We start from the raw sequence: 103,803 nt of genomic DNA on the forward strand, positions 1-103,803 counted from the left end.
CGTTCGGCGGTGACGATGACTTCGCCGACGGCGACGCTGCTAGCGTCCTGCGCTGCAGCCGAGGCGGCGATCGCCGTCGCAGACGCGACGACGCTGGCTCCCAGCAGCAAGAGTGCGCGTAGATTCATGGCGGTTCCCCCACATCTTTTCTGTGACCGCGGATGCCCAAATGAGAATCCTGCACGGCACTTTTCATTGTGTTCGACACGTACAGTCATCTCAGGCGCCAACTCTAACGGCCAGCTGCAGAGATTTAGTCTGTTGTGTAAAAACCTACCTCCGCCCCCACATTTTCCCACTCCAGGCTATTAGTCAACGCAGTCATTTTTAGACCTCAAATGTTACAAACGACCGCGGGCCGCGACCGCTCGCCGATGTTTTCCTCCTCACGGTCAAATTTATCGGCGGAGCTCGAGCGAAAACCTGCCTTGACATAGAGCAGGCCGGATCACAGTGCAGTTGCAGGGACTAACGGTCGCTGACGCGCGGCAAGACTAAGAAGCTTCGAAAAGAAGCGCGCTGATGCGCAGAGAGATCAAGGGAGGGGAAGAATGTCTTCAATGGACCGCGCGGCGGATTCTGCGCCCACGCCAGGCAACCAGACAGCTGCCGAAGCGCCGCCTTCCCGACCCTACGCCATCTACGTTCTGGTGCTGTTAGCCCTCGCCAACATTTTCAATACGATGGACCGGATCGCCTTCACGCTTCTGATGGAGCCGATAAAGCGCGACCTGAACGCCAGCGACACACAGATGAGCCTGCTTTCAGGCTTTGCGTTTGTACTGTTCTACACAGTCTTTGGCATTCCCATCGCCCGCTGGGCGGATCGCTGGGTGCGCCGGACGATCCTCGCCATGGGTCTCGTCGGCTGGTCGGTCATGACAATGCTATGCGGCGTAGCGGGCAATTTCTGGCAGATGGCGCTGGTGCGCGCCGGTGTGGGCATCGGCGAATCGGCTGGCATTCCCCCGTCGCTATCGTTGATCACCGACTACTTCCAAAAGCGCCAACGGGCGCAAGCCATCGCGATTTTCCAATCGACGGCCGTTCTGGCGATGGTGGTCGGCGCGCCTTTGCTGGGCCTGGCGGCGGCGGCCTACGGCTGGCGCGGCGCATTCATCGCCGTCGGGGCGCCTGGGGTGTTGTTGGGTCTCGTCATCTTCCTGACGGTGAAGGAGCCCGTCCGGGGCCGCATGGATAGGCTGGAGACCCCCGCCGCCGACGCGACGACCCGTGCATCCGGGACGCCTGCGGCCGAAAGCTTCATGGGATCCGTGCGGATCATGTTCGCGACCCGGGGTTTTCAGGTGCTTTTCGCCGCGCAAGTGGTGCTGGGGCTCGCCGCGGGCATCACACAAACCTGGACGCCAGCGTTCATGATGCGCGTGCATGGCGTGAACCTTTCGTGGGCCACCAACATCCTGGCGCCGACCTGGGGTGTCTCCGGCGTCCTTGGCGGTCTGGCCGGCGGCTTCCTGGCCGCCCACATGGTGCGTCGCACAGGCAAGACCGAGTGGATGGTGATCGTGCCAGGCGTGACAATGCTCCTGGCGATCCCAGCTCAGCTGGCCTTTATCTTCGGGGGGCCGGTGTGGCTGTCATTGCTGGGCGGCTGCACGGCCACTTTCTTCATGGCCTTCAAGAACGCGCCGATGGTCGCCGAGGCCCTCGACCGTGTCCCGGCCTCCAGCCGCAGCCTAGCTGGGGCCATGATGCTGATCGGCGCCAATGTGCTGGGCCAAGGCTTCGGGCCCTTGTTCACCGGGATGCTGAGCGATCTGCTCTTGCCAACCCTGGGCAAGGTCGAAGCCATCCGGTGGGCCTTCATGCTGTCGCCGATCCTGGGCGTGGCGGGCGGTCTTATGCTCCTTTTGAACCTCCGTGCGTTCCGTCGGAACGTCGAGGGTCAAGGCTAAGGCCCAGGACGGACTAGCTCGGCTATTCGCGCCAGGAACAGCCCGGGCCACGACGGATTTGCGTGAAAGCGCCAACAGGGCGACTGTCGCCGATCCCGGTGGATTTCGAAGAATGAAGATCATCGTGCTCGGCGCCGGCGTCATCGGTGTCACCACGGCCTATTTCCTGGCGCGCGACGGGCATGAGGTGACGGTCGTCGACCGCCAGCCCACAGTCGCCAACGAGACCAGTTTCGCCAACGCCGGTGAAATCTCGCCAGGCTACGCTTCGCCCTGGGCCGCGCCCGACGTGCCACGCAAGGCGCCCTCTTGGCTGCTGATGGAGCACGCCCCCCTGATCCTGCGGCCGAAGTTCGATCTGGCCATGGCGACGTGGCTGCTGGCCGTGGCGCGCAATTGCACGCCGGATCGCTACGCACTGAACAAGCGCCGGATGGTGCGGCTGGCCGAATACAGTCGAGACCGGCTCGACGCGCTCCGTGCTGAAACTGGCATCGCCTATGACGAGCGCATGCGCGGCACGCTGCAACTCTTTCGCAAGCGTTACCAACTGGATGGCGCGGCCAAGGACATCGCGGTCCTGCAAAGCGGCGGCGTGCCCTTCGAAGTCCTCGACGTGCAAGGTTGCATCGCGGCCGAGCCGGGCCTGGCCCACGCTCGCGAGCCCTTTGTGGGCGGCCTGCGACTGCCCCACGACGAAACCGGAGACTGCCACATGTTCACCCAGGCGCTCGCCGGGATGGCGCAAGCCCTGGGCGTCGACTTCCGGCTGGGCGTCAAGATCGAGGCGCTCGCCGGTCAGGGCGGCCGGATCACGGGTGTCAGGACCGAGCACGGCGTGATCGTCGGCGACGCCTATGTCGTGGCCCTGGGCAGCTATTCTCCCGCGATGATCCGACCGTTGGGCCTGCGGCTTCCAGTCTATCCGGTGAAGGGCTTTTCAATCACGGCCCCGATTGTCGACGAACCCCGAGCACCGGTCTCGACCCTGCTGGATGAAAGCTACAAGGTCGCGATCACGCGCCTGGGCAATCGCATCCGCGTCGGCGGAATGGCGCAGATTTCCGGCTTTGACCTGTCGCTGGACCCGCGGCGGCGGCGAACGCTGACGCATTCCCTGCAGGGCCTGTTCCCCGACGCCGGCGATGTCGCCGGGGCATCCTTCTGGACGGGCCTGCGGCCAATGACCCCTGACGGCACGCCCGTGGTGGGTCCCACGGCCTTCGACAACCTCTACCTGAACACCGGGCACGGGACGCTGGGCTGGACCATGGCCTGCGGATCCGCAGGCGTCATGGCTGACCTGATCGGCGGCCGGGCGCCTGATATCGAGGTCGCTGATCTGGCCCTGGCCCGCTACCACTGACTCAAGACGAGGCGCGACGAACAACGAACCCGCGGTCGGCGGACCAGACGCCCGCGCGCGCGACCGGCGAGGCCATGTTGGCCACGCCGGACTACGAGGCGAAGATCACTGTCATAGCGGCCTTTTTAGGCCCTGATCCGCCCGCCAGCGCGCAGCCGCGCTTCAGGCTTCGAGGATGAAATCCCGAACCTGCCGGTTGAAGTCGGCGTTCCGTTCAATCATCGACCAGTGACCGCATTTGCCGAAGACCGTAAGGTCGGCGTTCGGCAAGATGCGCTCCAGCGCGTAGGAATTCGCAAGCGGGATGACCTGATCCTCGCGGCCGTGCACGATCAGGGTGCGATGCTGAAGCTGCCGGAGTTCAGCCTCCGGAATCGTCATGGCGTCGACCCACCGCTGGCGCGGCGCCGGGAACATGGCGGAGAACGCTTCCTGGAAGCCGGGCTGGATGCTCCCCTGGTAGCGCGATCGCGCCAGCTCATCGTCAACCGCCCCGGACTCATAGGTGAAATAACCGAGGATCTTCTTCATATTCTCAACGGAGGGCTCATAGCCCCAGACAGCGTCGAGACCTTCGGTGATCTCGAACGGCACGCCGACGCTACCCATCAGGACCAGCTTGCCGACGCGGTCAGGGTGCTTGGTCGCAACGCGCAGGGCGATGGCGCCGCCAAAGCTGTTACCCACCAGATGGGCCTTTTCGACGCCCAGGGCGTCCAAGACTCCCACAGCCTGATCCGCCCAGGTGTCGAGCTGGTAGTCGACGTCTTGCGGACGATCGGAATAGCCGAAACCGACCATGTCGGGGGCGATCACCCGGAAATTCTCGGCGAGCGCCGGCAGGACCAGTCGCCAGTTGCCATAGGCGCTGACGCCGGGTCCCGACCCGTGGATCAGCATGACGGTCTCGGCCCCCGAGCCGGCTTCAAGGTAGTTGGTGCGGATGCCGTTGGCCTGGACGCTGCGTCCGATTTCGGGCCTGTCGCTGCTGGTCATGTCTGTCTCCAATGCGGTCGCCCTGCGGGCAAATTCGTGATCAGGCGGGTTCGCCGTACAGCTTGCCTTCGCCGGCCCAGTCGCTGGCCTTCACGTCGTCAAAGATGACGTAGATGTACTTAGGGTCCGTGGCGGTGTTGCGCACGATGCTTTCCGTGACCTCGGCGGCCACCTGAGCCTTCTGCTTGTGGTCCTTACCTTCAAACCAGCTGATGCGAACGACGGGCATGGGTCTGTCCTTTACGGCGATAAGCGCGGAACGCTTGCAAGCCCGAGGGACTTGTCGCCGCGCCATCCCTATCTAATGTAGCCTCATTGCGGGACAATCCTGAACATCGGAAACACTCTGTAGATCTACAGGATACATTATGAATCCGAGACAGGACGTCGCCAGCCTGCCCAACATCGCGACCTTCGTGGCCGCGGCCAAAGCGGGCAACTTCACCCGGGCGGCAGCAATGCTGGGCGTGACCAAGTCCGCCGTGGGCAAGTCGATCGCCCGGCTCGAGCAACACCTGGGCGTGACACTGTTCCAACGAACGACGCGGATCACCCGCCTGACGGCTGACGGCGAGGCCTATTTCGCGGCGTGCGAGGCGGCGCTCGCTGAGATCCACGCCGCCGGTGACGCATTAAGATCGGCCCATGAGGTCATCAGCGGGCGGTTGCGGGTGAACATGCCGGTCGCCTTCGGCCGGCGGGTCCTCTTGCCGCTCCTGCTCGACATGGCCCGGCCGCACCCGGCGCTGAGCCTGTCGCTGACATTCACCGATGCAATCACTGATCCGCTTGAAGAGGACGTCGATATCCTGATCCGCTTCGGCGGTCTGGCCGATACGAGCCACCTGATCGCGCGGCGACTGGTCCGCCAACCGCGCGTCATCTGCGCGGCGCCGAGCTATCTGCAGGCGCGCGGCGCGCCGACTTCACTGGACGACCTGCAGCAGCACATGGCTGTCGTCGGCTCTCACCGCGGCCCGCCGTTGCACTGGGTCGTCATGGATCGCGGCGTGGAACGCCGGATTCTGCCACCCGCCACGCACCAGATGAGCGACGGGGAAGCGATGGTGGAGGCTGGGCTTGCGGGACTTGGCATATTCCAGGCGCCCGCCTCGCTCGTTCGGGGTCCGATCGCGCGGGGCGCGCTCATCCCCCTTCTGGAGGCCTATGCCGCCGGACCAGTGGATGTCCATGCACTTTGGCCTCGAGCCGCCCAGCTCAGCCCGAAGGTTCGCTACGTGATTGACCAACTCGTCGCCTGCGCGGCGCGCGGGCTCCTGGACTGACGCGCCATAGGCGCCTCAGCAGCCCCTCGGCGTTGCTAGAGATTCAGCAGGAAGCTCCGCAGCACTTCGACGTATTCGTCGGGCGCCTCCCACATCGGCCAATGCCCAACGGCTTTGAACTCGTAGAATTTCGCGCCGATGATATCGGCGCAGTACTCGCCGTAATCGGGGCCTCTTTCGGGATTGAATTCCCCATAAAGAACCAGACTGTTCTTCACCCGCCACTGCTCGCGGACCTCACGCTCTGACCACGGGGCTGGCGCGACCGTTCTGGGATCGACTCCAGACAGTCCGAAAGTTCGCATCAGAGCGGGTTTGACCTCGGGATCGGACCAGACACGCTGCCGCAAGCGGATCGCCTCGTCGTCGATTGAGTCATTGTCGTGGACGAGCCACCAAAGGCGATTGCGAATGTTCTCGTAGGTCGGATCCAGAACAGCCTTTTGGGAAAGCTCAAGAAGGTTACCCTTGAACGGCTGCGTCTTAAATTCTTTACGATCCGTGGCCACCCGCCCGAACCCGTTCAGGATCAGACTGTCGACGGTCTCGGGAAAGCGCATGCCGATCTCGACGCCCATGGCGGCGCCCATGGACTCGCCTTCGAAATGCGCCTTCTCGTATCCCAAGGCGTGCAGCAGATCGACGTAACCCTCAGCCATGAGCGCGACACGCTGGCTGGGATCCCACGGCTCCTTCGAGCTCTTTCCATGGTATATGGCGTCCGCGGCGATGACCCGGAAGTCACGCGCAAGCGAGGGGAGCACCCTGGCGTAGGGTTCGGCGTAGCCGCCAACCCCATGATACATGAACAGCGGCGGGCCATCGCCCTTCTCGATAATACGGTGTGTCCAGCGCTCGCCTTGCACGAAACGCGTTTGGCAGCCGAAAAGCTCGGTGGCGACCGAGTTCCACGCGCCGCGCGGGCGTTCATGAACCGGATTCGTTAGCTTCAGGCGCTCGGCCACGGCTTGGCTCCCATCGGGAAAATCGGATTTCTTGAGCTAGGCCACTGAGATGGGGCGACCCTGCCTGGCGGAGGATCCCGGAGGGGCCTGCGCTAAAACAACGGTGAGACCAGCGGTTCCCCGGCGAAGAAGCAGCGCAGGTTCTCCAAGAACCGGTCGGACATCAGCTTGCCGCCTTCGGGCGTCGACCCTGCCGAGTGCGGCATAAGCTCCGCGTTCGGCACATCCGCCCATCTGGCCGGATCGGTAGGTTCAACCTCAAAGACATCCAAGCCAGCGCCCCAAAGCCGCCCTTCCTTGAGCGCCGCGATCAGCGCGTCCTCATCCACCAGGCTGCCGCGCGAGATGTTGACCACCACCCCTTGCGGACCCAGCGCATCCAGCACCTCGCGGTTGATCATTTTCTCCGTCTCCGGCGTCGCCGGGGCGACAACCACCAGGGCGTCGCAGATGCGCGCCAGTTCGACGACGCTTTCCGCCCGCGGATAGGCGATGTCAGGCTTCGGGTTCGGCCCGTACCAGTGGATCTCGGTCTCGAAGGCGGCGATACGTTGCGCGGTCATGCGGCCGATCCGGCCCATCCCGACGATGCCGACCTTCTTCCCCCGGAGCGAGCGACCCGCAAGCCCGGGCACCGCTTGCCAGCTTCCATCGCGCACGACACGTCCGCCTTGCGTGGCGCGGCGATAGCAGTTGAGCAGCAGCATCGCGGCCTGATCGGCGACATCGCCGCCGTTCGCGGCGGCGCCGTTGGTCACGGCGACCCCATTCTCGCGACACCAATCGACATCGACGCCTTCGAAACCCGTGCTGAAGCAGGCCACGAGGCCCAGGTTCGGCAGACGAGACAGCACCGGCGCGCGCGCCGGAAAATGTCCGATAGTGACGACCGCGCCCACGCGCTGGCCCTCCGTCGCGAAGAACGCGTCTTCGCTTGGCGCTTCCCAGAGCTTGACCAACTCATAGCTGTCGTTGAAGAGCGGCGAGAACCGTTCGAGGAACGGGTCCACCATCATGACGACGGGCTTGTTGGACGACATCGGTAAGCCTTCTTGTAAGCGCGAGGGCAAGGATTAAGGCGGCCGCCATACACTGTAAACCCGCATTGCAAGCATCTTTCGGTTGAGCCTGGTTTCATCGCCGCCGCCGCGAAGGCGGCCGACGCCGGGCTCCGCCCCACCGCCCTACTGGACAGCGGCACGCCTCATGCCGCAAACGCGGGTGAGCTCAACCGTGGCTCGCCGCGCTCAGGACTTTAGACAATGCCGACGCTTCTCGATCCGCTGGAACTGGGCGGCCTGACGCTCAAGAATCGCCTCGTCATGGCCCCGCTGACCCGTATCCGCTGCGGCTCCGAGCGAAGCCCTGGCCCGATGGTCGTGGAATACTATCGACAACGCGCATCGGCGGGCCTGATCCTCACGGAGGCGACCTCCATCGTTCCGCAAGGCGTCGGCTATCCGAACACGCCAGGGATCTGGTCGGCGCAGCAGGTCGAGGGATGGAAGCGCGTCACAGAGGCCGTGCACGCCGCGGGCGGCGTGATCTTCCTGCAGCTCTGGCACGTCGGTCGCATCTCTGACCCAAGCTTCCTGGACGGCGACACGCCCGTTTCGGCGAGCGCGATCGCCCCGCGCGGCGAGGTCAGCCTGCTGCGCCCCAAGAGGCCCTACGTCACCCCCCATCCGCTCGCGGTCGCTGAGATCGCCGACCTGGTCGAAGCTTACCGCAAAGGGGCGGAAAACGCCCAGCGCGCAGGCTTCGACGGCGTCGAATTGCATGGCGCTAATGGCTATCTTCTGGACCAATTCCTGCAGGACGGCACGAACCGGCGCACCGACGATTACGGCGGCTCGGTCGAGAACCGCGCGCGTTTCATGCTCGAGGCCGTCGACGCGGCGATCTCCGTGTTCGGCGCGGGTCGCGTAGGCCTGCACATCTCGCCCCGCGGCGAAGCTCATGACATGAGCGACAGCAATCCTGCGCAGACCTTCGGGTACGTCGCCGAGGCCGCCCAGGCACGCAACCTCGGCTTTCTATTCGTTCGTGAGCGCGCGGGACCAGGCGCGATCGGTGATCAACTTCGCGCGCTCTACAAGGGAGTCTACATCGCCAACGACGGTTTCGATCTGGCGGCCGGCGAGGCGGCTGTCGCGTCCGGCGCGGCCGACGCCGTTTCCTTCGGCAAGCTCTTCATCGCCAACCCAGACCTGCCGGCGCGGTACGCGACGGGCGCCCACCTCAATCCGCCGCGGCCGGAGACCTTCTACGGCGATGGGCCGGAGGGATATATCGACTATCCAGCGCTCAGCGCGGCGGACTGATCGCCCGATCCGTTCCAAGCGCATCTGTTGGACACCCACCCTCGCGCAACCTAGAGACGAAGCATGTCTGCATCCCTCAGCGAAACCGGATCGCGCCTGTCGATCCGCATGCCCTTCGACATGCACCACCATGTGCGCGGCGGAGAGACCTTGAAGATCGTCGGTGAGATGCTCGCCCAAAGGTTCGCCGGCGCGATCATCATGCCAAACACCCAACCGCCGATCACCACGGCCGCGATGGTCGAGGCTTATCGCGCGGAGGTGATCGCCGCGACGGGGCCGAGCTTCCAGCCGCTGATGACCCTCTATCTAACCGACACGCTGGACCCGGCGCAGGTGCGGCTGGCCCGCACCCATCACGGACTGGCCGGGATCAAATATTATCCGCGCGGCCTGACGACCAACAGCGACAGCGGCGTCGCCAATCCTGCCTCGCTCTGGACCGCGGGCTCTACGCCATTTGAGGTGCTACGCACACTTGCGGACCTCGACGCCGTGCTTTTGCTACACGCGGCCGACGGCTTCGCCGCGGACGGTTCGGAGTTGGACCCGTACGATCAGGAGACCCATTTCGTTCGCGAGACCCTGCCGCGGATTGTCGAGGCCCACCCGGCGCTGAAGATCTCGGTTGAGCACCTTTCGACTAAGGAGGGCGCGGCCTTCATGAGCGCGAACCAGTCGGCGCACCTAGGTTGCTCGCTAACCGCCCAGCACTTGCTGCTCGACCGACGCGACGTTCATCGAGGCGGTTTCCGCCCGCACATGTCGTGGTGGCCGATCATCCAGCGCGAAGAGGACAAGCTGGCCCTTCGCGACCTGGCCGCCTCCGGCTCGCCCTTCGTCTGGCTGGGCAGCGATTCCGCGCCGCACCCGATTGGCAAGAAGGAAACCGACTGCTGCGCCGGCGGCGTGATGATGGTCCACGCCGGTATTGAGCTCTATGCCGAAGCCTTCGACCTGATGGGCGCCTTGGACCGCTTCGAGGCCTTCGCCGCGCTGAACGGTCCGCGATTCTACGGTGTGGCGCCATCCGATCGGACCATCGATCTGGTGCGGGAAGACTGGGTGGTGCGCCAGACCTTCCACATCACGTCGGACGAACCGCGTATGGACGAAATCCGGCCCTTCCGCCTGGGCGAGAAGGTGGCCTGGAAACTCGCGGCCTAAGGTCTTCGACGCGCGGCGATCATACCGCGCCTTCCGGCGCCGCCGAAGCCTCAGCCGGCTTGGCTCGGCTGCAGGCGAATCTCACCCGCTACGGGTTGACAGCGGATGTCTCTCGCATCGACGTCGTAGTCGGCGCCGTCGATAGCCCCTTGCTGGGCCTGGACGAAGCCCAATGGCTGGATCTCGCCCGCGACATCGACGTGAGCGTCGACGCCGCGGCCAGCGTAAGCTTCCTGGCGCCGCTCAGCGGGCTCCTGGCCATCAACGTTGGCGGGCCGCTCAATCTGCTGCGGCTGGCGGCCGCCGTCAGACCCAAGCCGGTGCACCTGTCCTCGTCCTCCTCGGTGTTCAACGCGGCGGCCTATACAGGCGCGGCGACGGCCTTCGAGGATCCCTTGGTCGGCGACGGCGAGGGCTTCCGCGGCGGCTACCCGGCGTCAAAATGGATCGCCGAACGGCTGAGCGACCTGGCGCGCGCGCGGCTGGAACGTAACGACCCACCGGCTGGGATATCTCTGGGGCGACACACGGACAGGGCGTAGCAAGCCGGACGACGCACTCACGCTGAACGTCCGGGCGTGCCTGATGCTGGGCAAGGCTCAGGACTTCGACGTCTTGATGCATATCACACCTGTCGACTTCGCCGCGGCGGCGATGGCTGAGATCGCAATGACGACCGCGCACGCCAATCGTCACTATCACGCTCACCGACGCCCCGATCACCTGGCGCGCGTTCATGCAGGGCTTGCAGGCGCACGGCCATCCGATCCAACTCGTCACTTACGGCGCCTGGCACGGCGGCCTCCGCGAACTGCTGCCGACCCATCGCGAGTTCACAGCCCTGACGCTAAGCGCCTCCCTGGATCCCGGGCGGGGCGCGACGACCAATATTTCGCGCCTGCATTTCGACACCTCGCACCTGCGTCGCGCCTTGGAGCCCGCAGGCCTGGCCTGCCCGCCGATGGATCAGCAACTGATCGGCGTCTACGCCGACGCCATGGCGCACCCGACGTAGACGAACATGCAGCGAGGGCCCCAAAGGCCGCATTTTGCGCTAAGGCCCCATGTCGCGCGGTGGGCGCGGCCTTGATTAGCGGAGCGGCGCCATGGCGGGGCTGAAGGACAAGCGCGGCTTTATCGACACTGAGCGGCTCGATTTGTCTGAGCGCAAGGCGGTCGAATACTGGATGAAGCGCTGGGGCGTGACGCGCGACCAGATCACCGCGGCCCACCGCAAGGTCGGCCGGCTGACCAAGGACATCGCGGCCGAACTCGGCAAGAAGCGCTGAGGCGCAGGCTAACGGCTTCGTCGCGCCGGCGGAGGCGCAAGATCAGGCTCCCGTCGCCTCGATCTTGTCAGCCTTCTGCGTACGCCGACGACGAGTGCGGATCCGGTAGCGAAATCGGTCCGGGTGGTAATAGCCGATGAGAATCTGGACGAGCTCGCCTCTGGGCCCGCCGATCAGGCGCTGCAGCTTCAGAAGCGGCGCGCCGATCGCCGTCTCCAACGCCGAGGCGATGTGCGGCGCCGCCGCCGTGGACGACAACCATTCCTCCGAGCCCCGCATCGGAACGCCGATGCGTGCGAACAGCGGCTCCATCGGCGTCGTCGCCAAATCCTCATCGGTATAGAGGTTGGCGATATGCAGGGGGACGAACGTCACCAGATAGGCCAAGGGGCTGCCCGCGACGCGGCATCGACGCACCGCACGCTGCACGCCGGCGCCGTTGGCAAGCTTCAGGGCGGTGGCGATTTCGTCCGGCGCCGGGACGACCGCCACCTCGAGCAACTCCAGCGTTGTTTCGAAGCCTTCAATCTGCGGGCTGTCGGCCAGATCGTCGAACGAAGCGATGACGACCGGTAGCGGCTGTGCGCCTGAGACATAGGTTCCCCTGCCCTGATAGCGGGCCACCAACCCCTCGTTCACGAGTTCCTTGAGCGCGCGTTTGATCGTGATCGCCGAGACGCCGAACACACGGCAGAGCGCGGGCTCGCTAGGCAACAGGGAATAGGGACCGATGCGGCCGCTCTTGATGCGCTCTCGAAGCACCAAGTAGATCTGATCGTAGAGGGGCGTCGGGAGGTTCGCGTCCAGCCGGTAAGGCCGCAGCGTCGCAACCCATGCATTCTCGTCCATGCGTGGGGATCATAGGGCAGATTCCGCGCTGGGTCATGGGAGAGCCGGTGCGCAGACGAGGGCGCGGAAGCGGCGTTTAGGACGCGGAAGCGCGCAGAGCCCAAATTGCAGACGGCCGAGCTTCCAGGGCGCCCTGAGACAGGGCGAAACAGTATAAAGTTAGAACATTCGACATCTCGGCTCGACCGCCGCAGGGCGGCGGGACAGCATCGCGACACCTTGAGGCCGCCGCCCGCCGCTGTGGCGGCGTTTGACAGCCCAGTCTGAGAGAAGGCGCCATGTCCGAGGCTGCAAAAACGGAAGAAGACTTCAAGGGCGTACGCGGCGCTTGGTATGTCGTCATCCTGCTCGCAATGGCGAACGGCGTTTCCTTCATGGACCGCGGGTTCGTCGCCCTGGTCATCGATCCGATCAAGCAGACTTTACATGTGACGGACACGCAGATCGGCCTGATGATCGGTCCGGCCTTCATCATCTTTTACAGCACAGTTTCGTTGCCGATCGCGCAGCTAGCCGACGCCCACAACCGGAAACGCATCATCCTGGCGGGCATGTTCTTCTGGTCGGCCTGTACGGCGCTGTTCGGCCTGGCCCGCAATTTCGCAACTCTCGGCGTGGCGCGGATGGGGATCGGCCTTGGCGAAGCCGCACTGGTGCCCGCAGGCGTCTCGATCATCGGCGATATGGTGCCGCGCGCTAAAATCGGCCGCGCGGTCAGCATGTTCACCGCAGGCGGCATCCTGGGCGGCAGCCTCTCATCCATTCTCGGCGGCTTCCTGATGCTGTGGCTGACGAAGATCGGCGTGATCCACATCCCAGTGTTCGGCGATCTACACCCCTGGCAAAGCGCGTTCGTGATCATTTCCCTTCCGGGCATCGTCCTGGGCTTTGTGATCATGTTGACCATGCGCGAACCGATGCGCCGCGCGCGCGCGACCGCGGCGAACAAGCCGAAAACCAGCAGGCAGACGGCCAGGTATCTCTGGACGAACAAGCGCGCCGTGCTCTCGCTGATCCTCGGCTTCGCCTTTATCTCGGGGGTGTCCAGCGGCGGCGGTTGGACTCCCACCTTCTTTATGCGGACCTACAACCTGTCGCCAGCTACGGTCGGAACGGCGATCGGCTCGATGGCGCTCACCCTTGGGGTGTTCGGCGCGGTGCTGGGCGGGTGGACCGCTGACCTTCTGCGCAAGCGCGGCCGCGAGGACGCCAATATCCTGGTCGCTGTGGCGGCGATGCTGCTCATGTTGCCGATGAGCGTCACGATCTTCATGACCAACTACGTCTGGATCGCCTTCTCGCTTATGGCGGGCAAGGTGCTCCTCACATCCATGGCGTTCGGAGTCGCGCACTCGTGCGTCAGCCTGGCCGTGCCCACGACGATGCGGTCGCAGGCCGTGGCGGTCTATCTGTTGTGCGCCAACTTCTTTGGCATCGGCTTCGTGCCGCTGCTGATCCCGGTGATGACCGACTATGTCTTCCGTGACCCACTATCGCTTCGATATTCGCTTGCGATGGTCTCGGTTGTCGGCACGCCTATCTCCGTCGGCCTGCTGCTGATCGCTCGCAGGCCGTTCCTCAGCCATCTTCGCGACCTGGCGGCCCCGGCCCCCTCGCCGGCGGCGGCCTAGGCGCTCGGGGCCAGGCCGCTCTAGGCGGCGACCATCTGCGGCGCGTCCGTCACCTCGTCGGTGATGACCTTGAACTCGGTCAACCAGGCTTGCCCGAAGGTATGCGTCATGGCCACGTCGGCGGCGTCGCGACCGCGGGCGATGACGATGCGTCCGATCCGCGGCGCATTGTGGCGGGCGTCGAAGGTGTGCCAGCCGCCCTCAAGATAAACCTCGAACCAGGCGCTGAAGTCCATGGGCGCGTCGCTGTAGGGCACGCCGATGTCGCCGAGGTAGCCGTTGCAATACCGCGCCGGAATGTTCATCGCCCGGCACAGGGTGACCGCAAGATGGGCGTAGTCGCGGCAGACTCCGACCTGCTCCTGATGGCCTTCCAGCGCGGTGCGCGTCGGGCGGGCGTGGCGGTAGCCGAACTGGATGCGCTGGTGGGCGTAGTCGACAATCGCTTGAACGCGCTGCCAGCCGGGCTTGGTCGCGCCGAAGAGCGACCAGGCCAGATTGCTCATCAGGTCAGTCTCGCAATAGCGGCTCGCGAGCAGGAAGGGGATCGCCTCCGCCGGCAGATCCTCCACGGGGATCTGGCGCGCGTCCCAGTTTTGCCGATCCGGCTCGCCGCTGTCTTCGATGATAAAGCGCGACGAGAGGACAATCTGCCCGGCGGGCGCGCTCACGCGCGTGACTAGGTTTCCGAACTCGTCGGTCAGCTGGCTGATCGGGGCGGGAACGCTCGCCCGCACTTCATCTGGCGACAGCAAATCGCCGCGCCGATCCGGATGCACGCTGAGTTTCAGCAGGATCGGCATGGGCTGCAGACAGTCGAAGGCGATCTGGTAGCCGGCGTGAATTTTCATGAAGAGCTCGAAGTCTGGACGTGGCGCGTTGACCCCCAAACCGGCTGAAAGCGCGCCGGTTCCAAACTTCAGTCGTTTATCTGCGAAGCGATCGCCACCAATCGGGGCTGAGTGCGTTGCAGAGCGACCCCATGCCGGGGATGCCAGCCGGGCCTGCTCAGGATGCCGAAATGACGAAACCCCCCAAGACGCCGTCCGCGCCGATGCAAACGATCGTGGGCGACGGCGGCGAGACGCACCAGACCGCCGCGACTCCGGAGACACGAATCACCAGCAACCACGGCGTGCCGGTGAGCGACAACCAGAACTCTCTGAAGGCCGGCGGGCGCGGCCCGACCCTGCTGGAGGACTTCGTCCTTCGCGAAAAGATTCAGCACTTCGACCACGAGCGCATTCCAGAACGGATCGTCCATGCCCGCGGCTCAGCCGCCCACGGCTATTTCGAGCTGACGGACTCGCTCGCCGAATTCACCCGCGCCAAGGTCCTGACGGAAGTCGGCGCCAGGACCGAGGTGTTCGTCCGCTTCTCCACCGTCGCCGGCGGCGCGGGTTCGGTGGACACGCCGCGCGATGTTCGTGGCTTTGCGGTCAAGCTCTACACCAAGGAGGGCAACTGGGACCTGGTCGGCAACAATATCCCGGTCTTCTTCATCCAGGACGCCATCAAGTTCCCCGACCTGATCCACGCCGTGAAGATGGAGGCTGACCGCGGCTATCCGCAGGCGGCCAGCGCCCACGACACCTTCTGGGACTTCATCGGCCTGATGCCAGAATCCACCCACATGATCATGTGGGCGATGTCTGACCGGACGATCCCGCGTTCGCTGCGGATGATCGAAGGCTTCGGCGTTCATACCTTCCGGCTGCTGAACGACCAGGACGAGGCGACCTTCGTCAAGTTCCACTGGCGGCCGAAGCTCGGGACGCAATCGACTTGCTGGGACGAGGCCGTGAAGATCGCCGGCGCCGATCCGGACTACCACCGCCGGGACCTCTATGAGGCGATCGACAGCGGCGCCTTCCCGGAGTGGGAGCTCAGTGTTCAGTTGCTGAGCCAGGCGGAGGCCGACGCCCTGCCCTTCGACATCTTGGATGCGACCAAGCTCATCCCGGAAGAACTCTATCCCCTGCGCGTCGTCGGCCGCATGGTTCTGGACCGCAACCCGGACAACTTCTTCGCCGAGACGGAGCAGGTCGCGTTCCTGCCCAGCAACCTGCCGCCAGGCATCGATGTTTCCGAGGACCCGCTGCTGCAAGGCCGGCTGTTCTCCTACCAGGACACCCAGCTGTCGCGGCTGGGGACGGTGAATTTTCACCAGCTGCCGATCAACCAGGCCAAGGGCTGCCCCTTCCAGAACATGCAGCGTGACGGTCAGATGCAGACCCAGGTCTTCAAGGGCCGCGCGAATTATGAGCCCAACAGCCTGGCCGAAGCCGGCGAGGACGGCGGCCCGCGGGAAGACCCGAAAGGCGGCTATCGCAGCTTCGCCCAGCCCATGGAGGAAACGAAGGTCCGCCTGCGTAGCGAGACCTTCGCCGACCACTACAGCCAGGCCCGGCTGTTCTATCGTTCGCAGACTGAGATCGAGCAGGCCCACATGGCTACGGCCCTGGTCTTCGAGCTGTCCAAATGCGTCTTCGAGCACGTCCGGCTGCGCGTGCTGGGCAATCTTCGCAATGTCGACGAGAGCCTGGCCCAGCGCGTGGCCGACGGCCTCGCCATGAAACTCCCCGCGAAGTCAGCCGCGGCGGCCGAACCGCAGGACATGGACCTCTCCCCGGCGCTGCGGATCGTCGGCAAATATCCGCAGACTCTGGAGGGCCGCGCTGTCGGCGTTCTCGTAACTGACGGCGCTGACGGCGCGGTCGTCGCCGCGGTGAAGAAGGCCGTCGAAGCCGCCGGCGGCGCCGTGAAGATCATCGCGCCCAAGATCGGCGGAGTGAAGCTCAAGGGCGGCGACTTGCTGGCGGTCGACGGCCAGCTGGCGGGCACGCCGTCGGTGCTGTTCGACGCCGTGGCGCTGGTGCTGTCAGAGGCCGGCTGCGCCGAACTCCTTGGTGAAGGCGCCGCAACCGACTTCGTGAAGAACGCCTTCGGTCACCTGAAGGCCATCGCCTTCACCGCGGAGGCCAAGCCGCTCCTCGACAAGTCCGGCGTGGAAACCGACCCAGGCGTCGTCGATCTGGCCGAGGGCGCCAAGGCCTTCATCGCCCCGGCCGCAACCCGGCAATGGGCGCGCGAGCCGAAGGTCCGACTGCTCGCTTGACCGGCGCGGCCCTGATCTAGGCGTCCGCCGGCCCGAACTCTCCAGGGCCGGCGCGACGTTGCCGTTGTCGCGGTTGTCCCGCGACACCTTCATGGCGAAACGCTGGAGTGGGTTGAGGCGGCGCGTCCGCGAACGGGCCGTTCATCCGGCGTCGGTCAGCCGCAACAGGAGGGCGCCGTTCAAGGCGACCTCGCCGGGGGATCCGCCTGTTGGAGAACTGCAAGATCCTCAGGCGTATTGGCGCCTCGCAGGCGCGGAATCACGTCGAGGGGCGGCTCGAGCGTCCCGAGGCCCGCAGCCTCGATCAGCCTCAGCAGGCGATCGTTCACCTCCATAGCAACCGGCACGGCGCGGCGATCGATCACCATGGGCAAGGGAAACCCCGCGTAGACCGCCCCAGGCGAGGGCGCCGCCAGGAGCGGGCCAAGGTCGGCCAGCGTGATCGTCGGGGCGTCCACCGCCAGGATGAGAAAGCGCTCCGCCTGGGTCGGCGCGGCGGCGGCCGCCAGGACGCCGCCAACGGGGCCTCCGTAGGCCACCGCATCCATGACGAACGGCAGACCGTAGTCGCCGCCGGCGACGATCACGTCGCCAGCTCCCGCCGCGTCCGCAAGGCGAGCGATCCGGGCGATCGCGGTTTCCCCGTCCCAGGCGATCAGCGCCTTGTCCCGACCCATCCGTTCCGCCCGGCCGCCGGCCAGGATGATCGCCCTAAGCCTGCTCACGCACCCATGCGCTCCGGCTGCGGCTGTTCGAGCAGCAGCGCGCCTTCGGCGGCGAGGCCCCCGCGCAGCAGATTCTCGACGCCCGACTTGGCCGAGCCATAGCCGCCGGCCGGGCCCTTATAGGGCTTCATCAGAGGGGCCTTGGCGCTCTTGGTCATGGCGTGGTCCGGTGACGCTGGCTTGCGATGACGCAGCCTATCCGCCCACGATGCCTGCGCCCGCACGCCATGGGAAGATGGAGCGATGGCGGCGCGCCGCTGGCGCGGGTGCATCGCCCTGGCCGAAGAAACGCCGGTCGCCCTGGTCCAGACGTCGCCAAACACCGGTGACGATGGTCTCGCCTTACGCTCGCCGTGAAGCCTTTGGCTCGCGCTCGCGTTCCCGGTCCGCCGAGATCGGAGCGCCATGCCAGTCACCGAACATATCGACCTGAGAGGCGGCCGCGTTTGTTGGCTCGAGAATGACCGCGACCTTTTCGCCGCGGAGCCTCCGCCGCAGAAGGTGGACGTGGCGATCATCGGGGCGGGCGTGACCGGCGCCATGTTGGCCGACCGCCTGACGGCCGCCGGCCGTTCGGTGGCGATGTTTGATCGCCGACCGCCGGCGCTTGGCAGCACTGCAGCTTCCACGGCCCTGGTCATGTGGGCCGCCGACACGCCGCTGACGGCGCTCGCCAAGACGCGTGGCGCGCCGGAGGCCGCGCGATGCTGGCGCAGAGTCCATGCCGCCGTTCAGGATCTGGCGGAACGCATTGCGGGTCTCGACCAGCCTTGCGCCTGGGCGGCGCGGCCCGAGGTCTATCTGGCGGGCAGCGTCCTCGAGGGCGACGATCTGCTGCACGAAGCCGACGCCCGGCGGGCGGCCGGTCTGCCCTCGGCTGCGCTGTCCGCAGACGCCGTCGCCGAACGCTTCGCCATTCCCGCACGGGCCGGACTGGTCTCAGGCGACGCCTTCGCCGTCGATCCCGTAGCGCTGACGTACGCCTTGCTGGCGCGTGCGCAGCGGCAAGGCGCGACGGTGACCTACCCCGCCGATGTCGTCGATCTTGCCGAGACCGCGGATGGCGTCTTCCTGACCCTGGCCGACGGCCGCCGGTGCAGCGCTCGCCAGGCGATCCTCGCCACCGGCTATGAAGCGCCCAGGGCCTATCTGCCGAAGGCCTTCACCCTCGGCTCCAGCTTCGCCATCGCCACAGCGCCGGGCGTCGCACCGCTGTGGCGCGAAGAGGCCCTGATCTGGGAGGCGTCGGAGCCCTACCTCTACGGCCGGGCCACCGCGGATGGCCGCATCGTGATCGGCGGCGGCGACGAGGACCTGGTCGACCCGCGACGGCGCGACGCGCTCGTCGCCAGCAAGGCCGCCTTCCTGTGCGCCAGCAGCCTGAACCTGCTGGGACGTGGCGACATCGAAGCCGACTGCGCCTGGGCCGCAACCTTTGGCCGCTCGCCCGACGGCCTTCCGGCCATCGGGCCGATCCGCGGATCGTCAGCGCTCTGGCTTGCCAGCGGCTTCGGCGGCAATGGCGTCACCTTCGCCAGCCTGGCCGCCAGCATGATCACGGCGGCCATAACTGGCGCGCCGGACGCCGACATGGACTGCTTTTCGCCTTACCGGTTTGGCTGAACGCGCCTCAGTCAGCGCGGTCCTTCAGCGAAGGCGGCGCTGGCGCCTCCAGGGGTCCGCGTGGAGCGACCTTCCGAGGCTCGTCCTTCGGCGCCGGAAACAACAGGCGGCTCAGGATGGGCAGGAGCGCAAGCAGCAACATGAATCGCGCCAGATGGTGGACCGCCACATAGGCGGGTTCGGCATGAAAGGTGAGCGCAAGGGCGATCATCACGTCGATGCTGCCAGGGGCAAAGGCCAGGACGCCGGCGACCGGTCCAACCCCGGATATCGAGCCTGCGAAAGCCCCGACCAGGGCCGCGATTGCGCCCATGACCACCAGGACCACGAGGCTCAACGCCACCAGCCGGCCAAGCTGGCCCAGTTGCATGCCGGCGAATTTCGCCCCGATCGTCACCCCCATGCAGGCGCCAGCGAGCGCCAGAACCAGAGGCGGCACGCTCGCGTCGACCAGCCCCATGGCGTGCAACGTCGCGCTGGCGATCATGGGACCCAGGAAATCGGCCGAGGGAAAACGCAGGCGTCGGGCGATCGCGATGCTGCCGATCGACGCCGCGATCATCATCGCCCAGCTCGCGGGATCGCCATAGTGGTGGACCGGCGCGCTCTGTGGATGAGCCATGGCGCCCGCGCCCAGGATCGTCGGCGCCAACATCACGAGCACCACCAACCGGAGAGTCTGGACGACGCCGACAGTCGCAAGATCGGCCTTCTGCTCCTCGGCCAGGATGACGACGGTCTGTAGCGCGCCAGGCGCGACGGAATAGAAGGCGGTGCGCTGGTCGACCTTGCCGACGGTGCGCAGGATCGCATAGCCGCAACCGCACATGAGGGCCGAGCCCGCCACCAGCAGCGCGATGGAAAGCGGCCAGGCCGCCGCTTGGCGCAAGGTGTCCGGCGAGACCGACGCGCCACTGGCCATGCCGAGCGTGCCGGCCAGCGCCGCGTAGATGTTGGTCGGCCACAAGGTGACTCGGCCGCGGAAGGCCAGGATGGCGGCCGCCGCCATACCGCCGATGATTGCGCCGCCCGGCACATGGAGCAGGTAGAGCGGGATCCCGCCGGACAAGGCCACCAGCAGGGCGAAGCCGGCCTGCCGGGCGTCGCGCCTGATCCGATAGCCAAGGCCCAACGCCTGCGTCATTGACACCTCACCCCCGCGTCGCCCCGATGCGCGGAGGCGACGACGGCAGCCGATATCAGCAATCAACGACGAACGCCTAGCGCCGGGCCTTCCGTTCGGCGACCGCCGTATGCGGCAGAGGGTCCGGACCGTGCAGATCCTGCATCGTCATTCGGCCCGTCTCATCAAGGATCTTCAGAAACGCCCGCTCGCTGGCGGCCAGGCCGACCGCCGGCGCGCGCTTCCGGCCGCGATAGATCGAGACGCCGAAGTCCTGAAGCGTCGCCTTCACCAGGGTCTGGAAGGCGCTGCTGCCGCTGGCGTACCAGCGCCGGGCGCTGATGGCGTTGGAGGTCATCAGGTCGGCGTTGACCATGTCGCGTGGCAGGCCGACGCCATAGGTCTTCTCGACCTGGGCGCCCGGCCACATCTGGGCCCCGGCCCCCGACGCCTGCGACAGAGCCCCGACCAGAACCACCACCAAAGCCAGTCGCCGCATGGCACCCCCAGCCCGCCCGCCGCATCCAGCGACGGGCTTTGCGCAATCCTACAGCGGGGCGGACAGGGCGCGCGCAGACAACTGCGCTCCATTGAGATCGTCGGCGACGGTGCGGGCGACCGCCTCGGCGTGGTTACGCAGGTCAGGCACCGCGATCGCCTCCCAAACGGCGCCGCGCGCCAGCGGCCCCACCACATAGAGCCGACCCACAGAGCCGGCCGCCGTAAGCCGGAAATCGGCGTCGAGCGCCAGGCCGAGGCCGAGCGGGTCACGCTCAGCTAAGCCGGCCTCCATCAGGCCGCGGACCAAGTCAGAACGCGCCGGGTCGCCGCCGAAGCCGGTGCAGTCAACGCAGGCAGCGAAGCTGCGGCGGCGCGCTAGGTCCTCGCCCCGCGTACGAATGGTCGCAGCCAGACCCTGGCCCTGGGGCTCCAGGCCTTCGAGGCGCCCCGCCTCCACCGTCCAACGGCCTTCGGCCAGGGCCTCGGCGAACGCGGCGGCGACGGTGGGCGCCATGCGGTGGCGGTGGACGTCCCACCAGGGCTGCAGATGGCGCAGGAAGCGGCGGCGTTCGGCCGGAGTCCAGGACATCCAGGCCGGCGACACCTGCGGGCGCGCGGCGTCGACGGCGCTGCGCCAGCCCACGCGAGCGGCCTCGGCGCGCAGGGTCCGCAGCGCGCGGCGCGGCGTATCGAGGAGGCCGGCCGGCGGATCGGCCAGGGGCGCGGGGCCATGCGCCCTCGGCGACAAGCCTCGGCGCGACAGCATCACGATCCGGCGGCCGGGGCGATCCAGAGTGAGGGCCGCGTCCACGGCGGTCAGGCCCGAGCCCAGCAGCAGGACCTCGTCGCCCTCGACGCCGGAGAGGTCGCTCGCCCAGGGATCGCCAACCATGCGGCCGCCGCCGTCCATCGCCGCGCCGGCGCCCAAGGCCAGGACCACGGCGTCGACGTTGAGCGTCCGTCCGACGCCCAGCAGCACGTCGTAGCGCCCGGCGGCCGTGCGGCGAATGGCGACCGCCTCGTCGTGTTCCACGAGGAGCGCGCCCGCGCCGGCGCCGGCCAGCCGCTCGCGCAGCAGACCCTGCAGATAGTCGCCGTACCGGTCGCGGCTGACGAAGGCGTCGCCCTCGGCAGCCTGACCGCCCTTGGCCAGCCACTCGACGAAATGGTCCGGGCGGTCGGCGAAGGCGCTCATGTTTCGCGCCCGGACGTTCAGCAGATGTTGCGGGTTGGTGGTGGCATAGGCGCGGCCACGGCCGACCCGGTCGGCGCGCTCAATGAGCCGCACCTGGACGCCTGGCAGGATCGACAGAAGATGAAGGGCGGTCAGGACGCCGCTGAAGCCAGCGCCGATGACGGCGATGGAGGGGCCGCTCACGCGCGCTCGCGCACCTTGGCCGCGGCGACGATCTGGGCGTCGGCGACGAGACCGGTCAGGCGCCGCGCGTGATAGACCAGCGGCTCGCCCGGCGTGCTGGCGACAGCCAGGATGTCAGCGATGATGATCGCGTTGGCGCCGGCGTCGAGGCGCTGGTGGATCCGCAGTTCAAACCGCGCGAGACCGCCCTTGAACATGGGCGCGTGCGCGCACGGCAGATCCCAGGACGGCGAAGCGAAGCGTTCGCCGGCGGACCGGCTCGAGGAGAACAGCGCGGCGTCTTCGCGATCGCCTGCGGCCAGGATGACCGCCGCGCAGCGGTCTTCCGCCATCAGGGCCGCATAGGCAGACGCATCGCGCCGGACAGTGAACAGCACCCGGGGCGGATCAACGGACAGCCCGATCAGCGAGCTGACCAGCAGCCCCTGCGGGGCGCCCTCGCGCCAGAGCGAGACAATGGCGACCCCGCTGGCGAGTTGCGCCAAGGCGTCTGTCACGTCGCGGGCGCTGTTCGCGCCGTTCCCATCCGTGATCGTCACAGGGCGGCTTCCCGGCGCAGGACCGCTGCATGAATGTGAATTTGCGCAGCCTCCTCCAGGGCGATGACGCGCTCCGCCGCGGCGAGCACGCCGACGGCGCTCAATGCGACGAGCCGACCATCCGATAAGAGCACGGCCTGGACCAAGCGGTCACCCGATGATCGTTCCGCCAGGGCATCGGCGATATGGTCGGCGTCAATCAGAGGCAATTCGACCGCCTCGCCGGCCGACGTCGCCACCGACAGGACCAAGCCAGCCTTCGCCACCGCGGCGAGACCCGGGGTGCGCGCGACGGCGATCGCCTGGATGTCGCCGCGTCTATTGAGAAGTTCGGCGAAGGGCGCCGCCTCAAGGGGGCGCACTAGGCGGCCGAGACGCTCCAGTTGGTGTTCATCGGAATAGAGCGTGGCGCGCGGTTCAAGGCTGACCGACCAGGGACCGGGGTGGCTGTACTCGACCCAGACGGCCGGAGCGATCCGGGCGGTGAACTGGGTGGTGGCCGTCGGGCCGATCACCCGGGCCTCGCGCATGACGCGGAACGCCAGCGCCGCGTCGCGTGCGCCTTCGCGGGCCACGCGGTCGAGATCGATCTCCTCAAGACGGTCGGCCACCGCCAGCGCCAAGGTCGCCATCGCAAAATTCTCTTCATTCCTATCGACTTTATAGGATAAAAGCCAGGCGGGGCCGTCAGGGCGTCCCGCGCGGCATGCTAGGCGCGCAGGACGCCGGAAGAGCGGCTCCGGTATAAGCTTGATCATCCATATAATCGCCGTATTGATACAAATAAACTTGCCAATCATTTAAGTCATATTGAAATGATTCATGTCGTATATGAGCATTGGACTTAAGATTATCTCAGGGTGAACTGCAAACTTCTTTGATTGAAGCCGCATCATAGTCCCGCCTAAGAGTGCCTAAATTCGAACATCGCCGATATTTCTGGCGAATTGGCTCACTCTATTAGGTACAAAAAATTGCTCTCCACGACGCGAAGCCGCCTGCTGGCTGGGGCCGCCCAGGCTCTACTGCTCTCCGCCGCCGCGCTCAGCGCGCCAAGCGCGCACGCCGCTGACCTCGCCGCCGACATGGCCGACACCGCCGCGGCCGATGGATTGGATGACGCCGGCGCCGTCTCCGACGTGGTCGTGACCGGCGTGCGCACGAAGGCGCAGATTGAAACCGGGCCCTTGGGCAGCCGCACGATCCTGGAGACGCCGTTCTCCATCGCCCGCGTCGACGCCGCACAGATCACCCGGCTCGGGGCCACCACGATCGATGCTGCGTTCAACTACGACGCCTCGATCCGGCCGAACAACTCCGGCCTGGCGTCGGGCAACACCTTCAGCGTCCGCGGCCTCTCGGTCGACCTGACCAATGGCTACAAGTACGACGGCCTAGCCTTCCCCTACTGGTACCAGGACCAGCCGATCGAGGCCCTCGAGCAGGTCCAGGTGCTGAAAGGCGCTGGCGGCTTCGTCTACGGCTACGCCTCGCCCGCCGGTATCGTGAATTTCATCTCCAAGAAGCCCACCGACAGCTTCGCGGCCAGCGGCAACATCAGCCTGCGCTCATCCAACATCTGGCGCGCCCACGTCGACGTCGGCGGCCCGTTCAAGGAGGGCGGCACGACGGGCTTCCGCCTGAACGTCGTCCACGAGGAAGGCACGCTCTACAACAAGGCCTTCAACAAGAACCAGTTCGCCACCCTGTGGATTCAGGGCGAGATCACCCCGGAACTGACCTGGAGCGTCGACGGCTTCTACCAGCGCACCTGGCAGACCCGGCAGTCCAACAACATCACCTTCGCCCCGGGGGTCACCTACCTGGAGCCGGTGAAGGGCGCCTTGAACCTCGGCGCGCCGTCGACCTCCAAGTTCAACGACGTCGGCCAGTTCACCAGCCGCCTCAACTGGCAGATCAACCCTGACTGGAAGGCCTCGGTGGCGCTGCGCTACTCGACCATCGACGAGCGCTTCCCCGGCAACATCCCGCAGATCACCAATAACAAGGGCGACTTCCGCTCGGGTCTGCTGAACCAGAACCGGATGTTCGTCTATTATGTCGGCCAGTGGAGCATCGACGGCAACTTCGACACCGGCCCGGTCAGCCACAACGTCATCGCCGGAGTCGACTACCTCGACGTCAACTACGACTACGACCGGCAGAACACGGCCAACGGCCTGCCCACCACGTCCTACGCCTTCAACCAGAACGGCAACATCTACACCAATGCGATCCCCGACTGGGGTTCGAACCCGGCCGCCGTCGCCTATCAGCGGCCGCCGAGCTGGTTCCGCTACCAGGAGATCCGCCAGCGGGCCCTGTTCCTCAGCGACACCTTGAAGCTCGGTCACGCCGAGCTGCTGGCCGGCGTGCGCTACACCCGCTACCGCGAAACCAACGACGAGCCGGTGAACGCCGACACCGCCTATGAAGAAAACTCGATCACGCCGGTCTTCGCCCTCAGCTACGACGTGGCGCCGGGCGCGCGCCTCTATGTGAGCCACGTCCAGGCCCTGCAGCGCGGGGCCAACGCGCCGGAGACGGCGTCGAACTTCGGCCAGTCGCTGGGTCCGATCAAAAGCAAGCAGTACGAGGCCGGCGTGAAGGTGCAGCGCCAGGGCTGGGGCGCCAACGTCGCCCTGTTCCGCACCGAGCTGCCCTCGGACTATCTGCGCGCGCCGGCGCCCGGCCAGACGCTAGGCCTGTGGGTCCGCGACGGCGAGCGCCGCTACCAGGGCGTGGAGCTCGACACCAACTGGCGCCTCCTACCGGAATGGTACGCCTCCTTCTCGGTGGCCTACCTTGACGCGGTCCAGACCAAGGCCGCCACCGCCGCCCTGGTGGGGACCGACGTCCCCGGCAAGGTCAGCTGGCGCAGTTCGGCGTTCCTCGAATACACGCCCAACTACCTGCCCGGCTTCAAGGCCTTCGGCGGCCTGCGCTATTCCGGCAAGGCCCGCGGCCAGACCGACAACAGCTTCCGCTATGACGCCTACACCGTGGGCGACTTGGGCGCGTCCTACCGCCTGCCGCTGAAGACCGCCGAGGTCGAAATCCGCGGCAATGTCTCGAACGTGGCTGGCAAGAAGTACTGGATCCCGAACGCCGGCGGCACCGGCCTGTCGCCGGGTGCGCCGCGCACCTACACGGTCAGCATCAACTATGCGACGGGCTCCTGGGCCCCGACCGCCCCGGGCGGCGCGCCTGCGTGGGTGGCCGACGGCTGGTATGTCGGCGCCCTGGCCGGGGCCACCAAGCTGAACAGCGCCGACTTCGACATCAAGGCGATCGTCAATCCGGCGCTGGGAACGATCGACGACGGCCTTCAAGTCAAACATCGCACGGGCTGGGAGGTCGCCGGCATCCTGGGCCACGACTTCGGAAACTTCCGCGTCGAAGGCGAAGTCAGCAACAAGCGCGTCGACGTCGATCGCATCACCCTGAAGAGCGCCGCCATTCCCCTGGAAACGCCGGCTCGGGCCGCCGGGACCTATCCAAACCCCGGCGGCGCGACCCCGGTGCTGGCGCTCATGACCAATGTGCTGGCCGACTTTGGCGGCGGCCCGGACAATCCCTGGGCCGTGGAAGTGGGCGGCGGCGTGGGCCTTGGCCGCATCAACACCCGTCGCTGGCGCTTCAACGACGCCCAGCATGGCTTCTTCCAGAACGACAACAAGACCGCCTTCGCCTGGCAGGCGATCGCCGGCGTCCGTCGCCGCGTCTCCGAGCACGTCGATCTGAACGTCCGCTACCACTACTTCGACATCCCCTCGATCAAGCTGCTCAGCGCCACGAACAACGGCCTGAAGGGCGGGGTCTCCAGCCACAGCATCCTGGCCGGCGCCACCTACAATTTCTGATCAAAGGCGGTCCCGCGAGGGACCGCCCTCTTCTTTTCCGCATGGAGGATTTCATGTCCCAACACCGTCAACTGAAGCTCGGCGTCGCCCTGGTCGGCGTCGGCAACGACCAGTTCGGCTGGCGCGATCCGGAACTGCCCGGCGACGCGTCCGTCAGCATCGACTGGTTCATCGAGAACGCTCGCCTGGCCGAAGCCGCGAAGTTCGACTTCGTCTTCATGGTAGACAGCCCGTTCATCACCCCGGACACCACGCCGCACTATCTGAACCGGCTGGAGCCGCTGACGCTGTTGTCGGCGCTGGCGGTATCCACCTCGAAGATCGGCCTGATCGCCACGGCCACCACCTCGTTTTGGGAGCCGTACAACCTCGCCCGGCTTCTGGCCTCGGTGGATAATATCAGCCATGGCCGCGTCGGCTGGAACGTGGTCACCACCGGCCTGGAAGGCGCGGCGAAAAACTACGGCCGCGAGGAGCACATCGACCACGCCGTCCGCTATCGCCGGGCTCATGAGTTCGTCGAGGTCGTGAAAGGCCTGTGGGACAGCTACGAGGACGACGCCTTCCCCCGCGACAAGGAAAACGGCGTCTTCCTGGACAAGCCCAAGCAGCACGCCCTGAACCACAAGGGCGAATTCTTCAGCGTCGCCGGCCCCCTGGCGCTCAGCCGGTCCAAGCAGGGCCAGCCAGTCCTTTTCCAGGCTGGCATCAGCGAGGATGGCCGCAACCTGGCCGCCAACATCGCCGAAGGCATCTACGCCGGCGTCGAAGGTTTTGACGATGCGGTCGATTACTACGCCGACATCAAGGCCCGCATGGTCGCGCTTGGCCGCAACCCCGAGCACATCACGATCGTTCCCTCCATCCAGCCTGTCATCGAAGACACCGACGAAGCCGCCTGGGCCCGCGTCGGCGACCGCCAGGAGAAGCTCGACTTCAACAAGCTGCTGGTCGGGCTGGGCCGGCCGTTCGGTTATCACGACTTCAGCCAGTACGACCTCGACGCGCCTTTCCCTGACGTCTCGAACCTCAGCCTCAACAGCTACAAGGGCAACGCCGAGCGGATCGTCAAACGCGCCCGCGACAACAACTGGACCCTGCGCGAAACAGTCTTGAACCAGGCCGAGCGCCGCCACGGCTTCGTGGGTTCGCCGCAGACGGTGGCCGATGAGATCCAGCAGTGGTTCGAAGGCCGCGCCTGCGACGGCTTCAACCTGTGGGTCTCGCGTCCTAGCGACTTCAAGAAATTCCGCGAGCAGGTCATCCCGATCCTGCAGGAGCGCGGAATCTTCAAGACCGAGTATCAGCACGACACCCTGCGCGGGCACCTGGGCCTGCCCGTACCGGAGAACCGCTGGGCCCGCCAGGCGGCGCAGACCCTGCAAGCCGCCGAATAGAAGAGCTGTTTCCTCCCCGCCTTCAGCCCCGGCTCACGCCGGGGCTTTTTGTTTGCGGGGCAATCCTGTCTGGAGGTCAGGCGGCGAGCGCGGCCTGGCGGCGGGCGACTTCCGCACGAACCAGCGGGATCAGGTCGCGGCCATATTCCAGGGCGTCCTCCAGCGGATCGAAACCGCGGATGAGGATGGTGGAGACCCCAAGCTCCCAATACTCCATGAGCGACTCCGCCACCTGCTCGGGCGTGCCCACGAGACCGGTGGAGTTGCCGCCGGCGCCGGTCACGGCGGCCAGTTCGGTCCACAGGCGCTTGTCGACCACGCGGCCCTCGGCGGCGATCGCCAGCAGGCGCTGCGAGCCCACCGCCTGCGGCCGGCCGTTGGCGGGGATCAGCGCGTGATTGCGGCCGCCGGCGCGGAGGGCCTTGGCGGCTTCCAGGATCCGGTCGGCGCGGGCCCACGCCTCCTCCTCTGTGCGGCCGAGCACCGGCCGCAGCGAGAGCGAGAAACGGATCCGGTCGGCGCGGCCGTGGGCGGCGCCAGCCGCGCGGACCGCGTCGATTGTCTCCTTCACCTGCGCCAGGCTCTCGCCCCACAGGGCGTAGGCGTCGGCGTGCTTGCCGGCGACCGCGATGGCCTCCGGCGAGGAGCCCCCGAAGTAAATCGGAATGCGCGGCTGCTGGGCGGGCTTCACCGCCGAATAGGCGCCCTTCACCCGGTAGTGCTTGCCCTCATGGTCGAAGGGCGTGGTGCTGGATCAGGTCTGCTTGATGACGTCGAGATACTCGTCCGTGCGCTCGTAGCGCTCGGCCTTGGTGAGGAAGTCGCCGTCGCGGGCCTGCTCCTCGTCATTGCCGCCGGTGATGATGTGCACGGCCAGGCGGCCGCGGCTGAACTGGTCGAGGGTCGCCAGCTGGCGCGCCGCCAGGGTGGGCGCGACGAAGCCCGGCCGGTGGGCCAAAAGCAGGCCCAGGCGCTCGGTCTGCTGAAAGGCGTAGGACGCGATCTGGAAGCCGTCCGGCGAGGAGCTGAAATAGCCGATGAGCGCGCGGTCGAAGCCGGCGTGCTCGTGGCCGCGGGCGATGGCCCCCAGATAGGCGGTGTCGATCTCGCCGGGCGGACGACCGGAGCGCCGCACCTCCGACCCCGCCTGGGTCCCCAGGATGCCGATGAATTCGAGGGGGTGGCGATTGGCGGTCATCTAGCGTTCCTAGGACGGCGGGCGATCAGGCGGCCGGCTTGACCGGCGCGGCCCCGGCGGTCGAGACGGCGGCGGGCTTCACGAAGAGGTCGTTGAACGAGCTGTCGTAGCCGCCCTCCTTAAGGTCGGGGATCTTGTCGATCACACCGGCGCGGCGGTAGCGCTCGAAGGTCGCCTTCTGCTCAAGCAGCACCGAGCTGTCGACGACGGCCAGTTCGCTGACCGAGCCCGCCGTGCCGCCGTAGCGGATGGCGGCGACCGGCACGCCGGTCTCCTTCGACCGCTGCTGGGCCAGTTCCTCCGGATGGGTGAGCGCCCACTGGCGGGCGCGGACATAGCGCTGCACGAAGTCGCGCAGCAGGGGCTTCTTGGTCTCCAGCGCCTTGACGCTCGCCGACCAGTAGCCGCCGCCGCTGGTCGGCAGGTCGCGCGCGTCCTGCAGGACGCGGTCGCCGTTCTCGACGACGGCGATGCCGGTGTAGGGGTTCCAGGTCGCCCAGGCGTCGATCGAGCCGCTGGAGAGCGCGGCCTTGGCCTCGCCGTTGGTCAGGTAGACGAACTGGACGTCCTTGAAGTCGATGTGGGCGGCGTCGAGCAGGCGCAGCGCCACATCCTGGCCGATCGAGCCCTTCACCGTGGCGAGCTTCTTGCCGCGCAGATCCTGGATGGTCTTCAGGGGCGAATTGGCCGGGACGAGAATGGCCGTGCCACGGCCCGCCTCGGGGCCCCGCTCGACCACCCGGGTCACCATGATCGCGCGGATCTGAGCCCCGTTGCCGTAGGCGAAGGCGAAAGGCGCGGCGCCCGTCGAGCCGACGTCCAGGGCGCCGGCCGACAGCGCCTCGAGCAGGGGCGCCGCCGCCGGCATCTCGGCCCATTCGATCTTGTAGGGCACATCCTTGAGCTCGCCGGCGGCCTCCAGGACCGCACGAACGCCGCCCTTCTGGTCGCCGACCCGCAGGACCGGCTTGTCGTCCTTCGCCGACGACCCGGCGCCGCCGCACGCCGCCAGGACCATGCCGGTGGCGGCGAGCGCGCCGACCAGGAGCGCGGTGAAGCCGCGACGTGACGAGACGGGGATGATGGAGGCGTTTGAGGTCATGAGGCCTTTGATCGCCGATGGGGTGGGAAGTCACCGCAGAAATGCGGGTTTATTTCCCAGTTTTTCTCAATATTTCCGTGCCTTATGGATCTTATGAGGTTGCCTGCTCAAGGTCGGTCACCGCCGTTCGCAGCATGTCGGCCAGCTTCTCGATCGTCGGGTGCGGCCCGGCCCGGGTGCGGCTGACAAAGGCGACCGGGGGCAGGGACGGAAGGCCCGCGTCCGCTTCGATGATCCGGGTCGAGAAGGCGCGCGTCCGGCAGCTGACGGCCAGGCCGGAGTCCACCGCCGCGCGAAGCACCGAGAGGCTGGGCGTCTCCAGCACCACCCGATAGGGCCGGTTCTCGGCGTCCAGCGCGGCGAGCGCGGCCTCGCGGAAGCGGCAGGGCTCCTCCAGAATGGCCAGGGGCAGGACGTCGGCGGACAACAAGGCCGGGTCGCCGAACCAGACCGTCTCGGCCACGGTGATCGCCCGCGGATCGTCGGCCGCGCCCATGCACAGGACGACGTCCAGCCGGTCCGACTTCAGAAGCTCCAGCAGCTCCATCGAGCCGCCGACGCGCACCTGCAGCTGGCTGTCGGGATTCAGGGCGGAGAAGCGCGCCAGCACGCCGCTGAGCAGGGTCTCGGCGAAGTCCTGCACCATGCCGACCCGCGCCGGGCCCGCCAGGACGTCGCCGGTCAGGGCCGCCACCGCGCGGTCGTTGCTGGCGAGGATTTCGCGCGCGTGGGCGAGGAAGCTGCCACCCGCCGGGGTCAGCACCAGCCTGCGCCCTTCGCGATGGAAGAGCTGGGACTGCACGGTGTCCTCCAGCCGCTTCATCTGCAGGCTGAGCGCCGACTGGGTCACGAACACCCGCTCGCTGGCGCGCAACATGGTCCCGGAGTCGACGATGGCGACGAAGCTGCGCAGCAGTTCGGTAGGCAGGTTCACGACCATCGCCGCAGGACACCTATCAGGAGAGCTAAAGGGGTAGATGAGTTAAAGTCTATTGATACGATAGGATATATGGGTCTTACCTAGCAAGGCGCTGATGGCGCGAGAGTCCTTGTGAAGGCCCCATGTCTGCTGCTGAGACGATCAGAAATTCTACGGACCGCACGATCGCGCTCCGCCGCTTCGCCGCGCCGAAGCTCTCGCTCGGCAACGGCCGCTGGGTGACCCCGGTCCTGGCGCTGCTCTTCTGGGAGTTGGGGTCGCGGACCGGGTTCATCTCCGCCCGCGTCCTGGCCGCGCCATCGACCGTCGTTCAGACCCTGTGGTCGATGATCGTCTCGGGCGAACTGCCGTCCAACCTGGCGGTGTCGCTGACGCGCTCGGGCATCGGCCTGGGCCTCGGCCTCGCCATTGGCAGCGTGCTGGCCCTGATCGCCGGCCTGTCGAAGGCCGGCGAGGCGGGCATTGACCCCCTCATGCAGATCAAGCGCATGATCCCCAGCCTGGCGCTCACGCCCCTGCTGATCGTCTGGTTCGGCATCGGCGAGACCCCGAAGATCTTGCTGATCTTCCTGGGCGTCATCTTCGCCATCTACCTCAATCTCTTCTCCGGCATCCGCAACGTCGACGTGAAGCTCATCGAGGCGGGCCGCAGCTTCGGCCTCTCGCGCTGGGAGCAGATCGTCCACATCGTCCTGCCGGGCGCCATGCCGGGCTTCTTCGTTGGGCTGCGCTTCGCCGCCGGCGGCTGCCTGATGCTGCTGGTGGTGGCCGAGCAGATCAATTCCTCGGCCGGCATCGGCTACCTGATCAACAACGCCCGTGACTTCATGCGCACCGACATCATCGTCGTCTGCCTGCTCGTCTACACCATCCTCGGCCTGACCGCGGACTTCCTGGTCCGCAGCCTCGAGGCCCGCGTCCTGCGCTGGCGCCCCGCCCTCATCAAATCCTGATCGAAAGTACGAGGCTTAGCCCATGTCCCCGGCCGCCCTCCGCGCTCACCCGCTCGCCGCCCACACGCCTTCCGACGCCCAGGAGGCCGAACCGGCCGTCCGCGTCACCGGCTTCTCGCGCAGCTTCGGCGCGACCACTGTCCTGCACGATCTGGACCTGAACATCGCCCAGGGCGAGTTCGTCGCCCTTCTGGGCCGCAGCGGCTCGGGCAAGACGACGCTCCTGCGGACCCTGGCGGGTCTCGATCAGGCGCCTGTCGAACAGGTCCGGACCCCCGACGCCCGCGCCGTGGTCTTCCAGGAGCCTCGTCTCCTGCCCTGGAAGCGGGTGTGGAAGAACGTCATCCTGGGCCTGCGCGGCGCCGATCGCGCCGCCGCCGAAGCGGCCCTGAAGGAAGTGGGCCTGGACCACCGCGCCGACGCCTGGCCGGCCACCCTCTCCGGCGGCGAGGCCCAACGCGCCTCGCTGGCCCGCGCCCTGGTGCGGCAGCCGAAGCTGCTGCTCCTCGACGAGCCCTTCGGCGCCCTGGACGCCCTGACGCGGTTGCGCATGCATGACCTGGTGCTGTCGCTGTGGCGCAAGCATACGCCGGCCATCCTACTGGTGACGCACGACGTCGACGAGGCCATCGCGCTCGCCGACCGGGTCCTGGTGCTCGACGATGGCCGGATCATCGCCGAAGAGCGCGTGACCGCGCCGCGACCACGCCACCACGACCAGCAGTTCTACGCGATACGCGCCCGCCTGCTCGGCCATCTCGGCGTCGACGTCCTGGCCACCGGCCGCTCGGTCGACCCCCTGACCATCGCTGCCGAATAACACCCCTCACCTTATCAGCCTGCACAGAGACCTCCCATGCCCGTTCAATTCATCGGCTTCATCGGCTCCAACTACACCTCTGAGATCCATCCGCCCCAGGGCCCGGTGATCAACCTCGAGCACATCGAGAAGGTCGCGCGCGTCCACGAGGACGGCGGCTTTCACCGCGCGCTCATCGCCTTCGGCTCGACCTCGCCCGAAAGCATCCTGATCGCCACCCATGCGGCGCACGCGACCTCGCGTCTGGGTCTGATGATCGCCCACCGTCCGGGCTTCACCCAGCCGACGCTCGCGGCGCGCCAACTGGCCACGCTTGACCACATCTCCAAGGGCCGGGTCGCCGTCCACATCATCACCGGCGGCGCCGATGCCGAGATGCACCGCGACGGCGACATCTCGACCAAGGCGCAACGCTACGCCCGCACCAACGAATACCTTGACGTCGTCCGCAGCGAGTGGACGAGCGACCAGCCCTTCGACTTCAAGGGCGAATTCTATGACGTCCAGGGCGGCTTCGCCTCGGTGAAGCCCCTGCAGAAGCCGCACATCCCGATCTTCTTCGGCGGCTCCTCGGACGAGGCCATCCCGGTGGCCGGCAAGCACGCCGACATCTTCGCCCTGTGGGGCGAGACGCACGACCAGGTCCGCGAACAGATCAGCCGCATCCGCGCCGCGGCGGCCAAAAACGGTCGCGAGATCGAGTTCTCCCTCTCGCTACGCCCTGTCCTGGCCGACACGGAGGAAGCCGCCTGGAGGCGGGCCGAAGACATTGAGCACCGCGTTCGCGCACGCCGCGAAGCCCAGGGCCTGAAGACCGAGGGCCACGCGCCACCCAACGCCGGCTCGCAGCGCCTGCTGGAGGCCGCCGCAAACGGCAAACGCCTCGACAAGCGCCTATGGACCGGCGTCGCCGCGCTCACCGGCGCCAGCGGCAATTCAACCGGCCTTGTCGGCACGCCGGAGCAGGTCGCCGACGCTTTGCTCGACTACTACGACCTTGGCGTCACCCACTTCCTGATCCGCGGCTTCGACCCCCTGGAGGACGCAGTCGGCTATGGCCGCGACCTGATCCCGCTGGTCAAGGACCTGGTCGCTGAGCGAGACGCGCGCGGCGTGGCCAAGGCGAGCTGAAGACGGAGCGACCCCGATGTCCGTCGAAGCCTTCCCGTTCGCGCCCTTCCGCCGCCCGGCGCCTGACCCAGCGCGCCGCGAAGCGCTTCGCGACAGCCTGGCCGATCTCGCCTCCAGCGTCGGCGTCGCCGCCTGCTGGGGGCCGGACGGACCGCGCGGCGTGCTGGTGCGTTCGCTGATGCGTGTCTCGGCCTCCCCGCCGCGGGTCTTGCTGAGCATCGACAAGGCCGCCGCCGGGCACGCCGCTCTGCTTGACGCCGAGGCCATCGGCCTGTCGATCCTGTCCGACGGTCAGCGCGACGAGGCCGACCGCTTCGACGCCGCGAGCTCCCAGGCCTGGCTGGCCGGGCGCTGGAGCGAGACGGCCGACCAGCCGCCGACGCTTCTGGGCGCCCTGGCGGCGGTGATCGGGCGTGTCCGCTCGCGCATCGACGCGGGCAGCCATACGCTGTTGATTCTTGACCTCAGCGATGCCGAGCGCCGCGCCGGCGCGCCCCTCGTCTGTTTCGATCAGACTTACGCAGGCTAGATCCCGCCGCCCTGCGGAGACCCCCATGGCCGCACGACTGCCCGACGCCGACCTCGACCAGTTGTTCCGCGCCGCGCGCACGCGCAATGGCTGGCGGCCCGAACCTATACCCGAGACGATGCTCCGAGAACTTTACGACCTGGCGAAATGGGGGCCGACCTCGGCCAACGTGAGCCCCGCGCGCTTCGTCTTCCTGACGAGCCCGGAGGCTAAGGCGCGGCTGGCGCCGCACCTGTCCAACGCCAACCGTGATAAGACCATGACGGCTTCGGCGGTGGTGATCGTCGCCTATGACCTGGCCTTCGCCGAGAAGATCCCGCAACTCTTCCCCCAGAACCCCGCCGCCGCCGCTTGGTTCGCCGACTCGACGGTCGCCCAGGAGACCGCCTTCCGCAACGGCAGCCTTCAAGGGGCCTATCTGATGCTGGCGGCCCGCGCGTTGGGCCTCGACTGCGGGCCCATGTCCGGCTTCGACAAGGCCGCCGTCGACGCTGAATTCTTCGCCGGCGCCGAGGTGCGGGCGAATTTCATCTGCAGCCTGAGCTATGGCACCGACGAGAAGCTCTTTCCCCGCCTCCCGCGCCTCGCCTTCGACGAAGCCTGCCAGCTGCTCTGAACCACCGCCAGGCGCTCCGAGCGCCCGCCCACGCAAAAGCGGCGTGTTCACGGCTTGACGACCCATACTTACAGCGTAAGATATCTCCAAAATCGCGTTTACATAAGTAAACGTCTGGGAGAGACGCCATGGGCGCAAGAACTGGCCAGGATTATCTGGATTCTATAAGAAAAAATCAGCCAGAAGTTTATTTCAACGGCGTTCGCATTGAGGACATAACGACTCATCCAGCGTTTACCGGTCCGATCGAAACGATCATGGATCAATATGATCTACAGCACGACCCGCGCATGCGGGATATTTGTCTTTATGAATCCCCAACCACGGGGGATCTTGTCTCGACGTCATTCATGGTCGCAAAGTCACGCGAGGATGTTGTCAAGAAACGTCGACATTTCAAGGTTCGCGCAGACCAACATTTCGGCCTGATGGGTCGCGTTCCCGATTTCATGAACGCCTTCGTTCTGGCTTGGAATTTCCAGGCGGATCACTACGCCAAGACCAATGCGAAGTACGGTGAGAATGCGCGTCGCTACTATGAGTATTGCCGCGAGAACGATCTGTTCCTTACCCATGTTCTGGTGAACCCGCAAATCGACCGCAGCCGCACCTCGGCTAACCAGGAAGACCCCTACCTTCACCTTGGCCGGGTCCGGGAGACCGAGGATGGCATCATCGTGCGCGGCGCGAAGATGCTCGGCACCATGGCGGCCCTGACGGAGGAACTCCTCGTCACACCCTTCGGCGGGGTAGCGCCGGGCGACGACGCCTACGCCCTGGTCTTCGCCATCCCCTCCAACACCAAGGGGGTGAAGTTCATCTGCCGCGAGAGCTTCTCGCCAGGCGATCGGGCGCACTTCGACCATCCGCTCAGCACGCGCTTCGAAGAGATGGACTGCGTCGCTGTGTTCGACGATGTCCTCGTGCCTTGGGACCGCATCGTCGTCGACGGCTCACCCGGCAGCGCCGCGGTGGTGAACGGCTCGCCGCTCGATCCGCGATCTTCGGTCATTGTCCAGACGAGTTCCCGCCAGCTCGCGTCGCTGGAACTGCTCTGCGGCGTCGCCCAACGGGTGTCGGAAGCCATCGGCATCACGGGCTTCCTGCATATCCAGGAAAAGCTCGGCCAGATGCTGGTCCAGCTCGAGCAGGTGAAGACGGCCTACTTCGCCGCAGACGCCATGGCGGTGGAGGGCCCAGACGGCGACTGGATTCCCTATATGGGCGGCGTGATGGCCTCGCACTTCCAGGCCGGCGCGATCCACACTCAGTTCGTGGACATCATCCACACCCTGGCCGGCGGCGGGTTCTTCTACGCGCCGTCCAAGGGCGATTTCGATAACGTCGAGCTGCGCGGCTACATCGATAAATATGTGCGCGGCGCGCCCGGACACAGCGCGGAAGAGCGGGTCAGCCTCTTCAAGCTCGCCTGGGACCTGACCGGCGACGCCTTCGGCCAGCGGGTGCGCCAGTATGTGAAGTTCTACAGCGGCGACCCCGTGCGCAATGTCGCCGGGCTCTACCTCGGTTACGACAAGCGCGAATTGTCCAAGGTGGTGGATCGCGCCCTCACGGGCCGCTCGGCGCCGGTGCCAGTGGCCCCCGCCACCATCGCCCCGCCGGCCCCGCCGCCCGAGGCCGAAAAGGCGCTGACCCTGTCCTACCCCGCCGCCTCGCACCCCACGGCGCCCGCCGTGGGCCGCGGCTAGGCGGTCTGAACGGCCGGGCCTTCGCGGGCCCGGCCGGTTCTCACTTACACCACTGAAAACGCCAAGACGCGACCCGCCGATCAACGGCGGGCGTCGTCCAATTCCACCAGAAACAAAAACGAGACTTGGGAGCGAAAGATGAACTCAGTCAAGCGAGCGCTTGTCTACGGCGCGTTGCTGAACTCCGTGGTCGCCGCCTCCGCGGCGTTCGCGCAGACCGCGGCCGACGCCGCCAACACCGGGGTTTCCGAAGTCGTCGTGACCGCCGAACGACGGACACAGTCGGTCCAGCGCTCATCGCTGGCGATCTCGGTGATCTCGCCCGAGGCCGCCCAACAGGCTGGCGTGGTCCAGGTTCGTGATCTCACGAAACTGGAACCCGGGGTCTCCATCGGCCAGGGCGGCCCTGCCACCCAGATCTACATCCGCGGCGTTGGCGACTTCGGCTCCACCCCGCTGACCAATCCGGCCGTCGCCGTGAATGTCGACGGGATCTATGTCGCGCGCGCCAACTCGATCGAGGGCAACATGCACGACATCGAGCGGATCGAGGTCCTGAAGGGCCCGCAAGGCACGCTCTACGGCCGCAACGCCACCGGCGGGGCGATCAACATCATCAGCATGAAGCCGAAATTGGGCGTGCAGGTCGGGCGGCTGCAGGCGGAGGTCGGCAGCTACAAGTTGGGCCGCATGGAAGCCGCCTACAACCTGCCGGTGGGCGACACCCTGGCTTTCCGCGGCGCCGTCCAGCTCGTCAGCCGCGGCGGCTATGGCAGCCTGGGTTTCGACGACGACAAGCACGAATCCTACCGCCTGCAAGGCCTGTGGGAGCCGAACGACGACCTTTCGATCCGCCTGTCAGCCGATCGCACCCACGTCGGCGGTCGCGGACCGGCCCACTATATTCGCGGCCCTTATTCAGCAGGTGTCCTCGCCATCCTCAATGCGGCCGGCGTCGCGCCGGTGACCGAGGACCGCATCTCGACGCCTGACCCACGCGCCCAGCAGATGATCCTGGCGGCGGTGGCCTACGGCGGCCTGTGCTATCCGAACGGCGTGATCCCGGCGGCGTCGGCGACCCGCAACGGCGTCGTGGCGACGTCAGTGCAGGGCTTCTGCCCCACAGGCTTCAGCTCGCTCATCGCGCCCAGTGATCCCAGCCAGGCGCGGATGAACAATAACTTCAACAACCTCTCGGCCGAGGTGAACTGGGACCTGGGCTTCGCGACCCTGACGGTGCTGCCGGGTTACCGGCAGGCGCGTAACGACTACACGACCTTCCCGTTCGTCACCTACGATGACGCCAAGGGCGAAAAGGAGAAGTCCGACGCCTACTCCTTCGAGGCGCGGCTGGGCGGCGAGACCGGCGCGGCCAACTGGGTGGCGGGCCTCTATTACTTCCGCGAGGACCAGAGCTCCCACTCTGGCTCGCCCAACACCGTCCAGTTCCAGGGCGTGCGCACCGACATCACCAAGCTCAAGACCGAGAGCTCGGCGATCTTCGGCCAGGTGACCTTCAACCTCTCCGAGACTCTGCGCCTGATCGCGGGTGGCCGTTACGCGACCGATCGACGGCGGATCAACGGCGTAGGCGAGGTCTATGACACCGCTCCGCTCAGCCTGCCGTTCCAGGCGGCCCCCGTCGCCGGTCCCTGCTACCTGACCGGGCCGGTCTGCATCGTCAGCCGCTACACCGGCCGCAACAAGGACTCGAACGTCACCTATAAATTCGGCGCCGAGTACGATCTGACCCCGCAGAACATGCTGTTCGTCACCTATGGCACGGGCCAGAAGGCGGGCGGCTTCAACGCCTTCGCCCTGGCTGGCGCGACCGCGAACGCGGCCTCGGCCTACGATCCAGAGAAGTTGGCCGCGCTGGAAGTCGGTTCGCGCAACCGCTTCCTCAACTCGCGCCTGCAGGTGAACCTCGAGGCCTTCCACTGGAAATACAAGGACGCCCAGCAGATCTTCGCGACCCAAGACGTCGCCGGCAATTTCGTATTCGGCTACACTAACGCCGGTCGTGGGACCATGTACGGCGTCGATGTCGACGTCGTCGCGCGACTGACGGCCAACGACACGCTTCAGGCCGGCGTTGAACTGCTGAGAACCAAGTTCAATCAGTTCAGCTATGAGACCCTCGGCCAGACGCCGGAAAAGACCGGCTGTTCCATCACCCCGGGCGCGCCCTTCCAGACCATCGACTGTTCAGGCAAGCCGCTGCTGCGCGCCCCGCGCTACTCCGGCACCGTGGCCTACACGCACACCTTCAACCTCGCGAGCGGGGCGGCGGTCGAGGCGTCCGGCACGGCCCAGTTCGCCGGCTCCAACTTCTTGCGCGTCGATTACACCGAAGGTGTGCGCTCGCCGAGCTACGTCGCCGGTGACGTCTCGCTGACCTACCGCAACCCCGAACGGACGTGGTCGCTCTCGGCCTATGGCCGGAACATCACGAACGAAGTCATCCACACCGGCAGCGACGGCAACATCACCATCACGCCGACGCTCTACACCACCAACCTGGCGCCGCCCCGGACCTTCGGCGTCCGCTTCAACGTCGACTTCTAGCGCGCAGCAGCCCGGGGCGGGGGCATGGCCGGCGCCTGCACCGGGCTCCGTCCGCCAACTCCCTTGCGCGCTGGAGTCCGCGCAAGGGAGTGAGCCGGCAAGCGCCTCTAGGGAACGGCGGTCTGCGCCCGCCGTTGTCACCCACGCAACCGGCGCACCGCCGACGCGAAAGGGCGACCACCATGAGCATCTTCAGCAAGATCTGGGACAAGATCACCGGCCACAAGCGCGAGCCTGAGGCAGCGCCCGCAGCGCCCGCGCCCACACCAGCGGCGACTCCCTCGCCAGCCACACCCGCGCAACCGGCGCCCGCCGCGCCCGTGGACGTTGAGCCGATCCTGGAGGCCATGGCCGCCAGCAAGGGCGGCGGCGGCAATTGGCGCACCTCGATCGTCGACCTGCTGAAGCTGCTGGACCTGGATTCCAGCCTGGAGGCCCGCAAGGAATTGGCCACGGAACTGGACGTCAATGCAGGTCCGGCAGGCAGCGCTGAACAGAACATCGCCCTCTCCAAGGCCGTCTGGAAGAAGCTGTCCGAGAATGGCGGCCAAGTGCCTGCAAGCCTCCGCGGCTGAAGCCACGGAACGCGCCACGCAAAAAGAAGCCCGGTGGCTCCCACCACCGGGCTTGAAGGGGGTCTTCGGAGGTAAACGGGGTCGGTCGATCAGTACCGGAAGCGCACGCCCACGCGCCAATAGCGGCCGATCAGGTCATAGTATTCGCCGTTGACGCCCGATGAGGCGTGCGAGGTCGGCGCATTGGACGGCACCTTCGGCGGCTGGGTGTCGAGGACGTTCTCGACCTTGGCGAAGATCTGGGACTGGGAGCCCAGGAAGTTCAAGCTCCAGCTCTGGTTGATGTCGAGATAGCCCCGGGCGCTGATGTCGTTTTGCAGAACGGCCGTCGCGCTATCACGCGGTGCGTTGTTGACCACGGCGTTGCTAATCGTACGCACGGTGAAGGTCGTGGCGCTCGGACCGAGGCTGTAGGTCCCGGTGATCAACCACCGCCACTTTGGCCCGCCAGCGATCGGGAAGATGCCAGCGAACACCATTCCGCGATAGTCCTGGGTCACCCCGTTCGCGGTCTGCGTGTACTTGGTCAGGTGGGTTCCGACAGCTCGCAGGTCGATCGTGCCGACCGTGCCGTCGAAAAGATCCGCCAGATCGCGCCGGTAACTCGCCTCGATGTCCCAGCCCGCCACGTCCTGACGAGCAATGTTGGCACCGCCAACAAGGACCGAGGAGTTGGTCAGACGGCCCGCGAGGTCCGGCGTCGGCGGGTTCGGATTGTAGTTGATCTGGTTGCAAGCCAGCGGATTGCTGACTTCGCCGACGCCGTAACAAGCGTTCACCACCTGCTGCGTCGTCTGGGTGACGATGGCGTCGTCAATGCCGATTTTCCAACGGTCAACCGAAACGCTGAAGCCCGGCAGGAAGCTCGGCCGATAGACCAGACCAAAAGCGGTGGTGGAGGCGATTTCTGGCGTCAAAGTCGGCACGCCGCCGGTGATCGTCGTAACGAACACCTGCTGGCTGGTGCCGGGAACCTGAGCTCCGATCAGAGCCCCGGCGGCCGGCGCCCGGAACAGGTCGTCGAGATTGGCCGCGCGGATGTCACGCGACCGGGTGCCACGGAGCCGGAGGTCGGACGTAACGTCCCACGTCAGGCCGAGCTTCCAGGTGCCGACGCGACCGCTGGTGGAGTAGTCGGTCGAGCGATAGGCGCCGTTGAAGTCCATGCTCTTGACGAAGGGCAGGTCCTTCAGCAGCGGCGCGACGACTTCGACGAACGCTTCCTTGACCTCGATCTCGCCACGGCTGGCCTTGTAGTTGCCAAACCAGTAGACGGCCCCCGAGTTGGCCGCGCCGAGCGGGTCGACGACATTGTGGAAGCTTTCCTTGCGATATCCGGCGCCGGCGGCCACCGCCAGAGGGCCGGCCGGCAGCGAGAAGGGCTCGAACTGGAAATCGAAGTTAGCCACGTCCTGCTTCACATAGATCTTCTGCCAGGCGAAGCTTGCGGTCACATAGTCGATGGCTTGCGTCGAAGGCGACCCCTTGCCGAAGAGGTTCAAGGGCTGGCAGCCGTTGGTCGGGTTGGTGATGGTCGAGCGGCAGACCGGCGTACCCACCGCGATGCCCGGAACGCCGCCTGAGGCCGGGTTGCGAACAACGTCCACCGCGCGATTGTAGTTGGCGATGATCGGGTTATGGGCATTTTCGGCGTAAAGGTCCGTTTCGCCGTGCTGGTAGTAGGTGCTCCACTTGAACGAGTTATCGAACCAGTCGGTCTTGCCATCGACGCCCAGGAGCAAGCGGGTCTGATTGCGCTTATTCTTAGCTTGCACCGCGTTGAGGCCCGGCTCCTCCATTACCCGACCAAGCTGGAAGGATGTTTGCCCGCGCAGGTCGAGGCCTGCGGGGATGAAGGGGTTGTCCGCCCGGATGGTGATGTCGCCAAAGCGCATATAACCAAGGGTGTAGTTGAGGCCGTAGCTCCAGCCTTTGCTGAGCTCGACATAGGCGTTGATGTTGTCGGTCAGGTCATAGCTCACGCGGCCGAAGAGAGCGCCGTTGCGGGTATCCGGCGTGATCGCGAGGTTGGGGCCAATGTCATAGGTGTCGCCGCCTACGCCAATCAGGCCACTGCCGGTCGTCGCCGCCTGGTAGGGCAGGACCTGGCCGCCAGGGCCGAACTGAACGCCCGCCAGAGGCCCGCCGACGATCATCCCGCCTGGGGTCGCTGTCCGTATCCCGGCCTTGTCGTAGGCGATAAAGCCCGGCTGGCCATTGGTCGCAGTGCGCGCCGTGTTCGGCACGGCTTTATAGCCGGTGAACCACTCGCGGGAGGCGTTGCTGAAAATGCCGTCTTCGCGTTCGTACCGGCCGGAGAGCAGGACATGGCCGCGTCCGCCAGCAAATCGGAAGCCCGCTGCGAGGTCGCCGCTGACGTTGGCTCCATCGTTTTGCCATGACTGGCCGTAGGCCGCCGTGCCCTTAACGCCGGTGAAGGTCTTGTCCAAGACGAAGTTTACGACGCCGGCGACGGCGTCCGAACCCCAGGCGGCCGAGGCGCCGCCGGTCACCACGTCCACCCGGCTGATCAGGTTCGTCGGCAACAGGTTGACGTCGACGAGTTGCTGCAGGTTTGAGCCGACAACCCGGTGCCCATCGAACAGGGTGAGGGTGCGGACCAGGCCAAGGTTGCGCATGTTGAAGGAGTTGGTGCCGCCGAGGTTGCCGGCTGCGAAATTGGTGGAGCGCGGCGAGGCCTGCGCCCCTGTGCCGAGTTGCGGTAGCATGTTCACATAGTTGGCGATGTTCGACACCGACTGCTTCTGCAGGTCGGCGAGGCCAACGACGGTGGTCGGCGTCGGGGCCTCGTAGCCGTCGCGCACGATCCGCGAGGCTGTGACGACGACGCTTTCCAGTTCAGCGGCCCCTGCGTCTTGAGCGGCGGCCGGGATGGCGAAGGCGGCGCTGATGGCGATGGCGCTCACGCCGCAGAAAATCCGCGCTGCGCCTAGGCAGCGGTCCCGATTGTGCATTTCCCGTCCCCAATTCCTGCGGCGACTTGTTGTCGTCGCTTGAACGCGGTTTTCAGGAAGAATCTAGGCCTCTGCAACTAGGCATAATCCGAATGCAGTTATCGCCTATTTCGATATATTACTTAGTATATTGACGTACCTTAACCAGCGTATTTGACAAACGATTTCATCCGCCATCGCAGTCGCAATGGCGGATGAAATTATACGTCAATATCTGCGCCGCTAGCTGAGCGCTTTGACACCATCGCGGTCGAAATACTTAACCGCCATGAAGAAGGGTATGACGCCCAAGGCCACCGTGGCCGGGGCGAACATGAAGGCGACACGCAGACCTTCGACGCTGCCCAGGCTTGGCGCCAAGGCGTCGCTGATCATGCCGACGATCAACGGACCCATCGCGTTGCCGATGACGTTCGTCGCGATCAGGATCACCGCAGAGGCCATCCCGCGGTACACTGAAGGGATGATGTCGAGGGAAAGCGCCAGATAGGGCGACATCCGGAAGGCGTTGGTGCCAGACCCGATGACCAGACCCAGGATCATCCAAGGCCACGAAGGGGCGAACACATAGAGCAGGGCGCCTGGGATCGTCAGCACCGCGGCGATCGCCGGCAACAGGACCAGCCAACGCTGGTCGCGCAGCCTGTTCGCCACCCAAGGGGTCAGGTAACCGCCAGCGAGCGTGCAGATGAAACCGGAGATCGCCCCGATGGGGGCGGCGATAGACGCCACTTCGGTCGCTGAAACGCCAAAGGCACGCATCATCATGGCGTAGCCCCAGGCCCCGAGGGTGCCGTTCCCCAGGCCCGTGATGGCTGTGCCCAGGAGGATCAGCATGAAGGGCTTTGAGGCGAACATCGCCCTGAGTGCTGCCGTCCACGTCGCAGGATCCTTCGGACGCGCTGTCGCCGCGTCCTTGCGGCCACGGTCAGGCTCGCGAACCGTGAAACGGATCAAAAGCGCGAGAACCACGCCAGGCACACCCAGCAACATCAGCGCTGCGCGCCAGCCATGGGCGTCGGCGATAATCCCGATCAAGGGCGTCAGCAGGATGGTCGAAAGCGGCTGGGCCAAGTTGAAGACGGCGATCGCCTGCGGCCGGACATGACGGGAGTAGTAGTCGGCGATCAGCGACATCGAGGTCGGGGTCGCCGTGGATTCGCCCATGCCGACGCCTGCGCGAGCCAGCAGCATCTGCCAGAAGTTGCCCGCGACGCCGCAGGCCACGGTCGCCAACGACCAACACGCGATACCGATGGCGAGGATCGAGCGGCGGTTTCCACGATCCGCCCATCGCGCCACGGGGATACCGACAAGCGTGTAGAGCAGGACGAAGGCCGCGCCGGTGAGCGCGCTCATCTGGGTGTCGTTGGCCCCGAGGTCGCGCTTAATCGGCTCCAGCAGCAGGGCCACGACCGTGCGATCGGCGACACTGAGCAGGTTAGCCAGGCAAAGCAGCCCCAGGACATAGTGTGGGTAGAGTGTCTCTCGGCCCAGGCCGGCGGTCGCGGACTTCGTCTGCACCGGTTTCCCCCAATCGTGTGAAGGCGCTCTTCAGGCGCCCTGAAGCTGCATCGGGACCGGATGAAATCCGCGCTCGAACCAGATGGTCGGCTGGACGACGCCGGCGATCCGGACGGCCTCGACGCGGCCCACGAAGATGCGGTGGTCGCCGCCCGGATAGGCGGCCTCGAGGACGCATTCGACGGCGACGTCGAAGTCCTGAATGACCGGCGTCCCGCGATCGTTCACCTCAGTGGTCAGCCCGGCGAACTTGTCTGTCCCGGACGACGCGAACCGCATCGCCGCGGCCTCCTGCCGCGCGCCGACGATGTGGGCTGCGAAGGCGCCGGCGGCCTCGATCGCCGCCGCGGTCCGCGAAGTCTCGGCCATGGCCATGGCGACCAGCGGCGGGTCCAGCGACAGTGACATGAAAGCGCTGAGCGTCGCCCCGCACCAGCCGCCGTCCCGCGTGGCCGCGGTGACGACGGCCACGCCAGCCGGCAGCGCCGCCATGGCGCGCTTAAAGTCCGCCGGCAAGACCATCAGATCGCCATGCCGCCGGTGGGCGGTTCAAGACCGAAAGCGACGGCGGCTGCGGCCTGGTAGATCGGCTGCGGGGTGTTGATCCCGTGGTGCAGGCCGACATGGGCGTCGCGCCACAGGCGCTGCAGGGGCTTGTCCGCGCGCACGGCGTTGCCGCCGGTGCGGGTGAACATCTTGTCGGCCGCGTCCACCGAGCGCTGGACCGAGCGCACCTGATCGCGCCGGGTCTTCACGCGCAGCTCGTAAGGGATCAGCTCGCCCTTCGAGAGGATGTCGAACATGCGTGAGAGGTTGTCGATGTTCTGCACGCGGCTGGCGTCCAGGTCAGAGCCGCTTTCGCCCAGGGTGAAACTCAGCACGGCGTCATCGACCCAGCGCTTGCCCAAGCGGTCGGCCCGGTCGCGCTGATAGGCGATCGCCTGGGCGAACAAGCCTTCTGTGACGCCTAGGACCGCAGACGTGATCGCCGCGCCAAAGAGCGCAGAGAACGGCATGGCGTAGAGGGGATCGGTCCTCCCGGAACGGCCTCCGGCCGGATTGCCGGCCTCGCGCATCCCGAAGGTGTCGATCGTCCGGTATTCCGGGATAAAAGCGTTCTTGACGATGATGTCCTTGCTGCCCGTGCCCTTCAGCCCGACGACATCCCAGGAATCCTCGACGATCTCGTAGTCGCTGCGCGGCAGGATGAAATGCAGCGACTTCGGCGGCTGGGCGGTCGGGTTTCCCTCCTCGTCACTGAGAACCGCACCCAGGAAAATCCAGTCGCAATGGTCGGTGCCCGATGAGAACGACCAGCGGCCGTTCAGGACGAAGCCGTCGCCGGTGGCGACCGCCTTGCCCATCGGCGCATAGGGTGAGGCGATCCAGGTGTCCGGATCCTGGCCCCAGACTTCCTCCTGAACCTTCGGATGGCAGAGGGCCATGTGCCAGGGATGGACGCCGACGATCCCGCAGATCCAGCCGCTGGCGCCGCACACCGAGGCGACCTTCATGGCCGCGTCGAACCACTCCGCGGGATGCGCTTCGAAGCCGCCGTATTCCTTCGGTTGCATCATGCGAATGACGCCGGCTTCACGGAGCAGGCGGACGCTCTCGTCCGGCAGCTTGCCCAGCGTCTCGGCCTGGTCGGCGTGGCTTGCCAATTGCTCGGCGATCCCTTCGATCCGGTGACGAACCTCGTGCATCTCTCTCCCCGCATTTCTCGGCTTCAGGCCAGCGTTGCGGAGAAGGGATATGGGCGCCATTGTAATCGGACAATTCGCTAATCGACGAATGCAGCTATCATGAAAATTGATAATGAGCCTGATATCGCCGACTTCGACGCGGCGCTCCTGCTAGTGATGGACGCCATCTGGTCGGCGCGGAACGTGAGCCTCGCCGCTCGACGTCTGCACCGGTCGCAATCAACAATCAGCGCCTCGCTCAATCGCCTGCGCGAACTGCTGAAGGACCAGGTGTTCGTCTGGGACGGCCGGCAGATGAATCCCACCGCGCTCACCGAGCAGCTGATGCCCCAGGTCAGCGATATCATCGCCAGCATGCGGGCTCTGATCTGGCGGGCCCACGGCGGGGCCGAGCACGCTCACCGCCGATTTGTCATCGCCACATCCAGCTATGTGACAGCCTTGTTCTCTGCGGGCCTGTTGACCCGGGTGGCCGACGAGATGCCGGGCGTATCGCTGGATTTCATCGCCACGGCCCCGAACTCCTGGACCAAGAGCGTCCTGCCGGACATCGATCTGTTCATCGTGCCGACCAACGTGGCGCGGACGCGGGGCTTGCACACCGCGCGACTTTATCAGGACGCCTACGTCTGCATTGGCGCACGCGACAACGCCCAGTTGGTCGCGGACATGGCGCCGGACGATTTCTTAGGCCTTCGGCACGTCGGCTTTTCGTCGGTGCCCCGGCTTACCGCCAGTCACGAAGCCAGCCATTGGCACGCGCTGGGCATCACCCCGAATTACGTGATGCAGACTCCGGAGTACCTGAGCCTGCCAGCCATCGTCGCGGCGACCGACACCGTGGCGATCGTGCCCGGTCGCCTCGCCCAAGCGGCGATGCGCGATTTCGCCCTGAAGGCGGTGCGGCCGCCGGTGCCGGTCCCAGATCTCGAGATCGTCATGGTGTGGAAGCCTGCGCAGAACGACGACCCGGTGCACGCCTGGCTGCGCGGCGCCCTGGTCGACCTCGCCATGGCTTTCGACGCCTGACAGCGTAAGCCATGGCGAGACTGCAGGTGAGGCGCTATTGCTTTCCGCGCCCGGAGCCATGAAACGAGCTCGGATCGACACAGGGAGCAGGCGATGCCATCCGGCTACGGATCGAGGGACAAGCAGAAGACAATCCAGGAGCTGGCGGCCATGACGCCGGACGGCGCCTCGATCGCCCTGGGCGGCAGCTTCCTGCACCGCGGCCCCTTCGCCTATGTTCGCGAGCTGATCCGCCAGGGGCGCCGTGATCTGGAGATCATCAAGCAGTCACCGGGCTACGATATCGACATCCTGTGCCGCGCCGGCGCCGTGCGGAAGGTGCGCGCCGGCATCGTCGCCATGGAAGGCAACTTCGGTCTTGCGCCCTTCTACCGCCGCGCCATCGAGCAGAAGTCGGTGATCCTGGAGGAACACGCCTGCGCCAGCCTGACGGCCGGCCTGAGGGCCGCAGCCTTCGGCGTGCCCTTCCAGCCGTGCGGCGGCCTGCACGGCAGCGATCTGGTCACGGTCAACAGCTGGGCGAAGCTGGATGACCCCTATGGTCAGGGCGATCCGGTCTATGTGATCCCGGCCATCACGCCGGACATCACTGTCATCCAGTGCAATGAGGTCGACGTTCAAGGCAATGTCCGCGTACGGGGCACGCCCCACTGGGACCGCATCATGAGCCGGGCCGCCAAGCGTGTCTGGGTGGTGGCCGAGAAGGTGGTCGACGCCTCGGTGTTCCAGGAGGATCCCGAGATGACACTGGTCCCGCACTTCATGGTCGAGGCCTTCGCCTTGGCGCCGAACGGCGCTTGGCCCGGCTCCTGCTGGCCGGCCTATGGGATCGATTACCCGGCCGTGGAAGCCTATCTCGAGCCAGGTCCGCTGGACGCCCACCTGGCCGCCGCGCCGGAAGCCAAGGCGAGCGCCGATGTCTGAGGCCTGGTCTCCCTTCTCCTACGTCGCCATCAATCTCGCCCGCTTCATCCGGCCGGACGAGATCACGTTCAGCGGCGTGAACTCCACCCTGCCCATGCTGGCCTGTCTGATCGCCAAGCGCGCCTACGATTGGGAGTTCACCTACATCAACGTGGCCGGCGGCGTGGACCCGACCCCGTCGCACATTCCACTGTCCAGTTCCGATCCGGTGCTGGCGGAGGGCACGGCCTCGATCTTCGCCAACGAGGATTTCTACGACCTCTGCACCCGCGGGCGGATGGACCTGACCTTCCTGGGCGCCGCCCAGATTGACGGCGAGGGCAGCGCCAACAACTCCGTCATCGGCGACTGGCTGGGCCCGAAGGTGCGTCTGCCAGGCGGCGGCGGCGGCGCGGTGATGCTGCCGACAGCGCGTCGCGCCTGCACCTGGCGCACCGAGCACTCGCGGCGGACGCTGGTCGAGAAACTCGATTTCAAGACTTCGGCCGGCGGCTTCCACGGCGTCGTCACACCCTTGGCGGTGTTCATCAGGCGTGACGGGCGGCTGGCTCTCCAGTCATGGCGGCCCGGGCGATCACTGCAGGAAGTGCGCGATCGTACCGGCTTCGAGTTCGACGCCACCGGCGCGGGCGAAACGCCCTGGCCCACGGCGCGCGAGCGCGACGCTCTTGCGGCCCTCGATTTCGACGGCCAGTTCGAGCGCGACGCCAATCTGGGCGCTGACTAGATGATGACGAGACATCCCAATCTTCCGGCGGCGTTCCACGCCCTTTGGGCCGCGCCTGAGCGCGCAGCCACGATCGCGCTAAGCGATGACGACCAGTCCATCACCTATGGCGCTCTGTTCGAAACCGTCGGCGCCCTTGCCGGCGGACTGAAGGCGGCTGGCGTGCGGCCGGGCGACCGTGTCGCGCTCGCCTTGCCGCGTTCGGTGAACCAGGCCTGCGCGATCCTCGCGACCATGGTCGCCGGGGCCTGCCCCTATCCCGTTGAGACCAACCTTGGCGCAGAAGAGATGGCGCGCCGATTCACCATGGGTCGCCTGACCTGGGCGGTGATCGATGGCGCGGCCGCCGACGCGACCGTCCCCGACCAGGCGGTGACCCTGCAGTTCGCGGACCTCGCCGGCGGGACGCCTTACTGGGCGCTGGACCTCGGCGAAGAAGCGCCGGGCCTTCTTCTCTTCACCTCGGGCAGCAGCGGGCGGCCCAAAGGCGTGCTGGAAAGCCACCGCGGCCTGATGGTGAATGCGGCCGGCGTCGTCGAACGCACCGGCCTGACCCCTGCCGACCTCTTGCTGCACGTCATGCCCTTGCATCACACCAACGGCGTCAACAATCAGATCTTCGCGCCGCTCCTAGCCGGCGCCTCGGTCCACATCGCTCCGCGGTTTCTCGCCCAGGATATGCCCGATCTGATGGCGCGGGTCCGCCCGACCATCCTGACCGGCGTGCCCACCATGTACGCGCGCATGTTGCCCCTCGACTTCGCCCCCGAAGCCCTGGCCGCGGTGCGCATGATGCGTTGCGGCTCGGCGCCCATCACTGAGGATCTGCATCAGCGCATCGAGGCCAAGTTCGACCGACCGCTTGTGGTTTCCTACGGGCTGTCGGAAGCCACCTGCACTTCGACCATGAATCCGCCTGAAGCGCGCCGGATCGGCTCGGTCGGCACGGTCATGCCTGGCCAGACGGTGACCATTCACGGCGCCGACGACGCCCTCATCGCGGCGCCCGACGTGGACGGCGAAATTCGCATTTCCGGCCCCAGTCTCATGCTGGGTTATCTGACCGAAGAGTCGCACGGCGAGCCTGTGCCTCCCGGTCCGGTCATCCGCACGGGCGATCTCGGCCGTTTCGACGCGGAGGGCTATCTCTCCATCACCGGGCGGATCAAGGATGTGATCATTCGCGGCGGCGAGAATCTGTCGCCGCAGCTGATCGAGGAGACCCTCATCAAGGTCCCGGGCGTCGCGGCGGTCTGCATCATCGGCGCCCCGGACGCTGACCTGGGTGAGACCCCCTGGGCGTTTGTCGTGCGAGACGCCTCTAACGCAGGCGCCGGACTATCGGCGGAGACCCTCGCGACCGCCGCTCAGGACAAGTTTGGCCGTTCGCATCAACCTTCCAAGGTCGTCTTCTTGGATGTTCTGCCGGAGAATTCCGTCGGCAAAGTCGACCGGCAGACCTTGCGGGAAATTGCGCGGCGAACCGCCTGACACCGTTCTGGAGCGCCCATGGCCAACGAGCTGAAGCCGGACCGCGAACTCGCCCATCGGCTTTTCCAGTCGCTGGGCAGCATGGAGGGCTTCGCCGAGCCGGAAGCGGCGCCTCCCACCAGGACCTGGGGGCCAGGCGCCACCCTGAAGGCGATCTATCCCGGCGCGCTTGTGGCCATCGCCGTCGCCCTGTCCGCCCAATGGGTGTCGCAGCATTACGGGGCGCCGGTCATGCTGTTCGCCCTGCTGTTCGGCATGACCTTCAACTTCCTGCACGAAGACGGGCGCTGCGTGGCGGGCATTGAGTTCACATCGAAGGTGGTGCTGCGGATCGGCGTGGCGCTGCTGGGCGCACGGATCACCCTGGAGCAGATCGCCGGCCTGGGCGCAGGCCCGATCCTTATCGTCATCGCCGCCGTCGCCACGACGATCCTGCTGGGCGTCGGCCTGGGCCGGGCGCTCAAGCTGAGCCCGACCTTTGGCATTCTCTCCGGAGGCGCGGTCGCCATCTGCGGGGCCTCAGCCGCCCTGGCCATCGCTGCAGTCCTGCCGCGGCATCCCGACAGCGAGCGCGACACCGTCCTGACCGTCGTTGCGGTGACGACGCTGTCGACGATCGCGATGATCACCTATCCTTTGCTGACGGTCCTGCTGGGCCTGGATCACGCCAGCGCGGGGGTTTTCCTGGGGGGCACGATCCACGACGTCGCCCAGGTGGTGGGGGCGGGCTACACGATCTCGCCGGAAACCGGCGACGTGGCGACCTACGTCAAGCTGCTCCGGGTCACACTGCTGCTCCCTGTCGTCTTCCTGATCGCCTTCGTCGCGATGCGCCGCAGCCGAGCCGCTGAGCCGAAGGCCAAGGCCTCGGTTCCACTCTTCCTGATCGGATTTGCAGCGCTGGTCGCCTTGGGCAGCTTCGGCATGATCAGCCGACCCATCAGCGACACGGCCTCGGCGGTTTCGCGCTGGTGCCTCGTCGCGGCGATCGCCGCCCTGGGCATGAAGACCTCGTTCAAGACATTGATGACCGTGGGCTGGAAGCCCCTGGCCATGCTGGTCGCCGAGACCGCCTGGATCGCCGGCCTGATGCTGGCCTATGTCGCACTCCGGCATTGAGGGCGACCAGAGGCCTGCACTCAGATCTCGACGCCGGCCCCCTCGGTGACCCGCCGCGTCTTGGCCTTGACGGCTGTCGCGCCGCGAACCTTGTCGACCAGGCCCACAACGTCCCCAGGGAGGGCGTCCCCACGCCAGGCCACGTGCTTGTCGGGCCGCGCCAGCAAGAGCTTGTGACGGAAGATGGCCGTCTCGTCCGATGGAGCGATGTCGACCACCTTCAGCGGCAGGCCAGCGGCGGCCGCTGCGGTGCGTAGCGGCTCCACGTCCGCCGCCGGATCAAATCGCAGCAGGGCGTAATCGCGCCCCATGGCGTCGTAGGATGAGCTTCCGTCGGCCAGCCAGACATGAGGCGTGCGGCAGCCGGGCACGGTCGATGGCGTATAGCCGCCCATGGAATAGGCCGGGGCAGATTCCTCGTCGAAGGCGATGATCGGGCTCTCGTCATAATAGTAGCCAAAATTCAGGCCCGCGCAGCAGTACTGCTGGACGTTCAGGTCGTAGGCCTGACCCCCCAGTTCCTGACGGGCGATCTCGCCGGCTTCAGTCGCGTCTTCGATATTGGCTGGCACGCCGCCGCGCTGCTTGGCCATGGCGTGGGCGTGGTTCATGGCGTAGTGCGAAACCTGCTCCGTGATCGGCAAGCGCTCCAGCTCATGGGCGTCCAGCAGGGCCGGACCGCCCCAACCGTTGACGACGCCCGCGAGCATCCAGGCCAGGTTCGCCGCGTCGGCAAGGCCGGCGTTCATGCCGTAGCCCGCGTAGGGCACCCAAAGGTGAGCGGCGTCACCGCAGATGAAGACACGGCCTTCGCGCAGCTTGTCCGCAACCAGTCTGCGGCCGAACCAGTCTTCGTTTCCCAGGATCTCGTACTCGAAGGTTTCATCGACGCCGAGGATCAGTCGAAGCGCGGCGTCGCGGTCGACAGAATCGAACTCCGGCTCGCTGTCGCGCAGGTAGTTGTGCACGAGCCAGGTCTCGCGGCCGTCGATGGCGTAGACGTTGCCGCTGCGACGCGGGTTCAGCGAAAAGTTCGCCCAAGCCCGTTCAGTATCCATCATGCCGATCAGTTGCGGCGCCCGGATGTACGTGGACTGGACACGTTGAACCACCGCGTCGCCGCTGAGCTTGGCGCCGATCTGGCTACGCACGCGCGAGCGTCCGCCATCGCAGCCGACCATGTATTTTGCGTCGATGGTGATGGTCTCGTCGCCGTCGATACGGCTTGCTGTCAGGCGGACGCCGTCGGCCGTCTCGGTGAAGGACTCGTAGTCGACGCGGTTCAGGATCGTTACGCCCGGCTGGGCGACCGCATTCTCGAACAGAATCGGCTCCAGGAAGATCTGGTTGATCCGGTGCGGCGGCTCCGGCGTCGGCCACCAGGTATCCGGCCCATCCTTCGCTGTATAGCGATCCTGACGCGCCGGAATGCGGATGCGCGTCAGTTCGGGCCCGACCATGGTCGTGCGGTAAGCCACGTCATTGGGATAGTCCGCGGGCAAGCCGGCGTTGCGCAGGGACTGGGCGATGCCGAGCTGACGGAACAGCTCCATCGAGCGGGCAGCGACGTGGTTGCATTTCACGCTGGGCGCTTCGCCGGCGGGGCGGCGCTCCAGCACCACCACCTTGAGCCCGCGTTGCGCCAGGTCGATGGCCAGCGTCAGGCCGATGGGCCCGCCACCGACGATGGCGACGTCGGTCGCGATGATCTCAGACATTCCACCCTCTCGCATACTGAACCTCGACAACGCGCCGCGCCGTCCTGATCGCCGGAGTAATTAACACGTTAAGTTTAAAGTCGCCAAGACCCGGATGAGCTGGCCCACGCGGCGTCATGCCTCGCCTTCACCCGCGCGCTTTTGCAGGCGGACGGACAGGGCGACGAGAATGAGCGCCAACGCCATGCAGCCAGCGCCGTACCAGCCGGTCGTCACATAACTTCCGGTCGCCTGGCGCAGGTGCCCGTTCAAGACCGGACTGACGATGGACCCGGCGATGCCGGCGGAGCTGATGACGGCGATGCCGACCGGGCGAGCTGCGGCGCGCAGCAAAACCGGCGGCAGGGTCCAAAGAATCGGCATGGCGGCGTAGCCGCCGGCGGTGGCGGCGATAAGGCCCAGGATTTGGAAGGCTGGCGCCCCCGTCAGAGTGGTGGCGAACCAGCCCAGCGCCGCTGCCCCAGCGGCGCCGACGAAGTGCCAACCTCGCTCTTGGCGGCGGTCGGAAGAAGCGCTCAGGAAGGGCATGACGAGGACAGCGGCCAGACCAGGCATGGCCGCCACCAGCCCGACGGTCATCGGCCCGCTGGCGGCGCCGAAGATGTCCTTGAGGATCAGCGGAGAGAAGTTGGAGACCGTGCTGAGCGCGGCAACCAGGGCGAAGTAAGCGCCAGACAGGGCGATGAAAGGCGCGTTGAGTACGTCGCGTAGTCCCACGCCCTGGGGTCCATGATGACCGCCTGCCGACGGCTCGCTCGCCAACTGCGCCTTGAGAGCGGACGCTTCGGCGGGGCTCAGCCAGGCGGCGGTCTCAGGCCGGTCCGGCAGCAGGCGCAAGAGCGCCACGCCCAGCAGGATGGTCGGCGTCCCTTCAATGAGAAACAGCCACTGCCAGCCGCGCAAACCCAAGGCGCCGTGCATCTGATCCATGATCAGGCCCGAGATCGGCGAACCGATGGCGATGGCGATCGGTTGGGCCATCATGAAGAGCGAGGTCGCCCGGCCGCGATGGCGAGCCGGCATCCAGTAGGTCAGGTAGAGCAGGACGCCAGGCACAAACCCCGCCTCGCCCAGACCCAGCAGACCGCGGACGATATAAAGGCCCATGGGGCCGCTGATCAGCGCTGTCGCCATGGAGGCCAGGCCCCAGGTGACCATTATCCTGGCAATCCAAAGGCGCGCACCGAAGCGCACCATCAGGAGGTTCGATGGCACCTCGAAGCAGAAATAGGCGACGTAGAAAATCGTCCCGGCGAGGCCGAACTGAGCGACCGTCAGGCCAAGGTCGCGGTTCATCGAGAGCGCCGCGAAGCCGAAGTTGATCCGGTCCAAGAAGGCCAGGACATAGCAGGCCATCAGGATCGGCAGCAGTCGCCGGAAGACCTTACCGGTGGCCCGATCAAGATCCGGATTGGCGGCGTACAGGCCGTCGGCGCGGTTCACCGCCTCAGGTTTCGGTCTTGAAGCCCGCGCGCAGCGCCCGGACGCTCGACGCCAAAACGCCGATGTCGGTGCCGACAGAGGCGAAACTGAACCCTTGGGCGAACCGCTTGCGAGCATCCTCGGCGTCCAGGGCGAAGATCCCTGCAGGCTTGCCAGCGGCCTTGATCTTGCCGAAGGCGTCGTCGATGGCGGCTTGGACATCCGGATGACGCGGATTTCCGAGATGACCCATGGCCGCGGAGAGATCCCCTGGGCCAATGAACAGGGCGTCGACGCCAGGGACGGCGGCGATCGCCTCAACCGAATCCAGGCCCGCCAGGCTCTCGATCTGCACGATCACCCCGACGCGGTTGCGTTGCGCGGCAAGATAGCCGGGCTCAGCGCCGAAGCCGGACGCCCGGCTCGTGGCGCTAGCGACGCCCCGAAAGCCTTCCGGCGGGAAGCGGGTGGACGCGACGATGCGGGCGGCCTGGACCGCGTCGTCGACCATCGGCACCAGCAGGGTCGGAAAGCCAATGTCGAGATACTGCTTGATCACCGCGGGATCGTCCGACGGCGGGCGAGCGACCGGATGCACGGGATGGCGAGAGATCGCCTGCAACTGGCCGACCAAAGTCTGCAGAGTGTTGGGCGCGTGCTCGCCGTCGAACAACAGCCAGTCGTAGCCGGCTCCCGCGCAGATTTCAGCCGTATAGGGCGTGGCCAGGGCCTGCCACAAGCCGACCAGCGGCGAGCTCTGGGCGATCAGGTCGGTGAAATCGCTCATGCGAACCGCACGTTGATGGAGCCCAGGGGACCGTAGTCGACATGGAACGTGTCGCCCGGTCGAGCCGGCACCGGTGCGGTGAAGCTGCCGCCCAAGATGATCTCGCCGGCCTCCAGGGTCTCGCCGTGCGGCGCGAGCTTGTTGGCCAGCCAGGCCGGGCCATTGGCCGGATGGTTCAGCACCGCAGCGGCGACGCCGGATTCCTCCACGACGCCATTGCGGAACAGCAGCGCCGACACCCAGCGCAGATCGACGTCCAGGGGCCGGATCGGCCGGCCGCCGAGCACGAGGCCCGCGTTCGCGGCGTTATCGGAGATCGTGTCGAACACCTTGCGGGTGACGCCGCTCGCCTTGTCGACCTGCTCGATGCGGGCGTCGATGATCTCGATGGCCGGCACGATGTAATCTGTGGCGTCGAGAACGTCGAAGATCGTCCGGCCGGGTCCTTGAAGCGGGCGCTTCAGCAGGAAGGCCAACTCGACCTCGACGCGGGGCACGATGAAGCGTTCGAATGGTACGTCCTGACCGTTCTCGAACAGCATGTCGTCCAGCAGCAGGCCGTAATCGGGCTCGGAGATATTGGACGAGCGCTGCATGGCGCGGCTGGTCAGGCCGATCTTGTGGCCGATCTTGCGCCGCCCGCCGGCGATCTTCAGGTCGGTCCACGCCCGCTGCACAGCGTAGGCGTCCTCGACCGTCATGTCGGGATTTTCCTGGGAGAAGTGCGACAGCTGAACCCGATCGCGCTCAGCCCGGTCGAGCCGCTGGGCCAAGCTCTGGGCGTCATTGTCCTTGGCGAAGGCCATCAGGCGGTCCTGCTCAGGCGTTGATGGATGGTGTTGTGCTTCCAGCCCTCGGCTTCCTCGACGTAGAGGGAGAGCGCTAGCGGCTCGCGGTCGAAGAGGTCGCCCAGCTCGGCCCGCACCGCGGCGAACATCTGGTCGAAGAAGGCCTTTCGGAATTCCGCTGGACGGCCCGCGCCCATCTTGATGTCGATGTTGATAAAGGCGTCACGCGGCTCGGCGCCGTCGGCGATCACATACTCGTCGAGCCGGATCGCGCGGACGCGAATGCCGCCCACCGGGAAGACGCCGTCAGAACGTAGACGCATCTCGTCGGCGATCAGCCGCAGGAGGGCTGGCCGATCGAACTTGCCTTCCAGGTTGGCCGTCCATTCCACCGTGGCGTGGGCCATCAGGCGATCTCCATTTCGGCCACGGTGCAGCCCACCGCGAAGATTGGAATCGGTTGGTAGATGGCGAGCTTGCCCTTGCCGCCGGCGGCCGCGGCCGTGGCGATGAGCGTACGGATCTCGAAGCCGCCCTGGCCGCCGTCGCGGTAGGTGGCCTCGTCGGTGTAGTCGAGCATCGCCGCCTTATCGCCGGCGCTCCAGCGCGCCAGGAACTCGCGGTCCCAGGCTTCATTAATGCGCCCGGAGTCCGGGGTCGCCGGCCAGTGCGAGATGCCGCCGGTGCCAATCAGGGCTATGCGTTCCGGCACGGCGTCGGCCGCACGGCGGATGGCTTCGCCAAACGCCCAGGCCCGGTGCAGCGGCGTCAGTGGCGGACCCTGGCAGTTAATGTTGGCCGGGATCAGCTTCAGCTCGTTTTTCGGATCCAGGAAATGCAGCGGCACCATGATGCCGTGGTCCAGCTTCCACTCTTCGGCGTAGGCGACGTCGACGGTTTGCTGCATCTCGGCGATCAGCCTCCGCGACAGGTCCGGATCGCCGTGCGCCGCGCGCTTGGGAATGCCCAGCCAGGCGGCGTCCTCGATCGGTCCCTCGTAGGTCTCGCCCATGCCGATCGCGTAGGCGGGCATGTTATCCATGAAGAAGTTGGCGAAGTGCTCGGCGGCGATGATGATCACCGCGTCGGGCTTGGCCGCGTGCAAGTCGCGACGCAGCCCTTCGAAGGCCGCGTAGAGAGGCTCGCGCAGCTCAGGCGGCGCGCGTTCGGCGCGACCGGTGATTCCGGGGGCGTGGCTGCAGATCCCGGCGAAAACCAAAGGCATGTCAGGCTCCTGCGATCTTTTCGTCGACGCCGGTGGTCATGGCGTAGATGCCGGCGCGCACCGGCCCGTGAATTTTCACCCCGTCGCGCATGCGTTGCAGGTAGTCGGACCACTCGACCCCGCAGAAAGCGGCGTAGTGCATGAGTATCTGGCCGTTTACGCCGAGGACGTAGAGCAGGCCGATGTCCGGTTCGAGGAGGGCGCGCTGCTCCTCCTCGGTCAGGGGCAATCCCTTGACGACCCCGGCGGGATCGGCGGCGAAGCGCTGCTTCAGATCGTCGTCGCGGTTGAGCTGGAAGAGCAGCTTGCTCAGTTGATAAAGGCTCATTCGGCCTCCACGCGGTTGACCAGTCGGCCCACCTTTTCGATTTCGCAAACCACCTCGTCGCCGCCCTGCACAAAGTGCACGCCGTGCGGCGTGCCCGTCATGATCATGTCGCCAGGCATCAAGGTCATGAAGTCGGAAAGGTAGGCGATGAGCTCGGCGACGGGGAACACCATGTCGGCGGTCGAGCCATGCTGGACGACGTTTCCGTTGACGCTGCTCGATAGGGCCAAGGCCTGGGGATCGCCGACATCGGCGGCGTCGACGATCCACGGCCCGATCGGCGTGGTCGCGTCGCGGTTCTTCACGCGCAGGTTCGGGCGGTAGTAGTTTTCGAGATACTCGCGGATCGCGTAGTCGCAGGTGACGGTGTAGCCGCCGACATAGTCCAGCGCGTCAGCCTGGCGGACCTTGCGGGCCGGACGGCCGATGATGGCGACAAGCTCGCATTCAGGGTGCATCTGGTTGGCGTCGGCCGGCCGAGGCGAGACCGCATCGTGACCCACGAGCGTGTTGGGACCCTTCAGAAAGATCAGCGGCGCTGAAGGCGGTTTGAACCCGAGCTCGACCGAGTGATCCGCGTAGTTGAGACCCAGGGCGAAAATGCTCGCGCCAGGCGTCACCGGCGGCAGGAAATGGGCGTTGGCCAGAGCGACAGCCCGCCCGCCCGGCAGAACGACGGCGTCATTGTCGACCACGCCCCACACAGCGCGACCATTCAGGGCGATACGCGCGCGCTTCATGCCAGGGCCTCCTCGACAAGTTGAACGCGGACGCCGGGCAGGCCGTCGCAGCGGGCTTCGACACCCTGGCCGATCGTGGCGTGGGGTGCGTCTCCGGGCAGACCGACAAGCAGCAGGTCGCCGGCGGCGAAGGTCATGAAGCTGGAGATATCGACGATAAGGTCCTCGAGGCTCCGCGCCAGCCGTGACAGCGACCAGGCGTGAACCTCTTGCCCATCCACCAGGGTGGTTATGGTCGCTTTCCCCAGGGACGCATCGAAGGGCGCTGTCGCGCCGAGCGGCAGGAAGCCGTCGCGCGACAATTCGCGGACGGCCGGTCGATAGTAGCTGGCGTGCGGTTGGGCCAGATCGAGGGCCAGGCGCACCGCGCCGACGCCATCAAACGCGCGGCCGCGCTCCGCCTTGGCCGTGTCGCGGGTGAACAGCAGGGCCAGGGTGGCGGCGACGCGCACTTCCATGCCAGCCGGCAAAGCGACAGCAGCACCTGACGGCGCCGCGCAGGTGCGGGGTTTGATGTAGAGCACCGGCGCCACAGGGGGCTTGCCGTAGGGGGGCTCCCCGAACGCGCCGCTCAGCGCCTGGCGTTCGTCGCGATCATTCAGAACGACGCCGTAGGCTGTGCCGTCTAGCATGCGTTAGTCCTCCCTGACGCAAGGCCTATTGCTTAACATGGTAATTTGTCAATCGCTTCGAACCGTGGCCTTCTGAGGCCAATGAAGACACGCACCGGGCTGTTGCCCTATTCCCAATCTCTCGCTGGCACCTTGCTCGCTGCGCGCGAAGCCGTGGTCGCGCCGATCCGCCCCAGCCTGCGGGCGGTCAATGTCACCGAGCAACAGTGGCGCGTGCTACGCGTGCTGGACGACGGCGCCCTCGATCCGACCAATCTGGCGCGCCGAGCCCTGCTGCACCCCCCAAGCGTCACCCGCATTCTGCGCGAGTTGCTGGAGCGCGGACTGATCCATCGCGCGAGCGACGCGTCCGACGCCCGTCGGTCCGTCGTGACGATTACTGACGCCGGCCGCGATCTGGTGACCCAGGCGGCCCGTGAGACGCTGAAGATCCTGACCGAAATCGAAGCCCGTTTCGGCGCTGATCGCGTCGCGGCGCTCCGCGGCGAACTGGCGGCGCTCGCCCAGGCCATCGAAAGCATCGCTGCGGAAGAGGCTTGAACCACTTAACACGATAAGCAATATGTCGGCGCCGCCAGGAGGAACCAAAATATGACCCAGTCCCGTCGCGACATGGCTCTTCAGGCCATCGCCGCCTTTAAGGAACGTCCGCTCGGCCACTTCATCGGCGGCGCAGATGTCCCTGGCGAAGGAGCGCTGTTCGAAGTCAGCGAACCGGCGACCGGTGAAATCCTGGGCCAGACGCGCGATGCGACGGCCGCGGAGGTCGATGCTGCGGTGGGCGCGGCGAAGGCCGCCTTCCCCGCCTGGGCGGCGACGCCGGGCGACCAACGTCGCAAGCTGCTGCACAAGATGGCTGACATCATCCAGGCTCGCGCCGACGAGATCGCGGCCGTCGAATGCCTGGACGCGGGCCAATGCTGGCGTTTCATGTCGAAGGCGGCCGAACGGGGCGCCGAAAACTTCCGCTTCTTCGCCGACCGCGCGCCGATGGCCAACGACGGGCAGTCGCTGCCGACCGCCACTCACCTGAACTACACCCTGCGTCAACCGATCGGCCCTGTGGCGGTGATCACGCCCTGGAACACACCGTTCATGCTCTCGACGTGGAAGATCGCACCGGCCCTGGCGGCCGGTTGCACGGTCGTCCACAAGCCCGCCGAATGGTCGCCCTATTCGGCGCGCCTCCTTGTCGAGATCGCGGCGGAGGCTGGCCTGCCCCCGGGGGTGTTCAACGCGGTGAATGGCCTTGGCGAGACCACCGGCAAGCGCTTGACCGAACATCGCGACATCAAGGCCATAGCCTTCGTAGGCGAGTCCAAGACGGGCTCGGCGATCATGCGTCAGGGCTCGGAAACGCTGAAGCGCGTGCACTTCGAACTCGGCGGCAAGAATCCGGTCATCGTCTTCGAGGACGCGGACCTTGACCGCGCCGTCGATGCGGCGGTGTTCATGATCTATTCGCTCAACGGCCAGCGCTGCACCTCCTCCTCGCGCTTGCTGGTTCAGCGCTCGATCCACGACGCGTTCATTGAGAAGGTCGCTGCGCGCGTGCGCAACCTGAAGGTCGGCGATCCCTTTGATCCCGCCACGGAAGTCGGCCCGCTGATCCACCAGCGCCATCTCGACAAGGTGGCTAGCTATATGGACGTGGCGCGCGCCGACGGGGCCCGGATCGCGGTGGGCGGCTGCCGGATGGATCGTCCGGGCCTGTTCTTCGAGCCGACGCTGTTTGTCGAGGCCGAGCAGACCATGAGGATCGCCCGTGAGGAAATCTTCGGCCCAGTGCTGACGGCCATCGCCTTCGACGACGAGGCCGACGCCATCGCCAAGGCTAACGACGTCGAGTACGGCCTGGCGGGCTACCTGTGGACGAACGACCTGGGCCGCGCGATCCGCGTCTCCAACGCGCTCGAAGCCGGGATGGTCTGGGTCAACAGCGAGAATGTGCGCCATCTGCCGACGCCGTTCGGCGGAACAAAGGCGTCCGGCATCGGCCGCGATGGCGGCGACTGGAGCTTCGACTTCTACATGGAGACGAAGAACGTCGCCCTGGCCACAGGCCAACACAAGATCCAGCGCCTGGGCGTCTGAGGTGGATGTCGCGGCGCTGAAGCGCGAGGCCTGCCCGATTGGCGGTGAATGGCGTTCGAGCGACGCCTGGATCGAGGTCGATGATCCCGCCACCGGCGCCGTGATCGGCCGGGTCCCCGACTTCGGCCCCGCCGAAACCCGCGAGGCGATCGCCGCCGCCCAGGCCGCCATGCCTGAATGGGCCGCGCGCACCGCCAAGGAACGCGCCGTCATCCTGCGGCGCACGGGCGACCTCATGGTCGAGCACGCTGACGCGCTCGCCGCTCTCATGACCTCGGAACAGGGCAAGCCCCTGAGCGAGGCGCGCAACGAGGTGCTCTACGCCGCCAGCTTTTTCGAGTGGTTCGCCGAAGAGGCCCGACGCGCCTACGGCGAGATCATCCCTGGCCACCAGCGCGACCGCCGGCTGTTCGTCATCCGCCAGCCCGTCGGCGTGGTCGCGGCGATCACGCCTTGGAACTTCCCGCTGGCGATGATCACCCGCAAGATCGCCCCGGCGCTCGCCGCGGGCTGCGCCTGCGTGGTCAAGCCCGCACACCAGACCCCGTTCTCAGCGCTGGCCATCGCGGTCCTGGCCGAACAGGCGGGTCTGCCGGTCGGCTTGTTGAACATTGTCACCGGCCTCGACGCGGCCGCCATCGGCGAAACGCTGACCGCAAGTTCGGTCGTGCGCAAAGTGAGCTTCACCGGATCCACCGCCACAGGCGCCAAGCTGTTCCGACAGTCGGCCGACACCATCAAGAAGCTGAGCCTCGAACTGGGCGGCAACGCGCCTTTTCTGGTCTTTGACGACGCCGATCTCGAGGCGGCGGTCGAAGGCGCGATACAGTCGAAATTCCGCAACGCTGGCCAGACCTGCGTCTGCACCAACCGCTTCTATGTCCAGGCGGGCATCCACGATCGCTTCGTCGCGCGCCTCGCAGAGGCCATGGCTGGTTTGCCGGTCGGCGCCGGGGCCTCGCCCGGCGCGCTCGTCGGCCCGTTGATCGAGCCGCAGGCCGTCGCCAAGGTGGAACGCCATGTCGCCGACGCCCTCGCCAAGGGTGCAACCTTGCGGCTGGGCGGCGCCCGCCATGCGGCCGGCGAGCGCTTCTACCAGCCCACTCTGTTGGAGGGCGTCGCCCCCGGCATGACCCTGCTGGCGGAGGAAACTTTCGGGCCCCTCGCCGGGGTCGTTCGCTTCACTGACGAGGCCGAGGCGATCCGCCTCGCCAATGACTCGGAGTTCGGCCTCGCCGCCTACGTCTTCACCCGCGACGCCTCGCGCCTCTGGCGCGTGAGCGAGGCGCTTGAAGTGGGAATGGTGGGCGCGAACACCGGCCTGCTCTCCACCGAGGTCGCCCCGTTCGGCGGGGTCAAGCAATCAGGCCTCGGCCGCGAAGGCTCCCGCCATGGCCTCGATGACTATATGGAGCTCAAATATATCTGCATGGCGATCGAAAGCGGCCTCTAGGGCCGCCTGAACGGATCGCCTTTGCGAGCGTGATCGTCTGTGTCCACATCGCGACAGGGGCGGGAGCGAAACATGGCGATTCCAACACAGGCGACGGCGCCGAGCGCTCATTCACCGGTCGAGACCTACGCCGACCTGCCGGATCTGCGGGCCTTCGTCTTCGCCCTGTTCTTCATCTTCGGCGGCATCACCAGCCTGAACGACGTCATCATCCCAAAGCTGAAGGACCTCTTCACCCTCAGCTACTTCCAGGCGCTGCTCGTCCAATCGGCCTTCTTCACCGCCTACTTCCTGGTGTCGATCCCCGGCGCAGCCCTGCTGCGGCGCTTCGGCCATATGCGCACTGCGGCCATCGGCCTTGCGGCCATGACGGTGGGTTGCCTCCTTTTCATCCCCGCCTCGTCCTCGGCCCGGTTCAGCGTCTTTCTCGCGGCCCTGTTCGTCCTGGCTGGCGGGGTGACCATTGTTCAGGTGGTCGCCAACCCATTGATCTCGATGCTGGGACCGCCGCGGACCGCCCATAGCCGCCTGACCTTCGCTCAGGCGTTCAACTCGCTGGGCACGACGATCTTCCCCTATGTCGGCTCGGTGATCATCCTGGGCGGCCTGGCGAGCGTTGACGTCCGCGATCTCTCAGGCCCAGCGCTGTCGGCCTATCGCCAGGCCGAGACCCAGGCCGTAGTCCACACCTACCTGGCCCTCGCCGCGGCCCTGTTGCTGGTGGCCGTCGTGGTCTGGGGCCGGCGCCATCGTCTCCATGAGGAACAGGAGCCGGCTCGCGGCGCATGGCGCGCCTTCAGCCTCCTGAGGCGGCCCAGGTTCGGTTTCGGCGCAGCCTGCATCTTTCTCTATGTCGGCGCAGAGGTCGCGATCGGCTCTTTGATCGTCAACTACCTGATGCAGACCGATGTCATGGGTCTCGCCGAACGGGCCGCCGGCAAGCATGTGCCGCTCTACTGGGGCGGAGCTCTGGTCGGCCGCTTCATCGGCGCCGCGGTCCTGCGGGTCATCGCCCCCGGCAAGGTCCTGGCGACAGTCGCGGCCGGCGCCATCGCCCTGATTTTGATCTCAGCCAACAGCACCGGCGTCGTGGCCGGTTACGCCCTGCTGGCCATCGGCCTGATGAACGCGGTGATGTTCCCGACCATCTTCACCTTGGCGAGCGAAGGGCTCGGCCGACGCGCCGCCGAAGGCTCGGGCGTGATCTGCGTCGCGATCGTCGGCGGGGCGGTGATCCCCCCGCTCACCGGACATATCGCCGACGTCAGCGGCAGCCTGGCCTTCGCCCTGATCGCGCCGGCCCTCTGCTACGGCCTGATCGGCGCCTACGGCCTCTTCGCCCGGAAGGCCGCAGCTTAAGGTCCGGAACCTTTTGATCCAGGATCTTGTGACGCCGAGATCCTGAGCCTCGCGGGTCGACGGACCCGGACCGACAAGGGGACCTTCTGAGCGTCCAAGGGCCCATTCCGCGGCCGCCGCTTACTGCGCACCATCGGCTTCTCGCCCAGATGGAGCGCGACCTTGAGCCGTATCCGAGTCCTTGTCTCCGCGCCCTCCCGCGTCATCAGCGGCGCGTTGGCCGATGCGATCGCGGCGCAGCCGGATATGGAGGTTGTGGGCCAGGCGCTGTCCTCCGAGGACCTGACGCGGACCGTCGCCCGGATCGGGCCCGACATCCTGGTGCTCGACCACCGCAAGATCCCCGCCCCGGTCGACTGGGCCTCCACACCCTATTCGGACCGGCCGCTTAAGGTTCTGGCCATCGTCGGCGAGGACGGCCACGGCCTGATCTATGAGCTGCGGCCCTGCCGCGCCCTCCTGGGGGAGATGTCGCCGCCCTCCCTGGTGGAGGCAATCCGTTCGGCCTCCACGGCGGAGGCCTGAGCCGCATGGCCGACTGGCGCGCCATATCGACGGTCGGCCGCGCCATGCTGGGCCTGATCGAGGACCATTACCCCAGCGCCGAACTGGCCGGCGAGACCGTAGAGTTCAAGCTCGTCCATCCGGCCGGCTTCGAGAAGCCGCCGAAGAACGGCTTCACGGTCTGCCTGTACCGGGTGGCGATCAACGGCACCCTGCGCACCCTGCCGCCCCGCCGCACCGTCGATGGGCGCCGGTTCAAACCGTCCCTGCCGGTCGACATGCAGTTCATCGTCACGCCCTGGGCCGACGACGCCGAGCGCCAGATGCGGTTGATGGGCTGGACCATGCGGTTCTTCGAGGATTTGCCGATCCTGCCTTCGGCCCTGCTCAACAGCTACGCGGCCGAGCCCGAAACCTTCCGTCCGGAGGAGGCGGTCGAACTGGTCTTCGACCCCCTGGAGCTCGGCGACTACCTGGGCCTGTGGGACAAGCTGAAACCCAAGATGCAGACCTCCGTCACCTATGCGGTGCGGATGCTGTCGCTGGATTCCGACATCGAGCTGAAGGACGCCGGGCCCGCCCAGACTCGCGTCCTGCAGGTCGGAGGCCTCGTGCGATGACCGTCCAGATCCGCATACTCGACACGGTCACGCGCACCGCCCCTCTGGGCGTGCGCTTCTGGGATCTCGCCGCCCATCGGCCCGTGAGCGAGGGCCTTTCCGTCACGGCGCGCTCCGCCGCCCGGCCGAACCTTGTCCGCCCCCTAAGGCCCAGCGCCAGCGGCGTCCATGTGCTGCATGATGCGCCTGAGGTCAGCGCCACAACCTGGGGCGACGGCTCAGACGCCTACTGGGCCGGCGTGGCGCGCTCGGCCTTCACCCTGGAGGTCCGCGACCTGAAGGGCCGCTTCCTGCCGCTGACGCTCGCGGCGCTCGCCCCGCACAAGGGCTATCTGACAGCTGTGGTTGCAAGCCCGCTCGGCGAGGCGCAGGACCTGCTGGCCGCCTACGCCCCGCCGGGATTTATTCCGCTGTTCTCGGCGCCGGCCCGACCGGGCGGAGCCGGCCTCGCCCTGATCCGTGCGACCCTGAAGAGAACCGCCGACGAGGCGCCCGCCGCAGGGACCCTGGTCGTCGCAAAAGCCCTGGGCGAGGTGGCCGGCTTCGGCCTGGCCGACGCGCGGGGCGATCTCGCGCTGATATTTCCATTCCCCGAGCTTGAGCGGCGCGCCTTCACGCCTTCGCCCGTCGCCTCTTCAGCCAACACCGGCGCCGCCCTGCCCGTCTTCACCGCCACCGTCACCCTCCGGGCGTTCCATGACGTCGCGGCTGCACCCCTGGCTGACGTCCCCGATTTCACAAGGCTCGCGAGCCAGCCGGAAGCGGCCCTCCTCGCGCGCAAATCCCCCCGCTCCGTCCTGGGCGATCTCACCCTGCAGCTCGGCGACGAACTGCGGGTCGAGACCCTGGGCGGCCTGCGATCCCTCTACGTCGACTGATCGGTCACCAGGAGAGTCTGATGCCAGAATACCTCGCGCCAGGCGTCTACATCGAAGAGACCTCGTATCGTGCGAAGTCGATCGAGGGCGTCAGCACCACCACCACCGGCTTTGTCGGACCCACCCGGTTCGGGCCAGTGACCGCCGATCCTGACGTCATCACCAGCCTCGGCGAGTTCGAGCGCGTCTATGGCGGCGGCGAGCAGCTGCGGTTCGGGGCGAACCCGGCGAGTCCGACCGTCGTGCACAACTATATGTGGCACGCGGCCCGGTCGTTCTTCGCCGAGGGCGGTCGCAGGCTCTACGTGTCACGCGCCTACAGGCGGCCGGATGACCAGGATTACGCGGGGCCCGACGACGTCGGTGCGCTGCTAGGCGCCGGGCCGAACTGGTCTGACGGACACGCCCGCTGGCAGCCTGGTCCCGCCAGCCCCTTCAGCCTGACCGCGCGCCATCCCGGCGCCGCCGGCAACATCATGCTGCGGCTGGAGCTGCGCGCCGGCGAGAACGTCCTGGGCGCCGTCAATGTGGCGGGCGGCAAGCAGCGGCCGGTCCTGGGCGCGATCGTGCCCGGCGATGTCATCTGGATCCACGACGAGGTCGAACCGATCACCTCCCCGCCGGGCCGCGTCGGCGACCTCTACCTGGCGGATCACCCTGACACGAGCACTGAGCTTGATCCGCGCAACATCGCCTTTTGGCGCTTCAGCGGCGCCCCCGGCGCGCCAATCAGCGCATCGTCCCTGACGGTCACGAGCCCGGTGGACAGCGCCGAGATCGTGGGCGATCCCACCGGCGGGATGAAGGTGCGGGTCCTGACCCTGACCATCTCCGCGTTCAGCCGCCAGGGCGAGTTCCTGGGCGCCTGGGCCAACCTGCCGCTCGACCCCAACCACCGCACGGGCGGCGCCAAGGACGGATTCTCGGAAGTCTTCAGCCCGAATAGCGCTGACCTGAGCGCGCCCTTCGTCGCTGAGATGCCCACGGCGTTCAATGGCCTCGACGTGGTCGCCGCCTTGTTCGGCGTGGCGGCCGCCGACGTCATGGACGGCGCGTCCTTGCTGCGGGGCATCGTCGTCGACATCCAGCTGAACGGTGGCAGCGATGGCCTGGTCCCAGCGGCGGGCGACTATGAGGGCCGAGCCGATCCCGAGCAGGAATTCAAAACCGGGCTGAAGCAGTTCGAGGCGATCGACGACATATCGATCGTCGCCGCGCCCGGCTCGACCTGGAACTACCGCGATCCGGATCGGGCGCGTGAAGCCAACACCATCATCTCGAGCCTGCTGATCCACGCGGAGACGCTGAAGTACCGCATCGCGGTAATCGACTCCGCGGAGGGCCAGACCATCTCTGATGTCCGCAAGATGCGGGCGAAGATCGATAGCAAGTACGCCGCCTTCTACTACCCCTGGGTGCGCGTCCTGGATCCCATCACCCGGGCCGAAATCGGCCTGCCGCCGTCAGGCTTCGTCGCCGGCATCTATGCGCGCAACGACATCGAACGCGCGGTCTTCAAGGCGCCGGCCAACGAGGTGGTGCGCAGCGCCATCGGCTTCGAGAAGCTCCTGAATCGCTCCGAACAGGAGGTGCTGAACCCGGAAGGGATCAACTGCTTCCGCTTCTTCCCCGGCCGCGGCTTCCGCCTGTGGGGCGCGCGCCTGGCCTCCTCGGACCCCGAGTGGAAATACGTCAACCTGCGGCGCTACTTCGCCTACCTCGAACATTCGATCGACAAGGGCACCCAATGGGCCGTCTTCGAGCCCAATGGTGAGCTCACCTGGGCCAATGTCCGACGAACGATCGAGGATTTCCTGCTGAACGAGTGGCTGAACGGCGCGCTCCTCGGCGAGAAGCCGGAGCGGGCCTACTTTGTCACCTGCGACCGCTCGACCATGAGCCAGAACGATCTCGATAACGGCCGGCTGGTTTGCAAGATCGGCGTCGCCGCCTCGCGCCCCGCCGAGTTCGTGGTCTTCCGCATCGGCCAGTGGACCGGCGACCGCAAGGTCTGATCCCGCACAGCCCCCATCTGAAGGAGAGGCCCGATGGCCGCCAACAGGGAACGCCCCTACACCCAGTTCAACTTCCTGGTCGATCTCGGCCTCGGCAACCCGGAGTCCGTCGACGCCGGCTTCCAGGAGGTCAGCGGCATCGGCACGGAAGTCACCGTCGCCGAGTACCGCAACGGCAACGAGAAAGAGAACAACGTCCGCAAGATCACCGGGCTCAACAAGAGCTCGGACGTCACGCTCAAGCGCGGCGTGATCGGCACGCTGGCGCTCTATAGCTGGCTGAACGACATCCGCCGGAACGGCGACGCCGGCGGCCTGCGCCGCGTCACGGTCCAACTGCAGAGCGAGGACCGCCAGACCACGGCGCTGACCTGGCAGCTTATGGGTGCGCGGATCATCAAATACACCTGCGGCCCCCTCAATGCGAAGGGGACCGACGTGGCCATGGAAGAAATGGTCCTGGCTTACGAGAAGCTGCTGATCGAATAGCGATGAGCAGCACCCTCGCCACGCGACTGCCGGGCGTGCGGGTCACCGCCGCACCGGCCCAGGCGCCCGAGGCCCTGCCGCGGATGGACATCTGTGTGTTCATCGGGCTGGCGTCGCGTGGGCCCCTGCAGCTGCCCGTGGCGGTGGAGGACAAGGTCGAGTTCGCGGCGATCTTCGGGGCCGATGCGCCGCTCGCATGGGACAACAGCGTCGGCGCGCCGGCAAAGGCGCTTCTCGGCCCTGCGGTGCGCGCCTTCTTCGCCAATGGCGGGCGGCGCTGCTGGATCGTCCGCGTCGCTGATGCAAGCGCCGCCTACAATCGCATTGACCTGCCTGGCGTGATCGCGGTCGGCGGCGACGAGCCGCTCCAGGCGCAACTGCGCGCCCGATCCGCGGGCAGCTGGGCGGACCGGCTGACCCTGAGCCTCGCGCCGCAGGCCACATCCCAGCCCTTGCTGTCGGCAGACGTGTTCGCTGCTGAGCCGCGCATAGAAGCGACCGCTGCGACCGCGCCGGCGGCCGGCGAACTCCTGGCCTTCACCTGGACCGGCGCGGGCGGCCTTGAAACAGCGCGCCTGCACGCCGTCGCCACGATCGATGAAAGCCCCGCCGCTTCGGGCGTCGTTCGCCGCCGCCTGAGACCGGTTCTCTGGTCCGCGCTGGCCCAGGCCGAGCCCGCCGCTGGCGTTGAGGCCTCAGGCCTGACCCTTTCGCCCTGCGCCGCCATCCTGACTGTCAGTGACGAGGCCAAGCTGATCCTGCCGGCCTCCGCCGAGACACCCCGCGCCGGTGAAATCCTGAACCTCCTGCGGCCCGACGGTCAGCGCGGTTGGATCCTGGCGACCGCCGTTGTCGGCGAAGACATGCGGACCACCGTCACAGGCCCGCTACGCTGGGAGATCGTCCCCGCCACACCCCCGGCCGGGACCCTGCGCTGTGACCGGATCACCCTTGACCTGAGCGCCCTCGGACCCGGCCTGAAGACGTGCGAACTGGGTTTCGGCGCTTCTGCGCAAGGCCCACGCTACCTTGGCGCCTTGCCCACCGACGACGCCCGCTACGGCTACCAGCCGCCGTCGTCGACCGGAACCTCCGCCCCAGGCCTGGCGGGCGGCCCGCTGGGCGCCTCGGCCCTGCCTCTGGCCGGGCTCGACGGGGAAAGTCGCGTCTTCGTGCCCCTCTTCGATGCCGAGGATCTGCCGGCGCCCGCGGGGCACGACGGCCGCGCCGCGCTCGCCCGGGACGGCCTCTCGACCTTCGACGCCGGCCTGTTCATTGACACGGACGTCGCCGCCGTCGCGGTGGACCAGGTGGTCTCCACCGCCGACTACCTGCGCTATCGCGCCCCGACGATCCGGCGCCTGCGCGGCGCCCATGTCGCCCTCGGTATCGACGAGTCCGCCGTCCTTGATGAGGCGACGCTGATCGCCTGCCCCGACGCGGTCCTGCCAGCCTGGCGGCCTTCGGCGGAAGCCGACTTTGTCGTGCGGCCCCTGGTGATCGCCGGGGAGCCGGATCCCTGCGCCGTCGAGAGCGCCTTCGCCGACTGCTCGATCTGCACCGTGTCGATTGAAGCCCTGCACGCCACGCTGGGCGTCGCTGGCGAGGTCGACCTCTTCTGGCGCGCCTCCGACCCCAACGCCGTCTGCGTGGTCGAGGCCGCCAGCCGCGAGGACTTCGATGGCGCGAGCGAGATTTACCGCGGCCCCGCCGGCGCCTGCACGGCGCGTGCTCCGCTCGAGCAGGAAATCTTCTGGAGGGTCCGCGCTGAGGTCCCCGGCGAGAATTGCGGCTGGGCCGCCGCCATCGCCGTCATCGTCCGCGACCGCCGGGGCTTCGCCATGGATGCGGCGGCCGATGGCCACGCCCTGGTCGAGGTCCAGCAGGCGATCCTGCGGATCTGCGCGGCGCGGGGCGACCTGATGGCTGTGCTTTCCCTGCCGGCGACCTTCGGCGCGGACGACGCCATCGATCACGCCGCCAAGCTCCAGCGCCTGCGGCCCGGCGAGGAACGCGCCCTGTCCTACGGTGCGCTCTACCACCCCTGGGTCGTCAGCCTCGACAGCCCCGCGGGCATCGAAACGACCCCGCCCGACGGCCCCATGGCCGGTGTCATGGCCGCCCGCGCCATCCGTCGCGGCGCCTGGATCGCCCCGGCCAACGAGCCCCTGCAGAAGGCCCTGGCCCTGACCCCGGCTATGCCTCCAGGCCGCAAGATCGACCTCGCCGAGGCCGGGGTGAACACGCTGTCCCGTGAAGCGCGTGGTTTTCTGCAGATGGGCGCCGAGACCCTGTCGCTGGATCCGGAGCTGCGGCAGATCAATGTGCGCCGCCTGCTGATCCTGATCCGCCGCCTCGCAATGCGCCACGGCGTCCGCTACGTCTTCGAGCCCAATGACGCGGCCCTCCGCCGCACCGTCGAGCGGGTTTTCGAGGGCCATCTCGGCGACCTCTTCCAGCGCGGCGCCTTCTCCGGCGCCAAGCCAGAGACCGCCTTCCAGGTCGACTGCGGCCCGGCGCTGAACACCCCGCAAGGCGTCGAGGCCGGCCGGTTCGTCGTCGAGCTTCGCGTCGCCCCGTCTCTGCCCATGCGATTCCTGACCGTGCGGCTGACGCAGAGCGCTGGCGCGCTGGCTGTCACGGAGGGCCGGTCATGATCTCGATCGACGCCTCGATCTCCATCGGCTCACAGCCGAACACCACGCCCTTCACGGCTTTCAACTTCGCCGTCGAGATCGTCCGCGACGACGCCTCCGACCGCCTGGTCGCCGGCTCGTTCTCGGAATGCGACGGGCTGGAGATGACCATGGAGGTCAAGACCATCCGCGAAGGCGGCTCGAACGCCCGGCAGATCCGGCTGGCCGGCCCCGCGTCCTTCGGCAACCTGACCCTGAAGCGCGGCATGACCGCCTCGACCGACCTTTGGCAGTGGTTCGCCGACACGCTGGACAACCCCGCTTTGCGGGCCAGCGGCGAGGTGGTGGTCTTCGCCCCCGACGGGATCACCGAGCGGGCGCGTTTCATTCTGACCCGCTGCCTGCCGATCAAGGTCAAGGCCCCGCCGCTTAACGCCAAGGACGGGCTCGTCGCCATCGAGGAGCTGCAACTCGCCTACGAGACTTTGCGGTTGAAGCCGGCCTCTGGAGGGCTCTTCGGATGACCGCCCTGGAACGCGCCGAACTCATTGAGCTGAACTCCGACCTCACCGATGTGAAGCCCGGCGGCAAGCGTCTGAAGGTCCAATTCAACCCCGAGCAGTTGAAGGTCAGCTTCTCGACCCAGACGTCCACCCCCTCGCGCACGGCCTCCGAAAGCGGCGGCGCGCCGCGCACCGGCGACCAAGCCGCCGGCACCGCCGGGCGCCAATATCTGGGCGCCGGCTCGACCAAGCTGTCGCTGTCCCTGTGGTTCGACGTCACGGCGGCGACCGACGTCGCCTTCCAGGTCGATGATGTGCGCCGCCTCACCCAGGAGGTCGTCTACTTCCTGGTGGCCCAGCCGGCCCAGGCCGATCCCAACACCTATGCCCCGCCCGGGGTGCGCTTCCAGTGGGGCGCCTTCAAGTTCGACGGCATCATCGACAGCCTCGAGGAGAACCTGGAGTTCTTCTCCAGCGAAGGCCGCCCGCTCAGGGCGCAGATCTCACTCGGCCTCTCGCAACAACGCATCCTGATCCAGACCTTCGGCCCGCCGGGCGCGGCCAAGGGACCGGGCGTCTCGCCGCTCTCGGCCGCGCCGCAGGGCGCGACGCTGCAGGGGCTCGCCCAGGCCGCCGGCCGCGGCGACTGGCAGGCGATCGCCAGCGCCAACGGCATCGAGAACCCGCGGATCATCGCGCCCGGCGCGATGCTCAACCTCAACGCCAGAGCCAGTTTCGGAGGACGTTGATCATGGCCGTCGTCATCAACGACTTCGAGGTCGTCGCCGAGCCCGCTCCGGCGCCCGGCGCCAGCGCGCCGGAAGTCACCGACGGCGCGCCGTCGCCGGCGGCCCTGGAGGTCGAGCGGATCCTGCGCAACCTGGCCGACCGCCTGGTCCGGGTGGAGGCTTAAGATGGCTGACGGTTCCGCCGGCATCGCCCAGGCTCGCCCGACCATCTTGGTCGGCGACGAGAGCCGCCCCGAGCTGGCCAGCGGCCTGTTCGGCCTGACCATCGACGAGACTACCGAGGGCCTGCACCGCTGCGAGGCGCTGCTGGGAAACTGGGGTCCGAAGAACGGGACCCTGGGTTTCCTCTACTTCGACCGGGCGACGCTGGACTTCGGCAAGCGCCTCCGCGTGAAGCTGGGCGACGACGTCCTCTTCGACGGCCGCATCACCGGCCTTGAGGCGCGCTTTCCGGAGGCCTCGCCGCCACAACTGGTCGTCCTCGCCGAAGACCGCCTGCAGGACCTGCGGAAGAGCCGGCGCAGCCGCACGTTCGAAGACGTCACCGACGCTGATGTCTTTGGCGCCATCGCCGGCGACCACGACCTGACCCCGCAGATCGATGTCGAGGGGCCGACCCATCGCTGCCTCGCCCAGATCAACCAGAGCGACCTCGCCTTTCTGCGCGACCGCGCTCGCGCCATCGGCGCCGAGGTCTGGGTTGAAGACAAGACCCTGCATGTGGCGACCCGCGACAAGCGCCGCCGACAGCCCGCGACGCTCGCCCTCAACGGCCGCCTGCGGGAGTTCTCAGTGATCGCCGATATCGCCGGCCAGGCCACCGAAGTCGCCGCGACCGGCTGGGACATCGAGGCCAAGACGGCCATCCTGAGCACGGCCGATGACTCCGTGATCTCTGGCGAACTGACCGACGGCGTCAGCGGCGCCTCGGTGCTGCGCGAGGCGCTGCAGGCGCGCCGCATGACGCTAGCCCACACCACGCCGGCCACCGAAGCAGAGGCCAGGGCCATGGCTGAAGGCTGGTTCCGCGCCCAGGCCCGCCGCTTCGTCGTCGGCCGTGGCGTCGCCGACGCCGATGCGCGCTTGAGGGTCGGCGGCGTCGCCGACCTGCGCGGCCTGGGGCCGTTGTTCGAGGGCGAATACTACCTGGCCCAGACCCGCCACCGCTTCGACACCGCCCACGGCTTCCGCACTGAATTCACCGGCGAGCGCGCCAACCTAGGACGTGCGGCATGAGCCTCCTCAGCCTCGCCCCGGACCGCGCGATGATCGACGGCCGCGTGCCTACCGGTCTCGGCGGGGTCTGGTACGGCGTCCATCCCGCGATCGTCAGCGACATCAAGGACCCGGACGGTCAGGGCCGGGAGAAGGAGAAGCTGCCCTGGGCGGCCGATTCCGGATCAGCCGAATACGAGGCCTGGGCGCGGCTGGCGACCATGATGGCCGGCCCTGATCGCGGCAGCTGGTTCGTGCCCGACGTGGACGACGAGGTGCTGGTCGCCTTCCAGGGCGGTGACCCGCGCCGGCCCTATGTTCTGGGCATGCTGTGGAACGGCGCCGACGCGCCGCCGCAGGCGATGGACGGCGCCGGCGCCAATAACAAAAAGGTGCTGCGCTCGCGCAATGGCGTGCAGCTGACCCTCGACGACCAGGACGGCCAGGAGGCCTTCATCGTCGAGACCCCCGGCGGCCAGAAGATCACCCTGAAGGATGGCCCCGGCTCGGTCGAGATCGTCGACAGCAACGGCAACACCATCAAGCTGGAGATCGCCGGGATCACCGTCACCGCCTCGGCCAAGGTGACGATCAACGCCAGCATGGTCGCGGTCTCCGCCAGCATGGTCACCGTCGACGCCGGCATGTCGAAGTTCTCCGGCGTGGTCCAGTGCGACACCCTCATCGCCACCAGCGTGGTGGGCGCGTCCTACACGCCCGGCGCCGGCAACATCTGGTGACGCCATGACCGAACACGTCATCAAGTGGCTGAGCGCCGCCCCCCTCTGGGACACCGACGACCTGGCGGGCCTCGACGCCGGCTTCAACGCGCCCTCGATCCTGCGCTTCGCCAGCGACGCCTTCATGGAGGAATACCTGGGCGCCCTGGAGCGCGACCCGGCGCGCCTGCGCACCCTGCGCGTCCGCCACGAGACCTGGCGCAATCCCATGGGTGTCGCGCCCGCCGCCTCACTGGAAGAGCGCAATGTGCGGGCCGCCGAGAAGCCGCTGCAGCTCTCGCGCATGCGGCTGGCCCTGGACCGCCGCGCCAAGAAGCTGGGGCTGCCGCCGATCGGCCGCCACGACGATGGGGCCTACAAACTCAAGCTCTATCAGCCGGCCCAGATGCGCTACTACCTCGTCACCGCGACGCTCGCCTGCGAGGTCGTCGGCATGCCCGACCGCGACGTCGATCCGGGCAAGCAGGAGAAGGTCAGCTTCGTCCTGCGTCGACTTTTCCCCAAGGCCGGGATCGCGGACGATCCGCACGATCCCCTGCCCGCCTACGATCCCGAGATCGAGCAAGGCCCCGATCTCGCCGCGCGGCGATGGGAGGAATACGCCTTCGTCTCCGAACCGTCGCCCGGCGCTTGGCGCCGCGTCGGCGCAGCCCCTGACGCCCTGGCCGGCGAGGAGCGCCTGCCGCTTTTCCCCGGCAGCTACGCGGAATATGGACGCAAGCGCCGGATCTTCGCCGGCCTCGTCCCCACCGGCCGGCGCGAAGCCTACCTCGGCGCGCCGAAGGCCAGCGCCACGCCGGCCGCCGCCGGCGCCTCGTCGCCGTCGGGCGAACATCCACAGCTGCTGGTCCTGCAGTCGAGCGTGCTGGAGCCCTGGAAGGCGCTGATCTCGCGCGCCGAAACCGTGCGCGGCGCCGACCAGACCGACCCCAATATCGAAAGCGCCAACAGCCCGCCGCCGGCCGCCGGCCGCTTCCGCATCAGCCGCGGCGACACCCAGCTGAACTCGTGGCTTCTGCTGGTCGACCTGGTCGACTGGCTGGCCGACAACGCCGCCGAAGCCCTCGCCGACCTCCGCGCTGAGAGCTTCACCCGCACCGGTCCGCAGGGCGACCTCGCCCGCGCCCTGCGCGACGTCGCCTTCAGCACAGCCCTGCGTAACGAGATCGCGCCCACTGGCAGCGCCTACCGCGCAGACTTGCCGATGACGCTCGCCGCCGCTGTCAAGGCGATGGACGCCTGGCTCGCGACCCACGGCAACCGCGAGCTGCTGGAAGGCCACGACCAGGGCTTCGCCTTCCCCGAACCCACCGCCGCCGCCAAGGACACCGCCTGGCCGCCGTTCCTCTTCCTGTTCGCCGACGGCAAGGATAGCCGCCACCTCCTGCCGCCGCTCGCCGGCAAGACCCCGCGCGGCGAGACCGACGTGGAGCGCATGCAGGGCCAGGTCGACTTCCTCTTTGCGCCGGCCTGCGCGGTCCTGGGTCTGGAAGCCGATCCGATCCTGCCGGCCTCGACAGCGGCGATCGCTGCGGCGCCGGACATGCGCGACGGCTGGTTTGTAATGCGCTGCGTCTATGAACGGCCGGAATGCGAGCCGTTCCATCGCTCGGTGATCAGCGCCGCCACGGACGCCTTTCAGATCGCCGGCTTCTTCGATTCCGACGCCCCGGCCCGGCCGATCCGCATCGGCCTGCCGATCGACACCACGCCGGCGGGCCTGCGCAAGTTCGACCGAAAGACCATGTTCATGGTCTCCAATGTGCTCTGCGGCCAGATCGACCGGATCCGCGGCATGGGACTGGGCGACCTCGTCCGTCAGGTCCTCCCCTGGCCGCTGAAGAAGGACATCAGCCTGCCGGAGCGCGAGCCCTGCAACACCGGACCTGGCCTGTCGCTTGGCCTGATGTGCTCGCTGTCGATCCCGATCATCACGATCTGCGCCCTGATCCTGCTGATGATCATGGTCAGCCTCTTGGACTTCATCTTCCGCTGGCTGCCCTATTTCATCCTGTGCCTGCCGGTCCCCGGCTTCAAAGGCAAACGGTAGGAGCACGAGCCCATGTCCTCCTCCCCCTCATCGCCTTCGACGACTCAGCTCTACGGCAAGGGCATAGCCTTCCCGCCACGCGTCGGCCCCGACGGGTCGATGGCCTGGTCCGAGGGTGAGGCCAACGTCCGCGAAAACGTCCGCATCATCCTGACCACCGAGCCCGGCGAGCGCCTGCGCCGGCCCAGCTTCGGCGCTGGTCTCGGCCGCTTCCTCTTCGAGCCCAACACGGTCGCCACCCGCTTTTCGATCCAGGATCGGATCGAGACCGCGCTGAAGCAGTGGGAGCCCAGGGTGCGCACCGAGTCCGTCTCGGTCGAGGTCGATCCCGATGACCCGCAAGCCGCCATCGCCACCGTCACCTACCGCCTGGTCGCCACCCAGGTGCTGGAGCGCGTGAGCCTGGCCGTCCAGCTGGGAGGCCAGGGCTGATGCCGCTGCTTCCGCCCATCGTCGACGGCCGCCGCTACGAGGACATCGTCGCCGAGACCCTGGCGCGCGCCCAGGTGCACACGCCAGAATGGAACAACCTGAGCGACGCCGATCCGGGCGTCACCCTGGTCCAGCTCTTCGCCTTCATGACGGAGAGCATGCTCTATCGGGCCGACCAGATTCCTGAGCGCAACCGGCTGAAGTTCCTCGACCTGCTGGGCGTTGGCCTGGCGCCCGGCCAGTCGGCCCGCGGCCTGATCACGGTCAAGAACGAGGGCCGCGGCGCGCCGGCGACCGTGAACCTCGCGGCCGGCTTCGAGGTGCAGGCGGGCGACGTGCCCTTCCGCGCCGAACGCGGCCTCGACGTCCTGCCGGTGGAGACCGTCACCGTCTTCAAGCGCCGCCTGACCGACCAGCCCGCCGACATGGTCAGCTACTACAAGCTGCTCTACGCCTCCTGGGCCGGCGACGCTGGCGGCGCGACCCTGACGCCCGAACTCTATGAGACCGTCACCCTCGACGGTGAGAAGGTCGCCGAGGTCGATGTCGGCGCCGAGACGGTCGACGGCGCCCTGTGGGTCGCCATACTAGCGCGGCCTGGCGACAAGCCTGTTCCGCCGGACGACTGGACCGCGGTCCTGCCGCAGGTCCGCAAGGCCATCGCGCACAAGACGCTCTCGCTGGGCGTGGCGCCGGTCCGTCGCCTCACTTCGCGCACCCTGGAGCCGGTGGGGGTCGCCACCGCCGCCGGCCAGCCATTGATCCGCTACGAACTGCCGGCCCCGCCAGCCAGCGGCAAGCTGCCGGACGACCCCGAGCAACGCCGCGCGGCCTATCGGCCGATCGAGGCCCGCGCCCTGGACGACATCCTGACCCGCGCCGGCGTCGTCGAACTGGCCCTGCCCAGCGCCGAGCAGCTGACTCTGTGGAGCGACCTCGACCCGCTGGAGGCCGGCGCCGACAACTTCCCGCCGGTCCTGCCGGACGAGGCCCAGCAGGCCCGCGTCGTCACCTGGATCCGCATCAGCCCCTCGGTCGCCGCCGACGCCCGGTTCAGCTGGGTCGGCGGCAATGCGACGACGGTGACCCAGCGGGTGCGCGTCAACGCCGAACGCCTTGAGGCGGGCGACGGGACCCCCGACCAGACCCGCACCCTGGCCAAGCGCCCTGTCGTTCCAGGCTCCGTCGCCATCGAAGTCGCCAGCCGTGGCGCAGTCTCGACCTGGAGCGCCATCGACGACCTTTTTGGCGCGCCGCCGGAAACCGGCGCCGGCGTCGGCTGGGTGGGCGCGACGACGGCCGATGTCTTCCGCATCGATGCAGAGTCCGGCCTCATCACTTTCGGCGACGGCTTCCACGGCCGCCGCCCTCCGCAGGGCGCGAGCCTGCGCGCCACCTACGACTTCAGCATGGGCGCAGCCGGCAATGTGCCCAAGGCCGCTATCAAGGCCGGGACCAGCCTGCCCGCCGGGCTGAAGGCCGAGAACCCCATCGCCACCTGGGGCGGGGCTGACGCCGAGACGCTGAAGGACGGCGAGCGGCAGATCACCCGCACCCTGCAGCACCGCGACCGCCTGGTCACCGCCGCCGACTTCGAGGCCATCACCTTGCGCACCCCCGGCGTCGAGATCGGCCGCGTCGAAGTCCTGCCGGCCTGGCATCCGGACCTGTCGCCCAACGAGCCGGGCGACGCGCCGGGCGTCGTCACCCTGATGCTGATCCCAGCCAAGGACACGCGGCGGCCCGATGCGCCCGAGCCGGACCAGCTGTTCCTCGACGCGGTCTGCCGCTACCTGGACGACCGCCGCCTCGTGACCACCGAGCTGGTGCTGCGCGGGCCGCGCTACCGTGACCTGTGGATCTCCGTCGGCATCGACGTGGTCGCCGGCGCCAATCCCGGCGAGGTCCGCGAAGCCGTGGCCAAGCGCCTGCGCGAACACCTCTCGCCGCTGGGCGATCCCACCCTGCCGGAAACCACCGCGGTCGCCAGCACCCTGGAGTTCGCCCGCCGCAAGGGCTGGCCCCTGCGGCGGGCGGTCACCGACAAGGAGCTCCTGGCCGAGGTCGCACGCGTGCCCGGCGTGCTTGCGGTGAACGACGTGCTGATCGCCCCCACCGGCCAGGCCGCCACCGCCCAGATCGCGCTGCGGGGCCTGGACCTGCCACGCATCGCCGGCCTCAGCGTCGCCGTCGGCGAAGCCGGATCGCTGGACGATCTGCGCGGCGCCGGACCTGCCGCCGCCCCGCCGTCGGTTCGTCGCGTGCCGGCGCCCGTCATTCCGGAGCGCTGCTGATGGACGTCAACGGCTCACGCTTCCACCTGCTGCTCACCCGCGAGGACTGGGGCCGGGCGACCGCGTCCGGCGTCGGCCTGGAGACGGCGTGGGACGCCTCTCCGCCGCAGGACGCCGCCGTCGGGGTGAGCTTCGATGCGGCGCGCCACGCCCTGACGCTGGCCCCGCTGACCCCGCGGTTCATCGCCCCCAAGGGCGACACCCAGCCCCGCCTCGACCAGCGCCGTGGCGCTAGCCTCGACGCCTTCGGCAACCTCTATTGGATCGAGGAGGACGGGGTGACGATCCGCGCCCTGTCGGCCGGCGGGAGCAAGCCGGGCCTCTACTGGCCCATCGACGACCATTGCGAACCCCGCGTCGCCACCGCCGCCTTCGCCCCCGCCGAACCCGCCGCGCCGCGCCGGCGCAAGCTCGCCGGCCTCGCGGTCACCACCGACCACCACCTGGTCGTCGGCGTGCTGGAGCCAGCCGGCCTCATGGTCTTCGACCTGCACAGCGTCGGCGAGCCGGTGGTGCTGAACTGGCCGCGCGCGATTCCCTTTGCGCCCTACGACATCGCCGCGCGGCCGGACGGCGGCGTGGTCGTGCTCGACCGCGCCAACCGCCGCACCTGGCGCCTCGATCGCAACTTCGCCGTCGAACCCGGCCAGTCCGCCGCCGAGATCGCGCCGATCGTCGTCGAGGCCTTCCAGCCCGTCGTCGGCGACCTCCGTATCGCCGAGGCGCAAACCTTCCCCGCCGGCGCGCCCTTCGATGTCTCGCCGGTCACGCTCGGCGACATCATCGCCGTCGAGGCCCTGGGCGACGGCGCCGTCCTCTTGCTGGAGGCCGACGGCGACGACGGCTTCGCCCGGGTCGTGGCCTTCCGCGACGGGCAGCCGCACGGTGATCCCGTGTCGCTGTCGCTGTTCCTTGGCGAGTTGGAGGAGGACGCCCGCGCGGGGTTCAGCCTGCGCGGCCACGACATGGCGTTCCTGCCTGATCCGGAGGCGCCGACCGCCGATCGCGGAACGCTCTATGTGGTCTCGGCCGAAGGCAACCAGACCTTCGCCATGAGCCTGGCCGTCGACGACTTCGGCCTGGCGCTGCGGGCCGATCGCGCCTTCCTGCCGATGCGGCGTTTCGCCGGCAAAGGCCTGGCGGCGGGCGCAGGCCAGGTCTTCTACGACTTCGGCCGCACCTGGGTCCCGCTGATCGCCCAGCCGAGCGCGCGCTATATCCGCCAGGCGAGCCTTGAAACCGATGTGCTGGACAGCAAGATCCCCGACTGCGTCTGGCACCGAGTCTTGCTGGACGCCTGCCTGCCGCCGGGCGCCGCCATCGCCGTCGAAAGTCGCGCCGCCGAAAGTCGCGAAGCGCTCGCCAACGCGCCCTGGCGTGCAGAGCCTCCCCCCTACCTGCGCAGCAACGGTCGCGAGCTGCCCTACACCGTCGATCCGACCACGCACGATCCCGGCGCCGGGACCTGGGAGCTCCTGTTCCAGAAGGCCCAGGGCCGCTTCGCCCAGATCCGCCTGACGCTGACCGGCAATGAACGGGTGACGCCACGGATCACCGCGATGCGCGCCTGGTATCCGCGCTTCTCCTACGCTGAGCAGTACCTGCCGGCGATCTACCGCGAGGAGCCGGAGCCGGCCTCCTTCCTGGATCGCTTCCTGGCCAATATCGAAGGCACGCTCACGACCGTCGAGGACCGCCTCGCCGCAGCCCAGGCCCTGATCGACGTACGCTCGGCGCCCGCCGACAGCCTGGACTGGCTGGCCGGCTGGTTCGGCGTGGCGCTCGACCCGTCATGGGACGAGCGGCGGCGGCGCCTTTTCATCCGCCACGCCATGACCCTCTTCGCCTGGCGCGGCACGACGCACGGCCTGCGCATGGCCCTGGCGCTAGCGCTCGACCCCTGCATCGACGAAGCCATGCTGGCGGCGCCCGATCAGGCGCCCGCCCGGCCGCACGACATCCGCATCATCGAGCGCTTCATGACGCGACGGTTCAGCGCACTGTCGCTGGGCGATCCGCTGGAGCTGGCCGGGCCCCGGGTCCTGCCGCTGACGCCGGCCTGGAGGCCGGCCGATGGCGCGGCGCGCCTGCAGCAGCTGTGGGTCGAGGCCGGCGGCGCCGGCGCCTTCCCCGTGGCCGCCCCGGCCGATCCGGACGCCGCCCAGGCCTGGCGCGCCTTCGCCGCCACGACCCTCGGCTTCGTCCCCAGCGTCCTGACCGCCGACCTCCTCAGCCGTTGGCGGCTGTTCCTGGCCCGCCGCTATCAGCGCATCCGCGTCCTGAACCAGCGCTACGCCACGAGCTGGGACGACTTCAACGCCGTCCCCTATCCCGACCGCCTGCCCGTTGATGGCCCGGCGCTGGAGGACTGGCGCCAGTTCGAGGGGACGGTCCTGGCCATGGGCAAGACCGCCCACCGCTTCTCTGTTCTGGCGCCCGCGCCGCGCATCCGCGCTGACCGCGCCAAGGCCCGCGCCCGCATCGATCTCGCCCGCCGCATCGTCGAGCTGGAGAAGCCGGCCCACACGACCTTCAGCGTCGGCCTCTACTGGGCCCTGTTCCGCGTCGGCGAGGCGCGGCTGGAGCTCGACACCGTTCTGGAGGCCGGCAGCCGCTCGCCGGACCTCTTGCCCCCCATCGTCCTCGGCCTCGACTACGTCGGCGAAGGCCACCTCGATCGGACCCTGCCGACGGGAAGGCAGGTGCTGGAATGCGCATAACCCCCACACCGGCCAACACCCGGGAGATCACCCCATGAGTTGCTGCACCGCAGATTCCCTGCGCCCGTCCCTGGGCGCGCCCGATCCGAACAAGCACGTCAACTATGTGCTGGGCATGGTGCTGGGCGTCGATGACCTGACGCAGGAGTTCGCCTACGCCGACAACCGCACCCGCGCAGTCGTCCGTGAACTGATCGGCTACGGGACCGACCGGGGTCTGGCCGTCGCCATGGAGCCGACGCTGCGCGGCCCACGGGCCCGGATCACACCGGGCGTCGCCTACACGCCCTCCGGCCAGATGGTGGCGGTCGACGCCGACCAGTGTTGCACCCTGAACGACTGGCTGGCCGGCCACGCCGAGGACCTCGCCCTGAAGCTTGGCGCGGCGACCACCGGAACCGTCCGCCTCGCCGTCACCCTCTGCTACCGACCCTGCCTGACCGACAAGGCGCCGATCCCGGGCGATCCCTGCCGCAGCGAGGACGCCCTGATGGCGCCGTCGCGGATCAAGGACGAGTTCACGCTCGACCTGCGTTTCGCCCCGCCCCTGCAGACCGAGGAGGATGCGGTCCGCGAGCTCGTCCGCTGGCTGCGCGCCATCCCGACCCGAACCGACAGCCCGGTCGACGCGGTGGAGGACATCATGGCCGCGCTCAAGGCCGCCGCCACGCCCTGGCTCGCCATCGCCTCGCCGCTCGACCTCGGCGCGCCGATCAGTTCGCCGCCAGCCTTCGATCTTGGTGATCCGCCAGTCGGGCTGGCCATACCGGCGGACAATTGCAGCGACTACCTACGCGCCCTCTTCCGCGTCTGGGTGACCGAGCTTCGGCCCGCCTGGATCGCCCGCTTCAGCGCCGATTGCGGCTGCGGCTGCGGCGGGACCACGCCCGGAGGCTGCCTCGGCGAGGCCGCCGACGACTGCGTTCTCCTGGCCGAGCTCGCCATTCCGGTCGCCCTGGAAAGCCCCGGCGTCTGGATCGTCACCGAGGATCCGGTTGTCGTCGACCAGACGCGCCGCCCCTACCTGCTGCACATGCGCATGTTGCAGGAGTGGCTGCTGACCAGCTGCGGCTGCATCCCTGGCGAGGCCACACCGGGTGTCCCATCCTCGCCGGTGATCCTGCCCGACCTGGGCGGCGATCTGTCCGGGCCGATCGCCAATGGGGTCATCGAGACCATCCAGGGCGTGCCGATCGCCGCCGGCGGCGCCAGCGAACAGCAGGTCATGACCTTCGTTGGCGGCAGCTGGCGGCCGGCCAACCCTCCGCTGGTCCCCTCCAGCGTGGCCGGCGATGTCACCGGGCCGCTTGGGGCGACCGTGCTGGCGGCCATCCACGGGGCGCCGGTGGCCAGTGTCGCCCCGATCCTGGACCAGGTGCTGGCCTTTGATGGCGCATCCTGGGCGCCCAAGACCTTGGCCGCCCCGACACCGACCCCCACGCCGACGCCGACCCCGACACCTCCTGTCAATCTGATCGGCGATGTCACCGGCCCCGCGGGCGCGACCGTGCTTAACGCCATCCGTGGCCGACCGGTGGGGGCCCAGGCGCCGCTGACCGGCGAATTCCTCGGCTTCGACGGGACTACCTGGCGGCCACAGCCGCTGAACATCCCAACGCCAACCATCCCGCCACTCGTCGGCGACACCGTGGGCCCGATCGGCGGCAACGCCGTCGCCGGCATCCACGGGACATCGGTGGACGCGCCATCCAGCAGCGACAACGGCTCGGCCCTCGTCTATCGGGGCGCGAACTGGGCGCTGGAGCGCATGCAGCCGGCGGGTGAATACGTCCAGTATCCCGGGAATGAGAAGGGCTACGCCCTGATCGCCGCCGGCCGGTTCGGCTTTCAAGTCGAACGCCGCGCCGTGGTCGTCCGGCCCTTCGCCTACGGTGGCGGCGGTCTGCCCGATCGGCCGTTCAACGACCTGCAGTATGTCCGCGACAACGGCGTGCTCCTGCCCTGGCAGGTCGAGTTCACCTTCAACGAATACAAGGAGCGGCTCCACAAGGGCGTGTTGGTCGTCAAGGCGACCGCCGGCTGGCTGTTCGAGCCCAAGGACCCCTTCCCGCGGAAGTTCCCGGAAGCGTCCACCAAGTCGCCCTTCCAGGTGATGTTCGGCGAATACAACGAGGAGACCTTCACCCTCGTCGTCCCGCCGGGCTTCGGCCTGGAGAGCATGCAGAACATCGTCGCTGGCGAAATCCAGATCGAAATCGGCTGGTATCCGGGGTGAGGTCATGACCGCAACGCTCGACGAACCGATCCTGGAAGGCGGCATCCGCCGGGTGAACTTCTTCAACGGCCGCCTGCTGACCGCCCGCGACCTGAGCCGTGTGCAACTGGCCGCCGCGGCCGGCGACCAGCGCCTGGGCGTCGTCATCGGCGATGGCGTCTCCCACGGCCTGGAGGTCTCCGCCCCCGACCCGGGCGCGGCTTCGCCCTGGGTTCGGGTACAAGGCGGCCTGGCGGTCAACCGCGCCGGCGAGACCCTGTGCCTGGACGCCGCCATCGACGTGGCGCTGGCTGTCCCGCCAGAGCCTGGAACGGCGACGGCCGACTGCTGCTTCGCCCCTTGCGCGCCCGCGCCAGGCGGGACCTATGTGGCCGGCGCCGGCGTCTTCCTGCTGATGATCTGTTCGGCCGAAGCCTCCGAAGGGCGGGCCATGACCAGCGGCCTGGATGAGACCGCCGGCAGGTGCAACACCGACGCCACGGTGAACGGCGTTCGGTTCCGCCTGGTTCAGGTCGATCCCTACCTGGCGGCGGACGACTTTCACGACGGCGCTCGCGCCCGCGACGACCACGAGATCCGCAACCGCGTAGCCTTCAAGTGCTTTGGCGCGACCCCGCTCGCGGCCTACGACGCCCAGCCCCTGGCGACGGACGCCAAGACCTATGGCCTGCTCGACGCCATGCGCTTCACCGGCGTCCTGAGCGACTGCGACGTGCCGCTGGCGGTGCTCTACCGCACGCTGGCCGGCGGCCTGCGCTTCGTCGACAACTGGGCGGCTCGGCGATCGATCAGCCAGCCCTCGCCCTTCGGCCTGCGCGGCCCCCACCTCAGCGATCGCCGCGCGGCGGAGGCCGAGGCCATGATGCTGCAGTTCGAGGTTCAGGCCGAACGGCTGCGCAGCGAACAGGGCGCGGCCGCCCCCGCCGTCCAGGTCGAGCGCTGGTTCAGCCACCTGCCGCCCGTGGCGCTGCTGCGCACCGGCGGCGCCCAGGGTCTGGACTGGAAGATCTTCCTTGGCGCCCATGCGCCGGTCCGCGCCGTCCCGCTCTCCGCAGGCTTGGCCCGCGCCGTCGTCCAGCGAAGCCTGGAGGCGGCCGCCGTCCCCGTGGTCGCGCGGACCAACACGGCGGACAAGCCGATCCGCTACCGCGTCTATGAGGTCGACGGCGCGACGGACTTCGTCTTGATCGCGCGCTCGTCCTACGCCGAGACGATCGCCAAGGACGTCTACTACGACAACGCCAACTGCGCCCTGGACGGCGCCGATAACGTCCAGGACGCCATCGACCAGCTATGCGAGCGCGTGAACGGCTGTTGCACCGTCGTGCTCACGCCGCACGACGCCGACTGGCAGGCAAAGGTCGACGCCGTCCCGGTGGGCGGAGACGCAGAGATCTGCTTCCAGGTGGGCGACTACCCGCTCCTGCGACCCCTAGAGATCAAGGGGCTTGGCCATGTGAAGCTGAACGGCGCGGGCTTCGGCACGCGGCTCATGATCGCCGACGCCGAGGTCGCGCTTCTGGTACGCGACTGCCAAAGCGTGATCGTCCGTGACCTGAGCTTCACCGGCGGCGCGGCCGGCTGGGCCAAGGACGTGACCGAGGGCCTGGGCGGCGCCCTGACCGTGGTCAACTGCGCCGAGGTCACGGTGGAGACCGTCGAGGCGACCTGCGCCGATGCGCTCCGCCGTGCGGCGGCCTGCGTGGTCGTGCGCAACACCGCCGAGGCGCCGGCCAAGGTCGTATCAATCACCGGCGTCCGCGGCCGCATCGGCCATGCGCAGACCGGCGTCCTGGTGGTCAACGCCGTCCACGCCGTGATCGAGCGCAACACCCTAGCGCTGGCGCCCGGCGCCGACATCAGCAAGTTCGCCAACGAACCGGAACACCTGATCCGCTTCCGCCGGCAACTGGTCAGTGTCTACGCCCAGAAGCAGGGGAACGGCAAAGCCCCGCCCACGGCGGACCGCGAGCATGCCGACGCCGTCGACTTCTCCTTCGGCGACGCGAGCGTGCAGGTCCGCACCCATCCGGACCTGGCTCAGATCCTGGGACGCATCCTGGAAGACCTCGACGTCCAGGTCAGCTTTCCCGACCAGCTGGGCAAGGCGCTGAAGGACTTCGCCGCCGAGGTCGCCCGCGGCCGCGGCGAGCACCCGGGGCTCTCCAACGCCGGCCTGAAACGCGCCGTGAAAACCGCCTTCGAGCGGATGGAGCGCCGCGCCGCGCCCGCCGCCCAGCAAGGCATCGTCGTCGGCGGCGCCGCTGCACCCGACGTCCGTATCCGCGACAACGCCGTCAGCGGCGTCGAGCAGGGCATCCACATCGGCCTATCGGACGGCCCCTCAGCCAGGCGCGGGCGGGCCGCCGCCGGGACGGTGCAGATCGGCGGCAATGTCATCGAGCTGATGATCTCGTCACTGACCACCGGCGAGCGTCACGCGATCTTCGTCGGCGGGGCCGAGAGCCTGGTCATCGAGGCCAACCGCGGCCAGGTCGCGCGCAACGGTCCCATCGACCGCGTGACCGCCGAGCCTATCCGACTGTGGGGCGAGTTCGGCCGACGTCTGCTGGTCACCGGCAATCATTTTGAAGGTTTCCGACGCGCGATCTACCTCCGACCCTTCCTTTACACACAAGATGACGACGAACGTCCCTGGGTTGTGCAGCACAACTGGGTTGCGGGCGCGCGATCAGCTTTGGAGATCTATCCGAATAATCTCGCGATCACCGTTTTCGAACCAAATTTCACTTGACGTCTGGTGGATAACGGCATGATCATCTCCCTACACTTTGCAGCACTGGTTGCGGGGTATACGGTTAAAACCGGAACCCTGGGTTCGACTCCCAAGTGGTGTAGCGGGCGCAGCGTAAGCTGCGCCCGCGGTGTTTCTGGCTCAGCCTCCCCCAGGTTCAGCCGATGACCGCGGCGCTTCGCATCCTGCGCGCGCGCACGTCGGGCCTGGGCCCTGACCGCCTGCGATCTCAGCTGGCCCTGCAGCGCCTGATGGCGGACGCCGAACCTGACCGGCTGCTGCCGCCCAGCGCAATCCTGGTGGCGCGCCGCGCCCGCATGATCCTGCCGCCCCGCGGCGCCGGCCGCCCCGCCGCCAGCCTTGATGACACTTTGCGCCCCCTTATCGCCGGCGCCGCGCGCCCTGCGCGCGGATTTGTGCCCGCCGGCGCCGAGGCCGTGCTGTTCGACGACGAGGTCGAGTTGCTTGCCTGCCTGGCCAGCGCATTCGCCGCCGGCGTACTCGCCAGCCAATGGTGGTGGACAGGCCTGCTGCGCGGCCGCCTGGACTTAAGCGCCGTCAGCACCGCCTGGCTGGAACGGCCGCAGGCCATCGCCGCGGCTTTCGAACTGCTGGAACGGCGGGGCGAGACCGCCCGCGTCCTTCGCGCCCTGGGCGAGACGTTCGCCCGCGAGGTCGCCCAGTCGCTGGCCGCCACCCATGAAGCCCGCACCCTGGCCTCGCCTCCCCTAGCCCCAGCCCTGGCCGCGTCATCAGCGCCGGCCGTGGCCGGCCAAGCGCCGAGCGCGTCCGCGCCATGGGCCGCCCTGGGCCTGACCGCCGAGACCCTGAGCCTGCCGGCCGTTCTGCAGTGGCCCGCAGCCCTCGCCGTCAGCCTGCGCCGCGCCCCTTCCCTGGCCCGCAGCCCGGCCTTCGCCATCCAGGCGAAGCTGTGGTGGGCGGCGGCCGGGGAGGCGGACCCGCCACCCGCTGCCCCTGTTGACCCGCGATCATCGCCGTCGATCCGGTTCGATCTGGCGGAGGACTACGTGGTGGCCAATGACCTCGCGCCCAAGGCAAGGCCGGACCTGGCTTCTGGTCCGTCCACGGCCGACCGGGCGATCCATACGCTGCCGGCGTCCGAACCCGACCTGAACGCCCCGGCCGCCACACCCTCTGACGCCGCCCTCGCAGCGATGGTCGCGGTTATCGCCACGAACCCCTTGGCCGCCGCCGCGCCCCCTGCTCTGGCGACCCCGCGGGCCGCCCCCGACGCACCTCTCGCTACGCCGCGGGCGGGCCTGCTGTTCCTGCTGAACGCCGCGCTCGCCATGGACCTCTGGGGCGACTTCAGCGCGCCGCAGGCCGGGACCCTGCCCATCGATCCCTGGACCTGGCTCAGCGAGATGGGCCTGCGGTTCTGCGGCGACGACCTGAAGGCCGATCCGATCTGGCCGGTGCTGCGGGACCTCGGCGCTGACGTCGCCTTCGGCATGGCCCCGCCGCACCCGCCGGCCCGCCTGCTGAACGCCCAGGCCAGGCTCTTGAGGGCGCGGCTCTGCGCCGCCCTGGGCGTTCGCGGCGTCCGCGGCGTGCGCCGCCTGCTGTTGCAACGCCCCGGAGATCTGTGGGTCAGCGCCGCCCGGATCGACGCCGCCTTCGATCTCGCTAGCCACCCCGTCGCCGTGCGCGCCAGCGGGCTGGATCGCGATCCAGGCTGGATCCCAGCGGCCGGCCGCGACGTGAGGTTCCACTTCCGATGAACGCGCCCTTTTCCCACGCCCAGCCCCAGGCCACAGCCCGGGCCGCGGAGATCCACTTCGCCCTCTACGTCTACGCCGCCTTCCTGCGCCTGGCGCCGCTGGCCGCCCAGGCGAGCGGCGGCCTGGATGAGGCGCTGGTCCGCTGGCCCTTCCTGGACGGCTACCTGGGCGAACTAGCCGAGCGCGGCCTGGAAGGCGTGTCGCTGGCCCAGGCCCGGGCGCTGTGGGCCGCCCGCATCGCCGAGTTCGAAGCCACGGCCCCCAGCCTGCCGCTCTGCGCCCTGGCCGAGGCCTATGGCCTGGACGCCGAGGACCTGGCCCTTCTGGCCGCCGCGGCCTGGACCGAGTCCGAGCCCCGGCTCGGCTCGGTGCTGGAGGCCCTGCACGGCGTGGCCGGCGAAGGCCGCTTCACAACCGCCCTCCTGGCCCAGCTGGATCCCCACGGCGACGCGCGTCTGCGCACCCTGCTGGAAGCCGGCCTGCTGGAGACCCTGCAACCCCAGTCGCCCTTCGGCCTTCGCAGTGTCACCCTGCCTGAAACCCTGGCCGCCGCCCTGCTCGGTCGTGGCCCCTCAGGCGCCTGGCGTCACCGGCCCGCCGACAGTCTGGCCGGTCTCGAAGACCTGGTGCTGGGCAAGGACCTGCGCCTGGCCCTGGAGGGCGCCGCCGATCTCTTCGCCGAGGGCCGGCTCGATCTCCTGACCCTGCGCGGACCCAGCCACAACGGCCGCCGCACCCTGGCCCGGGCCGTCGCCCACCGGCTAGGTCTCGGAACTCTGGAGGCCCCGCTGACCGGCGGCGCGGCCGACGCCGATCTGGCGCAGACCGCCGCCCTGTCCTCGGCGCTCCAGGCGCTGCGCGTCTTCACCGCTCAACCCGCCGTCGGCGAGGCGGTCGCCGCGGCCGACGCGATCTGGCGGCGCGGACCGCTGATCGTCATCCTGCCCCCGCACGGCGGCGTCGACGCACCGGGCGACCTGCGTCGGCTCGACCTCGTACATCCCCTCCCCGACCGGCCGGCGCGCGCGCGGCTGTGGGCCCGCGGCCTGGGCGAACGCACGACGCTTGATCCCGCAGACCTCGCCGCCCGCTGGCGGATGAGCAGCGGCGCCATCGACCGCGCCGCCCGCAGCGCCGAAGTCAACGCCGCCGCCGCCCGGCGCGAGACCATCACCCTCGACGACCTCGCCGTCGCACGCCGGATGCTGGGCCGCGAAACGCTCGACGCCCTGGCGACGCCGGTCCTGGTCTCCCCCGGGTGGTCACAGTTGGTGGCGGCCGAGGCGACCCGGGGCGAACTGGCCACCTTGGAGGCCCGTTGCCGCCACCGTGAGACCCTGGCGGCGATGAGCGGCAATCCCGCGGCCGGCGTCCGCGCCCTCTTCAAGGGCGTCAGCGGCACCGGCAAGACGCTGGCCGCCGGCGCGCTGGCCTCAGCCCTGGGCATGGACCTCTACCGGGTTGATCTGGCCACCGTGACCAGCAAGTACGTTGGCGAGACCGAGAAGAACCTCGACAAGGTGCTGTCCGCCGCCGAGACGTTGGACGTCGTCCTGCTGCTGGACGAGGGCGACAGCCTGCTGGGCGCGCGCACCGCGACCCAGTCGGCCAACGACCGCTTCGCCAATCTCGAGACCAATTTCCTCCTGCAGCGCCTCGAAAGCTTCCAGGCGGTGCTGATCGTCACCACCAACGCGCCGGAGAACATCGACACCGCCTTCCAACGGCGGATGGACGTCACCGTCGAGTTCACGCCGCCAGGGCCCGAGGAACGCGCCCGGATCTGGCGGCTGCACCTTCCGTCTGGTCACGGCGCCTCGGAAGCCTGGATCGACGAGGTCGCGGGCCGCTGCGCCATGACCGGCGGCCAGATCAGGAACGCCGCCCTGCACGCGGCGCTGCTCTCTCTCGATGCGCGCCAACCTCTGGCGGAAGCTGAGATAACAGCCGCCGTAGAACGCGAGTATCGCAAGGCTGGCCAGGTCTGCCCGCTGCGTCGCGCCGCGCTGGCCAGGGCGCGCTAGCCGATGACCGGGATGGTGCAAGCGGCCAAGACGCCGGCGCGTCAACCCACCGCTTCACCCGCGCGGGAAAGTCCCACCGTGCGGCGGCTGGCGCAGGCCAAGGGCCATGGCGCGCCGCTGGCCCCCGCCGTCCGCCTGCCGCTTGAGCAGTCCTTTGGCGTGAGCCTGGAGGCCGTGCGGGTCCACACCGGCGGCGATGTCGCCCAGGCGGTCGAGGATCATGGCGCACGCGCGCTCACCTACGGCGCCGATATCTACCTGGCGTCGGGCGAGAGCGCGGCCGACCTCAAGCTGATCGGCCACGAGGCCGCCCACGTTGTCCAGCAGCGGGCCAGCCCGGCGCTGCAGCCAAAGGGCGTGGGCGGCGGAGCCCTGGAACGCGAGGCCGATTCCGCCGCCGCTGCCGCCGCGAGCGGCGCGGCCTTCTCTGTCGAGGGTCGCACCAGCGGTCCCGCCGTCCAGGCCAAGTCGTTGCTGGAGGACGGTGCGGCCTGGCTGGGCGATGTGGCCAGCGGGGTCGTCGATTTCTCGGAATCCATCGGCTGGCGGATGGTCGACCAGTTCGCGCCCGACCTCGCACCGATCCTGCGCAAGGGCCCGCAGGGCATCGTCGACTGGGCCAAGGAGAAGGTCTCCGCCGGCGTCCAGGCGGTGTTCGAGACCATGATGGCGCCGGTGCGCGCCGTCACCGGCTTCGGCGCGCAGTTGTCCGCCGAGTTTGCGCCCATGGTCGTCTGGGCCAAGGACGCCGCAGCCAAGATCGCCAAGAACGACTGCACCCCCTTCCGCGAGGCCGCCGACAAGATCGAGCAGGTCGCCACCCGCATCATCCAGCCGATCGTCGAGCGCGTGCAGCCGGTGATCGCCAAGATCGAGAGCTTCTTCACCAGCGTCTGGAACACCATCGGCGCGCCGGTGTGGGAGTGGCTCAAGTCCTATGCCGCGGCCCAATGGAAAGCGGTGACCGAGGTCGCCGACTGGGTCTGGAACAAGGCCGAGCCGATCCGCCGGGTCGCCGCCCAGGGCTGGACCTGGTTCAAGAACAAATTGGGCGTCGGCGACGGACCGGAAGGCCAGAACGGCATCCTGCAGTGGGTGCAGGCCAAGCTCGCCGTCGCCGGCGACTGGATCAAGGAGAAGCTCGCCCCCTACCAGAAGGAGGTGACGGCCATCGCCGCCGTCGTCGGCGGCCTCCTGATCATGGTGTCGCCGGCCGGGCCGATCGTTCTCCTGGGCGGGGCGATCTACGGCGTCATCCAGGCGGTCAGCTGGATCAAGGCCAACTGGGGCAAGGGCGACGCCGTCGTGCGCGCCCGGGTCTATCTGGAGCGCACCCTAATCCCGGCGATGCTGGGCCACGTCAGCCGCCTGACCGGCGGCCTGGTCGGCGCCGCCAACAGCCTGGCCGCCAGCATCCAGCAGTTCGCCGCCAAGATCAGCGGCGCAGCCGGCGCCCTCGCCGGCACGGTCCTGTCGCTCGCGGTGTCCGCGGTGACCTGGCTGGCCGGCCAGATCAACGCCCTGGCCGAATGGGCGACGGGCAAGCTGGTGGTGCTGGCCGGCGTGGTGGCCTCTGCGCTCGGGACGCTCTCGACCTTCATGCAGCGGGTGCTGACCTTCCTCAGCAAGGTCGCCAATGTGGTGATCGACGTCTGGGCGCTACAGCGCGACCTGCTCGGCAAGGTCTGGAATGCGATCCCGGCCTGCGTCCGCGACCCCTTCATCGACTTCATCATCCCGCTGATCCTGCGCCAGATCGAGCTCTTCCGAGAGCTGGTGAAGGACAAGACCGCCTGGGACCGGACCAAGGCCGACGTCACCAATCTGATCGAGCAGGTGTTCGACAACCGCGACCTGATGGGCGCCATCCGCGCGACCTTCCAGCTGCTGCTGCGGGCTTTCAATGTGCCGGTGGAGCTGGCCGCCAAGGTCTGGGCCAAGGCGCAGGCGGCCTGGGATGTGGTGGTCGCTAAGCCGATCGAGTTCATCAAGAACACCGTCCGCGCCATCGGCAAGGGCTTCAGCCTGCTCTGGAAGAACATCAAGAGTCACCTGGCCTATGGCCTGGAGGGCTGGCTGCTGGCCGAGGTCTCGGAAAAGGGCGTCCAGTTTCCGACGAAGTGGACCGACCCGATGCAGGTCTTCCAGTTCGTGCTCAGCATCATGGGTCTGTCCATGGACCACGTCTTCGAGCTCTTGAAGAAGCGGTTCGACAAGGTGGCGGTCGATAAGCTGAAGGTGTTCTGGCGCCGTTTCGTCAAGGTGGTCGACTGGGTGCGCAACGCCATCGACACCTCCAAGTCTCCGGCCGAGAACACCAAGGGCATCATCCAGCAGGCCAAGGGATTCGGGACAGACATCCTCACAGGCATCGCCGAGTGGATCGCCGCCAGGGTGGCGACTGAGATTGCGATTATGGCCGCCGCGGCGGCGGCGTCTGGCGGATTGTCGGAGGTCGTCGATGTCCTACGGCGCGTCTACAAGGCGATCGTCTCGGCGGTGCGCTGGGCCCGTCAGATCCTGGAGATGGCCGAGCGGGTGCTGGACGGCGCCCTGGAGGTCGCCAACGGCGCCATCGACGCGGCCGGGGCGCGCTTTGAAGGCGCCATGCACAAGGCCATGCCGGTGGTGATCTGCTTCCTCGCCGACCAGGTCGGCCTGGGCGGCGTCGGCCAGAAGATCCGCGACATCATCGAGGCGATCCGGGCGCGGGTGGACGCCGCGATCCTGTGGTTGATCGACGCCATCAAGGCGATGATTCAGGGGCTGGTGAACCTGGTGGCCTCCGGCGTGCAGGCCCTACTGAAGTGGTGGAAGCTCTCGGCCTCCATCCCTGTGAAGGATGGCGAGCCGCACGACCTGACCTTCAGCGACGACGCCAGCGATCCGGTCCTGGGCATCCACTCCGACTGGAAGGATCTGTCGACCTTCGTCGCCGAAGCCAAGGCGGGAAGTCCCACCTCGGCCCAGGCCGTGGCTATCGCCGCCATAGAGGCCGGCATGACCGATGTCGGCGCCAAGAAGCTGATCGCCAAGGCGGCGACCACGATCCTGGAAGGCCAACCTAACGACACCGCGAAGGAAGCCGCACAGAAGCGCCTCGATGACGCGCTGTCGGCCATGCAGAAGCGCATGGACGGCATGACGCCGCACATCGCCGTCCTCCTGGGCACGGGACCGGTCGGCTCAGAGAAAAACCCTATCGAGATCGAATACCCCAAGCGTCGCGCCGACGCCTATGCGCCGCTCTATATCGGGCCGAAGTCGGCGACCCGCATTGAACAGAGCGAGATGGCCGCTGGCGACACGGCCGCCATCTCAGCCAAGCTGACCAAGGCCGAGGACGCCGCCTGGGCCGCCGACGGCCGGCGCATCCGGCGTTACTTCCCCTGGAGCTCGCAGATGCTGCCTGACAGCAGCGGGACCTTAGGGATCACCGCCGACAACCAGATCGAGGTCGGCATGGCGCGCAAGTACAAGGAGGGTTCCACCCAAGGCGGCGGCAAGATCAACGCCGCGCTCGCCCCCTTCGGTTACCGTAGCCGCATTAACGGAGGCGAGGGCCTCGACGGCGACCACGTGGTCGAAATGCAGATCGGCGGGGTGAATGAGCTCAAGAACCTCTGGCCTCTGGGCTACAGCGAAAACCGCTCCTCTGGATCGCTGCTCAAGAACCAGGTCGACGCGGCCAAGGAGCGGATCAAGAAGCCCAAGACCGTGGTCAAGGCCGACAGCTTCTGGCTGATCATCAAGACGGTGAGGGCGGTATGACGCTCGTGTCCTGCATCATGCCGACGGCCAATCGGCGGGCCTACATGCCCCACGCCATCGACTACTTCCTGAGGCAGGACCACGCCGAGCGCGAGCTGGTGATCCTCGACGATGGCGAGGACGCGGTCGCCGACCTGATCCCAGCCGACCCGCGCATCCGCTACCTGCGCGAGACCCGGCGGCGCACCACCGGCGCCAAGCGCAACGCCTGCGTCGAGGCCGCTCGCGGCGAGGTGATCATCCACTGGGACGACGACGACTGGTACGCCGCCGACCGCATCAGCCGCCAGCTGGCCGCTCTGGAGGGCGCGGACGCCGACCTCTGCGGGATGGAGAGCCTTCTGTTTTTCGATCCCATGGCCGAGAAAGCCTGGCTCTATCGCTATCCCGGCCGCGACGCCGCCTGGGTCTGCGGCGTCTCCATGGCCTACCGCCGTGCGCTCTGGGCCCGGAACCCCTTCCCACACCTACAGGTCGGCGAGGATTCCCACTTCATCTGGAACGCCCGCGATGTGAAGGCGGTGCGCATGGGCGAGTCAGGCCTGATCGCCGCCATGGTCCATGGCGCCAACACCAGCCCCCGACGAACAGAGGGCTCGGCGTGGTCGCCGCGCGGGATCGGCGAAATCCAGGCCCTGATCGGCGAGGACTGGACGCGATACTCTGGAGCATCGCCGGCGCCGACGCCGGCGCCGGCTGTCGCCATCGCCCACCGCCAAATCTTGATCGGCGTCCATGGCGCCGAGGACGCGATCGAACTGGCGACAACCCTTCGCGCCCTTCGTGACCACAATGACGCCACCGCAGACGTGACCGTGCTTGGCGCTTCGACCGCAGAACAGGCCACGGCCCAGGCCTTCGGTGCGACCTTCGTCCATGCCCCAGACAAGGGTGGCGCGGCAGCCTTCAACCGCCTCGCCCAAACGCAGAGAGCCGCGGTCCTGATCCTCCTGGAGGGTGGCGCCCGGCCTGGGCCAGGATGGCTCTCGCGCCTGTTGGCCGCCTTCGACGATCCGGCCGTAGGCCTCGCCGGCCCCTCGACCAATCGCCACTGGACCGACCAAGGCGCCTTCGCCGGTCTAGCCGACAACGCCTTGCAGCAGGTACGCGCCGCCCAGATCGCCGCCAGCCGCTTCGCGGGCGAGATCACGCCGGCCGGCCCGCTCCACGGCCTGGGGGCCTTTTGCTACGCGGTCCGGCGGGAGGTGATCGAGGCGATCGGCGCGGCCGACGAAGGCTTCGGCGGCGGGCCGTGCTGGGAGATGGAGTATTCCGCCCGCGCCGCCCGCGCCGGTTTTCGAGCGGTTTGGGCCGGCGCGTCCTACGTCCACCGCGCCGCCGCGACGCCCGCACGGCAGGAGGTCGAGCGCCTTAGCTTCCAGGCCGCGCGCGAACGCTACCAGGACCGGCTCTGCGGCCTGCGCCTGAGCGGCGACCGCACCGACTACGCCGACCACTGCCGCGGCGACGACTGCCCGCACTTCGCCCCGGCCGACCACATCGAGATCCATCGCGGTTTCGACGCCCTCACGGTGGCCTCCCGCGCGTCGCCCGTTCCACGCCCCACGGAGCCCCTGGTCTCCTGTGTCATGCCCACTGGAAACCGGCGCGATTGGGCGCTCCAGTCGATCCGCTATTTCGAGCGCCAGACCTGGACGAACCGCGAGTTGATCATCGTCGACGACGGCCGTGAGCCGCTGGACGCCGACCTGCCCTGCGATCCGCGCATCCGCTATGTCCGCAGCGAGCGGGTCCTGAGCATAGGCGCCAAGCGCAACCTCGCCTGCGACATGGCGCGCGGGGACTACATCGTCCTGTGGGACGACGATGATTGGCATGGGCTCGAACGCATCGCTCGCCAGCTAGCGCCGATCCGCGCTGGCCGGGCCCAGATCACGGCGCTGCGCCACGCCCCCTTCCTGGAAGTGGCGACGGGCTCATGGTGGCGTTGCGCCGCCGATTTCCATCGGCGGATCTTCCTGTTGGATGTCATGGGTGGGACTCAGGCGTTTCCGCGTGCACTGTTCGCCGGCGGTTGTCGCTTCCCGGATTCATCAATGGCCGAGGACGCGGCCTTCCTGCGCGCGGCGGTCCACAGCGGCGCGCGGCTGGAACCGATCGATGCGGAAGACCTCTACGTCTACGTCCGCCATGGGGCGAATACCTGGCGGTTCACCATGAGCCAGGGCCTGACGGGCGGTTGGGCCGAGCGCGCGGCGCCAAAGGCGATCGGCCCGGATCTCGCCTTCTACATGCCGCGCGTTCAGCGCCCGGCGTAGAGCTCGGGCGCGAAGGCGCGGCCGGTCGGGCGATGGATGCGCGCCCAGGCGGCGGCCTCGCCGCGACGGCGGACATTCAGCTTCTCCAGCACGCGGTGAACGTGGTTCTTCACCGTTGGCAGGCCGATCTTCAGCGACCGGGCGATCTCCTTATTCGACAGGCCGCGGTCGATCAGGTCGACGATGTCCCGCTCGCGCGGAGTCAGGCTTGGCGCATCGATCGGTTCGCCCGCATCGCGGGAAAGAGTCGCGACTCGCTCGAACAGGCGTGCGGCGAGGCGGTCAGAGCAGGTCACTTCGCCACGCAGGCAGCGCTGGGCCGCGGCGACCACGTCGTCGATCGAACCCTCTCGGGTGACGTAGCCGGCGACGCCCGCCTCGACATAGGCCAGTTGCTCGTTCTCATCTTCGGAGACACAGACGGCGACCACCTTGACGTGTGGCGCCTCCAGTTTCAGGCGGCGGAGCAAGCGCAGGCCGGCCTCCATCGTCGCGTCGAGCAGCAGAATGGCCACCTGGCCGGCCGCGATCGAAGCCAGATCCGCCTCGGCCGGCGGGGCGGCGCCCAGCACCGTCAACGCAGGGGTGCGGCCAAGGCTGGCGCTCAGGCCCTCGCGATAGAGCCGCACATCACTGAGAATGAAGACGCCCGGCGCCGGTGCGGAGAAGCCGCGCGCTTCCGCGAGCGCCGCCGCGCGTTTGAAGTCTTGTTCCATGCTCGCCCGTCCCGACCGATGGATGCGCAGCATGAAAATCACACTAGCCCGGGCGAAACAGTGTCAAAGCGCACACAGCCTCGCTCCCCGCGGCCAAGCGGCTTCACATTCGCTTGTGATTCGCAATGAGGCGTTCACCAGGCCTGATGCGCGCAAACCAGACCGTCGCCGAGCAGGCGGTCGAGCGCTCGGAAATCGCTGGCCGGATCGTCGTCGGTCCAGTCGGCGACAGCGGCGACCGCCTGGGCGGCGTCAAACCGCCGGCCGTCGGCGGCGTAGAGGTAAGGGTAGCATCCCGCCAGTTCTTCGAGGCAGGCGCCGATCAGAGCCGCGCGCCGGGCCGGGGCCGGGGCGTGAAAGGAAATGCAGGCCGTCGGCGCGCCGAATTCGGCGAGCCTGCGCCAACGGCCGGGGATCAGGTCATATTCACCGCCCTCGACGTCCATTTTGATGAACCCGGCGGGCTCTCCTTCCAGCCCGGCCAGGAAGTCCTCCAGCCGCACGCCCGACGCCTCGCGGCTGGGTTGGTCAACACCGTCGCCGGCCGGGGTGATGCCGGACATGCTGTCGCCGAAGCGGCTGTTCGCGTCGAAGTACATGCCGCCTGCGAAAAGGCGAAGCACGCCAGGCTCGGGGGCGATGCACACCGCGTGAACGGACACCTTTGCGGCCAGGCCCGGATTTGCGGCGAGGTTGGCGGCCAGTTCCGCCCGCGCGACGGGGTCCGGCTCAATGGCGTGAACCACGGGGCAAAAGTTCGCGGCGTAGAGGGTCGTGGGACCAATCCAGGCGCCGATGTCGACGCAGGCGCGGGACCGATCGAGAAAGCGGTGGAAGATGCGGAAGGTCTGCGGTTCCCAATCTCCGGCGTTCACGCGGTCCCAATAGGGTCGGCGCTCAGCGCTCGCGCAGGTGCGGAATCTTGCGCTCGCGACCTCGACGTCCTGCAGATCCATAGGCGTTTCCCAGGCAGAGCCTGACCATGGAGACCGCAGGCGGCGGGCGCAAGGTGCGACGCCTCGCCTCCGGCGGGCTAATCGACGGCCGCCTTGCCGGCGCCAGATATCTCCGGGACGTAAAGGCCCGAGCCGACGCCCACGACGCCGCTCGCCAGACTGCGGCCAATGTCGCGGCGAACGCCGAAGCGCGCGCAGGGGTCGGGATCGGCGATCTTGCGAACCTTGCGGGCTTCGCTGGCGAAGGCGTCGCCGACCGCATCGCCATAGGGCTCGGCCAGTTGCAGGGCGTCACCGACGCGCGACATCGACGGGTTCACCGAAGAGACGACTTCGGCGGTCCGCGACCAGCGCAGCGCCGCGATTTGCTCGCCGCCCGGCGCCAGCAACTCAGTCTCCGCTGCCAGGCCGCCGGTGGTGGTTGGCGTCCGGACATTCAGGATCGGCGCCGGAATGAAGAAGCCGGCGGCCGCGCTGACCGCTGAACCGAACCGGCCCGTCGGGGTGATCCGCACAATGGCGGTTCGGACAAGGCCCGCATCCGGCGCTGGCGCGGCCAGGACGTCGAAACGCTCGCTGATCTCGAAGCAGACCTGCCGGTCAACTTCGGCGCGCACCTTCTCCTGGTCCTGAGCGGACAGCCTTGAGGGAGTCTGAAGCGCGAGGACGGCCGGCTGAATATACACAGCCGTAAGGTTGTCAGAGGCCGCGTCGTCGCGGCGTTGCGCGCGCGCCGCGCCCATTGGCGCCTGGGCCGAACCCACCGTGTCGTAGCGAGACAGATATCCAGACGGCTTCGGCACGCTCTGGCAGGCGTTCAAGCCCAGGCACGTCAAGACCAGACCGGCTAGTCCGCTTGCCTGTCGGTGGATTCTCATCTGCTCGACCTCCGCCTGCTCTTTGAACGCTTTGGCGGCTGCGGCCGACTGTCAGCGACGTCCCACCAGACCCATACGCTTGGCGATGATCTCGCGCTGAATTTCGTTGGTCCCCTCGCCGATGCTATAAAGCCTGGCGTTGCGCCACTGCATTGAGCACGCCCTTGTCCCGCAAGAGGTTCGCCCCGTAGCGCGCTTTCAGCCCGTCGATCCAGGCGGCGAGGCCGGCCCAGGTCATCGGCGATTCCACGCGATAGGCTTGGAAGCCGATGTCATCGGCGCGGCGGCGGTGGAGATCCGCCAGCGTCTCGGGCGGCGGATCACAGCCCGACGATCTGACGCTTGGCGGAGAATTTTTGGAAAGGGCCGCAGCTTGACCGCACACGCGATCATCCCACCTCTAGAGGCCACGACCTATGTAACGATCTAAAAGGAACGGCCCTTTGAACAGTAACTTCTTGGTGGCCGCCGCGGCCGTCATCGCCCTCTCCGGATGCGGCAAGCCCGCCGAGAAGGCCGCCGCGCCCCCAGCGACGGCCGCCGAGACCGTGAACCTCACCATCCCCGCTGGGGTCTACAAGCTCGATCCAAACCACGCCTACCTGCAGTGGTCGGTTCCGCACATGGGCCTCTCGACCTATCGCGCGAAGTTCACCAGGTACGACGCGACGGTGACCCTGGACCCCGCCAACCTTGAGGCTTCAAAGGTCTCAGTGACCATCGACCCCCTGTCGATCCGCACCGACTACCCGGCCGACTACAAGGCCACCCATGCCAAATCGGGCTATGCGACCTGGGACGAGGAATTGGGCAAGAGCGACCGTTTCGCCGCCGGCGCCAAGTTCCCGACCATCACCTTCAACTCCACCAAGGTTGAGCGCACGGGACCGTCGACCGCCAAGGTGACGGGCGACCTCACCTTCGCCGGCGTGACCAAGCCCGTGACCTTGGACGTCACCCTGGTCGGCCAGACCGCGACCCATCCCTTCACGAAGGGAGGCGCGTTCGGGGTCCATGCCGAAGGCGGCTTCAAGCGCACCGACTTCGGCCAGGCGGAGAGTCCCATGAACGACATCTCGATTTCATTCGACGCCGAGTTCCAGCAGGAACTGCCAGCCACCCCCGCCGCAGGCTAAAGCCCGATGGCCAGGACCGCCGCCTCGTCGCGCTATTCGGCCGTCGCGATCATCTTGCACTGGCTGATCGCCGCGGCGGTTCTCTCCATGCTGCCCATGGGTTGGTGGATGGCTGACGCCATCTCCGACCCGGCGCGGCAGCAGACCGCCTTCAAGGCCTACCAACTCCACAAGTCGATCGGCTTCACGATCCTGGGGCTCACCCTGCTGCGGCTGGCGTGGCGGATCAGCCATCCGACGCCGCCGCTTTCCGCCGACATGCCGGTCTGGGAACGGTTCGGCGCGCGCGCCACCCACTGGGCCTTTTACGCCCTGCTTCTAGCCCTGCCGATCACCGGCTGGGCCTATGTTTCCAGCGGCTGGGCCGTCAGCACCGACAAGCCGCTGAACGTCGCCACCGTCTGGTTCGGCCTCATTCAGGTGCCGCACCTGAGCTTCGTCGCCGACCAGCCGGCCGAGATGCGAAGGCTGGGCGCCTACAGCGCCATGGGCGCCCACGCAACGCTCGCCCTCGGGGCCGCGGGCCTGATCGCCCTGCATGTGGCCGCCGCGCTTAAGCACCAATTCCATAATCGCGACAATGTGCTGCCATCGATGGTCCCCTGGCTAGAACTCAAGGACGAGGGCCCGGCCGCCTCAGGCGGCCGCCTGGCGATGGCCGCGGGCGTCGGCGCGATCGCCGTCCTGCTGTTCGCCGGCGGGATGCTGGCCAGTCCGCCGGCCGGCGGCGCGCCCCGGGCCGAGGCGGCGCAGGCCGCGCCGACTGCGCCTGCCGAACCCATCGTTCCGGGAACCGCCAAGGCCTGGACGGTCGACCGCGCCGGCTCAGCGATCACCTTCTCCGGGACCCACGCCGGGGCAGCCTTCAACGGCCGGTTCGATGACTGGGAGGGCCACATCTGGTTCGACCCAGACAATCTCTCCGGATCGAAAGCCGTGGTCCTGGTGCGTACGGCTTCGGCTCGCACCGGCGATGCGACCCAGGAAGGCTCTCTGGTCGAAACGGAATGGCTCAATCCCAAGGCCTTTCCCATCGCCCGCTTCGAAACGCAGAGCTTCCGCAGCCTTGGCGGCGATCATTACGAAGCGACCGGAACCCTGCGCGTGAAGGCCCGGACCGTTCCGGTGGTCCTGCCTTTCATCCTGACCCTGACGGACGGACAGGCCAAGGTGACCGGCGCGCTGGAGCTCGACCGCATGGCTCTGGATCTCGGCCTCTACTCTGACCCCAGCGCCGATTGGGTATCCAAGATGATCGGCCTCGAGATTTCGGTCACCGCGCACTAGGCGATCCCCTGGCGCCGCAGGACCGCCGTTACGAAGTCAGACCAGCAGGCGAAGCACAACCGCTCGTCTCCAATACGCCATAGGCGCTCCGCTGACCTGGACCCTGAAGGGCGCGGGCGTTGGCCTGCGCGACGACCAGGCGTGTCTTGCTGTGCGATCGCCCGCGGGACCTACCCCTACGTCCGAGGCCGCGCCACGTCGCCGCCGCTACAACGCCACGGGCGAGCGGGATCGCGTCCTGCCGATCACCCTCGGGACGCTGATGTAGTTGACGGCGCCTTGCCCAAACGAAAACGGCCGCGCCCTGGTGGGCGCGGCCGCAGTCGTCAGCTGTGTTGGAGGCTTAGAACTGGGCCTCGAGCCGCACGCCGAAGGTGCGCGGCGAGCTGATGTTGGCCACGACCATGCCCGCGTAGTTCGGGTTGGAGTCGGTGCCGGTGTAGACGAGCTCGTCCGAGAGGTTGCGGACGAAGGCGCCCACAGACCACTTGGCCGGATCGCGATAGGTCACGTTGACGTCCTGGGTGAAGTAGCCCTTGAGCTTCATCGCATCCAGGTAGGCCACGCCGCCCCAACGCAGGGTGGCGAACTGGGTGTTGATGCCCGCATCGATGGTCGCGCCGTTCTCCAGGAAGAAGGTGTGCGTATAGCCCACCGTGCCGGCCCAACGCGGGGTGCGGATCAACTGACGGCCCGAGCAGTCGACGTTCTGGAACGTCAGGCCGGGGACCGGCTGGACAGTCTGAGGGCTGACCGCGCAGGTGGAAGCTGCGGAGTTCACATTCACGCCGGTGTAGACGAACTTGCCGAAGTTGGCGTGGTTGTACTCCACGCCCGCATGGAAGACGTCGTTGGGCGTGAAGCGCCAGGTCACGTCGATGTCGCCGCCGTACATCTTGGCTTCACCGGCGTTGGTGTAGCCGTTGGTCGGCAGGCCAGCGCCCGACAGGAAGTTGAAGTTCTGCTGGCTGTCCTTGTAGGTCCAGTGGAACAGTTCCAGGTTCACCTGCAGGGCGTTGTCCAGGAAGCGGTTGCGCGAACCGATTTCCAGGGCGTTCAGCTTCTCAGGCCGGTAGAACGAGGCCTCGCCAGGCGCGCCGCCGAGGACGGAGGTGGCGTTGAAGCCGCCCGCCTTCTGGCCAAGCGCATAGGTGACGAACAGCATGTTGCGCTCGGTCAGGTCGTACTCCAGGCCGACCTTGCCGGTCGTCGCCGTGAAGTCCTTCTTGCCGATGAACACGTCGCGCGTGCGCGGATCCGGCTTCAGGTAGCAGAGACCCGAGTTCGGGCCGTTGCCAGCCGGGAACCAGGGCTGGCCGCCCAGCAGGCTGTACTGCAAGATCTTGCCGTCCACCGCCCGGTGATCCTTCGTATAGCGAAGGCCGCCGATCAGGCGCAGTTGGTCGGTGACGCTGAACGTCGCCTGGCCGAACAGGGCTTCGGCCTGGTTGCGGAAGATGTAGTAGGTCTCCGCGTTGCCGTTACGGATCGTGTAGGACATCACGCCGCCGGTGATGGCGCTCTGACGTTCGTCGAAGATGTAGAGACCGGCGACCCAGGTCAGGCGCTCCGACGAGTTGCCCAGGCGGGCTTCGAAGGACCGCATGTCGGACTTCTCAGGCCGACGGGCCGCGGAGTTGAACACGCCGCCCGGGAAGGTGACGTAGTCGTTGCGCACTTCGCGATAGGCCGGCAGCACGGTCAGGGTCGCAAAACCCAGGTCGTAGTCGAACTGCGCGGTCAGGTTGCTGAACTTGTTGTTCACGTGCGGAATGACGGTCCGGACACCCGGCTCGGTGGGGGTCAGGATCTGGCTGTTGCCGGGTCCGCACAGGCCTTGCGAGCCGATCGGGGTATAGACCGGGCCGTTGGCGCTGGCGCCGAGGGTGAAGCGGGTGTTGGGCGCGCAGTTGTTGTTGGCGACCGCCACCGCGTAATAG

The 103,803-nt window shown here is 67.7% G+C and carries 87 protein-coding genes and 1 pseudogene; 53 read left to right on the forward strand and 35 right to left on the reverse strand.

Annotated elements, in window-relative coordinates; translation table 11 throughout:
- The first annotated feature begins 551 nt into the window (after nt 1-551).
- Complete coding sequence (locus tag BN1313_RS15430; RefSeq protein ID WP_091743202.1) at nt 552-1,916, forward strand: spinster family MFS transporter; 1,365 nt, start codon at nt 552-554, stop codon at nt 1,914-1,916.
- A gap of 112 nt (nt 1,917-2,028) precedes the next feature.
- Nucleotides 2,029-3,282, forward strand: a complete 1,254-nt coding sequence (locus tag BN1313_RS15435; protein WP_091743203.1) for a D-amino acid dehydrogenase — start codon at nt 2,029-2,031, stop codon at nt 3,280-3,282.
- A 162-nt stretch (nt 3,283-3,444) separates the two neighbouring features.
- Here the strand turns inward: BN1313_RS15435 and BN1313_RS15440 are convergent, their stop codons facing one another.
- Nucleotides 3,445-4,278, reverse strand: a complete 834-nt coding sequence (locus BN1313_RS15440; protein WP_091743204.1) for an alpha/beta fold hydrolase — start codon at nt 4,276-4,278, stop codon at nt 3,445-3,447.
- A 40-nt stretch (nt 4,279-4,318) separates the two neighbouring features.
- Nucleotides 4,319-4,507, reverse strand: a complete 189-nt coding sequence (locus BN1313_RS15445) for a tautomerase family protein (RefSeq protein ID WP_091743205.1) — start codon at nt 4,505-4,507, stop codon at nt 4,319-4,321.
- Nucleotides 4,508-4,646: 139 nt separating this feature from the next.
- Between BN1313_RS15445 and BN1313_RS15450 the strand changes: the two genes are divergently transcribed.
- Complete coding sequence (locus BN1313_RS15450; RefSeq protein WP_091743206.1) at nt 4,647-5,564, forward strand: LysR family transcriptional regulator; 918 nt, start codon at nt 4,647-4,649, stop codon at nt 5,562-5,564.
- A gap of 35 nt (nt 5,565-5,599) precedes the next feature.
- Here the strand turns inward: BN1313_RS15450 and BN1313_RS15455 are convergent, their stop codons facing one another.
- Together BN1313_RS15455 and BN1313_RS15460 are read right to left on the reverse strand one after the other, a co-directional pair.
- Nucleotides 5,600-6,529, reverse strand: coding sequence for an alpha/beta fold hydrolase (locus BN1313_RS15455; protein ID WP_091743207.1), 930 nt, complete (start codon nt 6,527-6,529; stop codon nt 5,600-5,602).
- A 92-nt stretch (nt 6,530-6,621) separates the two neighbouring features.
- On the reverse strand, nt 6,622-7,569 hold the full coding sequence (locus tag BN1313_RS15460; protein ID WP_091743208.1) for a 2-hydroxyacid dehydrogenase: 948 nt from the start codon (nt 7,567-7,569) through the stop codon (nt 6,622-6,624).
- Nucleotides 7,570-7,791: 222 nt separating this feature from the next.
- Here BN1313_RS15460 and BN1313_RS15465 point away from each other — a divergent pair, with 222 nt between their 5' ends.
- From BN1313_RS15465 to BN1313_RS15485, 5 genes are all read left to right on the forward strand, one after another.
- The gene (locus tag BN1313_RS15465; protein WP_091743209.1) at nt 7,792-8,853 is read left to right on the forward strand and encodes an alkene reductase; all 1,062 of its coding nucleotides are present in this window, start codon (nt 7,792-7,794) and stop codon (nt 8,851-8,853) included.
- 63 nt (nt 8,854-8,916) lie between these two features.
- A complete protein-coding gene (locus BN1313_RS15470; RefSeq protein ID WP_091743210.1) occupies nt 8,917-10,020 on the forward strand; it encodes a dihydroorotase in 1,104 nt (367 codons plus the stop codon).
- Entirely contained in the window at nt 10,002-10,562 is a 561-nt protein-coding gene (locus BN1313_RS15475) for an SDR family oxidoreductase (RefSeq protein WP_281176489.1), read from the forward strand. Before BN1313_RS15470 ends, BN1313_RS15475 begins: the two co-directional genes overlap by 19 nt.
- Nucleotides 10,563-10,756: 194 nt before the next feature.
- The gene (locus BN1313_RS15480; protein WP_091743212.1) at nt 10,757-11,035 is read left to right on the forward strand and encodes a hypothetical protein; all 279 of its coding nucleotides are present in this window, start codon (nt 10,757-10,759) and stop codon (nt 11,033-11,035) included.
- A gap of 91 nt (nt 11,036-11,126) precedes the next feature.
- Entirely contained in the window at nt 11,127-11,309 is a 183-nt protein-coding gene (locus BN1313_RS15485; protein ID WP_091743213.1) for a DUF3606 domain-containing protein, read from the forward strand.
- A 42-nt stretch (nt 11,310-11,351) separates the two neighbouring features.
- Here the strand turns inward: BN1313_RS15485 and BN1313_RS15490 are convergent, their stop codons facing one another.
- Nucleotides 11,352-12,158, reverse strand: coding sequence for a GntR family transcriptional regulator (locus BN1313_RS15490; RefSeq protein ID WP_091743214.1), 807 nt, complete (start codon nt 12,156-12,158; stop codon nt 11,352-11,354).
- Nucleotides 12,159-12,436: 278 nt separating this feature from the next.
- On the opposite strand from BN1313_RS15490, the gene BN1313_RS15495 reads away from it, so the two are divergent.
- Complete coding sequence (locus BN1313_RS15495; RefSeq protein WP_091743215.1) at nt 12,437-13,789, forward strand: spinster family MFS transporter; 1,353 nt, start codon at nt 12,437-12,439, stop codon at nt 13,787-13,789.
- A 20-nt stretch (nt 13,790-13,809) separates the two neighbouring features.
- Here the strand turns inward: BN1313_RS15495 and BN1313_RS15500 are convergent, their stop codons facing one another.
- On the reverse strand, nt 13,810-14,640 hold the full coding sequence (locus BN1313_RS15500; protein WP_091743284.1) for a transglutaminase-like domain-containing protein: 831 nt from the start codon (nt 14,638-14,640) through the stop codon (nt 13,810-13,812).
- Between the two features lie 170 nt (nt 14,641-14,810).
- Here BN1313_RS15500 and BN1313_RS15505 point away from each other — a divergent pair, with 170 nt between their 5' ends.
- A complete protein-coding gene (locus BN1313_RS15505; RefSeq protein ID WP_176696063.1) occupies nt 14,811-16,907 on the forward strand; it encodes a catalase in 2,097 nt (698 codons plus the stop codon).
- A 179-nt stretch (nt 16,908-17,086) separates the two neighbouring features.
- Here the strand turns inward: BN1313_RS15505 and BN1313_RS15510 are convergent, their stop codons facing one another.
- Nucleotides 17,087-17,632, reverse strand: a complete 546-nt coding sequence (locus BN1313_RS15510; RefSeq protein ID WP_091743216.1) for an NTP transferase domain-containing protein — start codon at nt 17,630-17,632, stop codon at nt 17,087-17,089.
- Nucleotides 17,629-17,790, reverse strand: coding sequence for a hypothetical protein (locus BN1313_RS16665; RefSeq protein WP_176696064.1), 162 nt, complete (start codon nt 17,788-17,790; stop codon nt 17,629-17,631). Before BN1313_RS16665 ends, BN1313_RS15510 begins: the two co-directional genes overlap by 4 nt.
- 247 nt (nt 17,791-18,037) lie before the next feature.
- Between BN1313_RS16665 and BN1313_RS15515 the strand changes: the two genes are divergently transcribed.
- Nucleotides 18,038-19,255 (forward strand): NAD(P)/FAD-dependent oxidoreductase, encoded by a 1,218-nt coding sequence (locus BN1313_RS15515; RefSeq protein WP_091743217.1) that lies wholly within the window; start codon nt 18,038-18,040, stop codon nt 19,253-19,255.
- 7 nt (nt 19,256-19,262) lie between these two features.
- Here BN1313_RS15515 and BN1313_RS15520 read toward each other — a convergent pair whose 3' ends face one another.
- The 5 genes from BN1313_RS15520 to BN1313_RS15545 form a co-directional block, all read right to left on the reverse strand.
- A complete protein-coding gene (locus BN1313_RS15520) occupies nt 19,263-20,399 on the reverse strand; it encodes an AbrB family transcriptional regulator (RefSeq protein WP_091743218.1) in 1,137 nt (378 codons plus the stop codon).
- 76 nt (nt 20,400-20,475) lie between these two features.
- A complete protein-coding gene (locus tag BN1313_RS15525; RefSeq protein ID WP_091743219.1) occupies nt 20,476-20,877 on the reverse strand; it encodes a hypothetical protein in 402 nt (133 codons plus the stop codon).
- Nucleotides 20,878-20,925: 48 nt separating this feature from the next.
- A complete protein-coding gene (locus tag BN1313_RS16670) occupies nt 20,926-22,257 on the reverse strand; it encodes an FAD/NAD(P)-binding protein (RefSeq protein WP_176696065.1) in 1,332 nt (443 codons plus the stop codon).
- Nucleotides 22,254-22,796: a flavin reductase family protein gene (locus tag BN1313_RS15540; RefSeq protein ID WP_091743221.1), complete on the reverse strand. Its 543-nt coding sequence runs from the start codon at nt 22,794-22,796 to the stop codon at nt 22,254-22,256. The genes BN1313_RS16670 and BN1313_RS15540 overlap by 4 nt, the downstream gene beginning before the upstream one ends.
- On the reverse strand, nt 22,793-23,428 hold the full coding sequence (locus tag BN1313_RS15545) for a hypothetical protein (protein WP_091743222.1): 636 nt from the start codon (nt 23,426-23,428) through the stop codon (nt 22,793-22,795). The genes BN1313_RS15540 and BN1313_RS15545 overlap by 4 nt, the downstream gene beginning before the upstream one ends.
- 342 nt (nt 23,429-23,770) lie before the next feature.
- Here BN1313_RS15545 and BN1313_RS15550 point away from each other — a divergent pair, with 342 nt between their 5' ends.
- Together BN1313_RS15550 and BN1313_RS15555 are read left to right on the forward strand one after the other, a co-directional pair.
- Nucleotides 23,771-26,659 (forward strand): TonB-dependent siderophore receptor, encoded by a 2,889-nt coding sequence (locus tag BN1313_RS15550; protein ID WP_091743223.1) that lies wholly within the window; start codon nt 23,771-23,773, stop codon nt 26,657-26,659.
- A 53-nt stretch (nt 26,660-26,712) separates the two neighbouring features.
- The gene (locus BN1313_RS15555) at nt 26,713-28,056 is read left to right on the forward strand and encodes an LLM class flavin-dependent oxidoreductase (RefSeq protein ID WP_091743286.1); all 1,344 of its coding nucleotides are present in this window, start codon (nt 26,713-26,715) and stop codon (nt 28,054-28,056) included.
- A 76-nt stretch (nt 28,057-28,132) separates the two neighbouring features.
- Here the strand turns inward: BN1313_RS15555 and BN1313_RS15560 are convergent.
- The 3 genes and pseudogenes from BN1313_RS15560 to BN1313_RS15570 form a co-directional block, all read right to left on the reverse strand.
- Nucleotides 28,133-29,254: pseudogene (locus BN1313_RS15560) on the reverse strand (LLM class flavin-dependent oxidoreductase).
- A gap of 25 nt (nt 29,255-29,279) precedes the next feature.
- Nucleotides 29,280-30,356, reverse strand: coding sequence for an ABC transporter substrate-binding protein (locus tag BN1313_RS15565; RefSeq protein WP_091743224.1), 1,077 nt, complete (start codon nt 30,354-30,356; stop codon nt 29,280-29,282).
- A 91-nt stretch (nt 30,357-30,447) separates the two neighbouring features.
- Nucleotides 30,448-31,296 carry a LysR substrate-binding domain-containing protein gene (locus BN1313_RS15570; protein WP_091743225.1) on the reverse strand — a complete coding sequence of 283 codons (849 nt, stop codon included), beginning with the start codon at nt 31,294-31,296 and terminating at the stop codon, nt 30,448-30,450.
- Between the two features lie 122 nt (nt 31,297-31,418).
- On the opposite strand from BN1313_RS15570, the gene BN1313_RS15575 reads away from it, so the two are divergent.
- From BN1313_RS15575 to BN1313_RS15610, 8 genes are all read left to right on the forward strand, one after another.
- Nucleotides 31,419-32,249 carry an ABC transporter permease gene (locus BN1313_RS15575; RefSeq protein ID WP_091743226.1) on the forward strand — a complete coding sequence of 277 codons (831 nt, stop codon included), beginning with the start codon at nt 31,419-31,421 and terminating at the stop codon, nt 32,247-32,249.
- Nucleotides 32,250-32,271: 22 nt separating this feature from the next.
- Nucleotides 32,272-33,069, forward strand: coding sequence for an ABC transporter ATP-binding protein (locus tag BN1313_RS15580; RefSeq protein ID WP_091743227.1), 798 nt, complete (start codon nt 32,272-32,274; stop codon nt 33,067-33,069).
- A 36-nt stretch (nt 33,070-33,105) separates the two neighbouring features.
- Complete coding sequence (locus BN1313_RS15585; RefSeq protein WP_091743228.1) at nt 33,106-34,200, forward strand: LLM class flavin-dependent oxidoreductase; 1,095 nt, start codon at nt 33,106-33,108, stop codon at nt 34,198-34,200.
- A gap of 16 nt (nt 34,201-34,216) precedes the next feature.
- Nucleotides 34,217-34,729 carry a flavin reductase family protein gene (locus BN1313_RS15590; RefSeq protein WP_091743229.1) on the forward strand — a complete coding sequence of 171 codons (513 nt, stop codon included), beginning with the start codon at nt 34,217-34,219 and terminating at the stop codon, nt 34,727-34,729.
- A 25-nt stretch (nt 34,730-34,754) separates the two neighbouring features.
- Entirely contained in the window at nt 34,755-35,345 is a 591-nt protein-coding gene (locus BN1313_RS15595; RefSeq protein WP_091743230.1) for a malonic semialdehyde reductase, read from the forward strand.
- 128 nt (nt 35,346-35,473) lie between these two features.
- On the forward strand, nt 35,474-37,054 hold the full coding sequence (locus tag BN1313_RS15600) for a 4-hydroxyphenylacetate 3-hydroxylase family protein (protein WP_091743231.1): 1,581 nt from the start codon (nt 35,474-35,476) through the stop codon (nt 37,052-37,054).
- Between the two features lie 138 nt (nt 37,055-37,192).
- Nucleotides 37,193-39,622 (forward strand): TonB-dependent receptor, encoded by a 2,430-nt coding sequence (locus BN1313_RS15605; protein ID WP_091743232.1) that lies wholly within the window; start codon nt 37,193-37,195, stop codon nt 39,620-39,622.
- 182 nt (nt 39,623-39,804) lie between these two features.
- Nucleotides 39,805-40,197, forward strand: coding sequence for a DUF3597 family protein (locus BN1313_RS15610; RefSeq protein WP_091743233.1), 393 nt, complete (start codon nt 39,805-39,807; stop codon nt 40,195-40,197).
- Between the two features lie 89 nt (nt 40,198-40,286).
- Here the strand turns inward: BN1313_RS15610 and BN1313_RS15615 are convergent, their stop codons facing one another.
- The 4 genes from BN1313_RS15615 to BN1313_RS15630 form a co-directional block, all read right to left on the reverse strand.
- A complete protein-coding gene (locus tag BN1313_RS15615; RefSeq protein WP_091743234.1) occupies nt 40,287-43,172 on the reverse strand; it encodes a TonB-dependent receptor domain-containing protein in 2,886 nt (961 codons plus the stop codon).
- Between the two features lie 222 nt (nt 43,173-43,394).
- Nucleotides 43,395-44,696, reverse strand: a complete 1,302-nt coding sequence (locus tag BN1313_RS15620; RefSeq protein WP_091743235.1) for a spinster family MFS transporter — start codon at nt 44,694-44,696, stop codon at nt 43,395-43,397.
- A gap of 30 nt (nt 44,697-44,726) precedes the next feature.
- Nucleotides 44,727-45,218 (reverse strand): flavin reductase family protein, encoded by a 492-nt coding sequence (locus BN1313_RS15625; protein ID WP_091743236.1) that lies wholly within the window; start codon nt 45,216-45,218, stop codon nt 44,727-44,729.
- Nucleotides 45,218-46,402, reverse strand: coding sequence for an acyl-CoA dehydrogenase family protein (locus tag BN1313_RS15630; RefSeq protein ID WP_091743237.1), 1,185 nt, complete (start codon nt 46,400-46,402; stop codon nt 45,218-45,220). The genes BN1313_RS15625 and BN1313_RS15630 overlap by 1 nt, the downstream gene beginning before the upstream one ends.
- 99 nt (nt 46,403-46,501) lie before the next feature.
- Here BN1313_RS15630 and BN1313_RS15635 point away from each other — a divergent pair, with 99 nt between their 5' ends.
- From BN1313_RS15635 to BN1313_RS15655, 5 genes are all read left to right on the forward strand, one after another.
- Nucleotides 46,502-47,431: a LysR family transcriptional regulator gene (locus tag BN1313_RS15635; RefSeq protein ID WP_091743238.1), complete on the forward strand. Its 930-nt coding sequence runs from the start codon at nt 46,502-46,504 to the stop codon at nt 47,429-47,431.
- 93 nt (nt 47,432-47,524) lie between these two features.
- Nucleotides 47,525-48,355 (forward strand): CoA transferase subunit A, encoded by an 831-nt coding sequence (locus BN1313_RS15640; RefSeq protein ID WP_091743239.1) that lies wholly within the window; start codon nt 47,525-47,527, stop codon nt 48,353-48,355.
- The gene (locus tag BN1313_RS15645) at nt 48,348-49,082 is read left to right on the forward strand and encodes a CoA-transferase subunit beta (RefSeq protein ID WP_091743240.1); all 735 of its coding nucleotides are present in this window, start codon (nt 48,348-48,350) and stop codon (nt 49,080-49,082) included. Before BN1313_RS15640 ends, BN1313_RS15645 begins: the two co-directional genes overlap by 8 nt.
- On the forward strand, nt 49,083-50,573 hold the full coding sequence (locus BN1313_RS15650) for a class I adenylate-forming enzyme family protein (RefSeq protein ID WP_091743241.1): 1,491 nt from the start codon (nt 49,083-49,085) through the stop codon (nt 50,571-50,573).
- Between the two features lie 18 nt (nt 50,574-50,591).
- The gene (locus BN1313_RS15655; RefSeq protein ID WP_091743242.1) at nt 50,592-51,692 is read left to right on the forward strand and encodes a YeiH family protein; all 1,101 of its coding nucleotides are present in this window, start codon (nt 50,592-50,594) and stop codon (nt 51,690-51,692) included.
- A gap of 20 nt (nt 51,693-51,712) precedes the next feature.
- On the opposite strand, the gene BN1313_RS15660 is transcribed toward BN1313_RS15655, so the two are convergent.
- The 9 genes from BN1313_RS15660 to BN1313_RS15700 form a co-directional block, all read right to left on the reverse strand.
- Entirely contained in the window at nt 51,713-53,410 is a 1,698-nt protein-coding gene (locus BN1313_RS15660) for an FAD-dependent oxidoreductase (RefSeq protein WP_091743243.1), read from the reverse strand.
- A 114-nt stretch (nt 53,411-53,524) separates the two neighbouring features.
- Nucleotides 53,525-54,853 carry an MFS transporter gene (locus tag BN1313_RS15665; protein WP_176696067.1) on the reverse strand — a complete coding sequence of 443 codons (1,329 nt, stop codon included), beginning with the start codon at nt 54,851-54,853 and terminating at the stop codon, nt 53,525-53,527.
- A gap of 4 nt (nt 54,854-54,857) precedes the next feature.
- Nucleotides 54,858-55,619 (reverse strand): HpcH/HpaI aldolase family protein, encoded by a 762-nt coding sequence (locus BN1313_RS15670; protein WP_091743245.1) that lies wholly within the window; start codon nt 55,617-55,619, stop codon nt 54,858-54,860.
- A complete protein-coding gene (gene hpaH, locus BN1313_RS15675; protein ID WP_091743246.1) occupies nt 55,616-56,425 on the reverse strand; it encodes a 2-oxo-hept-4-ene-1,7-dioate hydratase in 810 nt (269 codons plus the stop codon). Before hpaH ends, BN1313_RS15670 begins: the two co-directional genes overlap by 4 nt.
- Nucleotides 56,425-56,814 carry a 5-carboxymethyl-2-hydroxymuconate isomerase gene (locus BN1313_RS15680; protein WP_091743247.1) on the reverse strand — a complete coding sequence of 130 codons (390 nt, stop codon included), beginning with the start codon at nt 56,812-56,814 and terminating at the stop codon, nt 56,425-56,427. Before BN1313_RS15680 ends, hpaH begins: the two co-directional genes overlap by 1 nt.
- Entirely contained in the window at nt 56,814-57,632 is an 819-nt protein-coding gene (locus tag BN1313_RS15685; RefSeq protein ID WP_091743248.1) for a DODA-type extradiol aromatic ring-opening family dioxygenase, read from the reverse strand. The genes BN1313_RS15680 and BN1313_RS15685 overlap by 1 nt, the downstream gene beginning before the upstream one ends.
- Before the next feature lies 1 nt (nt 57,633).
- On the reverse strand, nt 57,634-57,960 hold the full coding sequence (locus BN1313_RS15690) for an aromatic ring-opening dioxygenase subunit LigA (RefSeq protein ID WP_091743249.1): 327 nt from the start codon (nt 57,958-57,960) through the stop codon (nt 57,634-57,636).
- Complete coding sequence (locus tag BN1313_RS15695; protein ID WP_091743250.1) at nt 57,957-58,700, reverse strand: fumarylacetoacetate hydrolase family protein; 744 nt, start codon at nt 58,698-58,700, stop codon at nt 57,957-57,959. The genes BN1313_RS15690 and BN1313_RS15695 overlap by 4 nt, the downstream gene beginning before the upstream one ends.
- Nucleotides 58,697-59,332, reverse strand: a complete 636-nt coding sequence (locus BN1313_RS15700) for a fumarylacetoacetate hydrolase family protein (protein ID WP_091743251.1) — start codon at nt 59,330-59,332, stop codon at nt 58,697-58,699. Before BN1313_RS15700 ends, BN1313_RS15695 begins: the two co-directional genes overlap by 4 nt.
- An 81-nt stretch (nt 59,333-59,413) precedes the next feature.
- On the opposite strand from BN1313_RS15700, the gene BN1313_RS15705 reads away from it, so the two are divergent.
- The 25 genes from BN1313_RS15705 to BN1313_RS15820 all read left to right on the forward strand — a co-directional run bounded on the left by BN1313_RS15705 (nt 59,414) and on the right by BN1313_RS15820 (nt 96,890).
- Nucleotides 59,414-59,872, forward strand: coding sequence for a MarR family transcriptional regulator (locus BN1313_RS15705; protein ID WP_091743252.1), 459 nt, complete (start codon nt 59,414-59,416; stop codon nt 59,870-59,872).
- 51 nt (nt 59,873-59,923) lie between these two features.
- Complete coding sequence (gene hpaE / locus BN1313_RS15710) at nt 59,924-61,426, forward strand: 5-carboxymethyl-2-hydroxymuconate semialdehyde dehydrogenase (RefSeq protein ID WP_091743253.1); 1,503 nt, start codon at nt 59,924-59,926, stop codon at nt 61,424-61,426.
- 1 nt (nt 61,427) lies between these two features.
- Nucleotides 61,428-62,879, forward strand: coding sequence for an NAD-dependent succinate-semialdehyde dehydrogenase (locus BN1313_RS15715; protein ID WP_245620258.1), 1,452 nt, complete (start codon nt 61,428-61,430; stop codon nt 62,877-62,879).
- Nucleotides 62,880-62,951: 72 nt separating this feature from the next.
- The gene (locus BN1313_RS15720) at nt 62,952-64,238 is read left to right on the forward strand and encodes a sugar MFS transporter (protein WP_091743255.1); all 1,287 of its coding nucleotides are present in this window, start codon (nt 62,952-62,954) and stop codon (nt 64,236-64,238) included.
- A gap of 162 nt (nt 64,239-64,400) precedes the next feature.
- On the forward strand, nt 64,401-64,763 hold the full coding sequence (locus tag BN1313_RS15725; RefSeq protein ID WP_091743256.1) for a helix-turn-helix domain-containing protein: 363 nt from the start codon (nt 64,401-64,403) through the stop codon (nt 64,761-64,763).
- 5 nt (nt 64,764-64,768) lie between these two features.
- Nucleotides 64,769-65,362 (forward strand): Pvc16 family protein, encoded by a 594-nt coding sequence (locus BN1313_RS15730; protein WP_091743257.1) that lies wholly within the window; start codon nt 64,769-64,771, stop codon nt 65,360-65,362.
- The gene (locus tag BN1313_RS15735; RefSeq protein ID WP_091743258.1) at nt 65,359-66,240 is read left to right on the forward strand and encodes a hypothetical protein; all 882 of its coding nucleotides are present in this window, start codon (nt 65,359-65,361) and stop codon (nt 66,238-66,240) included. The genes BN1313_RS15730 and BN1313_RS15735 overlap by 4 nt, the downstream gene beginning before the upstream one ends.
- 20 nt (nt 66,241-66,260) lie before the next feature.
- Complete coding sequence (locus BN1313_RS15740) at nt 66,261-68,255, forward strand: phage tail sheath family protein (protein ID WP_091743259.1); 1,995 nt, start codon at nt 66,261-66,263, stop codon at nt 68,253-68,255.
- 33 nt (nt 68,256-68,288) lie between these two features.
- On the forward strand, nt 68,289-68,744 hold the full coding sequence (locus tag BN1313_RS15745; protein ID WP_091743260.1) for a phage tail protein: 456 nt from the start codon (nt 68,289-68,291) through the stop codon (nt 68,742-68,744).
- Between the two features lie 2 nt (nt 68,745-68,746).
- The gene (locus tag BN1313_RS15750) at nt 68,747-71,401 is read left to right on the forward strand and encodes a phage tail sheath subtilisin-like domain-containing protein (protein WP_091743261.1); all 2,655 of its coding nucleotides are present in this window, start codon (nt 68,747-68,749) and stop codon (nt 71,399-71,401) included.
- On the forward strand, nt 71,398-71,904 hold the full coding sequence (locus BN1313_RS15755; protein WP_091743262.1) for a phage tail protein: 507 nt from the start codon (nt 71,398-71,400) through the stop codon (nt 71,902-71,904). Before BN1313_RS15750 ends, BN1313_RS15755 begins: the two co-directional genes overlap by 4 nt.
- Nucleotides 71,901-72,632 (forward strand): CIS tube protein, encoded by a 732-nt coding sequence (locus BN1313_RS15760; protein ID WP_091743263.1) that lies wholly within the window; start codon nt 71,901-71,903, stop codon nt 72,630-72,632. Before BN1313_RS15755 ends, BN1313_RS15760 begins: the two co-directional genes overlap by 4 nt.
- Nucleotides 72,633-72,634: 2 nt before the next feature.
- Complete coding sequence (locus tag BN1313_RS16675; RefSeq protein ID WP_176696068.1) at nt 72,635-72,796, forward strand: hypothetical protein; 162 nt, start codon at nt 72,635-72,637, stop codon at nt 72,794-72,796.
- A 1-nt stretch (nt 72,797) separates the two neighbouring features.
- Nucleotides 72,798-73,868, forward strand: coding sequence for a phage late control D family protein (locus tag BN1313_RS15765; RefSeq protein ID WP_091743264.1), 1,071 nt, complete (start codon nt 72,798-72,800; stop codon nt 73,866-73,868).
- Complete coding sequence (locus tag BN1313_RS15770; RefSeq protein ID WP_091743265.1) at nt 73,865-74,587, forward strand: phage baseplate assembly protein V; 723 nt, start codon at nt 73,865-73,867, stop codon at nt 74,585-74,587. Before BN1313_RS15765 ends, BN1313_RS15770 begins: the two co-directional genes overlap by 4 nt.
- Before the next feature lie 4 nt (nt 74,588-74,591).
- Nucleotides 74,592-76,637: a hypothetical protein gene (locus tag BN1313_RS15775; protein WP_091743266.1), complete on the forward strand. Its 2,046-nt coding sequence runs from the start codon at nt 74,592-74,594 to the stop codon at nt 76,635-76,637.
- A gap of 12 nt (nt 76,638-76,649) precedes the next feature.
- Nucleotides 76,650-77,069: a GPW/gp25 family protein gene (locus BN1313_RS15780; RefSeq protein ID WP_091743267.1), complete on the forward strand. Its 420-nt coding sequence runs from the start codon at nt 76,650-76,652 to the stop codon at nt 77,067-77,069.
- The gene (locus BN1313_RS15785) at nt 77,069-79,363 is read left to right on the forward strand and encodes a putative baseplate assembly protein (protein WP_091743268.1); all 2,295 of its coding nucleotides are present in this window, start codon (nt 77,069-77,071) and stop codon (nt 79,361-79,363) included. The genes BN1313_RS15780 and BN1313_RS15785 overlap by 1 nt, the downstream gene beginning before the upstream one ends.
- The gene (locus BN1313_RS15790) at nt 79,363-82,083 is read left to right on the forward strand and encodes a phage tail protein (protein ID WP_091743269.1); all 2,721 of its coding nucleotides are present in this window, start codon (nt 79,363-79,365) and stop codon (nt 82,081-82,083) included. Before BN1313_RS15785 ends, BN1313_RS15790 begins: the two co-directional genes overlap by 1 nt.
- Before the next feature lie 34 nt (nt 82,084-82,117).
- On the forward strand, nt 82,118-84,319 hold the full coding sequence (locus tag BN1313_RS15795; RefSeq protein WP_091743270.1) for a hypothetical protein: 2,202 nt from the start codon (nt 82,118-82,120) through the stop codon (nt 84,317-84,319).
- Between the two features lie 4 nt (nt 84,320-84,323).
- Nucleotides 84,324-87,074 (forward strand): right-handed parallel beta-helix repeat-containing protein, encoded by a 2,751-nt coding sequence (locus tag BN1313_RS15800; RefSeq protein ID WP_091743271.1) that lies wholly within the window; start codon nt 84,324-84,326, stop codon nt 87,072-87,074.
- Between the two features lie 164 nt (nt 87,075-87,238).
- Nucleotides 87,239-88,816, forward strand: coding sequence for a hypothetical protein (locus tag BN1313_RS15805; RefSeq protein WP_091743272.1), 1,578 nt, complete (start codon nt 87,239-87,241; stop codon nt 88,814-88,816).
- Nucleotides 88,813-90,840, forward strand: a complete 2,028-nt coding sequence (locus BN1313_RS15810; protein ID WP_091743273.1) for an AAA family ATPase — start codon at nt 88,813-88,815, stop codon at nt 90,838-90,840. The genes BN1313_RS15805 and BN1313_RS15810 overlap by 4 nt, the downstream gene beginning before the upstream one ends.
- A gap of 3 nt (nt 90,841-90,843) precedes the next feature.
- A complete protein-coding gene (locus BN1313_RS15815; protein ID WP_091743274.1) occupies nt 90,844-94,611 on the forward strand; it encodes an eCIS core domain-containing protein in 3,768 nt (1,255 codons plus the stop codon).
- Complete coding sequence (locus BN1313_RS15820) at nt 94,608-96,890, forward strand: glycosyltransferase (protein WP_091743275.1); 2,283 nt, start codon at nt 94,608-94,610, stop codon at nt 96,888-96,890. Before BN1313_RS15815 ends, BN1313_RS15820 begins: the two co-directional genes overlap by 4 nt.
- Here BN1313_RS15820 and BN1313_RS15825 read toward each other — a convergent pair.
- The 5 genes from BN1313_RS15825 to BN1313_RS15845 all read right to left on the reverse strand — a co-directional run bounded on the left by BN1313_RS15825 (nt 96,875) and on the right by BN1313_RS15845 (nt 99,825).
- Nucleotides 96,875-97,606, reverse strand: coding sequence for a LuxR C-terminal-related transcriptional regulator (locus BN1313_RS15825; RefSeq protein ID WP_176696069.1), 732 nt, complete (start codon nt 97,604-97,606; stop codon nt 96,875-96,877). The two genes, BN1313_RS15820 and BN1313_RS15825, sit on opposite strands and share 16 nt — an antisense overlap.
- Nucleotides 97,607-97,740: 134 nt before the next feature.
- Entirely contained in the window at nt 97,741-98,562 is an 822-nt protein-coding gene (locus BN1313_RS15830; protein WP_091743277.1) for an FkbM family methyltransferase, read from the reverse strand.
- 77 nt (nt 98,563-98,639) lie between these two features.
- On the reverse strand, nt 98,640-99,440 hold the full coding sequence (locus BN1313_RS15835) for a DUF3313 family protein (RefSeq protein WP_091743278.1): 801 nt from the start codon (nt 99,438-99,440) through the stop codon (nt 98,640-98,642).
- A 51-nt stretch (nt 99,441-99,491) separates the two neighbouring features.
- Nucleotides 99,492-99,593 (reverse strand): acyl-CoA dehydrogenase family protein, encoded by a 102-nt coding sequence (locus BN1313_RS17145; RefSeq protein WP_091743279.1) that lies wholly within the window; start codon nt 99,591-99,593, stop codon nt 99,492-99,494.
- On the reverse strand, nt 99,565-99,825 hold the full coding sequence (locus tag BN1313_RS15845) for a hypothetical protein (protein WP_091743280.1): 261 nt from the start codon (nt 99,823-99,825) through the stop codon (nt 99,565-99,567). Before BN1313_RS15845 ends, BN1313_RS17145 begins: the two co-directional genes overlap by 29 nt.
- A gap of 58 nt (nt 99,826-99,883) precedes the next feature.
- On the opposite strand from BN1313_RS15845, the gene BN1313_RS15850 reads away from it, so the two are divergent.
- Together BN1313_RS15850 and BN1313_RS15855 are read left to right on the forward strand one after the other, a co-directional pair.
- On the forward strand, nt 99,884-100,576 hold the full coding sequence (locus BN1313_RS15850; RefSeq protein ID WP_091743281.1) for a YceI family protein: 693 nt from the start codon (nt 99,884-99,886) through the stop codon (nt 100,574-100,576).
- Nucleotides 100,577-100,582: 6 nt separating this feature from the next.
- Nucleotides 100,583-101,863 (forward strand): cytochrome b/b6 domain-containing protein, encoded by a 1,281-nt coding sequence (locus BN1313_RS15855; protein ID WP_091743282.1) that lies wholly within the window; start codon nt 100,583-100,585, stop codon nt 101,861-101,863.
- Nucleotides 101,864-102,206: 343 nt separating this feature from the next.
- Here BN1313_RS15855 and BN1313_RS16680 read toward each other — a convergent pair.
- Nucleotides 102,207-103,803: TonB-dependent receptor (locus BN1313_RS16680; RefSeq protein WP_176696070.1), on the reverse strand; the 1,597-nt coding region annotated here is incomplete at its 5' end.

The organism is Phenylobacterium immobile (ATCC 35973), from assembly GCF_001375595.1.
GTDB classification, from domain to species: Bacteria; Pseudomonadota; Alphaproteobacteria; order Caulobacterales; family Caulobacteraceae; genus Phenylobacterium; species Phenylobacterium immobile.

Coding starts and splice junctions, on each gene's coding strand:
- BN1313_RS15430 (WP_091743202.1), top strand. CDS start 552: ATGTCTTCAATGGACCGCGCGGCGGATTCTGCGCCCACGCCAGGCAAC.
- BN1313_RS15435 (WP_091743203.1), top strand. CDS start 2,029: ATGAAGATCATCGTGCTCGGCGCCGGCGTCATCGGTGTCACCACGGCC.
- BN1313_RS15440 (WP_091743204.1), bottom strand. CDS start 4,278: ATGACCAGCAGCGACAGGCCCGAAATCGGACGCAGCGTCCAGGCCAAC.
- BN1313_RS15445 (WP_091743205.1), bottom strand. CDS start 4,507: ATGCCCGTCGTTCGCATCAGCTGGTTTGAAGGTAAGGACCACAAGCAG.
- BN1313_RS15450 (WP_091743206.1), top strand. CDS start 4,647: ATGAATCCGAGACAGGACGTCGCCAGCCTGCCCAACATCGCGACCTTC.
- BN1313_RS15460 (WP_091743208.1), bottom strand. CDS start 7,569: ATGTCGTCCAACAAGCCCGTCGTCATGATGGTGGACCCGTTCCTCGAA.
- BN1313_RS15465 (WP_091743209.1), top strand. CDS start 7,792: ATGCCGACGCTTCTCGATCCGCTGGAACTGGGCGGCCTGACGCTCAAG.
- BN1313_RS15470 (WP_091743210.1), top strand. CDS start 8,917: ATGTCTGCATCCCTCAGCGAAACCGGATCGCGCCTGTCGATCCGCATG.
- BN1313_RS15480 (WP_091743212.1), top strand. CDS start 10,757: ATGCAGGGCTTGCAGGCGCACGGCCATCCGATCCAACTCGTCACTTAC.
- BN1313_RS15485 (WP_091743213.1), top strand. CDS start 11,127: ATGGCGGGGCTGAAGGACAAGCGCGGCTTTATCGACACTGAGCGGCTC.
- BN1313_RS15490 (WP_091743214.1), bottom strand. CDS start 12,158: ATGGACGAGAATGCATGGGTTGCGACGCTGCGGCCTTACCGGCTGGAC.
- BN1313_RS15495 (WP_091743215.1), top strand. CDS start 12,437: ATGTCCGAGGCTGCAAAAACGGAAGAAGACTTCAAGGGCGTACGCGGC.
- BN1313_RS15500 (WP_091743284.1), bottom strand. CDS start 14,640: ATGAAAATTCACGCCGGCTACCAGATCGCCTTCGACTGTCTGCAGCCC.
- BN1313_RS15505 (WP_176696063.1), top strand. CDS start 14,811: ATGACGAAACCCCCCAAGACGCCGTCCGCGCCGATGCAAACGATCGTG.
- BN1313_RS16665 (WP_176696064.1), bottom strand. CDS start 17,790: ATGACCAAGAGCGCCAAGGCCCCTCTGATGAAGCCCTATAAGGGCCCG.
- BN1313_RS15515 (WP_091743217.1), top strand. CDS start 18,038: ATGCCAGTCACCGAACATATCGACCTGAGAGGCGGCCGCGTTTGTTGG.
- BN1313_RS15520 (WP_091743218.1), bottom strand. CDS start 20,399: ATGACGCAGGCGTTGGGCCTTGGCTATCGGATCAGGCGCGACGCCCGG.
- BN1313_RS15525 (WP_091743219.1), bottom strand. CDS start 20,877: ATGCGGCGACTGGCTTTGGTGGTGGTTCTGGTCGGGGCTCTGTCGCAG.
- BN1313_RS15545 (WP_091743222.1), bottom strand. CDS start 23,428: ATGGCGACCTTGGCGCTGGCGGTGGCCGACCGTCTTGAGGAGATCGAT.
- BN1313_RS15555 (WP_091743286.1), top strand. CDS start 26,713: ATGTCCCAACACCGTCAACTGAAGCTCGGCGTCGCCCTGGTCGGCGTC.
- BN1313_RS15565 (WP_091743224.1), bottom strand. CDS start 30,356: ATGACCTCAAACGCCTCCATCATCCCCGTCTCGTCACGTCGCGGCTTC.
- BN1313_RS15570 (WP_091743225.1), bottom strand. CDS start 31,296: ATGGTCGTGAACCTGCCTACCGAACTGCTGCGCAGCTTCGTCGCCATC.
- BN1313_RS15575 (WP_091743226.1), top strand. CDS start 31,419: ATGTCTGCTGCTGAGACGATCAGAAATTCTACGGACCGCACGATCGCG.
- BN1313_RS15580 (WP_091743227.1), top strand. CDS start 32,272: ATGTCCCCGGCCGCCCTCCGCGCTCACCCGCTCGCCGCCCACACGCCT.
- BN1313_RS15585 (WP_091743228.1), top strand. CDS start 33,106: ATGCCCGTTCAATTCATCGGCTTCATCGGCTCCAACTACACCTCTGAG.
- BN1313_RS15590 (WP_091743229.1), top strand. CDS start 34,217: ATGTCCGTCGAAGCCTTCCCGTTCGCGCCCTTCCGCCGCCCGGCGCCT.
- BN1313_RS15595 (WP_091743230.1), top strand. CDS start 34,755: ATGGCCGCACGACTGCCCGACGCCGACCTCGACCAGTTGTTCCGCGCC.
- BN1313_RS15600 (WP_091743231.1), top strand. CDS start 35,474: ATGGGCGCAAGAACTGGCCAGGATTATCTGGATTCTATAAGAAAAAAT.
- BN1313_RS15605 (WP_091743232.1), top strand. CDS start 37,193: ATGAACTCAGTCAAGCGAGCGCTTGTCTACGGCGCGTTGCTGAACTCC.
- BN1313_RS15610 (WP_091743233.1), top strand. CDS start 39,805: ATGAGCATCTTCAGCAAGATCTGGGACAAGATCACCGGCCACAAGCGC.
- BN1313_RS15615 (WP_091743234.1), bottom strand. CDS start 43,172: ATGCACAATCGGGACCGCTGCCTAGGCGCAGCGCGGATTTTCTGCGGC.
- BN1313_RS15625 (WP_091743236.1), bottom strand. CDS start 45,218: ATGGTCTTGCCGGCGGACTTTAAGCGCGCCATGGCGGCGCTGCCGGCT.
- BN1313_RS15630 (WP_091743237.1), bottom strand. CDS start 46,402: ATGCACGAGGTTCGTCACCGGATCGAAGGGATCGCCGAGCAATTGGCA.
- BN1313_RS15635 (WP_091743238.1), top strand. CDS start 46,502: ATGAAAATTGATAATGAGCCTGATATCGCCGACTTCGACGCGGCGCTC.
- BN1313_RS15640 (WP_091743239.1), top strand. CDS start 47,525: ATGCCATCCGGCTACGGATCGAGGGACAAGCAGAAGACAATCCAGGAG.
- BN1313_RS15645 (WP_091743240.1), top strand. CDS start 48,348: ATGTCTGAGGCCTGGTCTCCCTTCTCCTACGTCGCCATCAATCTCGCC.
- BN1313_RS15650 (WP_091743241.1), top strand. CDS start 49,083: ATGATGACGAGACATCCCAATCTTCCGGCGGCGTTCCACGCCCTTTGG.
- BN1313_RS15655 (WP_091743242.1), top strand. CDS start 50,592: ATGGCCAACGAGCTGAAGCCGGACCGCGAACTCGCCCATCGGCTTTTC.
- BN1313_RS15660 (WP_091743243.1), bottom strand. CDS start 53,410: ATGTCTGAGATCATCGCGACCGACGTCGCCATCGTCGGTGGCGGGCCC.
- BN1313_RS15670 (WP_091743245.1), bottom strand. CDS start 55,619: ATGAGCGATTTCACCGACCTGATCGCCCAGAGCTCGCCGCTGGTCGGC.
- hpaH (WP_091743246.1), bottom strand. CDS start 56,425: ATGGCCTTCGCCAAGGACAATGACGCCCAGAGCTTGGCCCAGCGGCTC.
- BN1313_RS15680 (WP_091743247.1), bottom strand. CDS start 56,814: ATGGCCCACGCCACGGTGGAATGGACGGCCAACCTGGAAGGCAAGTTC.
- BN1313_RS15685 (WP_091743248.1), bottom strand. CDS start 57,632: ATGCCTTTGGTTTTCGCCGGGATCTGCAGCCACGCCCCCGGAATCACC.
- BN1313_RS15690 (WP_091743249.1), bottom strand. CDS start 57,960: ATGAGCCTTTATCAACTGAGCAAGCTGCTCTTCCAGCTCAACCGCGAC.
- BN1313_RS15695 (WP_091743250.1), bottom strand. CDS start 58,700: ATGAAGCGCGCGCGTATCGCCCTGAATGGTCGCGCTGTGTGGGGCGTG.
- BN1313_RS15700 (WP_091743251.1), bottom strand. CDS start 59,332: ATGCTAGACGGCACAGCCTACGGCGTCGTTCTGAATGATCGCGACGAA.
- BN1313_RS15705 (WP_091743252.1), top strand. CDS start 59,414: ATGAAGACACGCACCGGGCTGTTGCCCTATTCCCAATCTCTCGCTGGC.
- hpaE (WP_091743253.1), top strand. CDS start 59,924: ATGACCCAGTCCCGTCGCGACATGGCTCTTCAGGCCATCGCCGCCTTT.
- BN1313_RS15720 (WP_091743255.1), top strand. CDS start 62,952: ATGGCGATTCCAACACAGGCGACGGCGCCGAGCGCTCATTCACCGGTC.
- BN1313_RS15730 (WP_091743257.1), top strand. CDS start 64,769: ATGGCCGACTGGCGCGCCATATCGACGGTCGGCCGCGCCATGCTGGGC.
- BN1313_RS15735 (WP_091743258.1), top strand. CDS start 65,359: ATGACCGTCCAGATCCGCATACTCGACACGGTCACGCGCACCGCCCCT.
- BN1313_RS15740 (WP_091743259.1), top strand. CDS start 66,261: ATGCCAGAATACCTCGCGCCAGGCGTCTACATCGAAGAGACCTCGTAT.
- BN1313_RS15745 (WP_091743260.1), top strand. CDS start 68,289: ATGGCCGCCAACAGGGAACGCCCCTACACCCAGTTCAACTTCCTGGTC.
- BN1313_RS15750 (WP_091743261.1), top strand. CDS start 68,747: ATGAGCAGCACCCTCGCCACGCGACTGCCGGGCGTGCGGGTCACCGCC.
- BN1313_RS15755 (WP_091743262.1), top strand. CDS start 71,398: ATGATCTCGATCGACGCCTCGATCTCCATCGGCTCACAGCCGAACACC.
- BN1313_RS15760 (WP_091743263.1), top strand. CDS start 71,901: ATGACCGCCCTGGAACGCGCCGAACTCATTGAGCTGAACTCCGACCTC.
- BN1313_RS16675 (WP_176696068.1), top strand. CDS start 72,635: ATGGCCGTCGTCATCAACGACTTCGAGGTCGTCGCCGAGCCCGCTCCG.
- BN1313_RS15765 (WP_091743264.1), top strand. CDS start 72,798: ATGGCTGACGGTTCCGCCGGCATCGCCCAGGCTCGCCCGACCATCTTG.
- BN1313_RS15770 (WP_091743265.1), top strand. CDS start 73,865: ATGAGCCTCCTCAGCCTCGCCCCGGACCGCGCGATGATCGACGGCCGC.
- BN1313_RS15775 (WP_091743266.1), top strand. CDS start 74,592: ATGACCGAACACGTCATCAAGTGGCTGAGCGCCGCCCCCCTCTGGGAC.
- BN1313_RS15780 (WP_091743267.1), top strand. CDS start 76,650: ATGTCCTCCTCCCCCTCATCGCCTTCGACGACTCAGCTCTACGGCAAG.
- BN1313_RS15785 (WP_091743268.1), top strand. CDS start 77,069: ATGCCGCTGCTTCCGCCCATCGTCGACGGCCGCCGCTACGAGGACATC.
- BN1313_RS15790 (WP_091743269.1), top strand. CDS start 79,363: ATGGACGTCAACGGCTCACGCTTCCACCTGCTGCTCACCCGCGAGGAC.
- BN1313_RS15795 (WP_091743270.1), top strand. CDS start 82,118: ATGAGTTGCTGCACCGCAGATTCCCTGCGCCCGTCCCTGGGCGCGCCC.
- BN1313_RS15800 (WP_091743271.1), top strand. CDS start 84,324: ATGACCGCAACGCTCGACGAACCGATCCTGGAAGGCGGCATCCGCCGG.
- BN1313_RS15805 (WP_091743272.1), top strand. CDS start 87,239: ATGACCGCGGCGCTTCGCATCCTGCGCGCGCGCACGTCGGGCCTGGGC.
- BN1313_RS15810 (WP_091743273.1), top strand. CDS start 88,813: ATGAACGCGCCCTTTTCCCACGCCCAGCCCCAGGCCACAGCCCGGGCC.
- BN1313_RS15815 (WP_091743274.1), top strand. CDS start 90,844: ATGACCGGGATGGTGCAAGCGGCCAAGACGCCGGCGCGTCAACCCACC.
- BN1313_RS15820 (WP_091743275.1), top strand. CDS start 94,608: ATGACGCTCGTGTCCTGCATCATGCCGACGGCCAATCGGCGGGCCTAC.
- BN1313_RS15825 (WP_176696069.1), bottom strand. CDS start 97,606: ATGGAACAAGACTTCAAACGCGCGGCGGCGCTCGCGGAAGCGCGCGGC.
- BN1313_RS15830 (WP_091743277.1), bottom strand. CDS start 98,562: ATGGATCTGCAGGACGTCGAGGTCGCGAGCGCAAGATTCCGCACCTGC.
- BN1313_RS15835 (WP_091743278.1), bottom strand. CDS start 99,440: ATGAGAATCCACCGACAGGCAAGCGGACTAGCCGGTCTGGTCTTGACG.
- BN1313_RS17145 (WP_091743279.1), bottom strand. CDS start 99,593: ATGCAGTGGCGCAACGCCAGGCTTTATAGCATCGGCGAGGGGACCAAC.
- BN1313_RS15855 (WP_091743282.1), top strand. CDS start 100,583: ATGGCCAGGACCGCCGCCTCGTCGCGCTATTCGGCCGTCGCGATCATC.